Annotated in this window: 98 protein-coding genes (2 of these 98 only partly in view); 10 read left to right on the top strand and 88 right to left on the bottom strand. The window is 44.5% G+C overall.

Annotation, left to right across the window (positions count from 1 at the left end):
• The 18 genes from mngB to AC27IJ_RS18325 all read right to left on the bottom strand — a co-directional run.
• Positions 1 to 2592, bottom strand: partial view of a mannosylglycerate hydrolase gene (gene mngB, locus AC27IJ_RS18240; protein ID WP_487150075.1) — the 5' portion only. The gene continues 18 nt to the left of window position 1, outside the view; 2592 of the gene's 2610 nt are visible here — the first part of the coding sequence; the start codon lies at positions 2590 to 2592; its stop codon lies beyond the left edge, outside the window.
• A gap of 21 nt (positions 2593 to 2613) precedes the next feature.
• Entirely contained in the window at positions 2614 to 4512 is a 1899-nt protein-coding gene (mngA, locus tag AC27IJ_RS18245) for a PTS 2-O-a-mannosyl-D-glycerate transporter subunit IIABC (RefSeq protein ID WP_313259415.1), read from the bottom strand.
• 155 nt (positions 4513 to 4667) lie between these two features.
• A complete protein-coding gene (locus AC27IJ_RS18250) occupies positions 4668 to 5423 on the bottom strand; it encodes a MurR/RpiR family transcriptional regulator (protein WP_312444303.1) in 756 nt (251 codons plus the stop codon).
• Positions 5424 to 5576: 153 nt separating this feature from the next.
• Positions 5577 to 6194 (bottom strand): dihydroxyacetone kinase family protein, encoded by a 618-nt coding sequence (locus AC27IJ_RS18255; RefSeq protein WP_312444304.1) that lies wholly within the window; start codon positions 6192 to 6194, stop codon positions 5577 to 5579.
• A gap of 86 nt (positions 6195 to 6280) precedes the next feature.
• On the bottom strand, positions 6281 to 7294 hold the full coding sequence (locus AC27IJ_RS18260) for a dihydroxyacetone kinase subunit DhaK (protein WP_312444306.1): 1014 nt from the start codon (positions 7292 to 7294) through the stop codon (positions 6281 to 6283).
• Between the two features lie 33 nt (positions 7295 to 7327).
• A complete protein-coding gene (locus tag AC27IJ_RS18265) occupies positions 7328 to 8491 on the bottom strand; it encodes an iron-containing alcohol dehydrogenase (RefSeq protein ID WP_312444307.1) in 1164 nt (387 codons plus the stop codon).
• A gap of 11 nt (positions 8492 to 8502) precedes the next feature.
• A complete protein-coding gene (locus AC27IJ_RS18270) occupies positions 8503 to 9228 on the bottom strand; it encodes a CoA-transferase subunit beta (protein ID WP_312444309.1) in 726 nt (241 codons plus the stop codon).
• Between the two features lie 11 nt (positions 9229 to 9239).
• Positions 9240 to 10052: a CoA transferase subunit A gene (locus tag AC27IJ_RS18275; protein ID WP_312444311.1), complete on the bottom strand. Its 813-nt coding sequence runs from the start codon at positions 10050 to 10052 to the stop codon at positions 9240 to 9242.
• 31 nt (positions 10053 to 10083) lie between these two features.
• Complete coding sequence (locus AC27IJ_RS18280; protein ID WP_312444313.1) at positions 10084 to 11418, bottom strand: CoA-disulfide reductase; 1335 nt, start codon at positions 11416 to 11418, stop codon at positions 10084 to 10086.
• Between the two features lie 21 nt (positions 11419 to 11439).
• Positions 11440 to 12564: an extracellular solute-binding protein gene (locus tag AC27IJ_RS18285; protein ID WP_487150080.1), complete on the bottom strand. Its 1125-nt coding sequence runs from the start codon at positions 12562 to 12564 to the stop codon at positions 11440 to 11442.
• Positions 12565 to 12593: 29 nt separating this feature from the next.
• Complete coding sequence (locus AC27IJ_RS18290; RefSeq protein WP_312444317.1) at positions 12594 to 12854, bottom strand: EutN/CcmL family microcompartment protein; 261 nt, start codon at positions 12852 to 12854, stop codon at positions 12594 to 12596.
• Entirely contained in the window at positions 12851 to 13507 is a 657-nt protein-coding gene (locus AC27IJ_RS18295) for a phosphate propanoyltransferase (protein WP_312444319.1), read from the bottom strand. Before AC27IJ_RS18295 ends, AC27IJ_RS18290 begins: the two co-directional genes overlap by 4 nt.
• A 36-nt stretch (positions 13508 to 13543) precedes the next feature.
• Entirely contained in the window at positions 13544 to 13843 is a 300-nt protein-coding gene (locus AC27IJ_RS18300) for a BMC domain-containing protein (RefSeq protein ID WP_312444321.1), read from the bottom strand.
• Complete coding sequence (locus AC27IJ_RS18305; protein WP_312444323.1) at positions 13844 to 14203, bottom strand: BMC domain-containing protein; 360 nt, start codon at positions 14201 to 14203, stop codon at positions 13844 to 13846.
• Positions 14204 to 14224: 21 nt separating this feature from the next.
• Positions 14225 to 14503, bottom strand: coding sequence for a BMC domain-containing protein (locus tag AC27IJ_RS18310; protein ID WP_025232810.1), 279 nt, complete (start codon positions 14501 to 14503; stop codon positions 14225 to 14227).
• 6 nt (positions 14504 to 14509) lie between these two features.
• Positions 14510 to 14848, bottom strand: a complete 339-nt coding sequence (locus tag AC27IJ_RS18315; protein ID WP_312444325.1) for a BMC domain-containing protein — start codon at positions 14846 to 14848, stop codon at positions 14510 to 14512.
• Between the two features lie 16 nt (positions 14849 to 14864).
• Positions 14865 to 16286 (bottom strand): aldehyde dehydrogenase family protein, encoded by a 1422-nt coding sequence (locus AC27IJ_RS18320; RefSeq protein WP_487150084.1) that lies wholly within the window; start codon positions 16284 to 16286, stop codon positions 14865 to 14867.
• Between the two features lie 10 nt (positions 16287 to 16296).
• The gene (locus tag AC27IJ_RS18325; protein WP_487150086.1) at positions 16297 to 17256 is read right to left on the bottom strand and encodes a class II aldolase/adducin family protein; all 960 of its coding nucleotides are present in this window, start codon (positions 17254 to 17256) and stop codon (positions 16297 to 16299) included.
• A 271-nt stretch (positions 17257 to 17527) separates the two neighbouring features.
• Here AC27IJ_RS18325 and AC27IJ_RS18330 point away from each other — a divergent pair, with 271 nt between their 5' ends.
• Complete coding sequence (locus tag AC27IJ_RS18330) at positions 17528 to 18295, top strand: DeoR/GlpR family DNA-binding transcription regulator (protein ID WP_312444331.1); 768 nt, start codon at positions 17528 to 17530, stop codon at positions 18293 to 18295.
• Between the two features lie 64 nt (positions 18296 to 18359).
• On the opposite strand, the gene mtnA is transcribed toward AC27IJ_RS18330, so the two are convergent.
• The 10 genes from mtnA to AC27IJ_RS18380 form a co-directional block, all read right to left on the bottom strand.
• The gene (mtnA, locus tag AC27IJ_RS18335) at positions 18360 to 19466 is read right to left on the bottom strand and encodes an S-methyl-5-thioribose-1-phosphate isomerase (RefSeq protein WP_312444333.1); all 1107 of its coding nucleotides are present in this window, start codon (positions 19464 to 19466) and stop codon (positions 18360 to 18362) included.
• 44 nt (positions 19467 to 19510) lie between these two features.
• A complete protein-coding gene (gene mtnK, locus AC27IJ_RS18340; protein WP_312444334.1) occupies positions 19511 to 20734 on the bottom strand; it encodes an S-methyl-5-thioribose kinase in 1224 nt (407 codons plus the stop codon).
• Positions 20735 to 20773: 39 nt separating this feature from the next.
• Positions 20774 to 21793, bottom strand: a complete 1020-nt coding sequence (locus AC27IJ_RS18345) for an ABC transporter permease (RefSeq protein WP_312444335.1) — start codon at positions 21791 to 21793, stop codon at positions 20774 to 20776.
• 1 nt (position 21794) lies between these two features.
• Complete coding sequence (locus AC27IJ_RS18350; protein ID WP_312444337.1) at positions 21795 to 23306, bottom strand: sugar ABC transporter ATP-binding protein; 1512 nt, start codon at positions 23304 to 23306, stop codon at positions 21795 to 21797.
• A gap of 42 nt (positions 23307 to 23348) precedes the next feature.
• A complete protein-coding gene (locus AC27IJ_RS18355; protein ID WP_312444339.1) occupies positions 23349 to 24530 on the bottom strand; it encodes a sugar ABC transporter substrate-binding protein in 1182 nt (393 codons plus the stop codon).
• Between the two features lie 505 nt (positions 24531 to 25035).
• A complete protein-coding gene (locus tag AC27IJ_RS18360; protein WP_487150090.1) occupies positions 25036 to 25782 on the bottom strand; it encodes an HAD family hydrolase in 747 nt (248 codons plus the stop codon).
• On the bottom strand, positions 25763 to 26968 hold the full coding sequence (gene nagA / locus AC27IJ_RS18365; protein ID WP_312504075.1) for an N-acetylglucosamine-6-phosphate deacetylase: 1206 nt from the start codon (positions 26966 to 26968) through the stop codon (positions 25763 to 25765). Before nagA ends, AC27IJ_RS18360 begins: the two co-directional genes overlap by 20 nt.
• 7 nt (positions 26969 to 26975) lie before the next feature.
• Entirely contained in the window at positions 26976 to 28298 is a 1323-nt protein-coding gene (locus AC27IJ_RS18370) for a family 4 glycosyl hydrolase (RefSeq protein ID WP_487150093.1), read from the bottom strand.
• An 83-nt stretch (positions 28299 to 28381) separates the two neighbouring features.
• Positions 28382 to 29788 carry a class-II fumarase/aspartase family protein gene (locus AC27IJ_RS18375; protein ID WP_487150095.1) on the bottom strand — a complete coding sequence of 469 codons (1407 nt, stop codon included), beginning with the start codon at positions 29786 to 29788 and terminating at the stop codon, positions 28382 to 28384.
• Between the two features lie 10 nt (positions 29789 to 29798).
• Positions 29799 to 31373 (bottom strand): PTS transporter subunit EIIC, encoded by a 1575-nt coding sequence (locus AC27IJ_RS18380; RefSeq protein ID WP_312444350.1) that lies wholly within the window; start codon positions 31371 to 31373, stop codon positions 29799 to 29801.
• A 179-nt stretch (positions 31374 to 31552) separates the two neighbouring features.
• On the opposite strand from AC27IJ_RS18380, the gene AC27IJ_RS18385 reads away from it, so the two are divergent.
• Positions 31553 to 33100 (top strand): helix-turn-helix domain-containing protein, encoded by a 1548-nt coding sequence (locus AC27IJ_RS18385; protein ID WP_313257440.1) that lies wholly within the window; start codon positions 31553 to 31555, stop codon positions 33098 to 33100.
• Between the two features lie 104 nt (positions 33101 to 33204).
• Here AC27IJ_RS18385 and AC27IJ_RS18390 read toward each other — a convergent pair whose 3' ends face one another.
• Positions 33205 to 34392 (bottom strand): phosphopentomutase, encoded by a 1188-nt coding sequence (locus AC27IJ_RS18390; RefSeq protein WP_312444352.1) that lies wholly within the window; start codon positions 34390 to 34392, stop codon positions 33205 to 33207.
• A 687-nt stretch (positions 34393 to 35079) separates the two neighbouring features.
• Between AC27IJ_RS18390 and AC27IJ_RS18395 the strand changes: the two genes are divergently transcribed.
• On the top strand, positions 35080 to 35439 hold the full coding sequence (locus AC27IJ_RS18395) for a winged helix-turn-helix transcriptional regulator (RefSeq protein WP_312504068.1): 360 nt from the start codon (positions 35080 to 35082) through the stop codon (positions 35437 to 35439).
• A gap of 89 nt (positions 35440 to 35528) precedes the next feature.
• Positions 35529 to 35969, top strand: a complete 441-nt coding sequence (locus AC27IJ_RS18400; RefSeq protein WP_334308389.1) for a pyridoxamine 5'-phosphate oxidase family protein — start codon at positions 35529 to 35531, stop codon at positions 35967 to 35969.
• Positions 35970 to 36255: 286 nt separating this feature from the next.
• On the opposite strand, the gene rpoN is transcribed toward AC27IJ_RS18400, so the two are convergent.
• The 22 genes from rpoN to AC27IJ_RS18510 all read right to left on the bottom strand — a co-directional run bounded on the left by rpoN (position 36256) and on the right by AC27IJ_RS18510 (position 64168).
• Positions 36256 to 37626: an RNA polymerase factor sigma-54 gene (rpoN, locus tag AC27IJ_RS18405; protein ID WP_487150098.1), complete on the bottom strand. Its 1371-nt coding sequence runs from the start codon at positions 37624 to 37626 to the stop codon at positions 36256 to 36258.
• Positions 37627 to 37746: 120 nt separating this feature from the next.
• Positions 37747 to 38772, bottom strand: coding sequence for a 1-aminocyclopropane-1-carboxylate deaminase/D-cysteine desulfhydrase (locus tag AC27IJ_RS18410; RefSeq protein WP_487150100.1), 1026 nt, complete (start codon positions 38770 to 38772; stop codon positions 37747 to 37749).
• A gap of 163 nt (positions 38773 to 38935) precedes the next feature.
• Positions 38936 to 40246, bottom strand: coding sequence for an L-cysteine desulfidase family protein (locus AC27IJ_RS18415; RefSeq protein WP_487150102.1), 1311 nt, complete (start codon positions 40244 to 40246; stop codon positions 38936 to 38938).
• A gap of 160 nt (positions 40247 to 40406) precedes the next feature.
• Positions 40407 to 40664, bottom strand: a complete 258-nt coding sequence (locus AC27IJ_RS18420; RefSeq protein ID WP_025232786.1) for a glutaredoxin — start codon at positions 40662 to 40664, stop codon at positions 40407 to 40409.
• Positions 40665 to 40682: 18 nt separating this feature from the next.
• Positions 40683 to 41957, bottom strand: a complete 1275-nt coding sequence (locus tag AC27IJ_RS18425; RefSeq protein WP_312448321.1) for a dicarboxylate/amino acid:cation symporter — start codon at positions 41955 to 41957, stop codon at positions 40683 to 40685.
• Between the two features lie 62 nt (positions 41958 to 42019).
• Positions 42020 to 43195 carry a MalY/PatB family protein gene (locus tag AC27IJ_RS18430; protein WP_312448322.1) on the bottom strand — a complete coding sequence of 392 codons (1176 nt, stop codon included), beginning with the start codon at positions 43193 to 43195 and terminating at the stop codon, positions 42020 to 42022.
• 248 nt (positions 43196 to 43443) lie between these two features.
• Entirely contained in the window at positions 43444 to 45528 is a 2085-nt protein-coding gene (locus AC27IJ_RS18435) for a sigma-54 interaction domain-containing protein (RefSeq protein WP_487150105.1), read from the bottom strand.
• A 107-nt stretch (positions 45529 to 45635) separates the two neighbouring features.
• Positions 45636 to 47825, bottom strand: a complete 2190-nt coding sequence (locus tag AC27IJ_RS18440; RefSeq protein ID WP_487150107.1) for a methyl-accepting chemotaxis protein — start codon at positions 47823 to 47825, stop codon at positions 45636 to 45638.
• Between the two features lie 107 nt (positions 47826 to 47932).
• Positions 47933 to 48367: an RbsD/FucU family protein gene (locus AC27IJ_RS18445; protein ID WP_312448327.1), complete on the bottom strand. Its 435-nt coding sequence runs from the start codon at positions 48365 to 48367 to the stop codon at positions 47933 to 47935.
• Positions 48368 to 48462: 95 nt separating this feature from the next.
• A complete protein-coding gene (locus AC27IJ_RS18450; RefSeq protein ID WP_313257448.1) occupies positions 48463 to 49608 on the bottom strand; it encodes a substrate-binding domain-containing protein in 1146 nt (381 codons plus the stop codon).
• 70 nt (positions 49609 to 49678) lie between these two features.
• Positions 49679 to 50665, bottom strand: coding sequence for an ABC transporter permease (locus AC27IJ_RS18455; protein ID WP_312448331.1), 987 nt, complete (start codon positions 50663 to 50665; stop codon positions 49679 to 49681).
• A 17-nt stretch (positions 50666 to 50682) separates the two neighbouring features.
• A complete protein-coding gene (locus tag AC27IJ_RS18460) occupies positions 50683 to 52176 on the bottom strand; it encodes a sugar ABC transporter ATP-binding protein (protein WP_312448374.1) in 1494 nt (497 codons plus the stop codon).
• Between the two features lie 196 nt (positions 52177 to 52372).
• Positions 52373 to 53347 carry a substrate-binding domain-containing protein gene (locus AC27IJ_RS18465; RefSeq protein WP_312504057.1) on the bottom strand — a complete coding sequence of 325 codons (975 nt, stop codon included), beginning with the start codon at positions 53345 to 53347 and terminating at the stop codon, positions 52373 to 52375.
• Positions 53334 to 55118 carry a cache domain-containing sensor histidine kinase gene (locus tag AC27IJ_RS18470; RefSeq protein WP_312504055.1) on the bottom strand — a complete coding sequence of 595 codons (1785 nt, stop codon included), beginning with the start codon at positions 55116 to 55118 and terminating at the stop codon, positions 53334 to 53336. Before AC27IJ_RS18470 ends, AC27IJ_RS18465 begins: the two co-directional genes overlap by 14 nt.
• On the bottom strand, positions 55111 to 56700 hold the full coding sequence (locus AC27IJ_RS18475) for a response regulator transcription factor (protein ID WP_487150111.1): 1590 nt from the start codon (positions 56698 to 56700) through the stop codon (positions 55111 to 55113). Before AC27IJ_RS18475 ends, AC27IJ_RS18470 begins: the two co-directional genes overlap by 8 nt.
• A gap of 11 nt (positions 56701 to 56711) precedes the next feature.
• Positions 56712 to 57707, bottom strand: coding sequence for a LacI family DNA-binding transcriptional regulator (locus AC27IJ_RS18480; protein ID WP_312504053.1), 996 nt, complete (start codon positions 57705 to 57707; stop codon positions 56712 to 56714).
• 152 nt (positions 57708 to 57859) lie between these two features.
• Positions 57860 to 58867 (bottom strand): aldo/keto reductase, encoded by a 1008-nt coding sequence (locus AC27IJ_RS18485; RefSeq protein WP_312504051.1) that lies wholly within the window; start codon positions 58865 to 58867, stop codon positions 57860 to 57862.
• Between the two features lie 33 nt (positions 58868 to 58900).
• Positions 58901 to 59782, bottom strand: coding sequence for an aldose 1-epimerase family protein (locus AC27IJ_RS18490; protein WP_487150114.1), 882 nt, complete (start codon positions 59780 to 59782; stop codon positions 58901 to 58903).
• Entirely contained in the window at positions 59760 to 60719 is a 960-nt protein-coding gene (gene pfkB, locus AC27IJ_RS18495; RefSeq protein WP_487150116.1) for a 1-phosphofructokinase, read from the bottom strand. Before pfkB ends, AC27IJ_RS18490 begins: the two co-directional genes overlap by 23 nt.
• Positions 60720 to 60728: 9 nt before the next feature.
• The gene (locus tag AC27IJ_RS18500) at positions 60729 to 61778 is read right to left on the bottom strand and encodes a galactitol-1-phosphate 5-dehydrogenase (protein ID WP_487150118.1); all 1050 of its coding nucleotides are present in this window, start codon (positions 61776 to 61778) and stop codon (positions 60729 to 60731) included.
• 10 nt (positions 61779 to 61788) lie between these two features.
• A complete protein-coding gene (locus AC27IJ_RS18505; protein WP_312448349.1) occupies positions 61789 to 63297 on the bottom strand; it encodes a xylulokinase in 1509 nt (502 codons plus the stop codon).
• Between the two features lie 19 nt (positions 63298 to 63316).
• Positions 63317 to 64168 (bottom strand): class II fructose-bisphosphate aldolase, encoded by an 852-nt coding sequence (locus AC27IJ_RS18510; RefSeq protein ID WP_312504047.1) that lies wholly within the window; start codon positions 64166 to 64168, stop codon positions 63317 to 63319.
• A 181-nt stretch (positions 64169 to 64349) separates the two neighbouring features.
• Here AC27IJ_RS18510 and AC27IJ_RS18515 point away from each other — a divergent pair, with 181 nt between their 5' ends.
• On the top strand, positions 64350 to 65207 hold the full coding sequence (locus AC27IJ_RS18515; protein ID WP_487150120.1) for an AraC family transcriptional regulator: 858 nt from the start codon (positions 64350 to 64352) through the stop codon (positions 65205 to 65207).
• 148 nt (positions 65208 to 65355) lie between these two features.
• Here AC27IJ_RS18515 and AC27IJ_RS18520 read toward each other — a convergent pair whose 3' ends face one another.
• Positions 65356 to 66633 carry an MFS transporter gene (locus tag AC27IJ_RS18520; RefSeq protein ID WP_487150122.1) on the bottom strand — a complete coding sequence of 426 codons (1278 nt, stop codon included), beginning with the start codon at positions 66631 to 66633 and terminating at the stop codon, positions 65356 to 65358.
• 170 nt (positions 66634 to 66803) lie between these two features.
• On the opposite strand from AC27IJ_RS18520, the gene AC27IJ_RS18525 reads away from it, so the two are divergent.
• The gene (locus tag AC27IJ_RS18525; protein ID WP_487150124.1) at positions 66804 to 67706 is read left to right on the top strand and encodes an AraC family transcriptional regulator; all 903 of its coding nucleotides are present in this window, start codon (positions 66804 to 66806) and stop codon (positions 67704 to 67706) included.
• 121 nt (positions 67707 to 67827) lie between these two features.
• Here the strand turns inward: AC27IJ_RS18525 and AC27IJ_RS18530 are convergent, their stop codons facing one another.
• Genes AC27IJ_RS18530 through nirJ2 form a run of 4 tightly spaced genes read right to left on the bottom strand, consistent with a single transcriptional unit; the run spans position 67828 to position 71534 of the window.
• Complete coding sequence (locus AC27IJ_RS18530; RefSeq protein WP_487150126.1) at positions 67828 to 68604, bottom strand: ABC transporter ATP-binding protein; 777 nt, start codon at positions 68602 to 68604, stop codon at positions 67828 to 67830.
• Entirely contained in the window at positions 68601 to 69593 is a 993-nt protein-coding gene (locus AC27IJ_RS18535; RefSeq protein ID WP_487150128.1) for a FecCD family ABC transporter permease, read from the bottom strand. The genes AC27IJ_RS18530 and AC27IJ_RS18535 overlap by 4 nt, the downstream gene beginning before the upstream one ends.
• On the bottom strand, positions 69580 to 70524 hold the full coding sequence (locus AC27IJ_RS18540; protein WP_487150130.1) for an ABC transporter substrate-binding protein: 945 nt from the start codon (positions 70522 to 70524) through the stop codon (positions 69580 to 69582). Before AC27IJ_RS18540 ends, AC27IJ_RS18535 begins: the two co-directional genes overlap by 14 nt.
• Positions 70521 to 71534, bottom strand: coding sequence for a putative heme d1 biosynthesis radical SAM protein NirJ2 (nirJ2, locus tag AC27IJ_RS18545; protein ID WP_487150132.1), 1014 nt, complete (start codon positions 71532 to 71534; stop codon positions 70521 to 70523). Before nirJ2 ends, AC27IJ_RS18540 begins: the two co-directional genes overlap by 4 nt.
• Before the next feature lie 355 nt (positions 71535 to 71889).
• On the opposite strand from nirJ2, the gene AC27IJ_RS18550 reads away from it, so the two are divergent.
• Genes AC27IJ_RS18550 through AC27IJ_RS18560 form a run of 3 tightly spaced genes read left to right on the top strand, consistent with a single transcriptional unit; the run spans position 71890 to position 74851 of the window.
• A complete protein-coding gene (locus tag AC27IJ_RS18550; protein WP_487150134.1) occupies positions 71890 to 73143 on the top strand; it encodes an ABC transporter substrate-binding protein in 1254 nt (417 codons plus the stop codon).
• Positions 73140 to 73841: a GTP-binding protein gene (locus tag AC27IJ_RS18555; RefSeq protein ID WP_038281541.1), complete on the top strand. Its 702-nt coding sequence runs from the start codon at positions 73140 to 73142 to the stop codon at positions 73839 to 73841. Before AC27IJ_RS18550 ends, AC27IJ_RS18555 begins: the two co-directional genes overlap by 4 nt.
• Positions 73838 to 74851 carry an ATP-binding cassette domain-containing protein gene (locus tag AC27IJ_RS18560; protein WP_487150136.1) on the top strand — a complete coding sequence of 338 codons (1014 nt, stop codon included), beginning with the start codon at positions 73838 to 73840 and terminating at the stop codon, positions 74849 to 74851. Before AC27IJ_RS18555 ends, AC27IJ_RS18560 begins: the two co-directional genes overlap by 4 nt.
• A 260-nt stretch (positions 74852 to 75111) precedes the next feature.
• On the opposite strand, the gene AC27IJ_RS18565 is transcribed toward AC27IJ_RS18560, so the two are convergent.
• The 28 genes from AC27IJ_RS18565 to AC27IJ_RS18700 form a co-directional block, all read right to left on the bottom strand.
• Complete coding sequence (locus AC27IJ_RS18565; protein ID WP_312448368.1) at positions 75112 to 76071, bottom strand: D-2-hydroxyacid dehydrogenase; 960 nt, start codon at positions 76069 to 76071, stop codon at positions 75112 to 75114.
• Between the two features lie 221 nt (positions 76072 to 76292).
• Complete coding sequence (locus AC27IJ_RS18570) at positions 76293 to 78044, bottom strand: FAD-dependent oxidoreductase (RefSeq protein WP_487150139.1); 1752 nt, start codon at positions 78042 to 78044, stop codon at positions 76293 to 76295.
• Positions 78041 to 79324 carry an FAD-dependent oxidoreductase gene (locus tag AC27IJ_RS18575; protein ID WP_487150141.1) on the bottom strand — a complete coding sequence of 428 codons (1284 nt, stop codon included), beginning with the start codon at positions 79322 to 79324 and terminating at the stop codon, positions 78041 to 78043. Before AC27IJ_RS18575 ends, AC27IJ_RS18570 begins: the two co-directional genes overlap by 4 nt.
• 10 nt (positions 79325 to 79334) lie before the next feature.
• Complete coding sequence (locus AC27IJ_RS18580; protein WP_312504035.1) at positions 79335 to 80186, bottom strand: carbohydrate ABC transporter permease; 852 nt, start codon at positions 80184 to 80186, stop codon at positions 79335 to 79337.
• 174 nt (positions 80187 to 80360) lie between these two features.
• Positions 80361 to 81257, bottom strand: a complete 897-nt coding sequence (locus AC27IJ_RS18585) for a carbohydrate ABC transporter permease (RefSeq protein WP_312444382.1) — start codon at positions 81255 to 81257, stop codon at positions 80361 to 80363.
• 103 nt (positions 81258 to 81360) lie between these two features.
• Entirely contained in the window at positions 81361 to 82758 is a 1398-nt protein-coding gene (locus tag AC27IJ_RS18590; RefSeq protein WP_487150144.1) for an ABC transporter substrate-binding protein, read from the bottom strand.
• Positions 82759 to 82967: 209 nt separating this feature from the next.
• The gene (locus tag AC27IJ_RS18595) at positions 82968 to 84605 is read right to left on the bottom strand and encodes a response regulator (RefSeq protein WP_312444386.1); all 1638 of its coding nucleotides are present in this window, start codon (positions 84603 to 84605) and stop codon (positions 82968 to 82970) included.
• A complete protein-coding gene (locus AC27IJ_RS18600; protein ID WP_313260028.1) occupies positions 84580 to 86403 on the bottom strand; it encodes a cache domain-containing sensor histidine kinase in 1824 nt (607 codons plus the stop codon). Before AC27IJ_RS18600 ends, AC27IJ_RS18595 begins: the two co-directional genes overlap by 26 nt.
• Before the next feature lie 254 nt (positions 86404 to 86657).
• Entirely contained in the window at positions 86658 to 87704 is a 1047-nt protein-coding gene (locus tag AC27IJ_RS18605; RefSeq protein ID WP_312444390.1) for a substrate-binding domain-containing protein, read from the bottom strand.
• Between the two features lie 130 nt (positions 87705 to 87834).
• Complete coding sequence (locus tag AC27IJ_RS18610; RefSeq protein ID WP_487150147.1) at positions 87835 to 89124, bottom strand: ABC transporter substrate-binding protein; 1290 nt, start codon at positions 89122 to 89124, stop codon at positions 87835 to 87837.
• 44 nt (positions 89125 to 89168) lie between these two features.
• The gene (locus tag AC27IJ_RS18615; protein WP_313151936.1) at positions 89169 to 90023 is read right to left on the bottom strand and encodes a carbohydrate ABC transporter permease; all 855 of its coding nucleotides are present in this window, start codon (positions 90021 to 90023) and stop codon (positions 89169 to 89171) included.
• 1 nt (position 90024) lies between these two features.
• A complete protein-coding gene (locus AC27IJ_RS18620) occupies positions 90025 to 90948 on the bottom strand; it encodes a carbohydrate ABC transporter permease (RefSeq protein WP_312444398.1) in 924 nt (307 codons plus the stop codon).
• 11 nt (positions 90949 to 90959) lie between these two features.
• Positions 90960 to 93245, bottom strand: a complete 2286-nt coding sequence (locus AC27IJ_RS18625) for a glycoside hydrolase family 31 protein (RefSeq protein WP_487150150.1) — start codon at positions 93243 to 93245, stop codon at positions 90960 to 90962.
• A gap of 579 nt (positions 93246 to 93824) precedes the next feature.
• Complete coding sequence (locus AC27IJ_RS18630; RefSeq protein ID WP_312444400.1) at positions 93825 to 94580, bottom strand: copper homeostasis protein CutC; 756 nt, start codon at positions 94578 to 94580, stop codon at positions 93825 to 93827.
• Between the two features lie 139 nt (positions 94581 to 94719).
• Entirely contained in the window at positions 94720 to 95424 is a 705-nt protein-coding gene (locus tag AC27IJ_RS18635) for an SIS domain-containing protein (protein WP_312444403.1), read from the bottom strand.
• A gap of 88 nt (positions 95425 to 95512) precedes the next feature.
• Positions 95513 to 96334: a PTS system mannose/fructose/sorbose family transporter subunit IID gene (locus AC27IJ_RS18640; RefSeq protein WP_312444405.1), complete on the bottom strand. Its 822-nt coding sequence runs from the start codon at positions 96332 to 96334 to the stop codon at positions 95513 to 95515.
• Complete coding sequence (locus AC27IJ_RS18645) at positions 96315 to 97118, bottom strand: PTS mannose/fructose/sorbose/N-acetylgalactosamine transporter subunit IIC (RefSeq protein WP_312444407.1); 804 nt, start codon at positions 97116 to 97118, stop codon at positions 96315 to 96317. Before AC27IJ_RS18645 ends, AC27IJ_RS18640 begins: the two co-directional genes overlap by 20 nt.
• A gap of 16 nt (positions 97119 to 97134) precedes the next feature.
• Complete coding sequence (locus tag AC27IJ_RS18650; protein ID WP_312444409.1) at positions 97135 to 98028, bottom strand: PTS sugar transporter subunit IIAB; 894 nt, start codon at positions 98026 to 98028, stop codon at positions 97135 to 97137.
• A gap of 367 nt (positions 98029 to 98395) precedes the next feature.
• Positions 98396 to 99211: a MurR/RpiR family transcriptional regulator gene (locus AC27IJ_RS18655; protein WP_312444410.1), complete on the bottom strand. Its 816-nt coding sequence runs from the start codon at positions 99209 to 99211 to the stop codon at positions 98396 to 98398.
• Positions 99212 to 99569: 358 nt separating this feature from the next.
• Entirely contained in the window at positions 99570 to 100619 is a 1050-nt protein-coding gene (locus AC27IJ_RS18660; protein WP_487150154.1) for a Cfr family 23S rRNA (adenine(2503)-C(8))-methyltransferase, read from the bottom strand.
• A gap of 162 nt (positions 100620 to 100781) precedes the next feature.
• Positions 100782 to 102260: an Lsa family ABC-F type ribosomal protection protein gene (locus tag AC27IJ_RS18665; protein ID WP_487150156.1), complete on the bottom strand. Its 1479-nt coding sequence runs from the start codon at positions 102258 to 102260 to the stop codon at positions 100782 to 100784.
• 522 nt (positions 102261 to 102782) lie between these two features.
• A complete protein-coding gene (locus AC27IJ_RS18670; RefSeq protein WP_313260605.1) occupies positions 102783 to 103151 on the bottom strand; it encodes a hypothetical protein in 369 nt (122 codons plus the stop codon).
• Positions 103152 to 103656: 505 nt separating this feature from the next.
• Positions 103657 to 104955, bottom strand: a complete 1299-nt coding sequence (locus AC27IJ_RS18675; protein ID WP_312444417.1) for an O-acetylhomoserine aminocarboxypropyltransferase/cysteine synthase family protein — start codon at positions 104953 to 104955, stop codon at positions 103657 to 103659.
• The gene (locus AC27IJ_RS18680) at positions 104945 to 105583 is read right to left on the bottom strand and encodes an ABC transporter permease (RefSeq protein ID WP_312444418.1); all 639 of its coding nucleotides are present in this window, start codon (positions 105581 to 105583) and stop codon (positions 104945 to 104947) included. The genes AC27IJ_RS18675 and AC27IJ_RS18680 overlap by 11 nt, the downstream gene beginning before the upstream one ends.
• On the bottom strand, positions 105583 to 106353 hold the full coding sequence (locus tag AC27IJ_RS18685) for an ABC transporter ATP-binding protein (RefSeq protein ID WP_313260600.1): 771 nt from the start codon (positions 106351 to 106353) through the stop codon (positions 105583 to 105585). Before AC27IJ_RS18685 ends, AC27IJ_RS18680 begins: the two co-directional genes overlap by 1 nt.
• Before the next feature lie 4 nt (positions 106354 to 106357).
• A complete protein-coding gene (locus AC27IJ_RS18690; RefSeq protein ID WP_487150160.1) occupies positions 106358 to 107260 on the bottom strand; it encodes an ATP-binding protein in 903 nt (300 codons plus the stop codon).
• A gap of 17 nt (positions 107261 to 107277) precedes the next feature.
• Positions 107278 to 108192, bottom strand: a complete 915-nt coding sequence (locus AC27IJ_RS18695) for a glycine betaine ABC transporter substrate-binding protein (protein WP_312444424.1) — start codon at positions 108190 to 108192, stop codon at positions 107278 to 107280.
• Between the two features lie 12 nt (positions 108193 to 108204).
• Complete coding sequence (locus AC27IJ_RS18700) at positions 108205 to 108846, bottom strand: ABC transporter permease (RefSeq protein WP_312444427.1); 642 nt, start codon at positions 108844 to 108846, stop codon at positions 108205 to 108207.
• A 293-nt stretch (positions 108847 to 109139) separates the two neighbouring features.
• Here AC27IJ_RS18700 and AC27IJ_RS18705 point away from each other — a divergent pair, with 293 nt between their 5' ends.
• Complete coding sequence (locus AC27IJ_RS18705; RefSeq protein WP_487150163.1) at positions 109140 to 109433, top strand: helix-turn-helix domain-containing protein; 294 nt, start codon at positions 109140 to 109142, stop codon at positions 109431 to 109433.
• A gap of 105 nt (positions 109434 to 109538) precedes the next feature.
• On the opposite strand, the gene AC27IJ_RS18710 is transcribed toward AC27IJ_RS18705, so the two are convergent.
• The 4 genes from AC27IJ_RS18710 to AC27IJ_RS18725 form a co-directional block, all read right to left on the bottom strand.
• Positions 109539 to 111923: a glycoside hydrolase family 9 protein gene (locus AC27IJ_RS18710; RefSeq protein ID WP_487150165.1), complete on the bottom strand. Its 2385-nt coding sequence runs from the start codon at positions 111921 to 111923 to the stop codon at positions 109539 to 109541.
• Between the two features lie 23 nt (positions 111924 to 111946).
• Entirely contained in the window at positions 111947 to 113023 is a 1077-nt protein-coding gene (locus tag AC27IJ_RS18715) for an SIS domain-containing protein (protein WP_487150167.1), read from the bottom strand.
• 75 nt (positions 113024 to 113098) lie between these two features.
• Positions 113099 to 114037, bottom strand: coding sequence for an ROK family protein (locus AC27IJ_RS18720; RefSeq protein WP_312444434.1), 939 nt, complete (start codon positions 114035 to 114037; stop codon positions 113099 to 113101).
• A 16-nt stretch (positions 114038 to 114053) separates the two neighbouring features.
• Positions 114054 to 115343, bottom strand: the 3' portion of a protein-coding gene (locus tag AC27IJ_RS18725; protein WP_312444436.1) for an MATE family efflux transporter. 57 nt of this gene lie beyond the right edge of the window; the window shows 1290 of its 1347 coding nt (coding positions 58–1347); its start codon lies beyond the right edge, outside the window; its stop codon occupies positions 114054 to 114056.

Raw genomic sequence — 115343 nt, forward strand, 5'->3', positions numbered from 1 at the left:
TTCCGGCTTGACCGCAAATGTCTTGATCTGGCCCGGCTCAATGACCATAGAGCTGCAGTCATCATTTTTCCCGTTTTCCTTTTCATCCAGCCTGCGTTCATTCCAAACCAGCCGATTTAAATCTCCATGGAGCTCAAGGCCGCAGTCAAATGGATTATAGCAGCGAAGAATCAGCTCATCTGCCTTTTCCGCTTTTTTCAGCGCACTTAAGATCAATCTTTTTTCTTCTATATTTAGAAGACTATACTGATATGGTACCCTGATTTCAGCGGGATTCAATTTCATGGCGTGATATGGCATCTTATTGTATGTGATAACCGGTGTTATATACTCTTTTGCCTGCTGTGCCGCACATGAAATCCAGGTTGTTAAGGCAAATTCAAATCTTTTCACCCCCTGCATCTGGGAATCCGGCGTCTCCATCTTAATTCCGGAAGGTCTTCCCGGACGGCGGTACAGCTTCTCCTTACCCAGCACGCCAACGCAGCGGAACAGTGTAATTGCTGTCGTATCATACCCATACCCGGTCATTTCATATTCCCGTACAGAATTAGTCAGGACTGCGATTCCCCTGTCTCCTTCCGGGTATACGTATGAAAGGAAAGGATAGATGGAATCCGGGCGCTCTGACCAGTTTTCTTTTTCCCATACTTCCATCGCACGGTCTTCCACCGGCCGCCGTATGACTCCTAATTGATTATCGCAGACAGAATGCCCCGTTCCCATACTGCTGGGAATCAGCACCCTAAGGCGGTGGTCCTTTGCCTGATTATGAACTTCTGATGTGATCTCAATCACTCTGGAATCTTTTCTTAAAGTAATATTCCAGAATACCTCCAGTACGGCATCGCAGATCTTGTTCTTTCTGCTATCCAAATCTTTTGGAACCGGCAGGGAATACCGGACCTCAGCTTTTGTCATATAGTTTAGGCAGCGGATCTTCACATCTGCGCAAGCGGCTCTGTTGGTAACCACGAAATCCTCTTCAAGCGGAGAATAATCGTATCCATCCCCATCGTCACTGCCATCTTCCAATAAAAGGACTTCGGAATAGGTATTTCCGCTTTCCTTATCCGTAATGCATAAGGTACCGTTTTTGGACACTTGGATCTTATAATATCTGTTTTCAATCACGTCTGTTAAGGTGCCCTCGGACACACTGCGGTCCTCTCCTTGTGATTCCTTTAGAAAATATGTCCGGTACCCCATAGCCGGTATGGTATCCTGAAAAATAATTTTATATTTCACAAACGGTTCGTAATTACCATAATGTACGATCTGTCTGTCAATCAATCCCGGATCTATGGTTTCCTTTCTGCATATCTCAAACGGGATCTTCCCGCCCTCTTCATCTTCCAGCTCAAAGTCAGGAATCCTGGTTATAACCTCCCCAGTTATAACCTCGGTTCTTTCATAAGGAAGCAGATTAAATGCAATAAGTTTATCCACAGATATGGTGCTGTCCATACTGTCAGCAATCTGGCGCATATAAAAATCCATCAATTGGTTGGTCCGTTCTTCTGTTAGAAAGAAACGGTCCTCTATTGCCCGATGAACCTTATCGCTGCAGCAGCAGCCAATGGAATCGTGGGCATGGTTTTTCAAAAGATCTTTCCACAGCTGCTCCATGAGACCATGTTCATACGGAACCCCCAGACTATAGGCAATACTCATCAGGGGCTCCAGTAAATTCGTTATTTTGTTTTCAATCCTGGTATTTGCTGATTTCAAATCAGCTCTGGATGAATAAATGCTTCTGTGAACACGCATATATTTTCCATCCAGAAACTCTCCCTTAAGAGTATCCAGGCGATCTAATTCCTCCGTGCGTTCAAAAACATCTTCATAGCGCCCTATGGAAACCTTTCTTCCCGGATACAGTTTTTCAATCTCTTCCATCACCTGAAAAATATTCTTTTGAATCGGCATCTGATCATGGCCGTTAGGAAGGAGTATATCATCTGCTGCAGCTCCCTTATCCAATACCGGAAGATATTTGTCCAGTCTCGTCTTCAGCTCATCCGGCTCTGTCGGCAGATACTTCCCGATTGCATATCCCAGCGGTAGAAGCTGGACCAAGACCTTTGATTTGTCCGGGCCTTCCCAGTAAAATTCTGTTTTGTCCGTCCCCATTCGCTCCGAGGTCCCTCGCCAAAATATACACCGTTTGATTCCGAATCCATTTAAAATCTGCGGCAGCCGGGCCGTCTGCCCGAAAGAATCCGGCAGATATCCAATATCCATACGGGGCCCCAGTTTTTCGCAGTCCATCATACCATAAAGCAGATTACGGATCATGGATTCCCCTCCTACTACCATCTCATCGGTCTGGGTATACCATGGGCCTATAATCAGCCTTCCCTGCTGAACCAGTTTCCTTACACGTTCATAATTTTCAGGCTTCACAGAAAAATAATCTTCCAGGACTGAGGTCTGTCCATCTAAGACAAAGCAGGGGTATTCCCTTTTGGTTTCCAGCACGGTGAGAACTTCTTCCATATCACGCACCAGTAAAATTTTAGATTCTTCCGCGGTAAAATACCACTCCCTGTCCCAATGAAAATGTGGAACGACATGTATACGATCTGCCAAACGTTTCTCCGCCTTTCTTTTTTACACTTTCTGTTGTTTCTTAAATCTTGCTTTTTTCAATAATACCAGAAGAATGGTAGAAATAACCGCTCCCAGTACAGCCGCAAAAAACCATATAACGGCATTCGCGAATCCGCCAAGCCCATCCTTTAATAAAAATAAGGAGAAAATTCCGGCCCCAGGCACATCCAGGCCGATATTGCACATAGCCACAATTGCCCCTGTCACTGCGGAACCGGCGCATAGAGAAAAAATCACGCGGATCGGATCAGCCATCATTAAGGGAATTGCGCCCTCGGTAATTCCGGCAAGTCCCAGAATCCAGGTAGACATCCCGGCTTCCCTCTCTTCCTGTGTAAAATACTTCTTAAAACCTAATGTTGCAAAGGTTACTGCAAATGCAGATACCATTTTAATGGAAGCAAATGCCGCATACGGCATCAAAATCCCTTCTGACATAGCACCAACGCAGAATGTGTATGCTGCTTTATTTACCGGACCGCCAAGGTCAAAGGATACCATAATTCCGATGATGGCGCCAAGAAGGCCGGCATTGGACCCGCTCATATTTCCCAGCACCTGGAACAGCGCCTGATTCAGCCATGCAACTGGTTTTCCAAGCAAGAAGATAATAACAATTCCAACGATTAACGTACTGCATACAGGATAAACCCAAAATGAAACAAACCCTGAAAATATGCCTTTTGCAGGAATGTACTTCCTTAAGGCCCTCACCGTATAGCCGGCAACCAGTCCACCTAACATGCCGCATAAAAACCCACCGTTAATCAGGTTCGCAGCAATTCCGGCAGCAAAACCGGGGGCCAGGGCTGTCTTGTCTCCAAGGGAGTAAGCCATATAGGCAGAAAGCATGGGAATCATCAGTGTTCCAAGGGTATTGCCGCCCATTTTCCGAAACAGCCACAGCCAGCTGTTATCCAGATTGTATAAATCCTGCAACCCAAATCCCTGGGCAATTAATACTGCAAACGCATTGATCATACCGCCTGCAACAATGATCGGAATGATGTAGGAAACTCCGGTCAGCACCGCCTGTTTGACTTCACTTCCAAAGCTCTGTTTTTCTTCCTCCCTGCTTCCCGTATATTCCCGTTTTTCCTGGGTTTCTGCTTTGTCAAGCGCTGCCCTTATGATACCCTTGGCATCTTTTAGGGGCGCGGATACTTTGGTTTTATAAACCGGAAGGTGATCAAACCGTTCGGAATCCTTTACAGCCACATCAACCGCAAAGATCGCAGCATCCGCTTTCTCTAAGTGCTCTGCGGTGTGGCGGCCCTCCACGCCATTTGCCCCCTGTTTTTCCACATAGACCTTAACTCCCATTTCTTCTCCGGCTAAAACCAGGGCTTCGGCAGCCATATAGGTATGGGCAATTCCTGCCGGACAGGCCGTCACTGCTACGATTGATTTTTTATATGTTTTATTCGCATCCGCTTTCACAGGTTCATAGGAAAGATTTTTATAGAACTCCTGACTCGTTTGGGACGAAAGAAGATTCTCGAGATAACGATGATCCGATATCTTAGTCATCAGCTCCGCTAACAGCTCCAGATGGGTACTTCCTGCCTCTGCCTCGGGAATCGCCAGCAAAAATACATAACGCACTTTGTTATCCGGAGTCAGGCTCTCCCAGTCTTCTATCGGCTCCTTAATGGAAGCAAATGCAAATGCTGCAGCATTGACTGTCTTGCTTTTTCCATGGGGAATTGCGATCCCCTTATCAATTCCGGTAGCGGATAAGCGTTCCCTCTCTTTTACTGCATGATAAAAATCTTCTTTTGACTGAATCTTTTTTTCTTTATAAAGCTTTTCAATCAAAGCACGGATCGCCTCATCTTTGCTTTTATAGCTGCAATTCAAAGCAATCAATTGTTCACTTGTTACCCCTTGAAGATTCATAACCCTTCCTCCTTATTTCTTTTTAAGAACACTATAGCACTTATTCTAACGAAAACTGTATTTTGGTCATTTGCACACAGGTTTTCAAATGAGTATGATACAAATACACAAAAACAGGTATTGTTTTCATACAATACCTGTTAAACAAAAATTAACTAAGCCCTATAATATGTATTCCAAAAATCTTCACTCAGCAGCCGCAGCAAAACCATCAAACCACACCGGTCCGTTACATTATAATCATTTACAACCCGGTATTCTCCCCAGAAAAACAGCTGTAAGTCCGTCATATCAGCCAGTGGATTCTTGTTGAAATGAGTGATACTGATTGTTTTCATTCCCTTTGCCTTTGCCTTTTGCGTCAGCTCCAGAAGCCGCTCATTTTCTCCGCGGGCGCTTATGACAACCAGGACATCTCCGCTTCCTCCATGCTCCACGCAGTAAAACATATCATGAATATGAATTTCACATTCTACCTTTTTTGTAAAACACCGAAGGTTATTTTTCATCATTTCACAAAAGGGATAAGAATCCCCAAGTCCGGCGAATATACAGCAATCTGCCTCCTTTAAGGTTTTCGATACCTTTTTGATCACACTTTCATCAATCGTATCCAGGGTTCTCACTATATTCTGCGGCAGGTGTTCCATAAGCTGATGAACCAGTGTCTTATCTCCATCCTCTGGTTTGTCCTCATTGTTCAAAGCATATTTAAGCTCAGAAAAACCACTGTACCCAATCTTTTTTGAAAATCTCATGACAGCATTCGGCGCAACGTAAATGTCCTCTGCTATTTTTCGTATTGACAGGTTCATGATCTCTTTCCTATGAAGATTGATATAGTCAATGATCAGATCATCTGTGTCATTGAGCCCAAATTCACGTGATAAAATCCGCTGTTGAAAGTTCATGTTTAAGCCCCCTTACCGTTTCCTAAATTATAAAGAAGAAAAAGTAAAATAACAAGGTTTAATTTTATATGTCCCCTGTCTTTTGCACCTGGTGCTAACAATCAGCAAACGAAAACCGGAGCAAAACATTTCTGTTTGCTCCGGTCATTTATTTTATCTGTCTGCAACTGCCTTCATAATAAGAGCTGCCACAGCAGCCCCGGGATCTTTTAAGGATCGGGACGCTTCTCCTCTTGTTGCCGCTCTTCCATGAACGGCAATCATGGTCGTGGTACGTTCAAAGCCTTCCCGTGCAGCCGTTGCTGCTTCCCCAAAAGCTTCCTCTAAGGATACTCCGGCTTCCACTCCGGCTTTTAGTACCTGCACTCCGGGATGAAATCCATCTAGAAAGGTTTTATCCCCTAATTTAGCCTTACCCAGATCAGCAACACCTGCTTCATAGGCTTCAAACAAGTCAGCAACATCTGTGTCAGACAATTCTGTCTTTCCTTTTAGTGTCTTTCCGGCGCGCATCAGTCCTGCTGCCATCAACGTCCCCATGGTAGAAGGGACCTTATTTCCCATGGTCTTTCCTGCCTTGTACAAAAGCTTGCCTAAATCCGGCTCCGATCCATCCGAAACCGCGTCGTAGGCCGCCTGGAATCCATCCGTCATCGTAAGCCCTAAATCACTGTCTCCCACAACACTGTCCAGTTCAATTAAGTAGTTTCGGTTTTCCACCATGATCGTACTTATTCTGCCAAGCATGGCTATCAGTTCCTGCTGGTTCATATCAGCCTCCATTCTGCCGCTGATGCCGGCGGCATAAATATTCGTGACAAACGGTTGCGCCTGTGCTATTTACTCCAATATGATCTTTAGACAATTCCCTGCTTAAAGAATGGCGTATCAGCCGGAGCATCCAGATAGTCCTTCAGTTCCTCATCCATTTTCAAAAGGGAAATGGACAAGCCGGCCATCTCGATGGAGGTCACATACTCACCTACATAATAACGGTGTACCTTGATTCCCTTCTCTTCCAGAATCAGATTGACCTTTCTTGCCACAATATACTGCTCGTCAAGAGGAGTAGCCCCCAGTCCGTTCACCAGAACCGCAACCTCATCTCCGGCGCAGTATGGAATATCTTCAAGGATTTTTTCCATCATTTCCGATGTGACCTCATCTGCTGTTTCCAGTTTCCCACGGCGGATTCCAGACTCTCCATGGATTCCCATGCCGATTTCCATCTCATCCTCTCCGATCTCAAATCCCGGATGACCGACTCTCGGTACTGTACAGGGGGTAAGTGCCACTCCCATGGTCCTCACATTGGCAGCCGCTTTCTCTGCAATCCGCTTTACCTCCTGTAAATCCTTCCCGGCTGCAGCTGCTGCTCCGGCACACTTATATACAAAAAAGATACCTGCCACTCCTCTTCTGGTGTTCTTTTCTCCGGGAGCCGCCTTGGGAGATGCCACATCTTCCCCAGCAACAACGCTTTCCACACGGATTCCCTCTTCCATATCTGCCATCTCTGCAGCCATGTCAAAATTAAAGATATCCCCGTTATAATTGCCGTAAATATAAAGAACACCTGCTCCGGAATCAATGCTTTTCGTAACATTTAGCATCTGTTCCGCACTGGGGGACTGGAAAACATCTCCGACCGAACAGCCATCCAACATTCCTTTTCCTACATAACCCAAAAACAGAGGAAGGTGCCCCGAACCCCCTCCGGTTGCGATCCCCACTTTTCCCTCTGTCTTATTGGAAGTGACCAGGCAGCGCAAATCGCCTTCCGTGTAAGTAACATAGTCTGGATGAGCAAGATAGATTCCCTCCAGCATCTCATTTACATAGTTTTCCGGTACATTAATCAGTTTTTTCATTTATTCCTTCTCCTTTCCACTATTTATTGCAGTTCAACCATATGCTTTCCGATACACTTCTATGACCTGCTTAAGAGTCGGTTTAAAGGGATTGTCCTCCATACAGGAATCCTTAAGCGCAATTTCCGCCAGCGCATTAAAATCCTCATGATTTACCTTAAGCTCCTTAAGACTCTGTGTAATCCCAACTTCCTTAGACAGCCGCCTGATGCAGGCCACCGTTTCCTTCACAGCCTGTTCCCCTGTCATGGCGGACGCCCCTGGAAGCTTAAGTCCCTCCGCCACCTTCTTATACCGTTGTGCGGCTTCCGGCCTGCTTCCGTTAAATTCCATGACAAAAGGCAGCAAAACCGCATTGCAGATGCCGTGAGGCAGGTTCATGAGCCCTCCAAGAGAATGAGCCATGGCATGCACCATGCCAAGACCTGCATTGGAAAATGCCATGCCCGCGCTGTATTCCGCATAAGCCATCATTTCCCTGGCTTTTTCATTGCTTCCGTCTGCCACCGCTTCCGGAAGATAGGTACCAATCACCCCCATTGCCCAAAGGGCATCCTTATCCGTGTAGGGGGTCGCCCGCTTCGCCACGGCCGCTTCAATGGCATGGGTCATGGCATCCATACCTGTGGAAGCCGTGAGGGCCTTTGGCATGCTCATCATTAAATCCACATCATTGACGGCAATGGTGACCATGCAGTTCGGGTCCACCATACACATTTTGGAATGTCTCACCGGATCAGTCACAATATAGAACGAGGTAACCTCAGAACCGGTTCCTGCGGTAGTATTCACCGCAACAATGGGCATTCCAGGATTAAGAGAGCGGTCTACCCCTTCATAATCCTCTACCTTACCGCCGTTTGCCATCACAATGCTGACTGCCTTTGCCGTATCTATGGCAGAGCCTCCGCCCACAGCCACCAAAAGATCCACTTCCAAAGCCTTAGCAGCCTCCAGGCAGTCACCCACAACCATGGTGGTGGGATTTGGTTCGACCAGGTAATAAATGGCATATTCCATCCCGGCTTTTAATAGACAGGCTCCCACTTTGTCACCGGTACCATTTTTATATAAGAAGGGGTCCGTAACGATGAGTCCCCGTTTAAATCCCCGTTTCTTAAGTTCATCCGGCAGCAGTCCTATGGAACCGCGGCCAAAAAAGCTGGTTCCTACTGCATTGATCCTCTCAAGTGCCATAAATGGCCTCCTTAGAATTCTATATTTCTGAAATCTCCCGGATCGATCCGTTTCAGCGCATTCAGCTCTTCCTTTGTGGGAAGAGGCGTATAGGCGATATGGGAGTATTTTATGGGAAATCCGGTGTTTTCCTGTACCTCTTCTAAACTGGAAGTTGGGTGGATGGTTTCCAGAACCATTTCCCCATTTACCATTTTAAAGATGCACAGTGGAGTGATGATCCGTTCCACATTTCCCCTGGTAGTTACAAAATCCACCTGGTTCACAAAGGTGCGCTTGTCATGCTTTGTCCTCCAAAGAATCGCCCTTTTTGCCGTTGGAATGAGAACGGCACTGCCTGCTCCTCCCGGCATCCTCACTTTTGGTTTTTTATAATCTCCAATAACCGACGCATTGACATTGCCGTGGAAATCAAACTGGATTCCGCTTAAGAATGCCACATCTAGCTCCCCTCTCATGGCTAAGTCAAATACTTCCATTAAAGGAAAATATGCTGTGGCACGTTCCAAAAGCTCTGGGCCTGCACTGGTATATTTTTTAAGCCTCACCGGATCCGGATCTGTTCCGCCCGGAATATTCAAATGCACAGCCCCCGGCGCATGAAGCGCTTTTGCCAGCAGCAGCGCAATCATGGGCATATGGGAGGACACTCCGTGAAACACCTTGCTGCCGTCAGGTATGAGGCGGGCCATGGCGCAGACCATAATATCGCTGACTCTGTATTTTTCTTCCATCATGCCATGCCCCCTTATCCTTTATAATCGGACTTTTCAAACGCCATTAAATAGGCATTTAGGCCGCCCAAATCTTTAAGCCCTTTGAATTCCTTTATATTCTTTCCGTCAATATCATAAGATCCAGGACAGGAACAGGGTGCAGCTCCTTTTGGGGCCCTGACAACCGCTTCCACCAGAAAATGGGGAATATCCGCCTTTTTTGAGCTGCCAGTAAACGCAGATCCATGGACGATATTCTCTGCCGTCAGGATGACCCTTTTCGCCGCCCTGGAGAACAGAACATCCTCAAATAACGGTCCTGTGATCCTGGCGTTACCCTCTTCATCCGCCTCCTGAACATGGATGACCGCAACATCCGGCCGAATGGCCTTTACCACTGTTACCGGCTCCTTTGTAAACGGATCCTCGACCCGTATAAAATAATCATTGGCATCTATTAAGTCGCTGATCACAAGCCCCTTTACAGGCATGAATCCCACTCCGTAGCTGGCGGCACGGAGCGCGGAGATCACCGTATAACAGGCATGTTCATTTCCTTTCACAGCTCCGCTTTCAACAGCCTTACGGTAATGTCCTGCCAGGGAATATTCACTTTCATAACTGATAAAGCCGGCATCTACGCTGGAAACACAGCCTCCGAAGCAAAGCATGTCCACATCCATGGCTCCTGCAGTCTTTACCAGCTTTAAGTCCCTTTTTTTCTGACGCACCAGTTCCCGCACCATTGCCATGGGCGCCCGATGAAGCACATTGCCGCCAAGACCAAGGATATCCCCGTCATGGATCCGGGCTGCTGCTTCCTGCAAAGTCATTATTTTGCTCATGGTCTGACCTCACTTTCTATCCTGCACTACTTTATTTCGCTGCATTGCATGCAATCTGGATGGCATCCCATACACCGGAAAAGGGGGGTGCATAAATGAGATCCGTCATTCCAAGCTCTGCTGTTGTCATCCTGCAATGAATTGCCACAGCAAATACATCTGCCCGCAAAACAGCCCCTTTTTGTCCGCAGGTCTGTGCGCCGAGCAGCCTTTTTGTTCCTTTTTCATAGATCAGCTTAATGGTGATGGGCGTTGGATCCGGATAGTATGCCGGATGGTCATTGGCCTGGATTACCAAAGTCTTATAATCCTTAGAAAGACGTATGGCATCTCCTTCTCCCATACCCGTACGACCAAGCTCCAGCCCGCACACCTTGATCGCAGCAGAACCAAGAGCTCCTATAAACGATTCATGGCCCCCTGCCATATTGGCGCCTGCGATCCTGCCGCATTTATTCGCAACTGTTCCGAGAGCCAAAAAGCTGTCTTCCTCTAAAACCTCATTATAGACCAGAATACAGTCTCCCGCCGCATACACATCCGGAACAGAGGTTCTCATTTCCCGGTCCACGATCAGAGCACCGTTTTTCCCCATGGAGATTCCCGTGTTTTTCAAAAATTCCGTACAGGGACGGACACCAACGGCAACGATCACTAAATCCGCCTCGTAGGTTCCCTTATCTGTTTTTACACCCTTCACATAAAGACCGTCTCCATAAAACCCTTCCACCTTTTCTCCGGTGTTAAGCAGGACCCCTGACTTTACCAGCTCTTCATGGGCCAGGGCGGCGATTTCCTCATCAAAGGGCATAAGAATCCTGGGAGCCGCCTCAAGCATGCGGACATTCTTTCCAAGGTTCAAAAACGCTTCCGCACATTCCACCCCGATATATCCGCCTCCAACGATGACGATATTCCGGATTTCCGGCATTTTTGCGTATTCCTTTAAAAAGATCCCGTCTTCCATGGATTTCAGTACATGGACCCCCATAAGCTCCTTGCCTGGAAAGGGAGGAACCACAGCCGATGCCCCCACAGCTATCATTAATTTATCGTAAGAATCCGTAAATTCCTGACCATTTAAAAGATCCTTTACAAGGACCTCTTTCCTTTCTACGTCAACGGATTGTACCTCATGGCGGAGAAAGGTTTCTATGCCCATCTTGGAAAAGGTCTCCCGTGTACGGGCGATCATTTTGCGGTAATCATCGTTATAGTCTCCCACATAGTAGGGAAGTCCGCATGCTCCATAAGAAAGAAAACCTCCCTTTTCATAGACCGTTACTTTCGTGTCCGGGTCGACCCTGCGGATCTTGGAGGCGGCGCTCATTCCTGCCGCTACTCCTCCAATTATAATAATCTTCATGTTTTCTCCCTGATTATATCGTTACAGTTCGGTCATGCTATTTATCATTTGCCCGGCTTCCTTCATGGCTTCTTCTGCTGTCTTTTTTCCGGAAAATGCCTCAAAGATTTTCTCATAAAGGACTCCGTTTTTCTCCCCTGCCTTTGATAAATCGGGAAGGGGTCTTGCAAGTTCCATCATCTTCTGCTGTACTGGAAACCAGGGGCAGTCACCGGCCCCTTCCAGATAGCTTCCTCTTCTTACAGGAGCGCCACTTTTTCTTCCCACCTTCTGATCTACCTCAGGTGACCGAAGGTACTTAAGAAATTCTTCTGCAGCTTGCTTTTTCCTGCAGCCCGAACAGATCCCAAAGGACCAAGTCACGTTCCAGGCCGTGGAAAACGTGCAAAATCCCAGATCTGCCGGTTCCAGACAGCCTTCCTTAAAGACTTCTCCCATCTGGCCGCTCCAGGTAACCGCCATAGCTGCTCTTTTTTGCCGGATAGCTTCTGCAATTTCCCCGTTGCCGAAGCTTTCTGTACCATCTACTGCACAGGCTCTCAGTTCCACGTAGGACTGAAGACCCTTTACCGCGTCTTCCTTTCCGCAGGCCGCAGCCCCATCGGAATCATAAGCATCTCCTCCGAACATACGGAGAAAAGGAAGGGCATCGGTAAATATCTCGGACTTATCAGCCTTCATGGCTACGGCCTGTTCGCCGCAGGCTGCCTTGTAGGCTTTTGCCGTTTCTATGTATTCCTTGGGAGTGATGACGCTTCCAAGTTCCTTACCCAACACCTGATCAAGCAGGCTTTTACGGTAGAGGATCATATGTCCGTCACAGAAAGAGGGAGATAAATATGCCTTCCCCTTATACTTCGTTTCTTCTGCAATAACCGGAAGGATGTCTTCTTCCTCAAGCTCAAATTCCGAAAGGTATCCATTTTCTACAAAGTCACGAAGCCATAAATGGCCGGCAACCATGACAATGTCATAATCCGCTTCCCCGGCAAATGCTTTCATCATCATCGGATAGTAATCCGCCCAGGGCACGATATGAAAATCCACGTTTCCTCCATATCCGTCTAAAATCCCCAGTTCTTTATCCAGATAACCTTCCACCGCCGGATCTGCCACTGCCAAAACCTTAAGCGTTTCCTGTTCCATAAGCACTACCTCTCCTATTACTTTCAGCCTTACCTTCCCGGCTGCGGCGGCGCATCTACGATGCCAACGATGTAGGCATCAACCGGTGCCGAACGGTCCAGCGCATACTGAGTCGTATTGTCAGTGGTAACCAATACCAGTTCCCCGATCCCTGCACCAATGGTATCGGCAGCCACAAAAATATTGTTCTTATCTCCATAATAAGGCTCTACCAAAAGAAGCTTGAACCCAACCAGGCTCCTGCATTTTCTTGTGGAAACCACAGTTCCCATTATTGTTCCTAATATCACCTAGTCTCTTCCTTTCTAATGGTTACCCACTGTCCCTGCTTCAGCTGGAATGCATTGGCATCGTCTGTGTCCACATGGAAATCCAGCCTGCTGTCACGGGTGACACGGATAAGTACATGACCGAGCACTCCGCCCTTTGGCCCATCGACCGCAACGCTTACCCGGTCCTGATCTGATACCCCAAACCACTGGGCGTCTTCCGGCGTCATATGGATATGACGGTCCGCGATGATGACGCCCTCTGTCAGCAGGACCTCTCCCTTTGGTCCTTTAAGCATTACCCCGGGAGTTCCCTTTAAATCTCCTGACGATCTTACGGAAGGCTGTATTCCCAGGATCCTGCAGTCACCGGAGGCCATTTCCACCTGGCTTTGTTTTCTCTCCGGTCCAAGAATCCGTACCTTGGGAAGCGTTCCTGCCGGACCGGAGACAGTGACCTGTTCCTCACAGGCAAACTGTCCCGGCTGGCTTAAAGCCTTAATGGGAGTCAGCCGGTAGCCGGCTCCAAAAAGCACTTCCACATGTTCCTTTGACAGATGCACATGCCTTGCCGAGATTCCTACGGGAACCTGGTAAGGCTGTGTGCTCAGCCTCTTCCAGTTATCCAGGACCAGTGCGGTTACCTTCTGAATCAGTTCTTCCCTGTTTTCCATTATAAGCCTCCGCCCTTAAGCACTTTCCTGTTCTTTTTATTTAAGGAACGGAATGATTCCGCCTATGGAATTATGGGGTCTTGGAATCACATGAACTGCTACTACCTCTCCCACTCTGGAGGCTGCTTCCTCTCCTGCTTCCACTGCCGCCTTGACAGCTCCCACGTCTCCCTGAACCATAACCGACACCAAACCGGATCCGATTTTCTCGGTTCCCACCATTTCAACGTCTGCTGCCTTTAACATGGCATCTGCTGCCTCGATCGATGCGGTAAGGCCCCTGGTCTCAATCATTCCTAATGCTAACATTCCTTTTTTTACTGCTGTCTCTGCCATTTACTTTTCCTCCTTGATTTTGTGCTCTTCTTCCTCTGGTTTTACAGAATCCTTTTCGTTTTCATGCCTGTCTATCATATTTAAAAGCTTTATTACCTCCGGATGAGGGTTTTCGATGGATACGGACACCTTTACGTTGTCGTCTCCCACGATCCGTCCGGCCTCTCTTGCCGCCTCCACGGCGGCACGAACCGCCGAGGTCTCGCCCGCTAATACCGTGTGGCACATCCTTCCTCCCAGCTTCTTATGGCAGCTTACAATTTCCACTTCAGCCGCCTTTAAGGCCTGGTCCACCACCACAACGGTATTGGCATAATAATTGATTTCTAAAACCCCTATGGCGTTTCGGTTTGTCTTCATGACGCCCACCTTTGCTGATGCCTATTTGATCCTTGGCAAAATTTTGTCAATATCCTGATGCGGCCTTGGGATCACATGGACTGCTACCAGCTCTCCAACTCTGGAAGCCGCCGCCTCTCCTGCCTCGGTGGCTGCCTTTACCGCGCCTACCTCTCCGGTTACAATGACGGTTACCAGACCGGAACCGATTTTCTCAGTTCCTACAAGCTCAACGTCCGCCGCCTTTAACATTGCATCTGCTGCTTCGATGGATGCAGTCAAACCTCTTGTTTCAACTAACCCAATTGATGTGGATGCCATATCTTGCTACCTCCTGAAATTTATAATGTTTTCTTCCTCGATAGATACCTTTGTTATATGAGACAACGCCTTGGTTCCCTCATATGGGTTTTCAATAATCTTTGTTAAAACCTCATTAGGACTGTTAAATTTAAGAGCCGCCCGTTCTGCCGCCTCACAGGCCTCTTTCACATCATCAATTCCGCCTTCAAATTTCACCTGGACCGTAAGGGGAATGAACGCGGCCGTATCTTTGGGATTGATGGTGTCAATACCGATTATCCTCACATTTGCCGCCTTACAGGCCTTATCCATGGCATAAAGAACTGCCCCATATCCTGCACACTCCAAAAAGCCGATTGCCATATGTACCTTCCCCTCTCTAGATGATCCGCAGGCCTCCTTCTGCCAGCATGCATCTGCGCCTTCTGGTAAAGCTTCTCGCACAGGTAAGTCCCTCTCCGGTGGGACCCGCGATTGTCATGGTCGTATGGCCTTCTCCGCCGATCCCTACCCCTTTTAAAGTCGAACCGTTTTTCGTAAAAATGGTCGTTTCAATTACTTTTCCGAATTTGGTCATGTTCTCAACATTTCTGGAAAACATGGATGCCGTATGCCGGTTGCCAGACTCTGCTGCCACCGCACACTCCACACATTCCTCAAAGGTCCTTAACCGCACGATGGGAAGTATGGGCATCAGCTGCTCTACCATAACAAAGGGATGGCTTCTGTCTGTCTCGCAGATCAGAAGGCGGACATCCTTATGGCCGGAAACCCCAATCGCTTCCAAAAACTGGGCCGCATCCTTTCCAACCCACTTTTTATTCACTTCATAGCTGCCGTCTTTTTCAATCATGGCAAACTTAAGGATTTCATTTAATTCCTTGGAATTAAGCAGGTAAGCGCCTTCCTTTACCAGCTTATTCACCAGCTCATCCGCGGCCCTTTCCATGACAAAGACTTCTTTTTCCGCCAGACAAAGAATGTTGTTATCAAAGGAAGCTCCACGGTAAATCTCTTTTGCCGCAAGGCTTATGTCCGCGGTATCGTCTACAATGACCGGCGGGTTTCCCGCACCTGCCCCGATGGTCTTCTTTCCGGAACGAAGCAGGGAATTTACCATTGGCATGCCTCCTGTACCAACCATGAGGCGGATTTTGGGATCAGCCGTCATTTTGCTCACTGCCTCCATGGTAGGTTCTTTCTGCATGGTGATTAAATTTGCCGGGCCTCCGTTTTCCACAATGGTCAGATGAAGAAGCTTCAGACAGTGGGCACAGCATCTTTTCGCACCCGGATGGACATTAAACACAACGGAATTTCCTCCGGCTATCATGCTGATGGTATTGTTGATAATCGTTTCCGTTGGATTGGTGGACGGCGTGATGGCTCCGATCACTCCAAAGGGAGCATACTCTTCGATCATCAGCCCTTCGTCACCTGAAATGGCATCCGTGGTCAGACACTCCACACCCGGAGTCTTTTCAATAACAGCCATATGCTTCTGGATCTTATCCTCAAAACGCCCCATTCCGGTTTCTTCCCAAACCATTTTTGCCAGGGTTTCCGCATGGCTTTTTGCTGTCACCCGAATGGCCTCAATGATTCTCCGTCTGTCCTCCACCCTGTAATGCTCTACCCATTCACGCTGGGCCGCGTAGGCCGCCTTAATGGCATCCTCTACCCGTTCAAATACCCCGTTTTCACTTTGCAGTGGAATATAAGAAGGCTTTACGCCCCTGTTTTCTATGCCTGCAAGTACTTCCCTTACAATTAGTTCTATCTCTTTTGCCCCAATTTCCATGATATGCCTCCTAGTTTAGCTGCTCTGTCACTCTTCTCACTACTTCGGCTATGATTTCCTCCTTTGCCTTACCTAATGCTTCCGCCTGCACAGGCTTTTGTTTCTCTGAGGTCAGAGCCTTCTGTGTCACGCCGGTACAGCCGCAGCCGAAGTCTGGCAGGCTCTCTCCCGGTCTTACAATGGAAGTTACCCCTTTTAATGCAGGCCCATGTCCTATCTGCTCTGCCGGATGGACATCTGCTGCAGAGACCACATCCTTCATATTCGTTTCCTCTACAGAACACGGGGGAATCCCGCCGGCCGTGATGCCAAGCTTATGCCGGATATCCAGCAGCTTATTTACCTGGTCGCAGGAAAGCAGATTCTGGCGTCCGATGATATTGCCTGTGTACATCAATATGGTCGCATAATACTCAATGGATTCCAGCCTGAAAAATGCCTGGTAAATGTCTTTTCCCCATGTCAGTGCCCCATGGTTTGCAAGGAGTACGCCATTGTGGGTATTCACAAAGGGAGCGATGGAATCAGGTACTTCATCCGTACCCGGCGTCGCGTACTTTGCAACCGGGATAGATCCAAGCCCCAGCACCGCCTCCGTAAGGATCGCGGCATCCAGGCTGATCCCGGCAATGGCAAAACTGGTTGCAACCAGCGGGTGGGCGTGTGTGACTGCCTGCACGTCCGGATTTTCCTTATAAACCCTTAAATGCATTTTTACTTCTGAGGAGGGCTTATATCTTCCCATCAGTACTTTTCCGTTTAAATCCATTTTCACCAGCATATCCTGTGTCATAAATCCCTTTGATACCCCGGTCGGCGTCGTCCAGATGGTGTTCGGCCCTACCTTACAGCTGATGTTTCCATCATTCGAGGCTACAAAGCCTTTGCCGTACATACGCTTGCCGATGTCCAAAATTGCCTTTTTGGCTTCAAAATCAGACATGTACTTTACGCCTTGAACTGTCATCATATCTTTACCTCCAAAGTCCAAACAACTACATGTTCTTTCTGTCCGAACTCTCATCTTTTATACTGTATTTTTACCACTTTTGTGTTTGTTTGTCAATGTTTTGTGTTGTTTTATTTCTGATTATACTGTTTTATTTTTATTTCATCCGTTTCTTCTTTACATTTAAGCAAAATAATTATACAATATACTTATATACCACCTGATTCTTATGGTTTTATATTGCATTTTATTTTAATTAAACATTTATTGCCACAAAGAAAGGAACATGCCTATGTTAGCAGTAACGAGGAAAGCCAAGATCAAAGATATTATTTTAGAAAAGAAAAGTGTTACGGTGACCGAACTTTCCAAAATCTTCTCCGTGACCGAGGAAACCATCCGGCGGGATTTAAAGCAATTGGAGGATGATGGGTTCCTGACCAGAACATACGGCGGTGCATTCATACAAGACGGGGTTGAGAATAACGTAGATTTAACGATCCGGGAAACCGCATATATGGAAAGCAAGCAGGCCATCGCGAAAAAGTGCCTGTCAATCATTCACAACGGGGATTCTATTTTCCTGGATGCTTCTACCACGGCCCTGCAGCTGGCAAAGACCTTACAGGGAATGCGCCTCACCGTGGTAACAAATTCCCTGCTGATCATCAATGAACTGTATGACAAAGAGGATATCCGCCTCATTTCCATCGGAGGATCTTATACTCCCCGGGACAAAGCTTTTGTAGGCAATACGGCCCTTAAGAATTTAGAATCCTTTTACCTGGATAAAACCTTTATGTCCTGCCGGAGCGTTTCCATGGAACACGGGATTACCGATTCCAATGAAGCAATTGCCGCCATACGACAGATGCTGATGACCAGAAGCAATCACGTTTACCTCGTAGCGGATCACTCCAAATTCGATAAGACCTCTTTTATCCGGATATCCGGCTTTGAAACCATAACAGGGCTGGTCACTGACAAACGGATGGACGACCAGTGGAGAGAATACCTTTCCAAAAATAATGTAGAACTTTACGAAACAATGGAAGCATAGCCTGATTTTGGCAAGAGGATGTCCCAGTTCCTTTGAGACATCCTCTTTTTCTTATGCCAAAAACTTACATTTCTTTCGCTTTCAGGGCCTCTTCCTTTTTCCTGAATATTTCTTTTAATGATTCTGTATAAGGCGCTTTGGCAATTCCATACTCTGTCACGATTCCTGCGATCAGATCATTATCCGTCACATCAAATGCGGGATTAAATACCTTTACGCCTTCCGGCGCCATCCGCTTTTTATACCACATTTCCACTACTTCCTCTGCCGGGCGCTCCTCAATGTGGATCTCCTTACCGGTAGGGGTATTCATATCAATGGTGGATGTTGGGGCGCAGATATACATGGGCACTCCATAGCGTTTGGCTGCCAGAGCAACCATAGAGGTACCGATCTTGTTTGCGGTATCCCCATTGGCCGCCACCCGGTCACAGCCTACAAATACGGCATTTACCCAGCCATTTCTCATGACTGTAGCCGACATGTTGTCGCATATCACAGTGACATCAAGTCCTGATTCCTTTAATTCGAATGAAGTCAGTCTGGCGCCCTGAAGAAGGGGTCTGGTCTCATCGGAAAAGATGCGGAAACCATAGCCTCTTTCGTGTCCAAGGTACATGGGAGCCGTAGCGGTTCCGTATTTTACCGTTGCCAGCTGCCCGGCATTGCAGTGGGTAAGAAGACCATCACCCGGTTTTACGAGAGAAAGGCCATATTCTCCAATCATCTTGCAAACCCAGATATCCTCTTCCCGGATCTCTACCGCCTCTTTATGGAGAAGCTCTACGATTTCAGTAACGGTTTTCTCTTTGTTTTTCAAAACTACCTGTTCCATCCGTTTCAGCGCCCATGATAAATTGACGGCAGTGGGACGTGCGGAATCAAGATAATCCTTTGCCTTTTGAAATTCTGCATAAAAATCATCATAACCATCTGCTTTGATCTCTCTTGCGGCCAGATAGATTCCGATGGCTGCCGCCACTCCGATGGCAGGCGCCCCTCTTACCTGAAGAAGATAGATTGCATTCCAGATATCCTCCTGTTTTGTCAGGGAAAGAATTTCCGTATGATATGGAAGCTGTGTCTGGTCTATGATCACCAGGGCATTGTTCTCCTCGTCAAGAGCCACGGTATCATAGTCCATGATGGATTTTTTTGTTTCTTCGCTCATTTTTATCCCTTTCTTGTTTCCGGCTTTCAATCCTGTTGCCGGTCTCAAAACTTGCCTGTTGCCTCTTTTATCGCATTTAAGTAATCCGCTCCGCAACGGAAACTGCGGCGGTTCATGATATAATTCTTTGCCAGAGTAATGACGATCTTTTCGGCTCTTGCCCGTTTTTCCTCATCGGAAATCGTGGTAATATCGATCACATTAGCCATTCCCACGGTCCGGCGGATGGATTCCAGTCCTGCCACTCCGGCAGTGTCGGAAAGGATGCCTTCCAGATACCATTCTTTGAATCCCGGAACTTTTGCCATGGTTTCCGTCACATGCTCGTCATATACCTTATTGTATTTTTCAACGAACAGATCCACGATATCAGAGATGGTGTTTAAGCACCAGCTGCAAAACTCTTCTTTTTCCTTTTCATCCTCTATGGCAGCGTCACCGTTGCACCATGCAAAAAACATGTTTGCAATGACATTGCCGATATCATAGCCCATAGGTCCAAAGAAGGCGAATTCCGGATCAAAGATATAAGTATGCTCCTTGTTGATAAACACGGAGCCCGTATGTAAATCCCCGTGAATTAAAGACTGGGCATTGTTCATAAACTCAAATTTCAGTTTGGCAGCCTCCAGATGCAGGGCCTGATCCTCGTACAGTTCCTTTTTTACAAAATCTGCATTGGGAGGAAATACATTGTTCCTGTGGTTGTAATCAATAAAGGGCTCGCTGTATACCAGATCCTCTGAAATCTCACATAAGTCCGGATTGATAAAGCTTTTAACCAGCTCCTTCTTATCCTTGTGTCCCATGACAACATCCGTTGTTCGCAGAAGGGAATTTACCATAAAGGTGGTCACATGGTCTGCAAATTTCGGATAGATCTCATGCTTTAACAAACCGGTACGCATCATGGTATGGCCAGTCATATCCTCCATTGCCATGGCACACATGGTTCCGTCATACAGATAAACCTTTGGAACCAGTCCCGGTGCATAGGAATCCTGAATTCCCAGGATCTTTGCTTCTATTCTTCCCCGGTCGGTGGAAACATGCATTTCTGCTGAAATACGAAGCGCTTCTCCTGCCTGCTTTACGATAATGGATTTCCCACTTGCGAGATCCTTTACACGGAACACATAGTTTAAGTTTCCGTCTCCGATTTCCTTGCATTCCAGACTGGCATCCTTATCAAAATAGGAGAGCTTCTCCTGAACATAATCCGGTACCTCTTCCGCTTTCATCAAAAAATAACTGTCGTATTTAGACATTCCTGTCACCTTCCCCTGATCAATATAACGTTTATGTTTTTAGTTTACATTTTTTGTCTTGCCGCTTGCATAGGTCATTGCAAGTGCAATGGCAAGGACTGCACCCTTGATGATGTTCATGGCATAATAAGGCACTGACATCATAATAAGGCCGTTTTCCAGCATACCCACAAGCACCGCTCCTGCAAAGGTGCCGAATGCATTGGCTTTTCCTGCGCCCAATACAGAAAACCCGATATAAGCCGCACATACCGATGGCATTAAGTACGCATCACCAGCTGAAATCTGCGCCGTTCCCACACGTGCTGCCAGACAGATTCCGCCGATTGCCGCAAAAGTGGCTGACAGAAAGTATGCAAGGATCTTATACTTTGCTACCGGAATTCCGGAAAGCTGGGCTGCCTCAGGATTTCCGCCTACTGCATACATGTATCTGCCGTGTTTGGTATAATTTAAGAAAAAGTATGCGAACAGCACCACGCAGATCATGATGATGATCAGCCACGGTTCCTTTCCCAACGCCCGGAAGGCTTCGGGTACAAGGCCGGGAGCCTGGGTCCCGTCTGCGCGGGTCATACGTTCCGTGATGGCGCCGCCCTTGGAATAGGTCATGGAAACTCCCTGATACATAAACATTACGGAAAGTGCCGCAACCATATCCGGTATCTTGAATTTAACGATCAAAATGCTGTTGATCACCGCAACGCTTAAACAAATGAGCACCGTAAGAATGATGGAAACACCTATATTGATATTGTGCCATACAAAGCACGTCATAACAAAAACATTTGCAAACTGGGCCGTAGCTCCAATGGAAAGATCCATGCCGTTTACCGCCAGGGCAAACGTAAGACCGATTGCAATGATGGTGGTAATGGATACCGCACGAAGGATCGTGATCATATTGGACTGGGTCAGAAACATGCTCGATCCCGTATCCTTACTCCAGTTTCCAAATGTGAACAGGATGAACATGATGAGCATCGTTGCGATGGTACCCCATTTTGTCACAAAATCCCCAACGTTCCTTTTCTTTTTTACCTTCTCTGCCCCAGACATATCATTTACCTCCTGTCGAATAGTAAAGCAGTTCTTTTTCGTTCGTATCCGCTGCGTTTAATTCTTTAATGATCTCTCCGTCATACATCACGTAGATGCGGTCGCAGATACTTAATATTTCCTGGAATTCGCAGGTGGCATAAATTATACCTTTTCCCCTGGCTGCCAAGCCTTCAATTAACTCATACATGTCCTGCTTGGCTCCCACGTCGATCCCTTTGGTTGGCTCGTCGAAAATATAAACCTCTGAATCCTTATTCAGCCATTTTCCAACGACCACCTTCTGCTGGTTTCCGCCGGACAACAGGGCTACGACCTGGTTCTCTGATGGCGTCTTGATTCCAAGGCCGCGTATCATATTTTTGGCGTCCTCTTTTTCCCGTTTCTTGTTTACCACTGAAAGCCGGTTCGTATATTTTTCCATGGCTGCGACAGAGATATTGGATACAACCGGGTCCGAAATCAGGACACCTTCTTTTCTCCGTTCCTCCGGAACCAGTGCAAACCCATTCTTCACAGCCTGGGTAGGCCCTTTTGCCTTGATCACTTTCCCGTTTAGCTTCATGGTGCCGCCTACCTGCTGGTAAGCGGAAAACAAGGTCTTGCAAAGCTCTGTCTTGCCAGCGCCCACCAATCCTGCCACGCCGATAATTTCCCCTTTGCAAACGGTCATGTTGATATCTTTTACTTTCCCTTCCCTTTCGGAAAGGTTTTCTATTTCAAGCAACGGCCCGCCGATCTCGCACTTTTTCTTGATGTAATTATCCTCATAGCTACGGCCTAACATATATTCGACAAGAGTATTTACTTCCAGTTCTTTCGAAAGCGGCAGTTCGGTAACCAGCTTGCCGTCTCTCATAATGGTAATATTTTCACAAATCTCATAAAGTTCACTTAAACGGTGGGAAATAAACACGACTCCCACATTCTCTTTTGCCAGCTCACGTACCACCCGGAACAATTCCAGTGTCTCGGAATTGGAAAGAGGGGCCGTAGGCTCATCCAAAATAAGGAACCGGCACTTTTCCGCCACGCATCTGGCTATGAGAACCATCTGCTTTTGTGCCAGCGTAAGTCCTGATACCTGTTTGCTAATATCCACATCTACATTTAATTTCTTTAATACCGTTTCTGCTGCCTGCCTGATCTCTTTCCAGTGCACGATTTGCTTTCGCCCCATTTTATTGACCAGCGTGTTGAACATTACATTCTCAGCCACGGACAGATAGGGGATCAACGCGGTGTCAACTTCCTGAAATACGATTTCTATCCCAAGATTTTTAGCGTCTTTGGGGCACCGGATTTCCACCGGTTCCCCTCCAACGTAAATTTGTCCTGTGTAATGCGTATTGACACCGGCAAGCACTTTCATCAATGTGGACTTACCTGCGCCATTGGCACCCACGAGCGCATGAATCGTACCACTTTTCAGACCAAAATCAACTCCATCCAAAGCCTTTACTCCAGGAAATTCGATGGATATATCTTTCATTTCAAGTTTTACTTCGGTCATGGCATCTCTTCCTTAATTATGTAATGAATACAGAGCGTTTCTTTAATTTACATAGTTGTTCTTGATTGTATCTGTATACAGAGCGCCCTTAGGGTCTTCGGCATCGCCCCATCCATCAATGATGCTTCCCAAATCGCTCATGGTTGTCTGATCATTGAGCTGGGTTGTTTCAATGTTGCATGCATTTAAGTTAAAGTAATCCGGTGTCTCTTCTCCCATAAGTTTCAGAGCCAGAAGACGGGCATCTACAATACCGATCAGTTTAGGATCAACGGCTGCGGTAGATTTCCATACATCAGGATTCTTTACCATTAACTGAATGTCATCATTGGATACGTCAATGGTGTACATCGGGATATCGGTACGACCTGCATCGTTTAATGCCTGTAATACACCCTTTGCCAGCTCATCGTAGCAGCCCCAGATGGCATCTACGGAACCTTCCGGATATTTTGGAAGAATAGCGGCTGTTTTGTTGGTCATATCACCGCGGGCATTGGCTGAATCAGATGGTGCAATCACTTCCAGAGTCTGGATCTTGCCTTCTGCTTCCAGCTTGGTATAGATTTCATTACGTCTGTCCAGCGGCGGGATTCCAGGGCCCATGAAGGTCTTTAAAACTTTCATCGGGTATTTTCCGCCTTTTGCTTCAAACTCTTTCATCATGTAGCCAAGAGAAAGCTCGGCCAGCGCCTGATCGTTCTGAGCGGTAGAAGTTACCCCGGCAAGAAGCTCGCCGCTTGCATCGCCGCCCTTAAATGGCATGGTATCAAAGGTAACAACCTCCATGCCTTTGTCTCTGGCAGGTTTTAACATATCATAGGAATAAGACAGCTGTCCGTGAGATACGATAATTCCCTGATAATCCTTAGCGATGACCTGAGCTATAGTCTCCTGAGCCTTTGCATCATCGCCGTCCGTTACAAAGGTGTCTACGGTCCAGCCAAACTTTTTCCCCTCGGATACGCAGCCGTCTAAAAACTGCTGGGTATGATCTCCTGCTGCCAGGTTCCGCACTACGGCAATCTTCTTTCCTGCCAAAGAGCCTGTGGACTGGGCGTTCTCTACCTTCTCCGCTGCAGTCGTCTGATCGGTCTTAGCGGCTTCCGTCTTTGCTTCTGTGGATGCCGGAGCAGCTGTTGTTGCGGCTGTGCCGCTGCTGCCGCATGCAGTCATTGACAATACCATTGCCGCTGCAAGCACCATTGCTAACCTCTTTTTCATAAAGTAAACCTCCTTTAAGAAATATAAAATATAGTTTTCTATTCCGGACACACCCAACCTGTCCTTCCTGTAGAAATTGTAGCATATTGTATCCGGTTTTGCAATATTTTTATTTGATTTTATTTATTTATTTTGTTTTATATTGTATTCGGTTGTGATTTATGTTGTTTTATGTCCTATTCAGGATGTGATTCTCACTATTATACATATTCTACCATCTTTTACCATCTAAAATGGTATTGAATTGATAAGAACTATTCGTAATCAAATTTAACCATGTTTTACTTATGTTTAAAGTAATGTCTTAGTTACTTTTTTGCCATACATGATTCATTCATAGCCAATTACAAAGTAAAAATAAGGAAACAGCAGCCTGCAGGCCTGATACAGTAATAAACTGTTCCAAACCAGCAGGGTGCCGTTTCCCCTTTACTATTCTATATGAAGACCTTCGGAAAAATACATGCAGCCACACCGCAGCCTTTTAAAGGTCATCTTGAAGTCTTTATTGCATTGATAAATATTCTGCCACATCTTCTACAATCATTGCGGCAGCCGCCTGGATCTCCCCATCCCCGCTCCGCAGCGTTGCACCTCCATAGTCCTTTATCATCTCTAAATCATTGGAGCTGTCGCCAATGACCCTGATTTCATCAAATCCACCCCAATACCTGGAGATCCAGGCCACAGCAGCCGACTTATTCACGCCCTTTGCCACAATATCCCCATTCCACACATTTGCATAGGCACAAATTAAAGGGAACCGGGCGTTCAGCCGGGCACAAAGCGTTCGGATCCACTGCACATCCTGCCTGCGCCTGTGAATCTGGACGATCTCCTTAAGGCAATGGATCTGATCTATGGAAAGCTGCCCGTCACAGGGCTTTTGGGTAGTGGCGCCTGAGTCTGAAAGCACATTCACCTTTCCGCTTCGCATGGATACGCCGCTTCCTTCGCCGCCAAGACCATGGAGGTACTGAAGCACCTCCCTGGCTGTTTGATCATCTATGGTCCTGCAAAACAATTCCTTTCCTTTTCCATCTAATATGAGAGCGCCGTTGTTAAGTATGAGAGCGTCAGGCCTTAAAGAATACTTCTCCAAAAACACACGGACAGAAGATTCATTGCGTCCTGTGGCAATGGCAAACCGGTTTCCAGCCGCCTGCCACGTATCAATTGCATTTAAGTTCCTGGGGCTGATGCTGCCGCCTATATACAGGGTCCTGTCAAAGTCACTTACAGCACATTTCATCGCTTTCCCGTATCTCCTTTCCACGGCAAAATACGCTGACCAGATTCAGATCCGAATCTACCACCGTAAGGTCTGCATCCTTGCCGGGCGCTATGCTGCCTTTCCTGTCGTCTGAATGGATATACCGGGCAGGATTTAAGCTGGTCATCCTCATGATATCAAACCAATCCACAGAAGTATGTCTGGCCATGTTCCGAATGGAACCTATGTAGCTTAGCTCTATATCTCTCACCGCCTGATAATCCTTAGGATCCATCCATTCTTCCCTGCCGTCATAGTGGGCGATCCGTACCCGGTCCCCGTCTTTAACAAATTTCATTTTCCTCACATAATGGTCAAATTCCGTCTGGGTCTGTGCAAGGCCGCTGCAATCCGTGGTCATGATGATGCGTTCGCTGCCTTTGATCCGGTAAGCGATGTCAAAGGCCTCATGAGACACGGTCATACCTGTCTGCTTGGCAAACTCACACATCATGTCGTCAAAATACAGGGCAGCTCCCGCCACTCCCGGCTCCCGGTGATGAAATCCACGCATCCCGCTGAAGGTATGGGTAAAACCCCCGACGCCGGCATCCTTGATCTCTTTGATCTGGGAAAAGGTGGCCCCGCTGTGGCCGACAGAGGTCTGAATTCCCTGCTCTTTGCAGAATTCCAGCACCTCCCTTGCCCCCTCCTGTTCCACTGCAATGGTCATATACCGGCAAAGCTCTTTGTTCCGGAAGCTGTTATAAATATCCTCCATCGCCTTAAGGCTTGGAAGAATGCAGCACTCCTCCCGCTGCATCCCCCGGTAAAGGGGGTTGATAAAAGGCCCCTCCAGATGAACTCCCAGCATCTCGGCTCCCGGGTAATCCGCTTCATAGGCATCGTCGGCAGCTTTGATGCAGCGCTTGATCTCCGGAATGGTATCTGCTCCCGAGGTAGCCAAATAGGAAGTTACTCCCCCATAGGGAAGGGTGCGGCACATCTCTTTTAATGCGGCCTCACTTTTCTCAAACCAGAAAGAGCCCGTGGCCCAGCCATGAATATGGATATCAATGAATCCAGGCAGGATGATAAAATCAGAAAAATCCTCATATTTCCCCTTAAACTCCTTATGCAGCGCCTTTATTATCCCATGTTCCATCTCTAAAAATCCGTCAAATTCCTGGTTTTCAAGAATTATATGTTTTGAATAAACTACCATAATCCACCTACCCTAACGTCCAATAATCTTTATTTGCAGCCATTAAGTCATCTAACACCGCTTTTGCCTTGGAAGGGTCAACTACCGTGCGGTTCAGCGTCAGCGCCATTAATGCCTTTGTATAGTCTTTTTCTAAAAACGATTCCACGGTCAGCAGCTCATAGGCATACTGCCCTTCCATCAATCCTTTGTAATAAGGTTTTATGGTCCCAAAGGGATAGCCTCTTGCCCCATCCCTTCCAATGGTTCCCGCCACCTCTACAATTGCCTCCGGTTCAAAATTATCAATGATGCCCCGGTTTTTCACCATCACAATGAATTCATTATTCAAATCATAAGCAATGGATTCCGCAACTTCCACCATCAGGTTTCCAAACACGCTGTTGGTAAGCATTTCCAGTCCCTCCATATGGTCCTTCCCTACAGCCCTGGCACACAATTCAAATACTTCCCTTTCCCTGGAATCCCGGGATTCATCCGCACGGGTATAATCCGGGTCGCTTTCCGCCACGATTTCATCAGGAAACATGTAATACTGCATATAGGTGGTAGGGATGTATTCATCTATTAATTTCATGTATTTATTCACCCTTACATAGGTATCCAGCCATGATTTTGAACGCTGCTCCGCATTAAAGGGCTTGAAGTCATGGTTTTTTAAATATGACCGCAAAGGATCAAAGTAATCATTTCCCTCCGTGTCCTTAAGCTCCGTAAACCATCCGAAATGATTCAGGCCAAAGTAGCGTGCACGAAGGCTTTCCTGGGGCACCCCAAGAATTTTGGCATAGCTCTTCATCAGGGAAAAAGGCTGGTCGCATAAGTTTAAAATACGCTTATCGTCAGGGAACAGCTTATCAAGCCCTAATGCCACAATAGCGGCAGGATTGGTATAGTTTAAAATCCAGGTGTCCTTAGAATAGGAACGGACCTTTTCCACCATCTGCTTCATAGCTCCCAGAGAACGCATCCCATAAGCAAATCCGCCGGGGCCGCAGGTCTCCTGTCCCACCAGCCCGTAGCGCAGGGGAATCTTTTCATCCAGAGAACGCATCGTTGTCTTTCCCACCCGCATCTGGCAGAAAATAAAATCAACAGCCCTGTACGCTTCATCCTCATCCGTGGTAAAAACCACCTCGCATTCCGGATAATAGGATCTTAATACCAGGCGGTCATAAGCCTCCATCAATCCCATGCGTTCTTTATCTATATCATAGAAGATAATTTTTGAAAGAGGAAAACGTTCCTTATAATTGACCAGCGTACCCACAAGTGCCGGAACGCGGGCGCTCCCTGCTCCGGAAATTGTAATCACATGTTGTTTTCTCATGTTACTCTCCTTGTATTCTTAATCATGAAAGGGAATGCCGCAAAACACTGCCGCATCCCCTTGTTTGAATAAATACTGCTCCTTTATTCGCCAGCCACAGTTTCTGTATTGCCGTTTTTCTTTTCTGACTCCAGTTTTTCTTTCAGCCTTTTTGCACCTTCCATCGCCTTCTGCGCCATTTCCTTTGCAAGCACGCTGCAAAGCCCCGTATAGTTTCCAGGGTCGATCATGGATTTTAATTCATCTGCCGCAAACATGGAAGCAAGTGTTTCATCTTCTGTCAGCACATGATAATAATCCTTTCCCTCCAGTTCCACTTCCATGGCTTTCTCGTACATGAGTTCGTGGGCTTTGTCCTTACCGATTTTTTCAGCTACATTCATCATCACCAGCTCGCTGTTATCAAGACCCAGATTTAAGTTTACATTTTTAAGCATCTGCTCTTTATTGATCCGCAAGGTACGGCTCAGTTCCTCGGCCCTGATAAGCACCTCGGTGGCCAGCTGAAGCCCCTCCTCCATAATGCCTTCAAACAGCATATAAGAGCTGCTGTCTCCTTCAAACATCCGCACAGCAGAATAAAGACCGACCGAGGGAAGGGAATAAAGCTTCTGGGAATTGGCGATAATCCCCTTGGCCAGCTTGGGATTGATCTTCTGAGGCATGGTGGAACTGCCGATGGTTCCGGGGGTAAAGGATTCGCTGACCTCTGAAAATTCTTCAACACCGGTATAATAAACCTCTTCCGCCATTTTGTGAAATGTATTACATAGAAGAGACAGATTCATTAAATATTCCAGTTTCATCTGGCTCATATTCCGGCTGGGCACCTCCATAGATCCCATCCCTAGCTTATGGGCAACCCGTTTCTGGATTTTGCGGCCTGCAAGACCTGTGGAGTTAAATCCTCCAACGGCTCCTCCCATCATGGCTACGAACACCCGTTTCTCACTTTCCTCCAAACGTTCCAGAGTGTTCATCAACTCGCTGATCCAGACGGAAACCTTATAGCCATAGGTGATGGGTATGGCATGCTTACCATGGGTTCTCCCAGCCATAACCGTATCTGCATGGTCATGTGCCAGCTTACCCAGGTTTTCCAGGATATCCGCAAGAAAGCTTTTGAAAACTGAATTTACCTGCTTTGCTATATAAAGCTGGGAGGTCTGCTGGATATTCTGGGTAGTTACCCCGTAGTGGACATATTTTCCTCCCTCTTCACTGCACGCCTTCACCAGCACCTTTACAAAGGGGACAAACCCATGGCCCACCTTTGCCTTGATCCGTTCCATTTCATCAAGATCCAGATCTTCAAAGCGAACCGCCCCAATATCCCTGGCAGCTTCCATTGGTATGAAACCCTCCTCTGCCTGGGAAAGAGCCAGGGCGGCCTCCACCTTCAGCCACGTCTCATACTTAGCTGTTTCACTTAACAGTCTTTTAATCCCTCTGTCATCCAGTTTACTTTTTGAATCATAGAAAGCTCTCATCGTACACCTCTTATTTCTTCATAGCATCGTCTACCGCATGACGGACAAATTCCACATGAGGCCCAAATACAACGTGAATGTGATCCGCTGACGGGAAGAAGATACCTGCACAGCCGGAATCCTTAATTTTAATCTGATCTACCTTGGCCGGGTCTTTTAAGTCTACCCGCAGGCGGGAAATACAGTTTTCCACACTCAGGATATTGTCCTTGCCCCCCAGTCCTCTAATAACAACTTCGGCAATTGCCGGCCAGTTCTTTTCTTTCAGAAGAATGCTTGCGGATTCTTCAATTTCAAATCCTTCCCGTCCCGGTGTTTCCAAATTGAATTTTTCAATAAACCATTTGAATACAAAGTAGAACACGATAAAGTTTCCAATCCCCAAAAGGATAAGGTTAAACCAATGAGTATTTTCATACAAAAGGCCAAAAATTCCAAAGTCAAAAATCGTACCGCGGATATAGCCGATGGAGATATGAAGCATCTGGTAGGGAATAGAACCAATACCGCTCATAATGCAGTACAGAATAAACAAAGACGGTGAAATAAACAGGAATGAGAATTCCAGCGGCTCTGTGATATTGCCTAAAAATGCAGTCAGACAGCAGGTAAGGATTACGCCTTTTGCAATCTTTCTGTTTTTTAAATAAGAGGTACGGTACATTGCCAGACCAACTGCCGGTACACGGAATAAAGTCGTCAGCATCTGCGCGCCTCCCAGGTAACTGGTAAGAGTCGGCATGAGCTGGCCCCAGTATTCGCTGCTGGGCCCTAAGTTAAAGAGGACTTCATTGGTGGCATTTAAGATTCCCACATATTCGGTCCCGTTAATCATATAGGTTCCTCCGGCCTCCGTAAAGCGGACCATTGAGGAGAGAACATGATGCAATCCAAAAGGAATCAGCGCACGGTTTAGCGCATAATAAATGGCGTTTCCTATGTACGGCGTTGTAAAAATAAAGGAAATGCTGATAAGGAAGTTGGTCAGCAAATTCCAGAACACCGGAATGATCAGCCCGATAGGGATTATCAATGCAAATGTAATGATCGGAATGGATTTCTTCCCTCCAAAGAAGGCAAATGCAAGAGGAAGTTCCAGGCGGTAAAACCGGTCTGCTACCTTGGCAGCCACGAAACCTGCGATCAGACCCCCCAGCGCCTCGATCTTTAAAGTCTGAATGCCAAGAACCATGCCCTGCCCCACCTGAGCCGCAACCTCCGGATCAGCCAGGGTTCCCGTCTGTTTTAAATAAATGCTCATTACCACGTTCAGCGTCAAATAGCCGACTACCGCTGAAAAGACTGCAATTCCTTTTTCATTCTTTGCCATGCCCTGAGCTACGCCCATGGCAAACAGCAATGGGATATTATTGAAAATAATGCTCGTAATGGTCTGTAAGCTTGATAAAATAAGCTTCAGAACCTGGTTTCCCAAAAACGGGAATTTCTCTATCATGTAGGACTGCCCTAACGCACTGCAAATACCCATAACCATACCAATAGGGGCGAGAAGCGCGATTGGCAGAAGGAGAGACCGTCCAAACGTTTGGATGCTGTCTTTCCAGCTTGACTTTTTATTGCTCATATTTTTTCCCTTCCTTTGTTATGACATTGTGGTTTTAAGGCGCCTTTGAAACTGTGTACATTATGGCAGATTCTATTAGTTGCTTCAAGGCAGAAAATTTACATTTTATTGTTGCGTTTAGTTGCCCTTAATTTTATAATGAAACCAGTCTCAACACAACAGTACAGGAGGAACGTATCATGGGATTAAGCTACAACGATTTAAGCCTGCTGCGTTTTATACAAAAAAGGCAGCGCATTTCCCTTTCAAAGGTTGCCCTGCAGTTTCAAAAGGATGAAATATCCATACGCCGGACCATAGAACGGATCAACCTTTTCTCCCACAAGCCCTTGGTGGAAATACAAAAGGGCTTCTGCCTAAGCCCCCTAAGTTACAAGGAATTTGTGGATTTCATCCAGCAGATCACCATGACCGACTATACCAGTTCTTACGTCGAGCGGATCCGTATCATGATTGTGACCATTTTTTTCGACGGTTATGTCAATGCTTCATCCCTGTATGAATATTGGGGGCTTTCCCTGACCACAAAAAAGCAGGATACCGCCCATTTAAGGCAATTCCTGGCCGGACACGGTTTATTCCTTGTGACCTTAAAGAAAAAGGGGCTTACCATTGAAGGTGATGAATTGCAGCTCCGGTTTCTCGTGATCGACATCCTTCATCCTCTGTTAGAGTTTACGGCGGAAAACCGGATCGCAGCCCGTTATGCCAACACTCCCCTGGAAAAACAATGCTATGATCTGGCCAATGCCTATCTCCAGCCGGTTTCCCCTCAGGCAGTGGAACGGCTGAACTACTTTCTGACAGAATACAGCCTGTCTTTAAACTATCCTTCCAAAAAATTTCTTCTGCTGTTTATCTGTATCATGGATATCCGGCCAGTTGATGAATCCATGAATACTGGTCACCGGCTGCCGCTGGCGCCCTTAAACATCCGCTTTGTTGATGATATCAGGGAAAACAGGCTGTACAACGTAGCTTTCAGCATGATGAACTTTTCACGAAGCCTTGATTTTCCTTTTGACAAGCGACTGTGGCATACCACCGAGCAGTTTACAGAGCAGGTGGTGAGCCATTTAAAAAACCCTTTTACCGTCCAGGAAGAATTCATCAATGAGCTTTACAGCTATTTCTACCGCGAAATCACCCTGGATCACTTTCATTGTACTTTTGTGGACAAGACCGTAGAAAATACGAAAGAACAGTTTTCAGACCTGTATGAAACCGTAAGGAAATACGAGGTGTACTTTAAAGCATCCTATAATTTTTCTTTCATGGATGAGCACCTTTCCACGCTGACCCTTTTGGTGCAAAAGCACATTCTCCGTAACCGTACCGTAAACCGACATTATAAAAAAATTGTTGTGATGACCAGCATCAACTTTGAACGGGTCAGCTTTTTTCTGGAGCAAATAAAGGAATACGTGGAACTGCAGTGGATGGGCACCTTGAATATTAACGAAATCCACAAATTGAAGGAACTGGATTATGACTATATCCTTTGCTTCTCATCCCGGATTTTTAATATTCTTCACGCTCATAACCTTCCTGTCATCCGCATGAATTTCTTTGTGGATAACAGTGATATGAAAACCCTTCTGGCAAACGGCTTTTCCACGCGGAAGCACCGTTTCCTGACCACCAGTTTTGTATCGGAAATCGGAGGAAAAAGCGAACCTGAGATGGAAGCTTATTTAAAAGATAATTATGGAGATTACTTTGTGTAAGAAAAATAAAATGGGGATACTTCCCGTTGGAAAGCATTAAAAAAAGCACCTGGCTTTGTCTATGATAAATAATCATCATAGACAAAGTGGTGCTTTCCGTAATCTTAAAGCAATTTCTCTATTGGTTCACCAATCATATCCTGAGCTTTATGCAAACCGAAATTATCCAACACTGTTGCCCCGATCACTGCAAATGTATTCTGTTCCTTTAATTCCTCGCAGTGGTTATAGGAGGGCGAATAGGCCAGGAAAGGTACCTTTTCTTTTGTATGGTCGCTTCCCTTAAAGGTGGGATCATTGCCATGGTCTGCCGTAATCAGAAGCAGATCATCCTCTTTTAAAAGCGGCAAAAGCTCTCCCAGCTTTTCATCGAACCGTTCCAACTCCGCTCCGTAGCCAATAGGATCCCGGCGATGTCCCCACAGGGCGTCAAAGTCAACCAGGTTCACAAAGCACAGCCCGTCAAATTCTCTTTTCGCAATCTCTATGGTTTGCTCCATGCCATGAACACTGCTTTGGGATTTATTGCCTTCGGTGAGCCCTTCGCCATCAAAGATATCAAAGATCTTGCCGACACTGATCACCTCCAGACCAGCATCCTTTAATATATTAAGAGCAGTGGTTCCAAAAGGCTTTAAGGCATAATCATGGCGGTTTGGAGTTCTTTTAAACTCGCCTTTCTTCATGCCAACATAAGGTCTTGCAATGACTCTGCCTACCTTCCATTCGTCCTTTAAGGTAAGCTCTCTTGCTATCTCACAGCAGCGGTAAAGTTCCTGTAAGCCAAAGGTATCTTCATTGGCACATATTTGTAATACTGAATCCGCAGAAGTGTAAACGATCATGTCCCCGGTAGCAATCTGATGCTCTCCCAGTTCATCCATGATCTCCGTACCGCTTGCGGATTTATTTCCGACAATCTTGTGTCCGGTGCGTTTTTCAAGCTCATCCAGCAATTCCTTTGGAAAACCTGTTTCCGTAAACGTCTGGAAAGGCGTTGTAATGTATAGCCCCATCATTTCCCAATGGCCTGTCATGGTGTCTTTTCCCACACTGGCTTCATTAAGCTTTCCATAATATGCCACTGGCTCAGCCACTGGCTTTACATGGTTTAAGGAACACAGATTCCCCAGGCCAAGCTTTCCCAAATTAGGCAGATTAAGATGATCCACTGTGGCATCAATATGTCCCAGGGTATCACTGCCTTCGTCGCCATACTCGGCGGCATTATCCATAGCACCTATTCCTAAAGAATCAATTACAACTACAAAAACACGTTTAAATCGTTTCATATTAATTTTCTCCTTTTTATCCGCCTACAATAACCGGTTGATACATAATGCACCCTTGTCTGCTGCTATTATTTTATTCAAACATTCCCTGTCTGACTCATGATATTTAAAATTTGGATCCAGATACACACACCGCCGGCTTTGCAATTGGCATAGGATCTTTTGAGCATATCTTTCACCTTTATTATACAATTTTGTAGAATTTTTGCAATCTTTTTCTCTGTTTTCTATGAATATTCCAAACTATTTGGCTGGATCACACCCTATCACAGTCCATATTCCGGTATCATCCTGGCGGACAAGCCGCTTTAAATAAACATACTTTGCAACAGATTTTTTATCCTTGATTCTGCAATCGGATAATCTCCCACAATGCCTTCCGGCGACAGCAGCAGTTCTCCGTTGACAAAAACCATGGGAAGAATTAAGATATTTGTAATTGTGAGCGACCGGAATTTAAATAAACTGCTTCAATAGGAATTGATTCTTCCCCCAGTTTTAACATTCTAAGCAGATAGAAGCAATGAGAGTGAAAACCAAGCCCTCATCAATACAGACCGAACGCTTTATGAGGCAAAGGAGAACGTAAGAAAATGATGCCATAAAGGCCATTTGATATGAAGGTTTAGCACATGGAATTTTAAAAACGGTCAGATACAAATAAAGGAAGATTTAGCAGGTGAAGATATGAAAATACGCGATGAATACACTTGCCCTTTGGAATTGACACATGATATTACTAAAGGCAAGTGGAAACCAATCATTTTATGGCAGCTGGGCAAGGACGTTATGTCTTTGTCCCAGCTTGAAAAAGACATTAAAGGCATTAATCAAAAAATGCTTTTAGAGCAGCTTAAAGAGCTGCTTGATTACGGAATGATAGGCAAGCATTCTTTTGAAGGATATCCGCTAAAAGTTGAATATTATTTGACCGAACGCGGCAAAAAGCTTTTGGATGCCGTCACAATCATGCAAAGCATAGGCATTGACATTATGAAAGAGAATGATATGACTGACTTTTTAAAAGAAAACGGTTTTATAGACTGAGCATACCTACAAAAATGTGAGTAATTTACTGTCTGGTTCTTTTGTGCTATAGTTTTCCCATAAATAAACTCAGGAGGAACTTAAAAATGATGAGGGATGCAGAACAAACGATCGGCAATTTAATTGACAAGCAGGGAGTTTCTTTTATAAGCTCTTTGGATGATGAGGGATTCCCCAATATGAAAGCAATGCTGCCGCCAAGAAAACGGGATGGGATTAAGACCTTTTATTTTACTACAAATACCTCTTCCATGCGTGTCAAGCAATTTCACAGCAATCCAAAGGCATGTATCTATTTTTGTGACAAACGGTTTTTTCGCGGAGTCATGCTAAAGGGTACAATGGAGGTCTTAGAGGATGCCGCAAGCAAGGAAATGATCTGGCAGGAGGGAGATACCATGTATTATTCTAAAGGAGTTACGGATCCGGATTATTGTGTGCTGAAATTTATTGCCCAGACAGGCAGGTACTATGCCAACTTCAGTTCTGAAAACTTTATGATTGAATATCCTTTTGAACAAATCCTTTAACAGTCGAAATGATACAATCAATGGAGCAAACGAAACCGGCGGGCAGATATAGAAAATATCTGTCCGCCGGTCGCCGCATTATTGTTTAAGCATTAATCAAGATTTCCCAGTATAAGATAGCTGATATGGGGCGTATTACTGCACTCATTACCGATTCCAACATCAGCGAAGAAATGTATTCAGAATATCAAAAGCACTGCCATATTATTCGGAGCTGAACTTAAAAATAGCCACAACCCGCGAAATGGAATTGCAGTCAAAAAAAGAGTCAACTAAAACTTTGATTTTAGTTGACTCTTTTTTTCATATCATTTTTCATTTTCCGTTCAAAACTACCAGAGATACCCATCTCTTCCCGGTATTTGGCAATCACTCTGCGAGAAAGGCGATACCCCTTTTCACTAAGTAATTCTGCAAGTTTCGAATCACTATACGGCTTTTCTTTATTCTCTTCATTCACGAGTTCGCGTATTAATTCTTTTACGCCATCCGAATTAATCAAGCCGCCGTCACCTACGGGAACTGACGCGGAAAATAAGTTTTTCATCAGAATACAGCCTGCTGGAAACTGAAGATATTTGTCCTTAACAGCACGGCTTATGGTGGAGGTACTAACTGACAGCTTTTCTGACATTTGTGTCATGGTACACGGTTTAAGTTTCCCTGAATACCGGAAAAACTCATCCTGCTCTTCCAATATTGCATTTGTTATTTGAATAATCGTCTTACGCCTCTGTTCAACTGCATAAATGAGAAATTTCGCCCGCTCTAACTTTTTCTTAAAGTATTCAAAAAGTTCCTGCTCTTTTACTTCTGCCATCATCTGAAGATAATAATCGTTTAACTGATAGTCTCCGCACCAATTATCATTGATTTCTATATTCCATTTCCCATCCGGGTCCATAGTAACGATAACATCCGGAATAATATATTGCTTTTCGTTCTCTCCAAATCCCTGAAGCGGCCTTGGATTTAACGTACTTATAAGAGCAATATATCTCCTGGCCTGAGCTGATGAGATATCCAATGCACGGGTGATTGAACTGATCTTTCCCTGAGATATGTCCGTTAAATGATGAGTGATCATATTTTTTAGAATTTCATCATCCAATCCCAGAATTTCGATCTGAATTAATAAGCATTCTACCAGATTCTTTGCGAAAATACCGTATGGCTCCAACTTTTTTAAATCTGATAAACAGTCTTTGATCACCTTCTCATTCACACCGGTTAACTGTGCAATCTCCGGAACTTCCAAATCAATAAACCCATTACGATCCAGGCTCTGAATGAAAAAATCAATAACTCTTAATTGTTTATCCGTGTAACGTTCTAACTCCAGCTGCTCATAAACATAGGTATAAATATTTTTTGTATTTGAAGCATCAAACTCCTGGTTGCTGCTCTCATTACCTTCTTCTAAAAAACCTGCAGTATTTTTTAAAGGCTTGCAGTAATTTGATTGATACCACGCTTGATAATCTTCCTGAGTATAAGATTCGGCTCTGGAATTTATTTGTTCCAGTAAAGGATTTTCCATATATTCATTTTCCATATACCGGCTCAGCTCACAATTGCATAATGCAAGCAATTCCAGTGAAGATATCTGGTTTTGAGATAGCAGCTGACGTTGTTCAACAGTTAATTTGTGTTTCATGGCAACCTCCCTTTGCAACCATTGCGTTAGAAATATTATACCACACGGAAGTCTGAGTAAAAAGAGCGAAGTTTTATATCACCTCGCTCACTTTTATCACGGAGTACGTCACATTATTCATTAAAGAATTGTAACCCCATCAATTAATTCTTTTTCAAATTCCACCCTATGATGCTTCGTGTATAATCCCGGCGCTCCTCCTGTATGGATCATGATGATCTTCTCACCTTTTTTGATTTTCCCTTCCTTAACCATATCAATGATTGCAGCAAAACATTTTCCTGTGTAACAGGGATCAAGCAGGATGGCTTCTTTTCCTGCCATCAGACGAACCGCATCTCTTACCTCCTTTGAAGGAAGATTGTATCCGCCCCGGACATAATCTTTTTCAATATCAAAATCTTTTCGTCCAGCACTTATTTTCATTCCATACTTTTCTTTTACGCTGTCAAACAGTTCAACAATGCTATGCTCTTTGTAATCATCAAAGGGAGAAATCGCTACACCGGTTAATGCCAGGCCGGAGTCTTCATTATGGAACCCACAATATAAGCCCATATAGGTCCCTAAGCTGCCTGCTGCAGAAATAACCCGTGCATCTCCGATTCCCATGGCAGCTGCCTGCTTTGTAAGCTCAACTGCACATTCATAGTACCCCAGGATACCGACATCATCAGAACCACCAAGGGGTATGTAATAAACGATCTCTCCCTGAGCTTCATATTTTTTGATTGTGTCCCCGACCAACTCTTTATACTGATCAAGAGATGGACGGCCGTCATCTTTTTTAATGATTACTTCAGCGCCCATTAACCGGTCCAACAGTAAGTTTGCCGACAATTCTCCTGGGTAATCCCCAATTGCAACAATCGCACACCTCATATTGTGCTTAGCTGCCACAGCCGCTGTCAAACGGCCATGATTTGTTTGTACGCCGCCCTCAGTGATAAGCATGGTCGCCCTTTTGTTTTGTGCTTCTTTTAAAATATACTCCAGCTTTCGAAGCTTATTGCCTCCCATGCCCAGACCAGTCATATCATCACGCTTAAGATACATTTGGATCCCTAATTCTTCTGATATATTTTTAAGATACTCCAAAGGAGTGGGTAAATTCAATAATGAGACTTTCTCTTGACCTAAAACCATAATAATACCTCCTTACTTAGATGCCAATATTTTCAGCTGTAAATATAAATGAGTCAATCGGATATTAGTAATCCGCTTCGTTACTTGATGAGGGTCAATTGCCGATGCTGTAAAAAACCCGGTCTTAGTATATTACATGTGGCAATGACCGTATATATTCCAGTTACTCGCCAATCATGATCTTAACAATTTCGCGGTCCGTCTCACGCATTCCTTCCTTACCAAGCCGTCCGACATTACGTAAGGTCTCCTCAACATCACGGTTAATAATCCCTTCACCAGAACGGAATTGCTGTTCCCCATTTTTAAACATGTCATGGCCTAAGAGCCCTGCCATAATACTGGTGGCTATTTTCCCTGCACAGGAAGGCTTGGCTCCGTCACAGATCATGCCAGATGTAATGACAACAGAATTTACAAGAGTATGTGCTATCTCCTCATATCCACCGCCTAATAGATAGGCGATACCACAAGCAGCAGCACAACCGGCACTGACAGCGCCGCAATAAGCTGACAAACGGCCAATTCCAGTCTTTTCATGGATGGATATCAGGTTTGCAAGGGCAAGGGCACGATATAATTTATCCCTTGTCACACCCAAATCATTTGCATACTCAATCACGGGCACTGAAACCGTGATCCCCTGATTACCGCTGCCGGAGTTAATGATTACCGGAAGTTCACAGCCACTCATTCTTGCATCACTGCCGGCCGCTGCCTTGGCAATTGCACGATTACGGACATCATTTCCGTAAGAAGCAAGCCAGGTACTTCCTATGTTTGCGCCATAATCATTCTTTAACCCCTCTTCAGCAATCGCCATGTTGTAATTAATTTGAGGATCTAATATGCCTTTTACATCATTGACCTGCAGAGAATTTGCGAATTCGATTATATCGTTTAAGTTTAGCAGGCTTTTATCTGTTAGGCCCACCTCCAAAATCTTTTCAATGTTATTACCGCTCCCCTGTTCACAGCCGGCTTCTAAATCAAATAAGATTTCTCCATTTTTCTCAATTAATATGATATTTGTATGATATTGGGCGATTCTCAGTTTTACATACTCATTCCCTTTAAATAAAATGAGCACGATGTCAAACGTCAGTTCTCCGTCTATCGCTTTTACCATAATTGGCACATGATTCACAAAATCTCTTATCTCTGACTTTTTATCGTTGCTAACTACGGAAATAACCTCCAGATGCTTGGAAGCGTCACCTGCAACGATTCCTGCTGCTACTGCTGCCTCAATTCCCTTTAAACCATCCGTATGAGGTACCACAACGCTTTTTACATTTTTAATAATATTATAGCTTACATGTACTTCTACTTTATCAGGCAAGCCACCTAGCACTTCTCTTGCTTTTGCCGCACCATATCCTAAGGCAATCGGTTCCGTACAGCCCATCGCCGGTACTAACTCTTCTTTTAAAATCTGCATATATGTTGTATAACGTAAATCTTTCGTATCCATATCAATCCTCCCCATTGCCTTAGACTTCCGACTTATTAAATAATCAATCGGATATTCGCAATCCGCTTTGCTGCTTGATGAGGTTAAAAAGCGGGGTTTATATGGAAGCTTCCTATATACCCCGCTTTTTTTATTCATATCCACTCACCTTTTATGAATATTACAGTTTTTCCAATACCTCATCTAAGTCTAAGGTTTTGGTTCCGTCTTCAAGAATAAAAAATGGAATTCCAATACCACCGTTCTCTTTAACCGCTTCATATGCCGGTTCTGATTCACGTGCAGCAAGATATGCTTTTAAATCCTTTAAATCCGCTGATAAATTTTTAAAATCTACGCTGGCTTTCCTATCAATCAGCTTATTCAGCGCGTAAAGTGTGTCTGGACATAAGTGACTTCCAATAATTGTTATTTTCATAGGTATCTTTCCTTTCTTTTATGCAGTAATATCTGATTTTTCAACGAATTCTTTGTTGTTACCTGTTAAGCGATCATTAATCCATTCTTTTCCTTCAACCATTCTGGCTACCATCATGGATGCAATGGCATCACCAGATGAATTTAAGCAGGTAGCAGCAGGGTCAAACAGGAAACCTAAGGTTGCAATTAACGGAAATGCCTCTGGTGGAAATCCAAATAGACCGACGATCAGCATTTCGCCTACCAGACCTCCCCCCGGCGCTCCGGATAATACAAATGCAGACAAAATCGCTACAACAATTGACATGGCATACGTTCCGACTCCTGTGAACGGTTGATGAAACACTCCAAATAAAAATGCAATCTTAACAATGGATGATAATACCGAACCGTCCATATGCATGGTTGCTCCCATCGGAAGAACAATCTCTCTAATATCCTTTGGAACTCCCATTTTGTCACAAGCATCCAGATTTACAGGCAGAGCAGCCATTGAGCTTTGAGTTGCGAAAGCAGTCAATGCAGGAGTAGGAACAAATTTCAGCATACGGCGAACCCCTTCTTTTCCACCTGCCATATAGGAATACAACGGGAAGAATATTACCACATAAATTAAGCAGAGTGGATAATACAAAATCATGGAACGACCGTAATCACCAATTAAACTTGGTCCAAACTCTCCTACTAAGTTGGCAAAATATGCACCCAGACCGATCGGAGCAAATTTCATGATTAAATTGACCATCTTCATGATGACATTATTTAAGTTCGTAAGCATTTTCCCAACAGGACTCTCGTCACCGCCGCATGCACTTACACAGAATCCAAACATGACAGAAAAAATAATCAACGGAAGCATGTTCTGGCGGCTTAAAAGTTCCGGAAAATCGGAAACAGTAAGAGCTCCGACAATCATGTCACCAACAGCGGTAGCTTCTCCGACTTCCGATGCACCCATAGCAATTGAGGTGCTTGCTGCAGGCGGGAAAATATTCACTGCAAACAGAACCAGTACAGCTGCGACAGCGCCAGTGCCGATAAAAACAACGATAAGATTCACTAAAATACTACCAAGACGTTTCATATTTACCATGCTTCCCACAGCACTGGAAATAGAAACCATGACCATCGGAACAACGATTGTAAACATCAAGTTAAGGAAAATATCGCCAAGCGGTTTAACAATTGCAGCCTTCTCACCTGCAACCAATCCAAAACCTGAACCGATCAGGATTCCCAGCACCAACAGGATAGGGAACCGATAGCTTTTCCAGATATCTTTTTTATTCATAAGTACACTTCTCCTTTTTACCCCATAATTTGATTTCAAGTGACTTTCATAATTCCTTTATCTTAAAGACGATTTACCGCATCCTCCAGCTGTTTCATGGCTTTTTCCAGCACGCTTCTCGGACATGCTGCATTCAATCTCATATAACCGGAAAGGCTCCGGCCAAAGGTATAGCCTTCATTTAATCCCAATTTTGCATCTTCAATCATAAACTTTCTTAATCTTTCATTATTCATTCCCAATTCCCGGCAATCCAGCCATACCAGATAAGTAGCATCCGGTATATTGGGTTTAATTTTAGGAATGTACTTCTCACAATAATCTTTGATAAACTCAAAGTTTTCAGTGAGATATGGAAGCAATTGCTCCAACCACTCTTCCCCCTCGTTAAACGCCGCTTCCATGGCTACGGAGCTGAATGCATTATTCCTGTGAATGTCTAAATTCATCCAGAACTTATCAAAAGCCGCCTTCATCTCCAGGTTCGGGAAAACATTCGTTGATGCCTGCAATCCTGCAAGATTAAATGTCTTAGTACCAGAAATACAGCTTATGACATGATCTTTTGCCGTTTCTGATATCATAGCGGTTGGAATATGTTTCTTGCCATGAAACACCAGATCAGAGTGTATTTCGTCAGAAACCATCAGTACGTCGTTGGCATGACAAATCTCAAACATCTTCTGCAGCTGCTCTTCCGTCCAGACGATCCCAAGAGGATTATGGGGGCTGCACAAAAGAAAGATTTTCACATTCGGATCTTTTGCTTTCTCCTCAAAATCTGCAAAATCAATTGTCCATTTTCCATCCTGTTCAACCAGTTGGTTTTCAACTACGTTTCTTTCCCATGCCTCCGTAATATCGTAGAATTCAGAATACACGGGAGTCTGAATCATAATAGAATCCCCTTTCCTGGTAAACACCTTGACCATTGCAGACATTGCAGGTACGACTCCCAGGCTCCAGCTTACTTTTTCCTTGTCAATCTTCCAGCCATGCCTGCGGGACTGCCAGCCAAGTATTGCATCAAAATAGGAGTCAGGCCGATAGGTATATCCCCAGATCCCTTCCATTGCTTTTTCCACACATGCATCAATGATTGGCTGTGCCGTTTGAAAATCCATATCTGCGACCCAAAGCGGAATCACATCCATGGTACCAAACTTCTTTTGCCTCTCATCGTATTTTCCCGCACGGTTTTTGCTTCGGTCAACTACGATGTCAAAATTATACTTCATATAAAGCTCCTTTCAGTTTTATATATTTATATAGAGCAACATACGTGCCAACTTTTCATGAGATAGAAAATATATTAATAAAAACGTAGAAAAAGCCTGTAAATGCTGCCTTTTCTACGTTTATCCTTTTACTGCTTCTTGCAGAATTTTGCCGAGAATTGAAAACCTTTTCTTTCTGGTTTTTAATTGGTTATAAATAGGTCGTTAATATAGCATAATATGGTTGTCTGCTGGACTGTTTTAGCCAACTAATTGGTTATCCAATCGACTCCCTTTTTGGTGATACTACTTCCGCCTCTGCCCCTCGTAACATTTACGCAGCCGTTTTCCTCTAATCTGCCTAATATTTTACGCACCTGAGGCTGAGTTAGCTTTATCTTACGCATCTGCGCCTCCAACAGAATCTTATCCCGTCCAATGGATTGACCCGTGCGTTGTGCATTGTAAAGAATTTCTAAAATTACCCGCTCCTGTTCGGTGGGCATATGCGATGTTTTTTGGTACTGAAGAGGCTGATCTGCAGCGTGTGTTTCCTGCTCAGCATTTTTTATTCCATTCGCCTCTTCCCTATACTTACCTATACGAAAAACTGGAGGCAAATCATCAATTGTTATTATGGTATGTCCGGTAAAACACAAATAATCTGTGACATTACGCAGTTCCCGTATATTCCCCGGCCACTTGTATTTACGAAACAACTCTTTGATATCATCACTTAACCGGAATTTTCCCCCAAGTTCTTTTAGAAAACTATCCAGAATTAAGAATACATCTTCCTCTCTCTTTCGAAGTGGCGGGATTAACACCGGCAATGCATTCAGTCTGTAATAAAGATCCTGCCGGAACGTGCCTTCCGCTACTTTTTGCTCAAGTTCTTCATTCGTTGCAGCAACAATCCGCACATCAACATGAATAATTTGATTTCCGCCTACCCGCATGATTTCACGTTCCTGCAAAACACGCAGCAGCTTTACCTGGAGCGCAGGGCTCATGCCTTCCACTTCGTCTAAGAACAGCGTCCCTTGATGTGCGAACTCAAATAAACCTGGGCGGCCTCCCTTTTTCGCGCCGGTAAAGGCTCCTTCTTCATAACCAAACAGCTCACTCTCCAATAAATTCTCTGGCATAGCTGCACAGTTGATTGCCACAAAAGGCTGATCCCTGCGCTTTGACGCATTATGGACGGAGTGTGCAAACAGCTCTTTACCGGTTCCTGTTTCCCCAATCAGCAAAACCGGAGATTCTGTGCAAGCCATTTTATTTAGGATAAATTTAGTCTTTAATATGGGCTCAGACTCTCCGATCACATCATCAAAGCAATATTTTGCCCTATGCCCCTGACCCTTTTTCATCAATTGAACCCGAAGCTCGTTTTGACGGCGCTCCATCTCATTGAACTTCTGTAAAATAGCAAATGCACCAACACAAACATCCCGCCTTAATACCGGACGGACGTAAAGGCTTACCAGATTTCCTGCAACTCTCACAACTTGGGGATTCGTCTCCTTTTTCTCCTCTAAACATTTCCGGAATGGTATATAAGGAAATACTTCTTCCCCCATGTTTGTAAGACTAAGATTTTCAGGAACCCGGGTGATATCTACTGCATTTTTGTTGATTGCATATATTTCTCCATGTTCATTTACCGCGATTACACCCTGATCAAGTACTTCCATGAGAATATCAAACTGACTCTCCAATCTCCTGGAACGATTAAACATCTGATCAAAATAATAGGTATTGGTACATACTGACTCCTGATACTGTTTAAACGTGGCCTCTTCCAGTAAATCGTCAAACCCCAGCCTGAACGCGGCTTCAATCATGGTATCGGCAGAGCAGGTTCTCTGTCCTAAATTTATAATTGTGGGAATACCACTTGGCACATAACGCTCTTCATCCGGTGTAACAGCAATCTCTGCCATATCAGTCAGCTTGCTTCCCGGTGCATAGAGTATAAACTTTAAATGGGTAATCCCCAGCTGTTCCAGCTGTGTCACTGCTTCCCTCGCCATAACCTCAGTGATATTAACAAAAATGACTTTTGTTCCCTTCGGAATCTCTTCCAAACGGCGCACTGCTTCTTTAAAATAAGTAACCTGAATTTCCATCCGTTGTGCTTCTGCCGGAATGTATCGATTCGGATCCCCCATGGCATCAAAAGCATCCGTCGAGCCCATATACAAATCGCACGGTTCCATATTCGCTGCCGTTCCATCCATCATGCTATAATTTCGTACAACGGCCCGTTCCTCAAACACCGACCGGACTTGTTGCGCATATGCTTTTCCCGCAAAAGGGTCTAATGCAATAACCGCAATACTCTTTTTCATGCTTTACCTTCCTGTGACGACAAAAGAATCCAATATCAGCTCACGCTACTCTCGCTCCTGTTGTCTCAAGTATAACACAGCAAAAAAAGCTGGTAAAGATATTACCTTTAGTATTTTTCACTTTCAGAAAGCTGGTTATCCGGTACCGTTAATGGCACTGTATCCTGACCGACCCTTAGCTTAAACTGTCTGACTAATTTCTTTAAAAGCTGAGCCTGTCCGGATAATTTCTCGCTGGCCGCAGCACTCTCTTCGGCAGTAACGGAGTTCGCCTGCACCACCTTGGATATCTGGTTGATCCCTTGAGTTACCTGTGCAACGGAAGATGCCTGTTCTTGAGAAACTGTAAAAATCTGTTGAACCAACCCAGTGGATATTCCTGATGATTCCACAATCCTCTCCAGTGAATCCGCTGTCTCTTTTGCAGTGGACATCCCCTCCTGGACTGCCGTGATCGTTGCTTCTATCAGTGCCGCCGTATCATTGGAAGCTTCCGCAGATTTACCGGCCAGGTTCCGTACTTCATCCGCTACAACGGCAAAACCTTTTCCAGCCTCACCTACACGGGCAGCTTCCACGGCGGCGTTAAGTGCCAGAATATTGGTCTGAAAAGCAATGTCCTCAATGGTCCTGATGATCTTACTGATCTCAGCGGAAGAACTGTCAATCTGATTCATGGCTGCGGTCATACGGGCCATCTGCATTTTGCCATTTTCCAGTTCAAGAGCGGTTTCCCGTGATTGCAGGCTGGCTTGCTGCGCATTTTTTGCATTTCCGGTTACATAATCGGAAAGCTCACGAATAGTCGCAGCCAATTCTTCCACGGAAAAAGCCTGCTCTGCAGCCCCCTGTGAAAGGGCCTTTGCATGGCCGGACACCTGCCGGCTTTCTGCAGCAACCTGATTGGCAGACTGATTCATCTGATTTAAAATATTGCTGAAGGTGCGGCTGAGTTTGCGTACAGAAAGCAAAATACCACAAAAGTCACCTGTATAGCTTGCCTCCGCCTGAGTATCTATATCAAAATTGCCATCTGCCATCTGCCCTAACAGATAGTCGATATCATTTACAATTTTTTGCAGATTACCAGACATTTTAGCGAAGGAATCCGCCAAAATTCCGATTTCATCCTGGGAGGAAATGACAAGCGGAACATTTAAATTTCCGTTCGATATGCTCTCCGCTGCCTGCACAATGGGCTGCATGGGTTTAAGCATTTTTTTCAAAAAGTATATGGTAAGCACAAGTAAAAGAAGCAGCGCTGCCATAGAAATAATCACTAACAGAACAACCGTTTTGGTCACTGCCTTATTCACATCCGATACACTTACCCCGGTGATAGACCACCATGTCTCACCGCTGGCTGAGATTGGAGCATAAAACTGTACGGTTTTTTCACCATCGTTACGGATCATCTCCATCTGAAACGGCTGGCCATTGGACATGATGCTCTCAATAGCTGGAATATCCTTGGGTTTTTTCATAAACTCGCCAATGGATTTCCCAACTCTACTGATATCCTCGCTGTTATAGATGATTGTACCTTTGTTGTCAAGAATGGTAGCGTACATGGATGGATATTTGGGGTTGGAGGACTCCACTTTTTTGAAATTACTGACATTAATATCCGCCAGCACCACCCCCTGCACTTCAGAGCCTTTCAAGATTGGAGAGGCATAAGATACCATGGTGATTCCATTGTACTCATATGGAGGGGTCACCGTGCTTTTTTTCGTAGTTGCAGCAGTTTTATAGTATTCCTCGTCAGAATAAGTACTGTAATTTCCAAAAGGCTCAATCACTCCCGATTCATTATTCTTTGTCACACGAAAGGCATAATCTCTAATATCGCTCTGGAACTTATAAAGTTCAAACATTGCCCCCACTCCCACTATATCCTCATTCATAATTACACTGTTTCTGGCAGTGGCGGTCAAAAAGGTCTCCACCTCATAGTTCAAAGGCGTCAGAGTCTGTCCATAAATGGAACTTTGAAACAGACTGGCGACAGCAGGGTCGGAAGGCAGTTTCATCCGCGCTGCTGAAAATCCCCCCTCCTGACAGGCATTTTCCAAATAGGCTTGCATATCATTTGCAACCATTCCGGCAGTATCAAATATTTGCTGGACTTCAATGCTGTTGGATTTGGCTATTGCAGTCAGCTCTCCTGATACGCCTGTTGTAATAGCACTGCCTGACACCATGGCAGTAACTGCAATCAGGATTAAAAAAATTACTGCAAGAAAAAAACCGATGACAACACCTAACTTTGATGCCAATTTCATCTTTTGAAACATATCCTTCCCCTCCATACTCCTAATCTCCATTTTCATGGAATAGGCCGATCAATCCCCGGCTCCTGTTACTCCTCCTTCTCCATGGAAACAAGTGCCTGTCTCTCGTTTTATACCACCACGCCCTTTTTTAAAATGATGTTTGCGTATAGCGCCTTTTCACTTGTCATAATGACAACCGATGACTTCTCCTTTGTCTTTTCGTAAAATTTCCACTTATCGATTTCCTCAAAGCAGCCGGCGCCCCGATCATCATATTTTGCCACAATCTCTTTGTATTGCTCCCAAATGGGTGTTTCCACTTTATCTCCCGGAACCACCGCCATTAAAGTCACCGGATGCTCCTCATAAGTATCCAGGGGGAACACCTGAAGGATTGCCGCCAATATCTCAGCCACGCCGTGTCCATCCATACGAATCACCTTCTGCCCATAGGTATGACCTGGAAAGTTCCCATCACCAATTGTCAGCTCATCCGTATGACCCATTTCACAAAGTACCTTTAACAGTTCCGGACTTAAAATTGCCGGTATTCCTATTAACATCTTTCTTCCTCCTTAGCCAGATAAAAATTCAGGGCTGCTGCCCGGAGATTTTCCATCGCCTGATGCAGCAGCCCGATTGATCAATTAGTTATTCCCTAGTCGTACAGATTCTGTATAATTTCTTCGTTATCCATATTATCAACGGTGTACCATTTACAGCCTGTATCCACGTCAGTTACTGCTTCACCCTTGGCAGCTTTCACTGCCAGTTCAACTGTCTGGTATCCGATCTCTACCGGTGCCTGGGTAACAGCGCCGGCCAGTCTGCCGTCTTTTACCGCATCCTTAATCATGGTACCGGAATCAAATGCAACACCGATTACTTCCTTCCCCAGTCTTCCTAAATTCTCATCACCTGTGATCAGGCCTTCTCCTGTCTTCTGGTTCGATGCGAATATGCAGATCGTATCATCTTTATTTAAGATTGTCTGTGCGTCTGTTGTCATCAGAGAGGCTTCAACCTTTGCAGGAACTGCAACATCCAGAATAACATCCGCAGAGTCGCCCTTGTCCGCTTTTGCGTCACTTACAAATTTTTCATTTCCGGTTACGCATACACTTTTTCCATCGGCTTCAATCAGTTCGGTAATCTTATTAATAAAACCAAGTCCGCGGCTGATAATGGATTCTGATGTGGCATCCTGGTTCAGAACTCCGATCCGGACACTACCAGTGGCTTTTGAAATGATATCCTTTACCAGAGGATATGTATTTTCGGCTGCTACTTCTCCTGCCTTGTAATTGTCCGTAGCCGCATTGGCCACTACGGAACCTGCCGGTGCATTTGGAACACCGGAGTCAAATCCTATGATCGGGATATTTGCATCCTGGGCTTCCTTAATGCTGTCGTTTAAAGCTGATACATCCAGGGCTGCCAGTCCAATTGCATTCGGCTGCATCTGAACCGCATTGTTCACCATCTGAACCTGCTGGGCAATATCCGATTCAGAATCCGGTCCCTGAAATTCCAGACGGACCCCCAATCCCTTTGCTGCGTTTTGAGCGCCCTTATATACTGCCTGCCAATATTGGGACTGAAATCCTTTTGCTACCAGATAAACAGTCATATCGCCGTTAGAAGCAGCTTCTGTGGCTGCAGGTGCCTGAGTACCTTCTGAGGTTTTAGCCTCTGTGACTGCAGGAGCTGCAGAGGTACTGCCCGTTGCTTTGCTTCCGCATCCGGCCAGGGCGGTGGCAATCATTGCCGTGCTCAGTAAAATTCCCAATACATTTCGTTTCATTTTTACTTCCTCCTCAAATTTAAATGATTAATTATGTAAATTCTTTCGAATCACATTCCCTGCACTGCGTTTAATTTTTCTTACGGTTTCTATATACATCAGCAAATACTGCGACAACTAATACTAGGCCTGTTGCTACCTGCTGATAGTGCGTCTGCAGCCCCACAAATGGCAGACCAGTTTTAAGTATTGAAATAATAAACACACCGATCATAGTACCTGCAATCGTACCGGTACCTCCTGCCATTGAGGTTCCTCCGATTACAACACCTGCAATGGCATCCATTTCAAATCCGGCTCCTCCGCCTGGAAGCAAGGTTGAATAAATGGTAGAATATGCAAGTCCTGCGATTCCTGCAAAGGTACCGCTGATGATATATGCGATAATCAGATACTTGTCAACATTAACACCGGATAGCCGTGTAGCCTCTTTATTGCTTCCAAGGGAAAGGATATACCGGCCGGTTTTCGTTTTGTTCAATACGATGGCCATAATGACGGCTGCTGCGATCAGAAGTACAAAGCCGGTGGGGATCAGTAGTCCACTTGCTGTTTTTATCTTGAAAAGGCAGCGGTACCAGCCTTCAGGATCAGAGCCGGATTTCCAGGTAACTGACTGGGCACCTGTGATAATGGAACCGATTCCCTTTGACAGCATCATCGTGCCAAGGGTAGCGATAAAAGGCGGCAGCCCCATTTTAGCCACCAGCAAGCCGTTTATCACACCAAAGATCATGCCGATGAGAATACAGATAATGATTGTCAGCCACATTGGAAAACCTTTGTTTACACTCAGATAACCGGCCACCAGACCTGACATGGTCAATACAGTACCAATCGACAGGTCGATCCCGCCCGTTGCAATTACAAAGCAGATGCCAATCGCCATAAATCCGATATAATACGATGCGTCAAATATATTTACCATGGTATTGTAGGTGGCAAACCGGGGATTCATTATGCCAAATACCCCGTAAATGACAATCAGTGCCAGCAATGCCACCAGTCTCTGTGTACCGATTGCCTTTACAACCGGATTGTTTTTCAGTTTTTCCATCTCTTTCTCCTCCTGGATTAATTTCTCAAGGTGGCCGCAGTCATGATACGTTCCTGCGTCACTTCTTCAATGGGAAGCTCTCCTGTGATACGTCCCTCACACATTACGATGACTCTGTCACTCATACGAAGGATCTCTGTCATTTCTGATGATATCATGATGATGGATTTTCCCTGCTTTACCAGTTCATTCATTAAATGATAGATCTCACTTTTTGCACCTACATCAATTCCTCTCGTCGGTTCATCAAAAATCAGGATATCACAGTTTTTGATCAGCCATTTTGCAATAACTACCTTCTGCTGATTCCCTCCTGATAAGTTCATTACCAGCTGGTTCACGCTGGGAGTCTTGATGTTCAATGTTTTCACATATTGTTCTGCTTCCCTCTGTTCTTTCTCTTTTTCAATGAACAGACCCTGGGTAAAATCAGGCAGGGAGGCCATAGTTGCATTTTCGGCTACGGTTTTCTGGATGACAAGGCCAAACCGCTTGCGGTCCTCAGACAAATATCCGATTCCATGCTTTACCGCATCCTCTGTTGTCTTTATCTCCGCTTTCTTTCCATTAATGAATATATCTCCGCTTTCTTTTCTATCAGCCCCAAAGATCACTCTGGCTGTCTCTGTTCTTCCTGCTCCCATCAGACCGGAAAAGCCCAGGATCTCGCCCTTACGCAGTTCAAAGCTGACATCCTTCACCAATCTTCCGGCATTTAGATTCTCCACCTTAAGGACAACCGGTGCGTCCTCTGGAACATTGCTCACCTGCTTTGGCGTCTCATAAATGACACGCCCTACCATCATATTAATGATGTCATCCTTGGTGCAATCTCTGGTGACCAGCGTTCCTACATAACTGCCATCACGCATAATAGTCACCCGGTCTGTAATTACTTTGATTTCATCCATCCGATGGGATATGTAGACAATTCCCAGTCCTTTGGCCCGTAGATCCCGGATGATTTTAAACAGCTCCTCGATCTCTGCCTCTGTCAAAGCTGCTGAGGGCTCATCAAATACAATCAGCTTCACTTCTCTGGAAATAGCCTTAGCAATTTCACACATCTGCTGCCTGCCTACAGTCAGGTTCCCCATGATTTCCGCCGGGTTAATATCTATGTTCAGTTTATCGAACAGCTTCCTGGCCTCCCTGTTCAACTGGGAATCGTCGATCAGACCGCCCTTCATCATCTCCCGGCCAATGAAGATATTCTGTGCGACCGTAAGATGATTCATCATATTAAGCTCCTGATGCACAATGGCAATTCCTGTGTCCTGGGCTTCCTTTGGAGTGGTAAACTCCATCTCTTTTCCTTCAAACTCAATCGTACCGGAGTCCTTTGAATAAATACCGGTAAGTATTTTCATCAGTGTGGATTTTCCTGCACCATTCTCACCCATTAACGCGTGAACCTCGCCGCTTTTCACTTCCAGGTCCACATGATCCAGTGCATGCACACCGGGAAACGACTTGTCAATTCCCTTCATTCTAAGCATCACGTCGCCCACATTTTCACCTTCCATCTCCTCTGATTATGAGAGCGAACCGTTTCGCTCCTTCTTCTATCATTATATATTCTTCAATATTTTTTCCTATAGAGGATCTTACAAAAAAAGAGGAATATTTTACTTTTCCGTAAAATACTCCTCTTTTTCTTTCTTCTGTTTGATTGATGATGCCGTTATAACGGAAACTTTTTCTCGATTAAAACGGAAACAGCAGTTTCTGGTTTTCATCCGTGTAGATATTGTCTACCGTAATGATCTCAGTTTCAGAATAAATGATCTTCTCTACCTTCTTTCCCTTTGCGATTTCCACGGCCTTCTGTATTCCTAAGTAACCCATGTTAAAGGGTTTCTGGACAATGAGCGTATCAATGATCCCTTCTTCCAGATACTGGATTCCCTCCACATCATTATCAAATCCCACAATATATATCTTATGTTTCAGATCCATTTCCCGCACGGCCCGGGCAACTCCGACTGTGGAATAGAGATTTAAACCGGCAATCAGATTGATTTCCGGCTTTTCTTCCAGAAGCTGCTTTGTCTGCTCATAAGCCTGTTCATAGTCTGAATTGCTGTATAATACAGTTTCAATCCGATTTTCGTATTTGCCTAGTCCAATCCTGACCCCCTGTTCACGTTCAATGGCGGTGGAAGAAGCTTTTACAAAAGACATAATGGCGATTTTCGTATCCTCTTTCATATAATCCAGCATTTTGTTGCCCATCTGGGTTCCTGCCTCTATGTTATCCGTGCTGACACAGCACTCTGCCAGATCCTCATCCAGCATGGAATCCAGCAGAACCAGTTTGATGCCGGCTTCCTTTATTTTCCATACGGAACCCGTCATCTCCGAATATCTGATGGGTGACAATGCGATCACATCGGGATTCAGCTTAATTGCTTCATCAATATATTTTTCCTGTGTTACATAATCGTTCTCAATTTGAGGAGCAAGGATGACGATATCAGCCTGGTACTCCCTGGCCGCACTTTTTGCGCCGGATATCATGGACATCCAAAAATCATTTGTTTCATCCATGACCTTAGGAATAAAAACAATCTTTACCTTTTTATTCTCTCTGAATTCTCCCAGCCGAATCAGGGATAAAGCAAAACAGGAAGCAGCCAACAGAAGCAACACTAAAACAATTCCATTTTTATGCTTTTTCATCTGTATCCTCCTTGCGCTCCGGCAGCAGGAAGGGGATTTCAATGGTAATGGTCGTTCCTATTTCCCTTTCGCTGTCCACCCAAATTCCATATTCCTCGCCGTAATACAGCTTTAAGCGGTTCTGTATATTACCCAGCCCTACTCCATTGTGTTTCCCCCCGGTTTTATTTTTGTTCCGGAAAAGGTTCTGCAGAGTCTCTTCTTCGATCCCTATTCCATCATCCATCACCTTAAGGATAACTTTATTTTCCAGACGATACCCTGTGATCCAAATATGACCGCACCCTTCTTTATACTTAAGTCCATGATACAGCGCATTCTCTACAAGGGGCTGCATAACCAGTTTTATGATATGGCATTCCAGTATATCCGGATTCACCTGGATATCAAAGGTTACCTTATCCCTATAACGCATCTGCTGAATTAAGAGATAATTTTTCGTGTATTCCAATTCCTGGCTGATTGTGACAAACACATCGGAATTCCCGATGGCCTGCCGAAAGAACCGGGCCAATATGGAAGTCATTTTTATGGCCTGCTGGGAATCATCGGTTTCAATCATCCAGATGATAGAGTCCAGAGTATTATATAAAAAATGGGGATTGATCTGTGACTGCAAAGCTTTCAGTTCGCTTTTCCGCTTTTCCACCTGTTCCGCCATATTCTTCTTCATCAATTCATCAATATGTTCCGTCATTCGGTTAAAGGACCGGTTTAAGCTGGCAATCTCATTATCTCCTCCTGCATCAATGTATACCGGCTGAAATCTTCCCTCCTGCACCTTCTTCATACCTGCCTGAAGCTGCTTGATGGGTTTTGTTATGCTGTCGGACAGGAATATGGCAATTACGCCTGCCAGGACGATCAGCGCCAGTGCCATGCCAATGTACATGGCTCTCATGGCCTGTTCTCTTTTTACCAGCTCAGAGGTATACACAACCCCTACAATGGTCCAGCCGGTTTTTCCTGAGCGAAAGGTGGTATAAATCTTATTCTCCCCGTTCTCATCTTTATAGGAGATTCCTGTTTTCTGATTCAGAACTTCTTTCAGCAGCTCATTTTTTACCCCGCTTAAGATCAGCTGCTGCTGGGGATGGTATACGATTTCCCCTTTCTGATCCACAATATATACATATCCTTTATTCCCAAGATGGATTGATTCACATAAGTCATTGATCACATCATAATTTAAATCAAGAATAAACAGTCCTTCCACCTTTTGGGTCTTGGGATTCTGGATTCCTCTGCTGAGTGTCACCACCCATTTATAATCTCCCTTCACCAGATTCTGGACATGGGAAGAGGAAATGACAATTTCACTTCCTGCCTCTTTTGCCTCCCTGTACCATTCCTTCTTTTCCAACTGTGCTCTGGTATTCATCGCACGGTTTCCGCCGTTGATAAAATACCTGCCATTGTTTCCAAGGATCGCAATATTGTAAATATCCTTTCTCACCTGAAGAATGGTCTGGAATTCTTCCTTCAGATGAGGCCACACTCCGGTTTCATCATCACCAAACAGATATTCCCGCATGTCCCGGTTGCTGACCACCACATGAGAGATGTTTTCCATATGATCTACATAATTTTCGATGCTTAAGTTTACCTGTTCAATCAACCGGCGGCTGTTCTCCTCGGAATTTTCCATCAGGTTCTCTTTGGTATATTTTATAGAAAAGAACATGAATGCAGTCACAATCAGCAGAACCAGGCAGGAGAAATAAATGATCATGCTGGTACGAATGCTTTTAAACCTTATTTTCCTAATCATTTTTTCCCTTCTGTCCGGTTACGGATTTTGCATATTCCCTGGGTGTAATCCCCACAGTCTTTTTAAAAATAGAACTGAAATAATTGGAATCACTATACCCACAGCGTTCTGCAATCTCATAGGTTTTCATGGTTGTGTTTTTCAGCAGTTCCTTAGCCGCTTCCATCCTGGCCTTAGTCAGAGCCTCCACAAAGGTCATACCGGTATAATTTTTAAATGCGGAGCTGAAATAACTGACACTGATCGCCAGCTTACTGCACACCTCCTGAAGGGAAAGACTGCATTCGGAATAATGCTCCGAGATATAATTAAGGGCCATTGCCGCCCGTTCTTCTCCATAGCTGCTGCGGTTCCTGTTCATGATATCTGCCGCAGAATCAAAAAAATCCAGCAGCTTTTCTTCCATTTCAGAGATATAACTGCAGCCGTAAAGGCCGGAAAGAAGCTCCTGCCCCTTTAGGAAAAGATCAGCGTCCTCCATGTTCAGACGTTCCAAAGAATTCATCACGGCCAAAATAAGGCTCTGACAGAAAATCACAACCTTGGTTCGTGAAAGCCATTTCTCGCTGCATTCGTCCCGGATCGAGGAGACTTCCCGTCGTATCTCCTCCTTTAAATTGCTCTGGACGGCAAGAACCAATCTCTTTTCCCTGTCATTTTTTTCAAATCCGGCATCTGGCTGAAACCGGCATTTCTGGTATTGATCCCATTCATATACGTGGGTTTCCTTTTCCAGATAAAGGTATTCCTTCATACCCAAGGCTTTTTCATAAGAAAGACTCAAGCCGTTTAAATTCATGACAGCGATCCCCATCAGACAGAACACTTCAATCCCTAATCTGCTGCTGATGTCCTGTACCATCGTTTGGCATAAGCGGGCCATATTATGATCCGGATCGTCGCTGCGGCACCGCTTAATATACGCAATCATGGTTCCGTCATTTCCTTGAAAGGCCAGAACATCCTCCGGGTATTTGGCCCTGGTAAATTCCGTCATTTGCTCCAAATCCATCCGGCTGACCGGCTCTCTTGGAAAGAAAATTGCAGCACAGTAGCTGTCTCCACGAAAGTTGATTTTAAATTCTCTCAGCTTTTCCCCTATGGCTTCCTCCGGTACCTTTCCCTGGGCCAGCTGAAGCAGAAACTGGTTTTCCAGCAATGGATAGCTGTCTTCGTACCGGATACGCACCTGCTGATTATTCCTCTCATCCTCCAGAGTCTTATGGATTTCCATTAAGTTTTCCGTCAGCTCAGCCGATGTGACAGGCTTCAATATATAGGAAAACACATGATATTCCAGCGCTTTTTTTGCATATTCAAATTCTTCATATCCCGTAATAATTGCTACCTTGGTATTTTTGGCATTTTCATATACATACTTTGCAAGTTCCAGCCCATCCACATAGGGCATGCAGATATCGGTGAGAATCAAGCTGACCGGTTCCCGGTCAATAAATGCTATGGCCTCCCTGCCGTTCTCACAGGTACCAACCAATTCGTAGCCCAGTTCCTCCCATGGGATTTTTTTAGAAATCCGTTCCCGGATTAATATTTCGTCATCCACCAGCAATACTTTATACATGTTTTCCCCCGTCAAACAATCCTTCCTATGGACTCTCCCTCTGACAGCATGGTCTGGAGTATTTCCACCTGTGGTTCCCGGCAGTTGCCGTTCTTTAACCGTTCCATCATAATCTCAGCTGCCCTCACAGCAATTTGTTCCATGGGCTGTGTGATCATCCAAAGCTTAGGCTTCACCACCTGAGCCAGCATCATATTGTCAAACCCGATTACGGAAATTTCCTTTGGAAAAGAAACATTCTGTTCATTCATAGCAATCACGGCCCCAAGTGTAATCTCATAATTACTTAAAAACACTGCTGTCGGCCGTTCTTTCATGTTTAACATTTTTTTCATGGCTTCATACCCGTGCCCAACAGTCAATTCTCCCTTCAGGATGCAGGCTTCTGCCCCTGGTTCATCCATTGCACCGCAAAAACCATAAAGCCGCTTTCTGGCCGTATAATAATGCTCATCCCCGCAGATCATTCCGATCCGGCGGTGTCCATATGCCAGCAGCTTCTCCACCGCCAGCCTTGATGCCGTTTCATTGTCAACAATCACGCTGTCAAATTCCTGATCTTCGAAAATCCGGTCAATCAGTACAATAGGAATCCCCCGTTCCCTGGCAGGTTTTAAATAACCGGAATTTTCAGACGTGGGAAAAGTGATAATTCCATCCACCTGTTTGCCCAGGAGAAACTGTATCTCTTCCGCCTCTAATTCCGGATTTCCACGGCAGTCACAAAGAAACATCCCATATCCGTGCTGTCGAAGAATGTCTTCCATCCGGGATATGATGGTTCCTGCAAAAATATTTTTCAAATCATGGAGCAGGACTCCTACGATCCTGGTCTGCCTTGTTTTTAGGCCCCGGGCAACTTCATTGACTTCGTAATGGAGTTCCTCTATTGCCCTGCCGATTGCCGCCCTGTTTTCCGGCAGGACATTGCCGCCATTTAAATATTTGGAAATCGTAGCCAATGACAGCCCTGTCAGCTTTTGAATGTCTCTTATTGTTGCGCCCATAGTCTTCCTTTCCTGACCGCGAAACGTTTCGCTCTTTTTCCTTTTCATTATACATAATCTACGGCAAAAAGAACAGTATCAAAATTACATGCTCCCCACGGCTCACAAAAAGAAAGAGAAGCTTCCTCTCCGGCAGCTCCTCTTTCTTTTCCCTATTTTATGATGTAGCCATCCTCATCCCACAGGTCATGCCAGTCTGATGCTCCTTCCCAGAGGAACACCTGCCCTTTTACCAACCGGTTATTGCGCTCCAGGGTTGCAATTGTTTTCATCTCATCCTCTGTAAGCGGATCTTCTGTCATGGCTCTTAAGTTGCTGACATACTCTGCTTCATAAATGGAAAATGGAATGGGGATCTGCCCTCTCTGTCTGGCCCATTTGAGTGCAATAAGGGCCGGATGGCATCCGTGAGCCTCTGCGATTTTCTTCATCTCAGGCTGCTGTAAGTCTGCAATATCTTCCTGGCACATATCCCGTTCCGGACGCTGAGGCGAACCAAGGGGCATGAAGCCTACAGGCTGAATCTTATGTGCCACAAGATAATCAAACAGCTCCTTCTGCTGGAAGCAGGGATGAAGTTCCATTTCACAGGCGGCGGGCATGACCTTCATCAACGGCAAAACTGCCTCCAGCTTCGGTATGGTCATATTGGAAATGCCAATGTTGCGGATAAGTCCTTTTTCTACAAGAGCCTCACACTGTCTGTATGTACGGATGAATTCCTCTGTGCTGAAGGGTCTGGAATCCGGATTGCGGGAATCTGCATCACAATGAGGGGCATGATAGTTTGGAAACGGCCAATGGATAAAGAACAGGTCCATATAGCCGCACTGCAAGTCTAAAATGCTCTTTATGCAGGATTCCTCTACCCGCTCATGCATATCATTCCACACCTTTGTCATGATAAACAGTTCTTTTCTATCCACCACGCCTTCCTCAAACGCATCCTGGAATACCTTTCCGATCTGGTCCTCATTGCCGTAGCAGGCGGCACAGTCAAACATCCGGTATCCGCAGCGGATTGCCCCTGCAACAGCAGAGGACACCTGCTCCGGGGTAAAACGGTCAGAACCAAAGGTTCCCATTCCAACACAGGGAATCTGCTCTCCCGTATACAGTGTTACTTTCGGCACATCTGCCGGATTAATAAATTCTCCCATCTGTTTCTTCTCCTCTTCATTTTTTCTTGTTTATTATAAAATCGTTATGGTATAACTTAACTCTTCTAAATGCCCTGGTTCTGCAATCAATACATTTCTCTTGTGCTCCAATACATCGTCTTCATCACTGCAGGTGGAAAGACCGGACCATGGCTCCATAGCAATAAAAGGTCCGTTGTTGTTCGAGGACCACAGAATCAGATACGGAAACTGTGGAAACTCCAATTGGATTCCTTTATGCCCCTGCCTGTGGATGTACTGTATTTTCCGGGATTTTAACTGATCAAAAATCATTGCATCCTCTTTAAACAGGTCGTGATTTAAGCGTAATGTATTACTGCCTTCCAGCATGGCCGTTCTTTTTCCCATGTCGATCAGTCCTGTCTCTGTCACAGGAGCAGGAACCGTACAATTTTCCTCCCGTTCAAAAACAATCTTATAGTCGGAATAATCCTCACCGCTGTCCAGGGGACAATTAAATGCAGGATGACCGCCTATAAAAAACGGCATATTCGCAGTATCCCTGTTCAAGATCCCATAGGTTACCTGTATCTGCTTTTCCTTCAGCGTATAAGTGATGGACAGACGGAATTGATAGGGATACTGAGCAAGCATAGACTCATTTTCCTCAATGGAGAAACAAATTTTGTCTTTGAAAATGAATTCCAGTTTAAATTCTTCCTTCCGTACAATGCCATGCCTTGGCATGTGAACCGGCGTTCCATCTTCCGTCACTGCCTGGTCTTCTCTCAGACTTCCGCATATGGGAAACAGCACAGGCGCCTGGCCGCTCCAATACCGGGAGTCTCCCTGCCATAAATATTCCCGTCCACTCTTGTCCCTGATTGAGGTCAAACCTCCGCCTTTTGTTGTAAATTCCACGCATAAATCGTCATTCTCCAATTGACAGTTCATTGCATCCCCCGATCCTGCATACTTCAATCTCCGGCAGCAGCCGTTCCATATCCTCAAGTCTGTAATATCCGGTTTCTTCCCTTAATGCTGCGGCTGCTGAAATAGCGCTGGCTTTTCTAAGGATATCTTCCACAGGCAGGCCCTGGCTGAGCCCCAGGGCAAAACCGGCAATCATTGAATCCCCGCACCCCACCGTATTAACCGCATGGATCTTTGGCACTGTAGCCCGGTAAACTCCCGTATCACAAACAACGAAGGATCCGTCTTTTCCAAGAGAAACCGCCACGATTTCCACTCCACGCCTATGGATCTCACCGGCTGCCCTGATCATCTCCTCCAGACTGTCACAGGACTTTCCGGTCAGCATCCGGATTTCGTCCAAATTTGGCTTAATCATGGTTGGCCGGGCCTCTATCCCCATCTCAAGAAGCGATCCGCTGGTATCCAGTATCACCTTTTTTCCAAGGTCTTTTCCAATCTTTATCAGGCGCTGGTATGCAGTTCCATTAAGACCTTTTGGAACGCTTCCAGATATAGCCACCACCTCTGCCTGTCTGGCCAATTCTTCAAACTGCCCAGTAAACCGCCAGAAATCTTCCATTGAAACTGTAAAACCCGGCTCCAGAAATTCAGTCTGGATTTTATTTTTCTCATCCCAGATATTAATGCAGGAACGGCTTTCCTCCTTTAAATGACAGAATGCACTTTTAATCCCAAATGGCTTTAATGAATCCTCAATATAGCTTCCCGCATGGCCGCCGATAAAACCGGTAGCAACCACTTGGGCACCGGCAATGGCAGCCGGCTTGGAAACATTCAGTCCTTTTCCGCCCGGAGTATAAGTACATTCCTTTACCCGGTTTACTTCTCCTATGCAAAACCCATCCACTACATAGCGTTTATCAATTGCTGCATTCAGTGTCACCGTCAGTATCATGGCTGCCTCCTATTCTTCATTTACCAGCAGCACTTTTCCCTTGACCTGGCCTGGTAACTTGAACATCTGGAAGGCCTCCTGTGCCTGGCTCATGGGAACCTTTTTATAGATAAAACCCGGATCGAACTTAAGCTGTCCAGTCGCAAAGTAGTGTGCAGTCAGGCTCCACTCTTTTCCAGGGAATGGGGAACTGTATGACATCCAGGAACCGGTCAGATAAAATTCCTTCCGGTTCATATTTTCCCACATGGCCGGAGTAAACTCAAGTTCCTCGTGGGGAGTGCCTACAAAGCACACATGGGCTTTATTAGCCGCCAGCTCAAAGCCCATATGCATGGTGGGAATCTGTCCGGCTGTCTCAAATACGTAAGAAAACCCTTTCCCATCAGTGATAGCCATGGCCTTTTCCATATAGCCATCTTCTGTGGTGTTGACGGTTTCATCGGATCCCAGCCTTTTTGCAAGCTCCAGACGCTCATGGCTGATATCAAATACCACCACTTTTCTGGAACCAAATATTTTAGCCCACTGCATCGTAAACATGCCTATGGTTCCGCCGCCTAAAACAGCAACATACTCACCGCCCTTATACTCATTCTGGAAAATCCCATGAAGGGCAACAGTAGATGGTTCAAACATGGCGCCCTGCTCATAGGAAATGCTCTTATCAAACACAACCGCGTTCTGCTCCGGTAATACGACGTAATCCGCATTACTTCCCTGCTGTCTGGAACCGATAAAGCTGTAATGCTTGCAAAGGGAAAAGTTTCCATTCTGACAATCATCACATTTCATACAGGGAAGCAACGGTGCTCCGGATACTCTGTCACCGACCTTAATTTTCTTAACGCCCTCTCCTACTTCCACCACATCACCGGAAAATTCATGTCCCAGCACGATGGGATAATAGTGGACTCCATGATGCAGTACTCTGGGTATATCAGAACCGCATATGCCGGATGCTTTCACTTTCACTTTTACCAGTCCCGGTCCTGCCACCGGTTCCTCATAATCCTGATATTTCACATTTTCATTTGCACAAACTACTGCCGCTTTCATTTTCATCCTCCTACTTTTCCATAATTGTCTGTAAGGAATCGTATATGTCCAGATAATTCCGGTAATTCCGGTCATATACCTCCCGATTGTCCTGATTTGGTACATGGTAGCGCTTATTTTTAACTGTTATCTTTACCGCATCTTCAAAATTCCCATAGACGCCTACTCCTACGCCAGCCAGAATGGCAGCGCCAAGGGTGGTGGCGGTATCGGAAGAAGGAACTGCAATGGGCTTTCCCGTCACATCCGACTTGATTTGTGTCCATAAAAGGGAATTTGCAGAACCTCCCATTGCCCGGAGTACACTCACCTTAGCGCCTGCATGCTCGGCAACCTCCAGATTATGCTTTAAGGACATGGCAACGCCTTCCATGGCTGCACGGATTAAATGCCCTTTTGTCTTGCTGAAATCCAGGCCATAATAAACACCCTTTGCCTTTGGGTTCCAGATAGGAGAGCGCTCACCTGCCATATAAGGCAGAAAGATCAATCCATCACTTCCCGGAGCAGTTTCCTGCGCCAGATCATTAAACAAATCCAATGAGCTTCTGCCGCAGCGCCTGCCTTCTTCTCTCTCATAATCAGCCAATTCCCGCTCCAGCCAGCGCATCACTCCGCCGCCGCCTGTTGTACCGCCCTGAAGCAGCCACAGGCCGGGAATTACATGGTAACCAAGAATCAGCCGCATATCTGCCTTATATTGATCCATACAAATGCTCATTCCGCCTGCCTGCCCGCCCTGTTCCTGTGTTTCTCCCGAATGGATCACACCGGCGCCAAGGGTTCCGCAGGCAGCATCAAGACCCCCGGCCACGACAGGAGTCCCGGCAGCAAGGCCGGATTGTGCCGCTGCATGGTCAGTCACTGTTCCGATCACTTCATGGCAGGAATAGATCTCGGGCAGGATCCCTTCCGGGATACCCAGCGCTTCACACATTTCCTGATTCCAGGTACCTGTATGCATATCAAAGCAATGCAGTCCGTATCCCTGAGAGACATCCTGCGTCATTTTTCCAGTCAGCTTACATGCGATGTAGCTGTTAGACTGGAGAATTTTATATGTATGCTCATACACCTGAGGAAGATTTCTCTGATACCAGATGATTTTAGCTGTGGTATAGGATGGCTGAAGAGAATTGCCGGAAATTTCAAAGATTCTTTTTTCTCCCACCCTGTCATTTAATTCCTTGCAGATATCGTTTGCTCTGGTATCCATCCAGATTGGCGTATCAGCCAGAACATTTCCTTCCCGGTCAACCGCTACTGCCGCCCAGCTCTGCCCGTCGATTCCGATTCCGGCAATTTGCCCTGCCGGGATTTTGGATTGTTCCAATACCCCTTTTATCCCGCGGCAAATCCCTGTCCACCAGTCCTCCGGGTTCTGCTCCGCCCAACCTGGCTTTGGATAATAAACCTCATATTCTTCGCTGGCAGAGGAAATAACATTTCCTCCCTGGTCAAAAAGAGCCACCTTGCAGGCGCTTGTACCGATATCGATTCCCAATAAATATGGTCCCATATCATTCTCCGTCCTGTTTCTATTTTGCCTTATGGTCGCATCCGCATACCAGGATGCGGTTTTTTACAAGTTCCTTTACAGCCTCCATTCCAACGCCTCCCAGTTTTTTGGGATCAAACATATCCGGATTTTCTGCAATCAGCTTCTTTCCTGCATCTGTGTAGGCAACTCTCAGTTCTGTTGCAAAATTCACCTTGCACATACCTCTCTGCACGCACTCCCGGATATCCTCGTCTCTTAAGCCTGACGCACCATGAAGTACCAGGGGGATTGAAACCAGCGACCTGACCTCCGAAACTCTTTCTTTGTCCAGAACAGGCGTATCTGCATAGAATCCATGGGCCGTTCCAATGGCTATTGCCAATGAATCCACCCCCGTGCGTTCAACGAACTCCCTGGCCTCTGCCGGGTCGGTATTCGTATCTCCCTCGGCTTCCAGATCATCTTCCTTTCCGCCCACCTTACCCAGCTCCGCTTCCACCGTAACACCGCAGGCTTTTGCAACCTCTGCCACCTTTTTAGTAAGGGCGATATTCTGTTCAAAGTCCTCATGGGAGCCGTCGATCATGACCGATGTATAACCTGCCTGGATGGCCCGCACCGCAAGCTCAAAGCTGCTTCCATGATCCAGATGGAGACATACCGGAATACCGGCCTTTTCAGCCTCCGCAGCTACCAGGGCCTGATATGTTTTTAAGGTTCCATACTTTACAGTAGACGGTGTGGTCTGAAGGATCACCGGAGCCTGCAGCTCCTCAGCTGCGGCAATGACCGCCTTTACCATCTCCATATTTTCCACATTAAATGCTCCTACTGCGTATCCACCCTTCTGTGCATCCAGCAGCATCTGCCTCGACGTAACTAATGCCATTGTACTTCCTCCTTAAATGTGATGGTTTTTTTGTTCTGACTTTAATTATAAAGATATTTCCCCAAATAATTAGTGCCTTATGAGACAACCCAAGGCTGATAATGTCGTGTTTTCGAACATCTTGACTTAGGTCTCCTCTCTTGGTAAACTGGTGATAGCAACGGAAAACAGGAGGTACGCTATGAGAACGGTATATACTGATCTGAATATTAAGATTACTATTAATGATACAACATTCCTTGTTCTGAACATTGTGTTCGAGCGCTTTCTACGTTCCATGCCCAGGCACAGCCATGGGAACAACAGCTACGAGATCCATTACATTCCCTATGGTCATGGAACTGTCTATATTGATGACCAGGTTTACGATATTACCCCTAATACCCTTTACATGACCGGTCCCCATGTGGAGCATGAACAGATCCCTATTAAAAATGATCCAATGACAGAGTATTGCATCTATTTCAAGCTCCAGAGTTCCGGTGCCGGGAATCTGGGAACAGAAACCGTGGCATATAAATTCCAGCATACCCATTTCTGGTTCGGTCAGGATACCCAGGAGTTATATCCGCTGATGCAGCAGATTTTCTTTGAACTGGAGCACCGGTATACCGGTTATATGATTCAGGTAGAAACTCTGCTTCAGCAGTGTGTGGTGAAGATTGTCCGCAATTATGAAAACATGCGGCAGTCAAAGGTACATTTTTCTCCGTCCAATTTAGTGGACAGCAAATATATCATTGTTGAAGAAAGTTTTCTTTATGAATATGAGACCCTTACTTTAGAAAACCTGGCCGCACGCCTTGGCTTAAGCATCCGGCAGACAGAACGATTTTTAAAAGAATACTATGGTAAGACATTTCTTCAGAAAAAGACTGAGGCAAAGATGTCCATGGCAAAAATTTATCTAAACGACACCGGCTTAAACATTTCAGAAATTGCCGACCGGCTCAATTATTCATCTGTCCAGCATTTTTCCTATGCCTTTAAGCAGTATTACGGAATTTCAGCAAGCAATTATCGGAAAAACTGTCAATAAAACATGCACTTTTAACGGAAGGCGGTCAAGCCTCACTTTCAAAGTGCATGTTTTTCTGCTTTCTATAATTCGGCAGATCCAATTTAGCCAATGTAATTCCCCATTCTCCTTGGCATACAAACTTTGATACATCACGGGAAACGAATCCCTAAGATTCATACATTTTATGAAATACCATCTTCACAATTCCTACGGAACTCAATATCAGGAATACATAAACACATTTGAATATGTCCAACGAAAATAAAAAGGTCATAGAAATCCTGTCGTGCCTCGCATAATTTATAATGCTTCCAAACACATTCGTAGAAACAAATGCAGCGGCAAAAATAATAATCTGATATAAGTTAAGAACCAAAAAAGAATCTTCTGTTTTCACAAGGCTGTGCTGTAGAATTGTCATCATAAGATATACACCAGATGCAATTACTCCACTTAGCAGTGAAAATATGGTAATAAAAACAACATTGATTATACTGCCCGAAAGATTTACAGGGAGCATGATTAAAACCACCATATATATTAAATACAGCCTGCATATGTATCTGCTTCCCTTTTGTAAATTCCTATCTAGAACCCGGCCCATTAACGGAAGCAATAATGTTCCACCTAAATTATATAATGTTATATATAGTGATACCAGCTTTGAGGAATATCCCAGCACTGTTTTAAGATAAACCACATTCAGCGTAAATCCAATGCACAGAAATAACAAGTCTAAAATAAGCGCCCATAATATTTTCTTATTATCACTTATCTGCTGCAAGAATGGCCTGCTTATTTTATTACCATTATTATTATTTATAATATTCTGTTTCCCGCTTATTTTTCTGATTGCATAAAACTGTAATGTAAGGCCAAATAATGATACGTACAATAGTGCTTTGTATTGAATGCTGTTCATAACATCTCCAACAAAGAAAGCCAGGAGAAAAACAAAAATTGTGTTCAGTGACATGAATACAAACCGCATACGGCTAAAGAACTGACCTCTGTCACTAATAGTAGTAATCTCCCTCATTAAGGGCTGCCAACATATACCAACGCCATATTCTGTGGATATCTGATAAATAATGATTAAAGCCGTATAGTTCCAGACCCCCAGCAAGTTCCATGGAACAGATAATAGTACTACAACAAAAATCACTTTTACAATAATACTGATTTCTATCATTTTCACTTTGCTCCACCCTCTAAAGACGAATATCAGAGGGAGTCTTACCAATGCAACCAAAGGTATTAATGATATAATGAAGGTGATATTTACAATCTTTAATAATAGGATATCGGTTAGAAACAGTACCATAATATCGCCTGTCAGTGTATTCGTAATTATCTGGTTAAAAGAGTTAAAGATAATCGCCTGCTTCTGGCAATATCTTTTCTCACGATTAACAACAATGTCTTCCATTCTTCTTCTTTCCATTGCCATCCCTCTTATTTTCATATTCTCTGAAATACATGTTCCATACTTTTTATCAATGTATTTCGCAGAATGCATGTTTTATTGACAAATCATTTGAAACCATTATAATAATATTAATGTTAAAAAAATATCCATATTTTGATTGTTTTTATCATTAAATTGAGGTGCCTATGCAAATTTCGGTTGATCATCAACATAGAGAGTTAAAAATGCATGGATCTAAAGAATATCCCATTTTAATCAGTAAAGAAGTGCTGTCCAGATATGACAAAGGTTATTTTCTGGATCATTGGCATCCAGAAATAGAATTTACCTATATTATAGAAGGTGAAATTCTATATACCATCAATGGTTTTGAACTTCTATTAAAAGAGGGACAGGGAATTTTCTGTAATCAAAACATGATGCATAGCGGGAAAATGCATAACAGGCAAGAATGCAAGTATTTATCCATCACATTCCTGCCTAAGCTCATTTATGGCTTTGAATTAAGTCGTATTAAGACAAAATATATAGATGAAATCGTTAAAAACCCGTCTCTGTCTCACCTTTTGCTGCTAGACAATGACCAAGGTGCAAGAACTATCCTGGAAATTTTATCAGAGATTAATACTTTGCAATTGATAAATAAAGAAATCAATGAATTAAAACTGCTTACACTTTTAACCTCCATATGGATGAATTTATATGACTGCTTTGAAAAATCAAAGGATGAATTATCAGTATGTTCTTATAATGAGAAGGAGCTGAATCGGCTAAAGAAAATATTAGAATATATACATAATAATTATGGCAGTAAGATATCTTTAGAAGAGATTGCCGGTACCATAAACATTTGTACCAATGAATGCTGTCGATTCTTTAAGAAACATATGAACGCAACGATAAGTGCCTATATATCAGACTATAGAATTGAAAAAAGTCTATACCTATTAGATAATACTGATTTAAGTATTACAGAATTATCGCATGATATAGGTTTTTCTAGCGGAAGCTATTTTACTCAGGTTTTTCGTAAGAAAATGGGCTTTACTCCCAATCAATATAGGAATAGAAAAAATGATCATATATAAAAAAGCGATTCTTCATGGTTTTTATGATGTGACCCCAATAAGTTGGATTTTTTGGTCTAACTTATTGAGGTCAGTTCATTATTATCATTGCAGAACCGCTTTTTTATTTTACAGCTTAATTTTATATTTTAAAGGAATAATAATACGACTTCCCCTTTTCCGTCAGCCGCCGGATATCCACCTTAAAGATATCACTGATACAGCTATGTACCCTGTGGTCCGAAGCTTCCTCATAAGCAACCACCCTCCCATTTTCCATCACAGCCAGCCGGTCTGAATAATTGAGAGCCAGATTGAGATCATGCAAAACCAGAACAATGGTTTTTCCAAGTTTCCTGTTTAAACTGCTGATAAGCTCCATAATTTCATAGGAAACATTAATATCAAGATAAGTTGTGGGTTCATCCAGAATAATAACCGGCGTATCCTGAGCCAGCACCATGGCAAGAAAAACACGCTGACGCTCTCCACCTGAAAGCTGACGCACATTTTTATTTCGAAGAAACTGGCAGCATGTCATTTTCATGGCATATTCCGTCAGCCGTTTATCCTCGGCAGAAGAGAAACTGACCGGAGACTGGTGGGGATATCTTCCTGACATCACCGCATCTTCCACTGCCATATCCGGTACGTGGCTGCTTTGAAGCAGCACGGATACGTTCCTGGCAAACTCCTTCCGTTTCATACCGCCGATTTCCTTATTCTCTAAAAATACCTTTCCCTTATCAGGATGCAAAAGCCGGGAAGAAAGCTTTAACACCGTGCTTTTACCACATCCGTTGGGTCCGACGATGGTGGTTATCTTACCTTTTTCAAAATTTAAGTCCATCCCACGGATCAGCGGCTGCCTGTTATAAGAATAAGTCACTTCCTCAAGCCTGATCATAATTTCCATCATTCCTTCCGCCTGTTTTTAAGAATCAGATAAAGAAAAAACGGCCCTCCCAAAAAGGACATCAAAATACCCACCGGCAGTTCATAGGGCAGGAATAAGGTTCTGGCTAGCAAATCGCACAAAATTACGAATATGCCACCTGTCAGAGCGCTTGCAGGGATGACAAACCGGTTGTCCTGGCCGATCATTAATTTCACCCCATGGGGAACCAGAAGACCTACAAAACCGATCATCCCGGCAAAGCTGACGGCCGCACCTGCAAGTATGGCTGCAATGGCCAAATAGACGCATCGGCAGGCATTTACATTCATGCCCAGGGTTTTTGCGCTGTCTGCCCCAAGATTTAAAATGTTCAGACCCTTGGAACAAAGCAGCGCCAGAAAAAAGCCTGCGGCAATAAAAACCGAAGGATAGACAAGAGCATTTGAAGTAACAGAGGAAAGCCCTCCAACCAGAAAATTTCCTGCACCTACGTAGGCATCCGGATATAAAATCATAACCGTATTCATTCCTGCACTAAAAATACTGTTAACCGCAAAGCCTGTTAAAACCAGCATGACCCTTGACAATCTGCCGGTCATGGTAATGGCAAGAACCAGCATACAGGCAAGGAGCGCACCGGAAAATGCCGACAAGGGCAGGAAAAGCGGATCTGCCGGAAGAAATGCAGATGCCAGCAGAACGAAAAGTCCGGCTCCTGCATTAACGCCTATGATATTAGGACTTGCCAGAGGATTGTTTAACACGGACTGAATGATCGCACCGGATACTGCAAGTGCGCTTCCTGAAAGCAGGGCAGCTGTGACTCTCGGCAGGCGTACCGTAAGGAGAATCCGGTATAAAAAATCATCAGGCTCTCCTGCAGACAGGGTAGCAACAAGAACAGATGGCCGGATGTTACAGGTTCCAAGACACAATCCCAGAAAAATCGAAACCGCAAGCCCTGCAACTGACAAAAGGATAAGCAGCCGCGCCTTATTATTCCTTCCCATAAAGTATCTCCGAAAGGTATTGATAGCTTTCTCCCCATTTACCATTGGGTTTATAAAGGAACTTTTCCTTTGGCAACAGGATGTAACGGTTATTTTTAACGGCATTAAGGCCATTCCATGCCGGATTCTTTTCAATGCTTTCCTTTAAATTCTTCATGGCAAGAGCATCGTCATTTCCCATGGGAATCACAAAAATATAATCAGGATCTTCTTTTACGATGCTTTCCATGCTGAACTCCTTTAACAGGCTCTGATTCTCGTCGGCTATATTTTTACAACCAAGATCATTTAACATTTTTCCTGTCATGGTCTTGGAATTCTGCGCCACCGCTCCCCCGGAATAAGTAATGAGAAGTAAAACAGAAGGAGGCTCCTTGGCTTTTGCTCCGGAAAGAATTTCCTCAATCTCTGTTTTCACAGACAACCCATTTTTTTCATACATCTCTTTTCTCCCGGTTATTTCCGTACAGGTTTTAAGCATGGACAAATAATCTTCAAAATATGTCACTTTAAAATAGGCAGCCGTAATGCCCGACTGTTTCAAAACCTCTTTGAGCGCTGCATGCTCCTTGGTTTCTGATGACAATAGAACCAGATCCGGGTTTAAGGCTATAATTTTTTCTACATTGGGACTGTTATATTTCCCTACAGAAACAGTTTCCTCCGAAAGTTCCAGCCCTCTTTCATCAAATGCATCGTCCGTAACACCGGCAAGCCTGCCTCCGGCTGACAACCAGACTTCTGCAAAGCTCACCATCAAAGCCACCACACGCTCTGGTTTCCGGACTGTCACCTCCTGTCCAAGGGCATCGGTAAAGCAGTATCCCTCCGGTGTCACGGAAACCGGTTCCCCTGTCCTTTTGCCGCACCCGGCAAGCATATTAACCAGCATAAAAATCATCACTGCATACACCATGGTTTTTTTCTTCAATTTATCAAGGCACCTTCTTTGCATAATTGTTTTCCATAAGCGCAATAGCTGTCTTCCGCCATATAATCGCCGCCATTATAATATCCTGCCCGCGCACGGCAGCCTCCGCACTCTTTCCCGTAAACGCAGTCACGGCATGTCCCCTTATAATCCCGGGTGCGCAGGGTTTTAAACAGGCTGCTGTTTTTCCATATTTCATCAAAAGGTTCTTTGCGGATATCTCCTGCTTCCTCAACCATATAGGCACAGGGACGGACCTTTCCAACGGGGCTTACTACGCAATAGGAAAGTCCGGCCAGACATCCTCTGGTAAAGCGGGTATCTACTTCCATCTCCTTTGCCACCCTTGTAAATTGAGGGGCACAGGTGGGTTTGATATCAATGGGAACCTCCTTCTGCTTCTTCATAATGGTCTGCAAAAGCCTTTCGTACTCCATGACTTTCAGCGAGGTTTCTTCTAAATATCTCCCTCTGCCAACCGGAATCAGGAAAAACAGGTAATTGGCTACAGCACCTGATTTCACGCTGAAATCAATAATATCTTCCACTTCTTCCTGATTCCAGTCCATGATCGTGGTATGTATCTGAAAGGGCAGGCCGGCTTTTTTACAATTCCTGATTCCTTCTAAAGTCAGCCGGTATGCATTTTCATCTCCTCTGAACCGATTATGCTTTTGTTCATCCAGGCTGTCAAGGCTGATCCCCATGACTGCAGCTTTACACTTCTTTAAATTTTCAGCCGCTTCCTCCGTAATCAGCATTCCGTTGGTGCCAAAAACAGGCCGAAGGCCCGCAGCGGCTGCATAGGATACCAGGGTATAGATATCCGGGCGCATGAGCGGTTCCCCTCCGCTGAATATCATAATGTGAAAACCGGCTCCGGCGATTTCATCGATCAGCCTTTTGGCTTCTTCCGTTGTTAATTCATCTGCCTTTTTACTGCCGGCATCCTGGTAACAATGCTTGCACTTAAGATTACACTGGTTTGTTGTCATCCATGAAACGATCATATGCTTTCTCCTTGTACTATTCTTTAAACCATTTAATTCATCATAATTCCATCAGCCCTTTTTCATTCCATAATTTTTTACTTTTTTACAGGTATTCAGAAAATAAACGTTGTTTTCAGTACTTTCCATAAGTCGTATCCATCATAAATCATAAGTTTCAGTTTCAAAACCAGCGGAAGCACTAATTAGTTCTTTTGATTTTACATGGTAAACAGGTGTAATTTTATGGTTTTTAATAAATAGTATCAATAACGAATCCTCATGTGTTGTAATTACAACAACCAAATGGGAAATCATATGTTATGATAAACATATCGAATAACCAGACTTTTATCGCATATAGAAAGGAAGAAAAATGGCACATTATATAAAAGCTACCGACACCATTTACGATATCACTGAAAAACACCCCGAAACAATCGGACTGTTTGTGGCAAATGGTTTTGAGCAATTAAACAATCCAATCATGCGCAACACTCTTGGGAAGACAGTCACTCTGGAAATGGCTTTATCCATGCGAAAGCTCAATCAGGAGCTTTTCATGGAAAAGCTGGAAGAAACCATTAAGCAAAACCTTCCGGACCTCACTTCCGGGCTTACCCCTACAAGAAAGGAAGAAGGCGGCGATATCCGCATTGAAGGTGTACTCCCCTGCCCCATTCGCCTTCCCCTTCTGGAAAAATTCGAAGCCTGGATGGCTTCCCAGAAAGATACCATGGACTATAAGGTAGACTACAACTTAAAATCTGCCAACCTTGGACTGGATGATGTAAAGGAACGGATCATCGCCGCAGACGGCAACGCTGATGCCTTATCAGATCTCTATCTTTCGGCTGGCTTTGACTTGTTTTTTGATAAAAACCTAATGGGACGCTACCGGGATTCCGGTACATTCGAAGATATTTCAGATATTAAGCAAATAAATCCTGATTTTGACAATGACGCCATTTCTTTAAAGGATCCCAGAAACCAATATGCCATCATCGGCATCGTTCCGGCGGTGATCATGGTAAATACCGCTGTTTTAGGAGATCGTCCTTATCCCGAAAGCTGGGCAGATTTAATGAAGCCTGAATTTGAAAACAGCGTCAGCATGCCTATGAAGGACTTGGACATGTTCAATGCATTTTTGCTGCACATCCATCGGTATTACGGGGATGAGGGCATTGCAAAAATGGGTAAGGCTCTTTTGCGCAGCATGCATCCGGCCCAGATGGTAAAATCTCATATTTCAAAAGATGGAAATAAGGTCCCTGCCGTTACGATTTCCCCTTACTTTTTTGCCAGCATGGCAGATGAGAAAAGTCCCCTCCGTCCCGTATGGCCAAAGGATGGCGCGATCATTAGCCCGATTTTCCTTTTGGCAAGATCAAAGAACAGGGAAAAAGTTAAACCATTTGTGGACTTCCTCTATTCTGAAGAAATAGGTGAAATCCTTTCCTCTAACGGAAAATTTCCTTCTACCAATCCGCTGGTAAACAACCACTTAAAACCAGATCAGAAATTCATGTGGCTTGGCTGGGATTATATTCACAGCCATGATATCGGAGAGTTGATCAAGACAACAGAACGGCTGTTTTATCAGGCAGCGGAAAAGGAGGCTTTATGAATCTGATTATTGTTTCAGGCCCCCCTTCCTCGGGGAAGACGTCTGTGATATTAAAAACCATCGCCTCTTATCAGAGCAGAAATATAAAGGTAGGTGTTGTCAAATTTGACTGTCTTTATACAGATGACGATGCTGCTTATGAAAAAGCCGGTATCCCGGTAAAAAAGGGACTTTCCGGCGCCTTATGCCCTGACCATTTCTTTGCTTCCAATATTGAGGAGGTGGTAAATTGGGGCAATGAGGAAAAGCTGGATTTACTCATCACAGAATCCGCCGGTCTTTGCAACCGCTGTTCACCCTACTTAAAGGAAATCAAGGGAGTATGCGTCATTGACAATCTTTCCGGCATCAATACCCCGAAAAAGATCGGTCCCATGTTAAAATCCGCTGATTTTGTGGTAATTACAAAAGGGGACATCGTGTCTCAGGCGGAGCGTGAGGTTTTCGCCTCCTGTGTAAGCTCCGTAAATCCCCGTGCCGTCACCATGCATGTAAACGGCTTAACCGGGCAGGGAGCCTACGAGTTGGGAAGCCTTCTCTATGATGAAAACCAGAACATCGAATCCGTCCAGGGCATGCAGCTTCGCTTCCCCATGCCTTCCGCTCTCTGCTCCTATTGTCTTGGAGAAACAAGGATCGGAGAAGCATTTCAGATGGGAAACGTTAAAAAAATCAATTTGGGGGCAGATAAGACATGATGGAATTAAGCTTAGACCAGCTTCTTAAAGAATATCCCTTTGTAAGCACATACTTTGAACAAAACAGGCTGGATATTGCCGGGTATGGGGATAAGACCTTCCGGGAATATTTAGAGCATTTTACAGAGGAAGAATTAGAGGATCAGGCCATCGACAAGGAAAAGCTCCTGTCCAATCTTCCTGTCTATTTAGAACAGATGAGTGCATTTCTGGGTCTTGATAAAAGCAACCGGGTCCTTTCCATGACAATCCTGGCGGGAAATGACAAATCCGGTAATCCGGAAGGCTTTACAGAATTAACGGTGGAAACCTCTCAGATTATATCTATTGTAGGGCCTACGGGGTCCGGCAAAAGCCGCCTTTTGGCAGATATTGAATGGGCGGCGCAAAAGGATACGCCTACAGGCCGCAGCATTTTGATCAACGGAAAGAAACCGGATAATAAATGGCGTTTCTCCTCCAATAACCGGCTGGTGGCGCAGTTGTCCCAGAACATGAATTTTGTCATGGACCTTACGGTGGAGGAATTTTTAAGGATGCATGCCGTAAGCCGTCTGGTGGAAAACCCCCAGACTGTTATTGAACAGATCATCCTGGCCGCCAATCATCTGGCAGGTGAAAAATTTGACTTTACCACTCCTGTCACCAGCTTAAGCGGAGGACAGTCCAGAGCCCTGATGATCGCAGATACTGCTATTTTAAGCTCTTCTCCCATTGTTCTCATCGATGAAATCGAAAATGCCGGAATTGACCGCAAAAAAGCGCTTGAGCTATTGATCTCCTCCGATAAGATCGTCTTAATGGCGACTCACGACCCTCTTCTGGCGCTTATGGCAGACAAGCGGATCATCATTAAAAACGGCGGAATCAGTAAAGTCCTGGATACCAATGAGGAAGAAAAACTCTTGTTAGAGGAGCTTGAAAAGATGGATTCCCTGATACAGAATGCACGTCAGGAGCTGCGTATGGGAAGTACCTTGTCTGCGAAAACCCTGGACATGGATATATAATACTATTTAGAGGAAAAAAAGAATCCTGTTTGCCGGCGGATGTGTTCAGACATCTGCCGGTAAACAGGATTTCTGCCATACTGTACCGCTGCCTGTTTGTATATGTAAATATGCTTTTTCAACCGGAGATAGCTTCCAATCCCTCAATCAAAACCTGTCTGTCGCAGGCATAACCGATTCTCATGCTGCGGGGCTGCTCAAAGCAATCACCCCGGCGTTACGAACGCACACAAACAGTCAACCGTTCTTTTCAAATCCGATCATTTATTAACAATATTCCCTGGCTGTCCTTTCACATAAGACTTCAGATTATCCACTGCAATATTCATCAGTCTCTGTCTCGTTTCTTTTGGCGCCCAGGCAATATGAGGGGTAATGATACAGTTTTTTGCTTTCAGCAGCGGATTATCTGTCTTCATGGGTTCCACAGAAACAACGTCAACCGCCGCACCACCGACTTTGCCGCTGTTTAATGCTTCCATTAAATCTTCCTCTACAATTAGGGGGCCTCTGGAGCTGTTGAGGATCATAACATTGTTTTTCATTTTAGCTATGGTCTCTTTATTGATAATACCCTGAGTCTCAGGAAGAAGAGGGCAATGGAGGGAGATTACATCTGATTTAGCAAGCAGCTCATCCAGATCTGTATAACGGCAGGTTTCCGATTCCAGGCTTTCAATTCTATTTCTGGAACAGGCCAGAATGTTCATACCCAAAGCCTGTGCGATTTTAGCCGTGACCTGCCCAATTCTTCCAAATCCAATAATTCCCATCGTCTTCCCCGCCAGTTCTGTTAACGGGTAATTCCAAAAGCAAAAATCTTTACTTCTGGTCCAGTCACCCTCCATGACATATTGGGAATGCGCTCCAATGTGATGACACAGCTCCAGTAAAAGTGCAATGGTAAACTGGGCAACAGCTTCTGTCCCATAGGAAGGGATATTGGACACAAGAATCCCTTTTTCTTTTGCCGCCTTCGCATCCACAACATTGTAGCCGGTTGCCAGCACACCGATGTATTTTATAGCTGGGCATGCTTCTAATGTGGATTTGCTGACAGGCGTCTTGTTGGTATAGACGATCTCCGCATCACCGATCCTCTCCACGATCAGCTCCGCCGGAGTCCTTTCATAAACCGTAACCTCTCCGAATTCTTCCATTCCGCTCCAGGATAAATCTCCTGGATTTTCCGTATATCCGTCTAATACTACGATCTTCATTTTGCATTTTCTCCTGTCCTGCTGCCGGAAATCAATTTTGTTTTATTCTACCACAGAGTATCAGAAGCGGCAATATTGTTAAGCTCATCTGTAAACTTTTCTGCCCTGTTTCCCGTCGGTTCTAAAAAGGAGGATCATACCTCTGATCCACATGCGAAAGACAAGAAATGCCTTCTCCAGATATACTTTCCCTGGAGAAGGCTGAAACATCTTACCACTATTTAATAAATCCTCACTTCAAAAATCCCTGCTTCCCTGCTTCCGTATGTAGAAATGGGGCTGATCCTGACGGCGTCTCCTTCCGTTCCTTCAATTAAGAGCTGCTGAAGCCTCTGGCCATGGGACTGGGCCGCTATATGCTCTACAACCTCCCCTTCCAGGAGGATATCCACTTCATATTCCTTTAAGAGCTCCGACGGCGGCCCGGACTTCTGTCCGGAAAGCACTCCCTGGTTTATGGAAGGGGTGATCTCCCTGCATAAATTAGAGTCCAACACCAGACGTATTTCCCGGATTGGCGTCTTCCCTGGAAGGGATAGAAGCAGGGAAGGACGGTCTTCTATGGCGGCACGCCAGCAGTTTGACTCCTCATCCACCGTTCTTGCCACTCCGTTTACCGCCTTTTCCGGCTCACAACCCGGAATATGGTGGGTGGCTGTCACCACTGCCTGCCTGGCGAAATCAGCCGGATCCTGGTTGGCAACAAAGGGGATATAGCAGTCATCCTTTAAAAGCTCCTGCTGCAGATCTCCCACACAATCAAGGATTTCCCTCGGCCCCAGATTCCTTTTTACTGCCATAGAAGCGGCCGTACCTACCGCCTGACCAACGACCGCGCAGGTTCCCATAACCCTTGTTGAGGAAAATGCCACATGGGAACAGCTAATGGCTCTGCCTCCCAAAAACAGATTCCGGATGTTTTTTGAATACAGACACCGGTAGGGTATGGAGTATATGCCGTTTACCTGGTTCCAGACCGTAGGAACATCGCTTTCATTTAAAAAGCCTTCTACCGTATGGATATCCATGGGCCAGCCCCCATAGGCTATGGAATCATCAAACCGGGTGCTCTCCAGACAGTCCTTTTCCGTCAGAACATAATCCCCTATGAGCCGGCGGCTTTCCCTTTTTCCGGGCAGAAAGCCCACCCACTCCAGCTCCATACGCTCCGCACCGTGTTCTCCGCCGTTTTTAATATGATCCCATACGCCGAATACAGCTTTTAACAGCTCATCACGAAGCTCTTCTCCATGGGAGATCACATCCCATTCTCCGCCTCCCAGCTCGATCCACCAGTACCCGGAGGTGACATCGCTGTGGTCCCGAAGACTAAGCTGCTCCTCGGTATAGGTATTGGCCCAGAAAGGCTTTATAAAGGGCACCTCATGTCCCATATCCCTGGCCTTGAACATGAGGGAATTCCCCATGGTATAAGGATCCTCTGCTTCCGGGGCCAGAGACTCTCCATATTGGGAACTGCTCTCTCTGCCGATCCGGTACTCCGCTCCCGCCTTAGCTCCCAGCACGCCATCCCCCGTGGCATCTAAAAACAGAGTGCCGGAAATGCGGAAAGTTTTCTCCGTTGTCATCTGCAGGGCACATACTGCCTCGATCCTGTCACCATCGCATAAGACCTCCGTCATATGGGTATTTAAGTAAAGGGTAAGATTCTCCTGATAATGGACCTTTTCCCATAGAACGGAATCAAAAATCGGATACACCATCTCCGGGTTTCTCCGCTTGTTTTCCAGAAGTATTTCTTCTAAAATTCCGGTTTCCCGGGCATTGGGGACCGACATATGATGGTCTGCCCCACAGATATGCATCCGGATTTCGGAGCTGGCATTGCCGCCTAAAACAGGCCTGTTATGGATCAGAGCCGTTTTCACACCTTTTCTGGCGGCGGCAATGGCAGCGCAGACACCGGACATACCGCCACCCACTACGACAAAGTCATAATGATATGTGTTCACGGATTCACCCCCAATTCCATAAGACGGCTCTGAACCTTTTTCACTTCAAGGGCTCTGGGCACTGTTTCAGAAGCGGCGCACATGGCTGCTGCAATGCCCACCGCCTGCCCCATATTGGCGCAGATTGGCATGACCCGGTAATTGGAATGGGCCATGTGGGTTCCTGAAATATTTCTTCCCGCCAGATACAGATTGTCGATTTCCAAGGGCACGAAACAGCCGTAAGGGATGGTATACCCTTTTGTCTGAGGGAAATGCTTTTGACTGCCGGTTTCATCAAGGCCATTACCGGTTAAGTTGTGCACGTCAAAATTAAAGCTGGCCTTTGTCACCACCCAGTTGTCAAATACCCGGGCCTCCAGGATATCCTGCGAGTTAATGGTCTCTTCTCCCTTAAAATGCCTGGTTTCCCGGATTCCCACCAGGGAGGCGGAGCTGATGATATAACAGTTTTCAAAGCCCGGTACATATCTTCTAAGAAAAGCAACGATTTCATCCATCTGCTCTCTGCATACCAGGGTTGCCTTAGTCAGATCCTCGGCCCTTGTACCGTCCACTCCGGTGCAGTTGGTCATATTGCAGGTGACCACTCCTGGAAGCGTTGTCTTGTAAAGAAGCACATGCCCCGCCGGTCCCGGCAGATGCTTCTTCCCCAGTTCCTGTAAATCCCCGTCAGGAAGGGCAAAGCTTTCTTCAAAGCCGCCGGGAAAAACACCTCTCTCCTCATCAACGCCTGCCACCTTAAACATGATCGTAGCCGGCTGCATGAGCCCGTCGCCCTCTCTGCCCTTCAAATAGGGAGCGCCGGCCTTTGCCGCTATGTCTCCGTCTCCTGTGGCGTCAATGACGATCTTGGCTAGAACGGCCTCTCTGCCTGACTTGCTTTCCAGGATTACTCCCTTGATCACATTTCCCTCCATAATAACATCACTGGCTAAGGTATACAGCCTGAGACTAACCCCTGCCTCCATAAGCATACGGAGAAAAACCGTCTTTAAGCGCTCAGGATTAATGATCTGCCGTCCTTCCCCCGAAAACTCTGCCGAACAGCTCAGGATTTCCTCGTAAAATCCCCCTTCCGTATTTCCCGTCCAATGGCTCATAAGCCCTGCCGTTGCGATTCCTCCCACATCTCCCGTCTGTTCTGCCAGCATGGTCACAGCACCTTCTCTTGCAGCAGCAACCGCCGCCCCGATTCCTGCCGGTCCCGCACCAAGCACCAGTACATCCACCTCACGTATCACAGGTATTTCTCTTTTATTTTCTGTTATATATTTCATATTTTCAACCTTATCCTTTCACCGCACCGGCCACCAGGCCCTTGACAAGAAACTTCTGCCCCAGCAAAAATACGAGGAAAGCAGGAATCAGGGCAGAGGCTGCCGCCGCCATGACCAGATTATATTCCGTCACGCTTTCTTCTATAAAGTTCGTAAGGGCGATAGGTATTGTATATAACCTCCAATCGCTTAAAAACACAAGAGGCTCTAAATAGCTGTTCCAGTTCCAGAGGAATACTACCATTGCTAAAGACGCCATATTGGGTTTGGCAATCGGCACCATGATCTTTAGCCATATGAGAAACTCGTGGGCCCCATCCACCCTTGCCGATTCTCTCAGTTCATCCGGGATCTGCATAAAATACTGGCGCATGAGAAATGTGCCTGTAATGGTAATAAGTCCCGGAAGGATCAGGGTTAAGTGGGTTCCGGTTAGCCCCATTTTATTGAACATGACAAATTTAGGGATCAGTGTCACTTGACTGGGGATCATCATGGTCGCCAGATAGATCAGGAAGAGGATATTCCGTCCCCTGAACTTTATTTTTGCAAAGGCATACCCTGCCAGAGTGCTGGTAAGCACTGATCCCGTCAGATTGATGACGGCGATCTTTATGGAGTTCCAGTATGCCAGGCCAAAATGGTAATCCCTTACTGCCAGGCCCCCCACATTCCACACTTTCTTGTAATTATCAGGATAAAAATATTTTGGTATCCATTCAATCGGCAGCTTCATGACATCCAGGGGAAGCTTCATTGATGCCGAAAGCATCCATAAAAACGGGGTGACCATGGAGACAGCCAGAGCCCCTATGATTACGGTAAACAGGACCCTAAGGATGATCCGTTGATGTTTCTTCATTCCAGGTGCCTCCTTTCCTCTTTATAGCCCATGCCCTTTGGGCATACAGGTATACCCGCAGGGTGTTTCCTCTTTATAGCCCATGCCCTTTGGGCATACAGGTATACCCGCAGGGTGTTTCCTCTTTATAGCCCATGCCCCTTGGGCATATTGGTATACCCGCAGGGTGTTTCCTTAATAGCTGACCCATTTTTTCTGCCCCGCCCATTGGAACATGGTTATGCCAAAGAGAATCAAAAACAATATCCACGACATAGCAGAGGCATATCCCATCTTGTAGAAGGTAAAGGCGGATGTGTAAATATAGTAAACCAGCACATTGGTGGCCGTTCCGGGGCCTCCCCTTGTCATGATCTGTATGGGCGCAAACACCTGAAACGAGGTGATAAACGTAGTAATGATCAGGAAAAAGGTAGTGGGTGACAAAAACGGGATCGTGAGCTTAAAGAACTTTTGAACCTCGCCTGCTCCGTCAATGTCCGCAGCCTCATAAACGTCCTGAGGAAGCCCCTGAAGTGCCGACGTATAGATCATATTGGCATATCCCACACCCGACCATACGGTCATGAGCATCAGCGCCGGCAGGGCCCATGTTGTATCTCCAAGCCACTGGGGAGGATTTTCCACTCCAAACAGCTTTACCATCTGGGTAAAGGGTCCCCAGGGGGAATACATCATCACCCACACAATGGCAACCGCTACGATATTGGATATGTAGGGCATAAAAAGCGCCAGCCTCATGGGAAGTCTGGCAACGCAGTATTTATCAATGATGACCGCCAGCACCAGCGCCAGGAAAACTGTCACCGGCACCACCCCCACCGCAAAAATGATGGTGTTGATCAGGGAACTGGTAAACCATTCATCCTGCCACATATCAACAAAATTTTTAAGGCCGATGAAGTTCCAATTGCCGATCCCTTTGGTATAATCCCAGTCCGTAAAGCTGATGATCAGGGAAAAGATCATGGGAAATAAGGTAAAAAGGCATACACCGATGATATTTGGCAGGATAAAAGCATAACCTGTCAAATCCGTTTTAAACTGTCTGCTAAGCCTGATTTTCTTCATGTTCAGCGGTTCCCTCCTTTCTTCTCAGTACACCCAAAGGGTGTTTCTTTTTATTATCCGGGGCTGCCCCAAATAACGGCAGCCCCGGAAATTATTTCTCTGATTATTTCTGCAAAAGCTCATCAGCTCTGGCTTTGGCCTTTTTCATTCCATCCTCCGGCGTCTGCTTTCCGATAAAGATTCCTTCCAGCTCTTCCACTGCGATTTTCCTTACCTCTGCAATATGGTTGGTAATGGAAGGAACTGCGTAATTGTCTGCCGGTGCTATGAGTATCTTCTGGGTGGTGTCCGCATCCAGATAATCCTCGGCTCCCATGACAAATGCCTCCGTCACCTCCAGGGCATTATAGGTATTGGAAGCCGGCACACGGCCTCCTTCTACAACTGGGAGCATTCCCTCGGTGGCGTACCATTTTGCAAATTCCCATGCGGCGTCGATGTTCTGGGACTTTGGATTAATGCACAGATGATCTCCATAGCCTCCCTGGGTGTAATTTCTCTGTCCGCTATCCGCCACCGGATAAGGAGCGAAAGCCGTCTTAAAGTCATGAGGATAGCTGGCCTGGTCCTTTACGCTTCTTACAATCCATGGGCCTACCGTCATGGCGGATTTTCCCGTCAGGAACATGCTTTCCTGGGACAGCTTCTGTGTCACGGAATCCGTATGGGTAGGAGATGTTTTATCTACATTCATCATGTTATTGATCAGCTCTACGGATTTAAGCACCACCGGATTATCAAAGTTGGTTTCCTTGTCATTTTTATACATGGGGTCTCCGCCGTTGGTCTGGGCCACCAGGTAGGTGAAAAGATAGGTCAGATCCTGCTGGGAATTCCAGAACATGCCATAAACCTTATCCTGCCCTTCTCCGTGAGTAAGCTTCTTTGATATCTCCCGGAATTCATCAAACGTCCATTCCGTGGGGATAGGGATTCCGGCTGCTTCAAACATGTCTTCATTTAATACGATTCCATACTGATCCAGCTTCGTTGGAATGGAATAAGGCTTTCCGTTTATGTAATACGCCTCCGCCAGGGTTCCAAAATATTTAGTCAGTTCAAAATCATCCCGTGCGATCAGCTCCGAAAGATCCAGTGCCATATTTCCTTCCGCACGCTTAGTCAGGACGTCGGTGCTGTAGGTCATATAAAGATCCACTCCATCACCTGAGAGAAGATTTGTTTCCAGCTTTAAATTTCCCGTATCATCATTTACAAACCGTTCGTACTCTACCTGTATCCCTTTGTCCTTGTAGAGCTGGTTAAAATTATCACAAACCGCCTGAGGACCTGCTTCCGCAGGAACGCCTCCCCACATCCGCAATACCACAGGTTCTCCATTTCCTGCTTTTGGCGCTTCTGTTTTTGACTCTTCTGCTTTTGCCGTCTCCGCAGACGTAGTTACCTGTTCCGGCTTCTGGCCGCTCTGGCAGCCGGCCATCACTGACATTGCCATCAGAGAAGCCATGCCAAGTGCCCCTAACTTTTTCCACTTTCTCATTGTACCTTCCTCCAATAATTTTGATTGCAGTACAGCCTTATCCGCCAAATGATGAATGGCATGGCCAAACTGTAACAACTGTTTATACTATAGCAAAAACAGCAGGCAAGTGATATACCTCTGCCTGCTGTCTTTCTTTCAATTTTTTCGATTTCCGGCTCCCGTGGTTTCTTTTTTTGCCAATGCTTTAAAATCCTGCTTATTTTCTTTCATATCCTGCTATTTTCCTCTGTTTTCTTTAACAGTGTCTGGCGGTATTCCAATGGGGATTGTCCCATGCTCTTTTTAAACTGGGTGCTGAAATAGTTAGGATTAAAGATCCCGACCTCATCTGCAATCTCATTTACCTTCAAATCGCTGCTTTCCAGTAAGTATCTGGCATGCTCCATTCTCACCCGGTAAACGTATTCCACAAAGCTGATCCCTTCCTCTTTTTTAAATACGTGTGAAAAATAACTGCCGCTCATGTTCACCAGGGCCGCGATATCTGCAACCTGCATCTCTTCCTTCATATGGCTTCGGACAAAACTCTTTGCTTCGGCAACCTCTTTCCTCAATATCCGGCCGCGGTTTGATTCATACTCCTTTTTATACTGTTCCACCAGCTCCAATACGGATTGCCTGATTTTTTCAAGATATGTATAATCATTGATAGAAGCCTCCATGTTAATTCCGTTTTTATCAAGGAACATGTCGATGTCGGCCCGGCTGCGGGCAAAGGAGGCTGCCAGGGTTCCATAAGCCTTTCTCAGCAGATAGCGGATTTCCTCCGGCTCCCACTTTTTCTTTTCTTTCAGAAATTCAAAAAATTCCTCCAGAAACTTCCTGATCCCGTAAAAATCATGTTCCGCCGCCAGACGCTCTAAGACAGAGCTGTGAAAACCGGGTGGTAAAGCTGCAGGTTCCCTGACGGTCCTCTCGTATGAATGAAGCATTCCAGATTCCAAAAAAAAGCGCATTTTCAGCGTATCCCGGTTCTGGGCTATGGCATCCTTTAACTCTTCGATCCCCGTATATTCCCTGCTCAATGCTCCGCTTACCTCCAGGCCGTAATACTGCCTGGCGCAACTGGAAAAGATGCCGAATTCCTTTTCCATCGCCGTAAAAAAGGCTTTATGATCCTGATCTTCTTCCCGGTTTACCGCCACTGCAAAATCATATTCCCCATATTGGAACACCTCTGCCCTGTGATGACGGTTAAACAGCTCACTAAGGATATTATCCATGGTAAATATCAGAAGTTCCAAATCCATGAAATCCCCTTTTTTTCTTACCACCTTAAAATCGTCGATGGTAATGGAGAGGATATAGAAAGGCCGGTCAAAGCTTATGGCAAGGGGCAGCTTTATCAGCTCTTCCAAATATTTTTTCAAAAAGGTTTCCGAGTTTAAAATCCTTTTAAACAGTCCCCTTTTTATAACTTCCAGATTCCTATCCGCCAATGTGGGAGCTTCCTGGACTGTATCTGTCCCTTTCCCGGAGGCAGTGGCTTCATCCATGATCTTCAACAGCTCATCCGGTTTCACCGTCAATTTAAAAACATAATCAAACGCCCCTATTTTCATGGCACTTCTTACGTTGTCAAAATCATTGTAGCTGCTCAAGACAATAAACTGGATGTGAGGATATTTTTCCCTGCACTCTGAGATCAGCTCAAAGCCATCCACCGGGCTCATCTTCAAGTCCGTTAGAACGATATCCGGCTGGTACTGCCTGATCTTTTGAAGCGCATCTTCCCCATCTGATGCGTCACATACGATCTGATATCCATAGTTTTCCCATTTGATCAATGATTGGATTCCCAGGCGCACCAAAACCTCATCATCCACAATCATTACCCTTTTCATCCCCTGATTTCTCCTCTCTTATCACCGGAAGTTTGAACAATACCACGGTTCCCCTGGTTTTAAGGCTTTCTATGGACAGTCCATATTCATTGCCAAAGGTGATCCCGATATATGCATCTACATTTTTGATCCCGATGCCTGTCAGTTTGCTCTCCTTTACCCGGTCCTTTCTGGAAGCCTCAAACTGCCTGATGACATTGGGGGAAATGCCCACGCCGTCATCCTCCACATATATGTTTAAGGTGCCCTCTTCCGTAAAACCATAAATCCGGATCAGGATTTCCTCCCTGTCCTTGTCATATCCATGGATAATGGCGTTTTCCACAATGGGCTGAAGAATGAATTTCGCTGTTTTCAAATTCAAGATCTCTTCCTCAAGATCGATTTCCAGCCTGCAATGGTTTCCATAACGGCAATTCTGGATATATAAGTAATTCCTGATGTTCTCCACCTCTTCCGCCAACGTTACCAGGCAGTTCTCCCTGCTCATGCTGTATTTTAATATATGGGCCAGAGCGTCGATGCCGTCTACGATATTATCCGCTCCCCTTATGATCGCCATCCAGCGGATGGTTGACAGGGTATTGAACAGGAAATGAGGATTTAACTGAGCCCTCAGGGATTCATACCGGTATTTTTCCTTTACCTCGTGCTCATTTTTAAGTTCCTCAAACAAATGGCTGATGTTAATGGACATTTGCCTGAAAGAGCGGTTTAACTGGCCGATCTCATCGGACCGCCCCATATCGATATCCTTTAAATCCATGTCCAGCGTGTAATTTTCCATCTGGCCGCTGAGTTTGACTATGGGTTTTACCAGCATCCGGATGGAAAGATACAGGATCAGGACCAGCGCGCATATGACGATCAGGATGATCAGGTTCATCCTGCGCCCGATCATTTCCACCTGGTTGGTCACTTCCTGATAATTGGTAAAATGAAAGACTTTCATCTGCTCATCGTTAAATACCCACGGCTTTGGTATGGTATAATAGCTTATGAGAAAATTTCCTCCTGCGGTCTGATACCGCAGGCTTCCGCTTTTTTTCTTCTCCGTCTCCCGGTATAGATGCCTTAAATCTTCCTCATGAATGAGCCCCTGGGTGTCATTTTGCAAAAGTACGGTTCCTTCTCCTACACAGACATAAGCCATGTCGCCGGCATAGGCGTATTCCATCAAAAGATCGCTGAATTTTTTCTGGTCAATGCTGATGATAAGCGTACCTATGACATTTCCCGTCGTATAATCATTGAGAAGGGATTTTGCCAGGGAAATATAGGTCTGGTCTTTCTTTTCGCCAATGATATAGGCCGGATTAAACATGGCCCATACGATATGCCCATTGTTCTCCTTGCTCTTCTTTACCCAATCCTGGTCCATGAGAAACTGATAATCCTGGTAATTCATGCTCCAGTTGGAGTAAAATCTACTGTAACCGTCAAACAGGATGATCTTCATATCCTGAACGAAATCAAACCCACTGGCAATGCTGAGCTTATGTATCATCTGGTCAAAGTACTTTGTATTGTCATATTCGGACGTATTGGGATCTGTAATGCGCTTTTGCAGCTCCTCGTCATATACAAAGACATTGGTCAAAGCAGCTATGTTCTGTAAATTATCGCAGATATTCCGTTCTCCTCTTGAGATGTTCTGAATAACCTTTTCACTCAGCTTTTCCTGGATAAAATGTTCCATACTGACTCGTACGTATATACAGACACCTGCCAGGGGCATGACCACACATAGCAGAAGCAGCAGAAACATCCGAACAGATAATTTAGTAGGCTTTTTCATCCCTTTTCCTCTTTCCGGTTTCATTTTATAAGCAGCTCCATATGTCCGGGGCAGTGTGTGTCTGGAATATGGTAATTTTTATTATAACAAATATTTCATTTCCTGCAAAGGTGGGCATTTTTTTTAATATGAGGACGTTTCGTAATCCCCTATCTGTTTTTTTGCTCATGCACTCTCTTTCCTTTCCGCGAGCGGGCATAATAAACGGGACGCATTTTTTAACTGCGCCCCGTCTTGCTTTTTCCGTTAACATGTTAATCCAGATTCTCTCTGATTTTTATAATTGTTTTTGTGATGTAATTCTCAGGAACATTATGCCTGTCATCTACAAAATAGTCAAACAGCATATGGACAGCCTTGTATCCTTGGGTCCACGGATCCTGGCAAAGAGTAAAATTAATAACTCCCTGATACATATACCGACGTACGGTCTCTACATCGTCAAAACTTATTACATGCAGACTGTCGTCCTTTTTTAAATCAATAATAGCTTTACAAACACCGGCAATCGCTGCTGAGGTCATATAAACGCAATTTATTTCGGGATGCTGTATTAGTATTTGTCTGGCGGCATCATAAGCTGATTCTTCATTCTCGTTAACCTGCATTTGTGCAACAATTTCATAATTCTGTCGATTGTTATTCATGGTATCTACAAAACCGGTTAATCTCTGGATATGGTTTGTCATTTGCCGTGTACCAGAAACAATTAAAAAATTGAGCTTTTCATGGTTTATGTTTGAAAATAATCCAGCTGCCGTACTGCCTGCTTCATAGTAATCACACCCAATATAAAATAAGCGTCTGGATCCACTCAAATCATTATTGACTGTAACAACAGCTACCCCCTTTTTCGTAAGTTCATCTATGCAATCACGTATTTGAGGCTCATCAACGGTTGAAAGGCACAGTGCTCCGAAATCTTCCTCCATTAGCTCCTGGACTGCTTTGATATGCTCCTCGGCATGATATGCTCTGACTGGTTTGCAAATGACTGAAACACCAAAATCCTCCAACTCCCTGGCTGCAGCCTGTGCTCCTTCTTCAACTGCATAAAAAAATTCATTTCCAATTTGAGGTACTACATATATAATCTTTAATGGCTGCTTACGGGCAGCCAGAATTCTCCCTGCCCGGTTTGGAGTAAATCCCATTTCTTTCGCTAATTGCCTGATTTGTTCAGCAACCTGGGGATGGACACCGGAACGGTTATGTAAAGCCCGGTCCACGGTTGCCCTCGAGACCCCTAACTTCTCGGCTAATTCTTTCATTGTGACAGCGATTTCAAACACTCCTTTCATTAAGATTTATTTCAAATTATTTATCATTAAATAGGAAAAAGTCAAGAGAGATATTTACAATTCATGCAAATATTATAAAAATCTCTCCTGCCTTTCATTTCCAGCCTTATTTATTATACCATATTAAACTCTAATTTAGTGTAGCATTAATCTCCGCTATTTTTTTAGCAGCGGCAGAACCAGCCTGTTCGGGCGTTTCCGCATCAATCAACACAGCCTGAATTGCGGTTTGTATATTTTCCGAAATTTCACTCCACTTAGGCGATGGCCCACGTGCAATTGCATAAGCCATTTGCTGAGCAAAAACCTGCATCCCTTCATTGTCCGGATACTGTTCCTCTGCTGTCACATCACTGCGGGGTGAAATGGTTCCAATGCTGGAATTAAATGCTATACTGATCTCCTTACTTGTTGCATATGTAAGGAAATCCCATGCTGCCTCTATATTGTCACAACTAGTGGTAATCCCTATGTTCTCACCACCCATACAGGAAGCATTCTTTCCATCGGTTGGCAGAGAAATAATCTGATATTTCAAATCAGGAGCATCGGTAGCCAGATTTGGTATTTGCCACGAACCATTTAACATCATTGCAGCATTGCCCGCTGCAAATTGTTTCTCAACATCTCCTTGTGCCCAGTTGATGACTTCATTACTGGCATAACCTGTATTTACCAGTGTTTTAATATTGGCAAGAGCTTGAACGCTTCCCTCGGAAGCCATATCATCTACAGAACCACCCGCAGAATATAGAAACGGAATAAACTGGAACGTACCTTCCTCACTTTTCGCAGCCGCAAAAGCAAAAGGATACACGCCCGGATTCGTATCTTTCAGTTTTTTACAAGTTTCCAGAAACCCGGTCCAGGTTGCTGGCATTGTGTCAATCCCTGCCGCTTCAATCATATCCGTATTAACCCATACAGCTAATGCATTATACCGAAACGGCAAAGTATAGAGCTTACCCTGATAGGTGCCGGTAGCCAATGGTCCTTCCTGAAATTGATTATGACTTGAGGTGTTAAACTGCTCTGTAAGATCTGTAAACAATCCCATTGCAGAATAAGCGGCTGAATCTGGATTGTCAATAACCGCCAAATCCGGAAGGTCTCCGGTCGTAATCCCGAGAGTGTACTTTTTCATTAATTCATCCCTGGGAATCAACTGCTCTTTTACTTGTGCTTTTCCACCACTTGCATTATAGTCGTCAATTAATTTGGTCAAAGCATTTTGTGTAGCCTCACTCGTATAGTAATGCCACAGGGTTAACGGAACTTTAACCGGTTCCTGACTGTTTGAAGAAGACGTTTTTTCCGGGGCAACTTGATCCGTTGGGGTTGTGGTCTGATTTTTTGCGCATGCCACAAGCAGTAATGCGGTGGATGCAAGCATAAGAATACTACTAAATTTTCTCTTCATTTGTTCCCTCCTGAATTTTATTTATGAATCTTTTAAACAGGGCATCAGCCTTTTACGGCTCCCCCGGTGATTCCACTTACAACATATTTCTGGGCAAAGATAAAAAGCAAGGCAGGTGGAATGACCAACATACAACCGTAAGCCATAATCCAATTCCACCGGATCCCAAATTCATTCATCAGGTTATAAATAGCGGCCGTCATTGGATACAGCTTGTTATCCGTATTAAAAGTCAATGAATAGATCAAATCATTCCAGCCATGGACAAAACCAAAACAAACACAAGTAACAATTCCAGGTTTTACAGTAGGTAGTACAATCTTTATGAAAGCTGAAAACCGGTTGCAGCCGTCAATTCGGGCTGCTTCCTCAAGTTCCTTTGGTGTCGTTAAGAACATCGGTCTTAGAATAAGAAGCACAAAAGGAATCGTTATGGTCATAATTCCAAGAGTTGGGGCTATATAGCTATTAAGCAAGCCAAGCCTTGAGAAATTCAAATACAAGGGTGTCAGAAGTAACGATGAGGGAAGCATTTGTGTTATCAGAAAAAGCATAATAATGACGCTGGACCCTGGGAGCTTAAATCGTGAAATGCCATATGCTGCAGGTATTGCAAGGGTACAGGATAAAATCATGGCACTGACAGCGATCACCACAGAGTTTATGGACGAAACCAAAATGGAATATTTTCCGGTAAGCTGCTGGATATATCCGCTAAAGTCAATCCTTTTTGCTATAAGTGTAATGGGCCTGCTGAAAATTTCCGCATCGCTTTTCAGAGAACTTACAACGATCCAATAGAGGGGAAACAAAAATACTACGGCGATGAGTAAAGACAGCATCGTCCACAAAGCCTTCTTTGTTTTTTCACTGTGAAAGAAATGTCTAATTATTTGCATGTTAAGCTGCCTCCTCCTTTTTCAATAATTTAAGATATACAAGTGCAATACAGAACAGGATAAGAAACAGGATATTGGCTACGGATGCACCCTCTCCGAATTTATACTGAGAAAAAGACAAACGGTAAGAATAAGTAGCTAAAACCTCTGTCGCATTTATCGGACCTCCACCAGTCATTACAAAAATCAAGTCAAATACTTTGAATGTATACACAAAACCAAGCACCAACACAGATAAGATAGCCGGCCCCAGCAGAGGGAGCGTAATGTACTTAAAACGTTTGAATGCATTTGCTCCATCAATGGAGGCACTTTCATATACCTCTTCTGAAATAGAGGAAAGCCCGGTAGTCAGTAATAACATGTTAAAGGGTACGCCAACCCACGAATTAGCCATAATGGGGCCCCAAATAGCTGTGGATGTCTTCAAAAGCCACGGTATTGGCTCTTTAATGACTCCCAACTGCACCAGAAAATAATTAATGACTCCCACATCAGGGCTAAGCATGTATTTAAATAATAATGCCGTAACCGTTATAGGCATCATCCAGCTGATAACCAAAGCCCCCCGAAGAGGTTTTGCAATAGCAAACTTTTTATTGAACAAAAGGGCAAATAACAACCCCAGTGTAAATTGAATGCTAATACTGATGATTGTGTAAATCGTGGTGTTCCTGATTGCGACATACATCGAAGGATTAGAAAATATAGCCTTATAATTTTCAAATCCGATAAAATTCTTAGTTTTTCCCTGGGCGAGGTTAAAGGCAGAAAGATCTGTAAAGCTGATGGCAATATTGTATAGTACAGGATACCCAATCATAAGTAACATATAAATAAGAGCCGGAGCAATGAATGCGTAACCCACCAGTCTTTCTTTCTGCCGTGCGTTCGGCCTGCCAAGCTTTTTGATGTTTTGATTCATGAAACCCTCCTTTAAATAGAATTACCCTCTACTACTACTATTTTATCGTCTTTTAATGCTTCCATTGTTGCCGGCACAGTTCGCCGTTTGGAGTAATCCACTATAGTACCTCGTACTTTGTCCTTCTGTAGTGTGTACCAGTAATATTGCAGCGTTGACCAATTTATCATATCGGTAGTCAGGGATACTTCAACCATTGGAATAACAGTTCCTTCCCTCACTAACGCTATCCCTTCCAAGTCCCCAGCCTGGATTTTCGACCAGCCGCTTTTATAAACACGCCGGGTAAACAGTTCAATCCATTCACCTTCCGGCAGGTAAACGTTCCGTTCCCGGATTTTAGTAAACAAAGGGGCGACTAAAATATCATCTCCAAACATATATTGGTCCTCAATGCAGTAACACCCCGGATCGTCCGGAAATTCCATGAACATAGCACGCATCATTGGATGTCCCAATTTACTGCATTTTATGGCCTGTCCGAAAATATAGGGCATCATGCGGTAACGGAACTGCATCTGACGCCGGAATAAATCCAGGAAACTGTCCGAAAAGGCCCAGGGTTCTTTAGGTGCGGCTCCATGACAACGCATATGAGAGGTGAAAATCCCCATAAACATCCATCTGCGATATAATTCTTCCGGCGTCTGACGGACAAACCCTCCAATATCATGGCTCCAGTAGGAAAAGCCGCTCATTCCCAAAGATAGCCCTCCACGTAAAACGGAAAGCATACCCATATCGGTATTCTCCGTATCACCGCCCCAATGAATGGGGTACCGCTGGCTGCCAGCCCACGCGCTGCGAGCCCAGATAACAGCTTCTCCTGTGGATTCTTTTGTTGCATCAAAAACCGCCTTATTATACCGTAATGGGTATAAATTATGTTCATAGAAGCCGGACTTGCCAGAATGATATGCACCGGAAACCGGAGCAGCTTCACCAAAATCAGCTTTTATGGCTGAAACTCCCTGCTGAAATAATGTTTTCAATTTTTCCTGATACCATTCAACTGTCTGCGGATTAGAAAAATCAAGAACAGCATCCTCTGCAGGCAATGCTCCATCTGCGTTAACTACGGCAAGTTTATTATTACACAATTCCTTAAACAACTGATTGGTAGGTGTAAAATAAGGCAACTGCCATAAGGAGATACGGTATCCATCCTGCCTTAAATCCTGTATCATTTTTTGAGGATCAGGAAATCGCTCATAGGAGAATTGATAATCACAATTCCATTCTTCTTCAAACCATCCGGTATCTAAGTGAATCACATCACATGGGATTTGATTTTCTTGTAACTTATTTATTACTTCACGTACCTCTTTCTCGGAACGGTAAGTAATCCGGCTCATCCACAAACCAAAGCTCCATAAGGGCGGCAAAGGACTTTTTCCTGTCAGAGTAGTGTAGCCTGTGAGCACTTCCTTGGGATCGCCAGTGATAAAAAACAAATCCAACGCATTTTCACCGGCAAAAATAGTCTGGGCCTCCTGATAATCGCTGCCGAAATCAAATACGCAGGGTGTGGAGGTATGTGTAAAAACACCATAACCTCTGGAACTCATATAAAATGGAATAGGCTTGTACATTTCCCGTGTTTCACTTCCGTGAGGATCCTTTGTAAATAAGGTTAAGCGCTGGCCAGTTTTGTCAAGTCTTGTAAAACTCTCTCCGCTCCCATAAAAGTGCTCATCCGGCATAAGGCTAAAACTAATGGCTGATTGCTTACTGCGTGTTGTGTACGATTGAACAAAAGAAAGAGGTATCATTTTATCATTGTGGAGGCAAGCACTGTCCGTAGTGTTCAGGGTCTTTGTAAGCAATTTTCCGTTTTTATCCTTCAGCGTAACACGAAAAGGGGAAAAACTGATATGGACGGACATTTCTGTGGTGGATAATACTGCACCGTTTTCATTCTGCATCACCTGAACCTGTGTATATTCGCTTATTGGCTCAAGTATAGGGGATTCCATCTCTTCTGGTACATTATCATCAAACACGATAAACATCCGAAAAATGTTAGCTGCATAAAAAAGAAATTGTATGCGAAAAGCCGGATTTTCCGGATAAACCGCCGGAAATGCCCATGAGGTTACTTTTTCAAATTGCGCCGAGCAGCCGACAAAAGAATATCTTCCTTTTCTCTCCATACGCAAAAAATTTAATGTACCACTTTGCCGTTCCGGGTCATAATCCGTAAGATCGCTTGCTAAAAAATAGGTGTTACCTAATGTATAAAATGCACTGCTTACATCAATCTCGTCACCCAGATACTCCATGTTCGTAATTTTCACTTCATTCCTCCATACATCTCGGGCACGTGCCCGAAATACTGTAAAAAAATATCGTTTAAAATATATCATTATTTAATAATCATAGGTACCCATCGGGCACGTGCCCGGAATGGAATAAAAAAAAGAAATAGAACGTTCTATAATTAAGTTATCATAATAGTGATTTTATGTCAATATATGCGATTTATTTACTTTATTTTTGTGTGATATATACAACAAAATTAAAATATATACTCCGAAAAAGCTGAAATATAGGTTTAGTATTGTTCAGATTAACTAACGCAAAGGGCATTATTGTTATAGCTATTACGTAATTGGCACGGTCAGACATATCTTTTCGTATTGATAAAGTCATCCTCACGGCATTTCCCTTCTCTTTCAAACCATTACATCCTCCTATGCTTAATCCGCTCTTTCCGCAATCCCAAAACACACAAGCCAAACCCCACTTTGGTTGTTCTTATATTTGTTTTGAATCATCCGGACGTGATTTACCATTGAGTCCGGGCGTTCGTATTAATTCAAAGGGCTGTGTACTAAATAATTAGCACACAGCCCCAGCCGGAATTCTATTACACTTTATTTATTTTGAACATTTTTCAAAACTTGTACAGCTTGTTTTACTTTTTCCTCTGATGTCTGCCAAAGGGCATATTCATCTCTTTCAGGAAGCCCCATGCTCATTTCTGCTTTTCGATATGTCATGATGCTGTCCACCACAACTTTTCCGGACATATGATAAGAGGCAATTCCGGTAAGCGGAATTAAATTTTCGATTACTTCAGCATTAATTCCTCCTGCTGCCAAGATTTCGATTCTTCCTGCACTTTTCTCATAAAGCTCTTTTAACAGCTCTCTGCCGTTCCATGCATTCCCACACTGTCCGCCAGTCAAAATAGTTTTCATTTCTAAAGAAACTGCTTGTTCCATCGTTTCCATTGGGTTCACGCAGGCATCAAATGCTCTGTGCAGTGCGGTGTCCATGTTTCCGGCAATTTTTATCAGTTCGAACATTCTTTCCTCATCCAGCCGCCCGTCCGGCCTTAAGATTCCGATTACCACACCGTCGGCTCCCAATTCATGATACATCTGTACTTCTTCTTTTAATTGTTCAAATTCATAAGCGTTATAGCAATAATCACCATATCTAGGACGTAGAAGGACACGGATTTTTACTCCCGTATATTTTTTTACCAGCTTAAACAGTGCCTTTCCAGGAGTCACTCCGCCGATTACCAGATTGCTGCAAAGCTCAATCCTGTCTGCTCCTGCGTTATCCGCATTTACCGCAGACTGTACACAATCTGCACATACTTCTAATACTGAATGTTTCATACTTACCTCATGCTCTCAGAATTTTTATTTTACCAGAAACTCGCCGGCCTCTTCAACCGCTGTTACGGTCTGATCCATAACTTCTTTCCTTAAATGATCATAATGGTAAATCAACGCAGATCACAGGCATTCTTTGTTTTTAAATATGCCAGATTTTATCTGCATATTTCTGTTCAAGAGTATTATTGAACTCTCTTCCACCGTCTATATTAGCGCTCTTGTAAACCGGAGGCTCATATCCTTTCGCCATCATATCTTGTATCGCTTCATAAATCATTTGCTGCAGAAGAAGGCATGTGCTGAATGAAGAGGTTCCGCAAACTTTGTAGTCCAACCCTTCAACTTCTAAGGCAGCATCCCCAAATGTGGAATGGTTATCCAAAACCACATCTGCGAACTCATATAAAAGCTTACCGGAAGAATGTCTGGAAGTGGAACCTTTTGATACATCCAGTGCAGTTACCACAATCAGCTTGTTACCTTTTTTCTTTATGTAATCAGCCATTTCTATTGCAAACGGGTTTCTGCCGGAGTTTGATATCAGTATGAAAATATCATTCTCCCCTATGTTCACCTGGCGCATTAAAAATGGGGCATTTCCTTCCACACTCTCATACATTCCTTCTGCCTTGTCACGGATAATCTTGCTTGGAATCAAACCTCCGGCTCTTCCGCATACTTCAATTGCACCTGCATATGAATGCCCGCTTCCAAATGCCTGCAGGATTCCTCCGTTTCTGATAGAATCTGAAACTAATATGGCCGCCTTATGAATGTGCTCCTGTTCAGATGCCTCCAGTTGTTCCATAATTTTTCTTGATTTGTTAAAAAACTCTAATCCCATAATATCTCTCCTAACTGTATAATTTAATTATCCACCATTCCCTGACCGGAATATTTCTGTCTTCTGCCGGGAACGGTATGTTGTCTGTTTATCCTAAAAATCCAATTGCAGCAAAAATGATGGATGCTGCCATAACAATCAAAATTGCCTTCGTAGAGGTCATCTTTTTCTTTCCAAGTAAAACATAGATTGCAGCTACAATCAGAACAGGAACAAGGCTTGGCATGATCTGATCTAAAATGTCCTGTCCTGCCAAAGTGACATCTCCCGATGTAAAGGTTGCTGTAACATTCGCGTTTACTACAGTCGGAATCAAAGCACCGACCACGGTAATGCCAAGCAGTGTTGCCGCACTTGTCAATGCATCCAGCTTATCTTTTGCTGAGGCAATTAATTTTGTACCCTCTCTGTATCCTATTCCTACGGTGAAATAACGAAATGCCATGATTGCTATATTAACCAATATCCAGATTACGACACCTGTTACATTACCCTGCTGTCCCATATAAGCGGCTATAGAACCACAAATCGTTGGTATCAGGACTCCAAATATGGTATCACCAACACCTGCAAAAGGCCCCATCAGACCTGTTTTAATACCATTTGCTGTTTCAACCCCATCTGTGCTGCTGTTTTTTCCCTCTGCCTCTGTTGCAATATCAATACCTAGTATAAATCCGCCCATATGGGGAGTCGTGTTAAAAAACTGCACATGATTTCTCATTGCTGCTTTTAAGTCTTCTTCTTTTTTATATAATTTTCTCAAGACCGGGAGTATGGAATACAGATAGCCTATTGCCATCATTTTTTCATAATTCCATGTAATCTGTGATGCCAGAATCCATCGTTTGCTCACACTTTTTATATCCTGGCTTGTAATCTTTTCCTGATTAGTCTTCATATTCTCCATCTAACAATCCCTCCTGAACTGCACCCTGATTTACTACAACAACGTTCTGGTTTTTCGCCGCCTCCTGCTTAAATGCGATGATTGCCAGTGCCACTCCCATGATTGCCACTCCAACCATTGGCACTTTTAAATACGCTGCTGCAATGAATCCAATGAGCAGATAAGCAATATAATTTTTAACAGGAAGATATCTTAAAAGGATTGCAATACCCACTGCAGGAAGCAGTCCTCCTGCAACTGACAGACCGCTCATTAACCATTCCGGCATATGCTCTGTAATGGCATTAACAAGATTCTGCCCGAAAATCAGCATCAGGAAAACTGGAATCGCTCTGGAAAGCCCCCACGAAAAAGCTCCCAACCATGTATTCCTTGCCATCCCCTTAAAGTCCATTCTTTCGATCGCTGCTTCGACTCTTTTGGAAAAGAATACATTGGAAAATCTTGCAAGGACATCCAGCTGTACCATTAAGAGTCCTACAGGCACCGCCAGTCCCATACCAAACTCCATTCCCTTTCCTGACGTGATTGCAAATACGGTCCCAATCATCGCACCAGTCACATAATCAGGTATGGATGCCCCTCCATATGTACCTACTCCAAGGATCATCAGCTGAAGAGTCGCCCCTACTGCCAGTCCGGTTCCTATATCCCCCATAACGATACCGGTAATCGTCCCTATGATAACCGGCTGGTTTGCAAATATAGATGTAGATAAGCCTTCACAAATAAAAAAGAAAGCTAATAATGTCAATACTATTATCTGCCACACTTGAATTCCCATTCCCTATGCCTCCTTTTTAATTTATAAAAGATGTAAATTTCTTCTTATCGTCATTCGGTACCATCTGGGCATATACCGACACGCCGGATTTCTCAATATCCTGAATATCCTTAATTTCTTCCTTCGTGCAGTAAACGGATTTAAATATTTGTTTCCGTCCGTTTTTCACTCCCATGTTCCCAATGTTTACTTCTTTTACTTTGACCCCTGCTTCAAGAAGCTCACGGATTGTATTCGTCCTCCTTACAATGAGGAATACTCTCTGTCCTGTGTAAGAACCTTTGTTCAGCTTCCTTGCTGCAGAAGCTACTGACAGGACACTTAGCCTGATACCTGAGGGAACTGCTGCCTGCAGAGCCTTTTTGCTGATCTCATCGATCAAGATGTCGTTGTCTACTATCATAATTCTTGTGACGCCAAGGGTACGTGTCCAGTAAGTTGCCACCTGGCCGTGAATCAGACGTTCATCCAGCCTGAAATTCACAATCCCGTTATTTTCCACCGGCTCAGCAGATTCAGCAACTTTCTCTGTCTGTTTTGCGGCAGATATCCCTTCTCCGGTAATTATTTCTCTTGACTGTTCAATCGCACTCTCCAGCGTATCACCTATACTCAATGCAATCAGCATACCCAGACATAGTCCTGATACCAGCGCAACAGATGGATACTCATGTCTTATCACAATTGCAGCATTATAAGGTGTCCCCCCCTTTATGTCGGTAATAATCGCCTGACACTGTTCTGCTCCTTTTTCCCCAAGAATCTTTCTGTAAGCATTCTCAACCGATTCTTTCGTCATTTCTTCTGTAAAAGTCACTACTATAAACTGGGGTGCTGCTCCAGTAATCATTTCGCAGCTCTTTTTACAAGCCTCAGCATATTCGCCATGCGAAGCAATAATATAATACATATCCCTTCCTCCTAACGTTTTCACTCAACACATCACGACCCTTTCAATAAAAACTAACCTACTCTCAAGATAAATTTTGTAACAGGAACAAAAATATCCGGTCTTTGTATTGGCAATGTCATCCTCCCCATAATTCTACGTTCATTTATAACCCTTGAACATCTCTTACTCCTTTCATGCCTAAATTGAACAATTTATTATGCATAATAACTTGCAATTTATTATAATTAAAATCAATTCAAAAATCTTTAAATTTCGCTTTTTGGAAACTTTTTTAGCAACTTCACCTTAATTATTCAAACAAAATTTGGTTATTTCTCACAAAAAAGACAGACTCTTCATGAAAGTCTGTCTTTTCTCGGTTTATCTATTCTTCTATTTTCTTTTTCCTGACTTTTCTGTAGACGTCTACAATCAGATCCACAACTATACGTTCAAGAATCAGATGATTCTGCACATCCGTCGTTAAATGATATAGGACCGGGTATGTGATACAGGGGTCATATGCAGCCTCTTTATTCGAAGTAATGAGCGCTATCCGACCCTTCGTTTTTTTGATAAATAATTTGGATGAATTCAAAGCTTTCAACCCATCCCTATAAATATACTGTCCAGAATTAGAAAATATAATAATCAGAGTATCCTCGTCTGCCTGATTAATAAATTGTTCTTGCTTTATATCAAAAAGATTTGTTTTTATATATTTCCTTTCCTCAGCAAACATATACATAAAATCCATAGCAACCGTTTCCGAATAAACGGCTCCGAATGCAGCAACTTTATCATAATCATAAATTGCCTCTGCCAGTTTTTGAATCTGCTCCATGTTAATTCCGGACAGAAAATTCTTAATATCGCCAGAAAGGACATTCAAATATCTTTCAATTCCTTGTGCTTCAATGAACTCGTTCATCGACAATTTTTGCTCATTTCCAGTATATTTGCTTCTTTTCTTTTCATTCCTCACATTATCCCTAAACTCTTTGTAATCCTCAAAACCAAGGCGCTTTATAAATTTAGAAAGTGTCGACTTGGAAATGTGGCATTTTTTTGCGACCTGGTCAATCGGTAAAAATTCAACCTCGTATATCATATCCAGCAAACTTTTCGCGATATGCGCATCTGTAGAACCAAACTCACAGTCATTCAGTAAATTCAACAAACGATAAGCAACAATATACATCCATCATCCTCCCGTATCTCAGTATACTTCTCAAAAATTTTCAAGTTTCATTGGGTGCCCTTAGCTACAATGAAAGAAATGCTATTTTTCTTTTATAATAAGTATATTGTATATTACAAATTTATCAACTTCTTTATCCTCGGCAATCACCGAATAATCTTAATTGCCTTTTCACAGTTCCTTTCCTTCTTCATTGATGCGGCTATCCTTTACAGTACCTAAAGAGCTGTTTCCGCTTGCCCGATGTCATAAGGCCAGGAAGTTCACTTTCATGGTTCACCATGAATCCTCTCACCGTCCATATAAAAAGCAGACCTTCCCCTTGTCGCGAAGATCTGCTTTTTTTGACTTAACTTAATTATTTTTTATATACAGTTAATTCATTTTCATAATGCAACTGTCCGCATGCAGCGCTAATTTCAGAACCAAATTGTGTTCTAATAGTTACGCTGATACCAGCTTTCTTTATGATACTGCAAAATTGCTTGATAGCACTTGAAGATTGAAATTTTAAAGTAGTTTTGTCTGTAGAATTATAAGGTATTAAATCAATGTGATATAAATGCCCCCATGAACCACGATTTTTCAATAAACCTACAATTGCTTCTGCATGATCTTTGGTATCATTAATTCCTTCAAGCATAATATAAGCAATAAACACTCGCCGGCCCGTATGAATGATATGTTCATCTAATGTTTTCATTACCTCATTCAATGGAAATCTTTTATTTACAGGCATTAAATGGCTTCGTTGCTTATCAAATGGTGAATGAAGGGAAAAAGCCAGATTTACTTGTGGAAATTCTTTGGTCAATCTTTGAATTCCCGGTATAATGCCAATTGTTGAAATAGTAATTCTTCGCTGACCTAACCCAAATAAACTTTGATCCGTTAAAATTTTTACTGCATCAAATAACTCCGGATTTGCAAAAGCCTCACCCATTCCCATAAACGAAACACTATTCAGTTTATGGTTATTAAAATGGAAATAAAGCAATTGGTCCGTTATCTCATCAGCAGTAAGATTGCGTTTTAATCCAGCACTTCCCGTTGCACAAAAACGACAGCCAAAACCACAACCACATTGGGTAGATATACAAAACGATTCCCAACCTTGTTTATATTTTAATCCAACAGCTTCTATTTTTTCTCCATCGGACAATTCGAACAGCAGTTTTTCAGCTTGTTTGGAATCTTGTATAAAAACAGGTTTTGCACTGGATACACAATTTCCAAACTCAATTATTAAAGCCTTCCTTAACGCTTTTGGCAATATATACATATTATCGAAACTAGCTATTCTTTGATGAAAAATAGCTTTTGTAAGCTGTTCATACCTATAATCAGGTAATTTTAAATTTAATACTATTTGTTTCATTTTTTCATATTTTGTTTTTGTCTGATTCACGCAGGCTTCCTCCTCACTTTTAATCGTTAGGAAGCAAAGCCAGTATGATTAGCGACTTATACTACTCCATGCAAGCGTCGCCCAAAACATCCGGCTTTGCATGGAGCCTATTGTGTGTTGCTATTATTAACTCTTTAAACATATTAATTTCCTTTTCTGCCTTTACAATTTAATTGTTTTTGTTGCTACATTTTCACAAAATGTTCTGTCATGCTCAACAAACAAAATAGTAAGTTCGTGTTCAATTAATAATTTCTCAATCTGCATACGTGAAATGACATCAATAAAGTTCAATGGTTCATCCCAAATATATAAATGCGCCCGTTCACACAGACTTTTAGCAAGCAATACCTTTTTCTTCTGTCCACCGCTAAAATCTTCGATATGCTTTTCAAATTGTTCTCTTGAAAAATCAAGTTTTCTAAGCATCGATTTAAATAAACTCTCGTCTATACCGTACTTATCTGCATACTCAGATAAATCACCATATAAATCTGAAGTATCCTGTGAAACATAGGAAATGATTAACTTGTTGTTCTTTCTTACAATTCCACTGTGGGGGATGCTATCTCCATAAATCAATTTTAATATACTTGATTTTCCACTGCCGTTCTTTCCTTGAACAGCAATTTTTTCACCTTGCTCAATAGTGAAATTTACTCCTTCACAGACAATTTTATCATCATATTTAATTGCAACATCTGAAAGCTCTACAAGCATTTTATCATGGAACGTAAACGGTGCTAATTTTAAGCCTTCATTCGATTCAATATTTTTAAGAAGCTTTGATTTCTCCTCAATCATGTTTTGTTGTCTGGCCTCTATATTTTTAGCACGCTTCATCATTTTTGCAGCTTTATGTCCAACATATCCTCTATCTAATTTGCTCCCGGAATTAGTGGTTCCATACTTGCTGCTTTCAACACTATTTGACCACGTAGTTGTCCGTTTCGCTGAGCTGGACAGTCTGTTAATGTCTTTTTTTAATTTTTCATTCTCTGCCAGCTCAAAACCATCTTGTAGTTCTTTGTTTCTCCACCATGAAGAAAAATTTCCTTTTTGTATTTCAATATTAGATTTATTAATAGATAAGATATGGTCAATACAATTGTCCAAAAAAGACCTGTCATGGGAAATCAGAATAAACCCTTTCTTTTTTTTCAGGTAATCACTCAGTTTTTGCCTGGCTTCAGTGTCCAAATGATTGGTAGGCTCATCGATCAATAAGAAGGAGTTCTCCTTCAAAAACATAGCAGCCAACAGTGCTTTGGTCTGCTCTCCTTTCGATAGCGTATAAAACTGTCTATACAAAGTATCATAGTCCATATCCAGCAATGATAATTCTCTTTCTATTTCCCAATCCATTGAATTCGGACTGATCTCCCTTATGACATCTATGGTAAAACTGCTTTGTTCCTGTACCTCATAAGGAAAGTATTCAAAAGTCACATTAGCTGAAATGCTTCCGCTATATTCGTATTTCCCAAGCAAAAGATTTAGAAAAGTAGTCTTCCCTCTTCCGTTTCTTCCCGTAAATCCCAATTTCCAATCAGTATCAATTTGAAAGCTTACATTTTCAAATATATTGTCATAGCTACCTTCATAAGCAAAGGTTAGGTTTGCAACATTTATTAAAGACATCTTTTTGTCCTCCTCTGAATTTAATCGTATAAATAACAAAGTCGGAACAATAGGCGACCTTATTATTACTCCATATAAGTGCCGCCTGTAGTATCCGACTCTATATGGATATAAACATGTGTTAGCAAAGTGTCTTTATTTATCATAATATTATTCAACCTCCTTATTCGAATTATATAAAAAATAAGAGCTGCAAGAATTAATTATTCTTACAGCTCATAAATATACATAGTTAAGCTAAACATTATAGCACAACACAAGTGTATATATTAAGAGAAAAAAAGAATAACTTTCTTGCATGGGTACAACAAAACTAACAGGACGCTCCTGTTTCGCTTTGTATGAAATGTACCGGAAAAATTAGCAAGAAAAATTAATCATTTTTTCACCTCAAATTATTTTTTATCATTGTACTATTATTTGCCGAAAAAGTCAACAAAGAGTGTACCAAAAAAAATGTTTCTTATATGTTGACCTTAAATTCTTATAGGCAGTATAACCAGCAGCTTTTATTAGCAAGGTTTACGGTGTTCGATTCGAGATTTCGTTTTCTATAAAGTCTTTGGAAATATACATTGCTCTTATGATAGGGGAAAATCGCCTGTATTGAATCGTTTCTTTGTCAAATTTGATTTGAGCCTTCTCGGTTTTGCTAATGATTGATAGCACAGGTGGTAATGCTTTTACTAAATCTGTTTTAGTATACAATCCAATATTACTGTCATTTTCTATCAAAGCTTTTGAAATATACAAAGCCTTAATTCTATTTTTTAATAGAGAATACTGTGATGTACCATCTGCAAATTTTAATTGCATTTTTTCACAATTATTTATGGTAGAAGATATGAGCTGTAATGCAGCATCTAGTTCCTTTTGTGAATAATTTTCCATATATTTTTCCTCGCAACCGTCTCAACATTCCTTGAAATTATAATATGATGACTATAGCATCTGGTATCCCCTTGGAGTCAAGGTATATAGAAAAACTCTTGCCACTACAGCCTATTCTTTTTTGTAAAATCATTTTCTTCATTATAACATGGCAATTCACATTTTTCGATGTTTTGTATAATAAAATTCACATGCCAGATGGTAAGCAGATTTTACTGCTTTCACCTGGCATATGTTTCACATTCGTTCTTTTATTTAAGAATTCATTTATGGGGTGAATCTATACTAATCTGATCTTCCCGGCAAATTCCCAGCTGATTCCTCTATCTTCTGATTGGTATAGTACCTCTTGCGCCCCATCAGCCCTCTGTTTTCAATACTCTATTGCGTAGTTTCTATTCAATGGAAGAAACATATGCCACTAAAAGGTATACGAATGGCAGGAATATTTCGACTTCCCAATAAAAGATGCCTCATATATTCCTGCCATTTTTCCTGAATTCCCCTATAGCGAATCCAATGCCTGCCTCAAATCTGCGATAAGATCCTCCGCATCTTCAATGCCTACGGATAAACGAAGTGTATCATCATAAACTCCTGCTTTTTCCCTTTGCTCCTTCGACTGTCCAAAATGTGTGGAGGTTGCGGAATGTACGATCAAAGACTTTGCATCCCCCACGTTTACCATGTAATCGAAGATGCGAACCCGCTCCAACACCTTCTTGGCTGCCTCCAGACCTCCTTTTAAGCGGATGGACAGGATCGCGCCCGGACCTTTTGGAAAATATTTTTTCGCCAGGTTATAGTAAGGGCTGCTCTCCAATCCAGGATAGGATACCTGCAGGATCTGCGGATGGCTTTCCAGGAATTGTGCCACCTTCAGGGCATTTTCCACATGGCGTTCCATGCGAAGGGACAGGGTTTCCATACCCTGCAGGAGATAAAAGGCATTGGTCGGGCTGAGATGGGATCCGAAATCCGTCAGATACCGGATACGGAGCCTCTTGGTAAAGATGTTTTTTCTCAGTTCTTCCTCTCCGATTGAATCCTTATACTCTTCATAAAAAGAATCAAACTGAGGGAATTTCCCGTTATGCCAATCAAAGCCTCCCTTTTCCACCACAAGCCCCACGATGATAGTACCATGACCCGCCAGATATTTCGTAGCGGAATAACATAAAATGTCGGCACCGTGGTCGAAAGCTTTGATGAGATAAGGAGTTGCAAAGGTATTGTCAATGACTAAGGGAATGCCGTTTTCATGGGCAAGCTTTGCGATGGCCTCAATATCTACGATGTTCATTCCCGGATTTCCGAGGCTTTCAATATAAATGGCTTTTGTTTTCTCATTGATTGCTCGTTTATAGGATTCAATATCGTTTTCGTCCTCGATAAACCGGCCCTTGATTCCGTATTCGGGCAGGATTTTATTCAGCAGGGTAGTGCTCCCGCCGTATAAAGTCTGAACCGCCGCAATCTCATCCCCCGCTGTTGCAAGATTCAAAAATGTATTGGAGATGGCTGCCATACCTGAACTTAAGGAAAGGGCTGCACTTCCGCCCTCTAATGAAGCGATTCTTTTTTCCAGTACATCATTTGTGGGATTGGAAAATCTCACATAGGAATGCCCTTCCTCCGAATAGTCGAAAAGCCTGGTACAGCGGTCAAAATCACCCAGTTCAAAGGCTGCAGTATGATAAATCGGTACCGCTTTAGAACGGTAATGCTCTTCCGGGTTATATCCCGCGTGGAGCTGCCTGGTCGTAAAACCGAGAGAACTGTCTTTGTATGCTTCATAGCTCATGTTTAAATCCCACCTTTTTGTATAATATTGATTCAATCATCTGAAGCAATCCATCTGCCGCCCATGCGATGCCGGCGCAAAAGATCGTGCCCCAAAGGATTTTATAAGTATTCATTGTACGAAGCCCATCAAAAAGTATGGTACCCAGACCGCCGGCATTGATGGTGGCAGCAATGGTTGCGATACCGATCGTAGATATGATCGCCAGATGAATTCCAGCCATAATTACAGGCAGTGCAAGAGGCAGCTTCACCTTGTATAAAATCTGCCACTGGTTCATTCCCATTCCCAGAGCAGCTTCCAGAACCGGCTCATCCACCCCCTTTAGTCCCGCCATGATATTGCGGAGCAAAAGAAACTGGTTATAAAGCACCAGAACGAAGATCGCCGTATTTCTGCCTATTCCCATAATCGGGATGAGTATTGCAAAGAGCGCAAGGCTGGGTATGGAATAGATGACACTGAAAATCTGGATTGCCGCATTTACCAGCCGCTCCGACCGAATGCTCAGCAGGGTGATGGCAAAGGCCAACAGGATGGAAATAATCAGTGTGATTCCTACGATCTGTAAGTGCTGCACCAAAGCAGTCAGTAATTTTTCCTGATATGTACTTAAGTAGTCTATCATCAAATCCCTCCCCTATCCGAAAGAATATAGTTCTTTCCGGCGGTTCTGATCAGAGCCTCAACAAACTCATCAGCGGGATGAGCTGTGATCTCTCCGGGAGTATCGAATTGCTTCACCTTTCCTCTATCCATGATCAGTACCCGTGTGCCTAGTTTAAAGGCTTCATTAATATCATGGGTTACAAAAAGAAAAGTCTTTTTCGATTTCTCATGGATTTTAAGAAGTTCATCTTGAAGATTTTCCCGATTAATTGCATCAATGGCACCAAAAGGTTCGTCAAAGAGCATTACCGCCGGATCTCCCGCCAGCGCTCTTGCCAGCCCGATTCTCTGCTGCTGTCCGCCGGAAAGCTGTGCAGGATAGCGGGATTTAAACTCCTTCGCCTCCAGATTCACCAGATGGAAAAGCTCTTCAATCCTGTCGTCGATCCGCTTTTTTTCCCACCCTAGAATCTTGGGAACAGTGGCGATATTATTATAAATGGTCATATGAGGGAAAAGTCCGATCTGCTGAATGACATACCCGATCCCTCTTCTCAGCTTGACAGGGTCCATTTCTTTGATACTGCTGCCAAACAGTCTGATCTCACCGCTGTCGGGTTCAAAGATACGGTTTATCATTTTTAACAGCGTGGTTTTTCCGCAACCCGAGGTTCCCAGTATTGTGATAAGTTCTCCTTCCTCAATACTTAAGTTCACATTTTCCAAAGCATTATAGTTTGCCTTGGGAAACCGTTTATTGACATTTATAAATTCAACAGCAATAGCCATAGCCTTATCTTCCTTTCAGCGACAACGCATTTACAGGGCAACTCTGGACGCAGACCCCGCAGCCAACACATTTTGATGCATCCTTTTGGATTTCCCCTTCTTTATAAAATACTTCAAAGCTGCAGCGTTTGACGCACTTGCCGCATTGGATGCACTTTGATCGGTCGAAATTGATAATATATGAGGCCTTAGGCCAGATTCCCAGACTGTTTCTTTTCTTCTGGCCTCGGAACAGGTAGCAGCAGTCTCCGCAGCAATTGCAGATCCCGTTGGGATTTACCGTATGCATCAGCCCTGCCTGATCGGCCTTCCTTACGATTTCCTTTGCCTTCTCCTTATCGATCTGTTCTGACAGGCCCCGGTGTGCAAAGGAGTTTAAGCCGTTTTTATAGGTAATACAGGTCTTTGTGGGTAAACCGCAGTCTCCCCGCAAGCTTCTGCAATCGCAGTAATTGAGATAAACCGGCCGCTCCTGTTTATCGATGAAATCAAGCACCTCATCCAATGGCATTACTTCATCCGCCGTAGGGGGACGGTCCGGTTCCGGATCCAATCCGCTGCAGTAGGCATCGAAATACCACTCGTCCAGAGCCTCTCTGTCTTCTTTGGAAAAGCTTCGATAGGTTTCCGTTTCCGATATGGAAAAGATATCAAGCCTGTTATAAAAGTCCGATATCCGGAATGTTCCTTTTTCTTCATCCGCCAGAGACACAATACCTCTTTTATAACTGTTCTCCAAAAAGCCCTTAGGATCGGAAAAGCCCATGGCTCTTACATCTTCTTCCGAAAAAACCTTCTGTTCCATCCGGCTTACAAAATCGATCTCCTCTGATGTAAATAATTTATCTAAATTGGAATATGCAGCTTCCGGAATTTGAAATTTCTTTATGAATACAAGGTTCTTCATATCTTCTGCCTCCGCCTTTATTTAATGGAATCATAGAATTCCTTTCCTACCTCTTCATATTCCCTCTTGTTCACATCCACCTCGGCATTCAGTTCTGTAATGGTCTTGATATCAATTTTAGTGTTTACGGCATTGAGGATTTCCGCGATATCAGGATTTGCATCCAAGACCTCTTTTCTGACTACAGGAGCGATGTTGTAAGGCGGCCAGACCGCTTTGTCATCCTCTAACAGGGTGAACTTAGGATCAATCAAATTTCCTTCTGTTGTTGATGCCGGGGCCACATCGGCTTCTCCTGCTGCCAGAACTTCATACTTCAGTGAGTTATCGTATACCTTGGAGGAAGCCCAGTCAAATTTCCCATATGTGGCCTCCAGTGCGGGAATTCCGTCTTCCCTTATATCAAATTCTCCCTGAGAAGCGAATCTCAACTTGGTTGCATTCTTCTGAAGATCCGAAATGGTTTTGATCCCATATTTCTCCGAAGCTTCCGTGGTGATCACCAACCCCTGGCCGTCATTCGCTTGTGCATAATCCAACCAGACCACATTAAATTTTTTCGCATACTCTTCTTTTACTATGTCATAAACTTTTTGAGGATCGGTTTCCAGCGGAAGCTTCAACACGGCTAACAAGCCGGTCCCCGTATACTCAGGGTAGAGATCTATATCACCATTTACCAAAGATGTATGTACCACAGAACTTGCAATATCGAATACCCGTTCCACTTTAAAGCCTTTGTCTTCCAAAGCCAGTGCGTAAATCTCGCCCAAAATTAAATTTTCTGTAAAATTCTTTGTTCCTATTTTGATCGCTTTCTGATCAGCAGAACCGGCATCACCGGATTTCTTGGAAGAGCAGCCTGCGGCCATAGAGATGACGAATGTCAAAATTAAAAATAAAGATACTTTTTTCATAATTGATTGTTTCATGATTGTTTCCTCCTAGTCATTTACCATTTTATATTTTGTGATCCTATGATCCAATCGGTTAAGAAGATATCCCGAAAGCAGCGAAAGGATACCTACAGAAACGCCACCGATCAGCAGCAGGTCCGTCCTCATCAGTCCCAGCCCTGTAAAAATCAAGCTTCCCAGTCCCCCCGCACCGATATAAGCAGCAAGGGTAGCACTTGCAATTACTTCGACAACAGCGGTTTTAATTCCTGCAAAAACAAGCGGAAAAGCCAGTGGTATTTTTACTATAAAAAAGGTCCGCCATGCTCCCATACCCATTCCAAGGGCTGTTTCCAGCACAGCTTCAGGCAATGTGCGAAAGGCCAGTGCAGTATTGATCAGAATGGGAGGGATAGCTAAAATAGTCAACGCCAGAACGGCAAGCTTCATTCCGGTTCCTACTATAGGCATGAACAGCACCAGAATAGCCAGGCTTGGTACAATACGCAGAGTTCCGAATAGCCCCTTGACTCCCTTGTAAAGGAAATCGCACGAGGTGCACAGAATCCCGAGAGGAATGGCGATGATCATCGCCAGGATAACGGTACTGAGGCTAATTAAGATATGTTCCCTTACCAATAGGATATAGTCAGAGGAATGCTTGGAAAAATATGTTAGAATAAGTTGCAATAGGTTCCGCCCCCTTTTTAATAACATAGTAATTCTATATGTTTTATAAGTTTTGTTTATTATATTCTATGCTCCGCCTCTTTGTCAATAAAAACTTATCAAAGCTGAAGATTAATGATAACGTATATTTCCTGTAATACAACGGCGGATTCGGTTCTGTTTTCTGAGAAAGCCGGATTTCCCCCTCCAGAGGTGAAAATACAGCAACATGCTTTTGATAAAGCTCCAGTAAAATGCCAACGTCCTGCTGAAATCTGTCCGATGCGGAAATAGTTTTCGCCACCTGAAGTCTCATGAGAAAAGCAAGACAAACAACACCAGAACAACAGCTAGTACAGGACGGTTTGGCCAATGATAGAAATTACGGTGCCATGGCACTGAAATATAGCATTTCCTATCAGCAAGTAAGAAACTGGGTCAAAAAATATGAGAAAATGGGATCAGAATGTCTGGAAGATAGACGAGGACGTCGAACAGGAACACATCCGAGCCGTACTCGGAAGAAGAGTTGCGTGACAAAAATTTCACATCTTAAACGTGAAAAACGGGATTTACAATATCCAGCAGAAAAACTCTGCAAACATTAATTTGCTATTTAAAAATTCCTACAAATAACAGCGAGCTCTCATGGCTTAGCGCCATGAGAGCCAAAATTCGAATTTAAAACATTAACTTACCACTGTCACAGATGTTTACAGGCTCGCCATGATTGAAAGCCACCTGCCCGCCGGAGTCAGCCATACCTCTTTATAGGTGGCGTTGTTACCTGCCGGCCAGTATGGAATATCTTCATTTTCCATCGTCTGGACTCCTACCGGAACCTCACCTGTCATCTCACCCGGGTAATTGGCATCCTGCTGCGCGTACCGTTCCCCTTCGCCGTACATCAGGGATTGGCAGAACGGATTTTTACCGGATACCCAGTAAAGCTGTTCTCTTGCAATATCCGTAAGTTCCCTGTCTTTAAAATAATTTCCCAGCAGTGCTGCTGCTTTTCCCATCCCCAGATGTATGGCACTGTTCCCCCGGAAAGAAAACCATACCGGAAACATTCTTACGTAGTAGCCGCCGCCCAAGTCTATTCCTGATTTTAACTGCTCCCTGTAGTTCTCCTGCTCCTTTGAAAACTCCACCTGCAGGTGCAGCAGCTTAAAGGTTTCTTCATCCTCCGCCTCCTTTATGGAGTGAAGCCCCGCCGGAAGCATTCCGTAAGGCGCAGCCATCCGGATTAGTTCTTTTAAGTATTCCCCATAAAGGCGCATGGATGCTTCCCACTTCGTCTTATTTGCTGAGTCCGGCAGTGCCCGGCATAGTGCTTCCAGTGCCTGCACAAAGGAATGGTCCCTGCCCTGATGGGTAAAATGTACCATCGTCTTGTGGAGTTCCTCCCGATAAAAGAACCCCTTCATGGGAACTCCCTCCGTACCTGTTTCCTGGCAGGCCATCAGCCTGGCACCCCAATCCTCCGCTTCCTGAATATAGGCTTCATCGCAGGTGGCCTGATAGATATTGGCTGCTGCCCAGGCGGCTGCCGCATAATACTGGGACTTGCCGCTGTTTAATGTATGCTCCCACATAATTGGCAGCTCCATTCCAAATTCTTCAAATCTTGCCTTGGCAAACTGATAATCCTCCTTAGCTGCCTGGCCGCATTTCCATGCCAGATCTGCATCATAATCTTTCAAGACAATCGCCGCATAGGCTTCTGCTGCCCCACAGAAAAAGTTCTGAAATGCCTGATTATGTACACGGGTTTCCACATCATCCCTATCTCCAATCAAACCGCCGGTCCACATGCCAAGTCCCACGCTGCTGGCACGGTAACCATCCCCAAAGCGGGTCTTCAAAGTAAATTCCAATCCCCACAGTGCTTCCTCCATTAATCTCTGATAAAGCAGGGGATCGTCCTTCCTATGCTCTGCCAGTTCAAACAGCACTTGCATGACCTCAGCCGTCTGCAAGGACTGCTGTGACATATCTCCAGCATCATGCCAGCCGCCGCCATAGGGCATAATCAGTCCCTTATGCCTTGCGATCACATCCATATGGCATTGTCCATGTTTGCCCGGAATCGGATAACCGCACCTCTCACAATAAATAAAGTTCAGCACCTTCCAGACAGCTTCTTCCATCGCATCAGGCCCTATCCTAAAACTTCCGGTGGACAATCCGCCATACACCACCCGGTACTGCCCCGGCTCCGTTATTTCAGAAAAATCCAGAATCCCATAGTTTCCCGTCCGTTCCGACAACGCCCTGGCCTCCTGTTCCAGCACCACCTGTCCTTCCCCGTCCAGTACCTGAAATCTTGTGATTTCATCCGGCTTTAAATCCTGGGGGTTTATGATCGCAATCTTCTTTCCGGCAATGTGATAGCCAGACATAGAATAGGAAATACGTCCTTTCTGGCATTCCCATCCTTTTTCCAGCTCCGGCTCCGCGATTGTCTCCAACCGGATTTGGTCAAAGTCATATTGAAAGAAATCACCGGTGGATGTATCCTGTCCATCTGCATCCATCTTAATGGCAAATTCCGTCACACAGTCCTTTGGTAAAAGTGCACATTCCCAGATAACATGGTTCCATTCATGGTTTACCAGATTGGCCAGAAACTGGCCCTCTCTGTGATAAGCATCCGGTACCGGATGCTCTCCCGCATTACGCAGATAGCATCTTAAATGCACCGCCCGGCTTCCTGGGGAATCCGGTTTTACCCAGAAGGAAATACGGTTGTACTGTTCCCAGTTTTCCCTGTCTGCAGGAAAATGCAGCATGGCATGATAAACCTCCTTCTCTTCCCCGTTCTCCCAGTCGGGAGAACCGTAAGTCCAGATATCATGAGCGGTAGGAGCGGCAATACGCAGGGAAGCTCCTCCCTCCTTCCCCTTCCCAGCCTCTATGGTTATTGTTCCGATTCCTGTATGTACCGGTTTCTTCATCCCTTCCTTCCAGATATCATTTACCGCCAGGACCGTTTTATTCTCCATTTCCGCTTCCAGAGACTTTTCCGTATGAAGCGGAAGCGGTATATGGAGATACCCGGATTCCCGCAGCTCTTTCTCAAACACTTGATCCATCTTCCTGTAACCCCCTTGTTTTATCAGTGCTTTTCCTGATGTGTCATAAAGTACCGGTACATATCACTGTGATTATTGGGCTTCGTAAGGTCACGCCCGCCATCCACGGTCAGATAGTATGCCATAATCTGAGGTACCGCGCACACCTCCAGACAGTTGAAGTCACCACCTTTGATGTCCAGCAGCAGATCCTTTTCATCTGCTACGGTTCCACCGGCCACAAGGCCGTTGTGATGCACTTCCTTCATAAACCGCGCCAGGGAAAGGGATTTCTCCACATCACGGATTCCATCATTAAATATCACTACACAGTGGTTGCTGTTATAGCCATAATTCGGTCCGTGCATTCCTTCTTCCAGTTCATAACCCGCGGAAATCACCTGCGGCATCTCCCAGAACTTGATGGCTGCCTCCAGGGACACCCCATAAAGACTTCCCGAACCGGTAAAGATCACACAGGCAGAGCGCATAATCTGCCTTTTATTTATCTGGAACCACTGGGCCGCCTGCTTGGTGATGACTCTTCTGCTGTCCGGAACCTGTCCTGCCTGTGCCAGATATGCATCATACTGCTCCTTAGTCAGATGTCCACGAATTAAGCCCAGCTTCATTCCCATCAGCATATGGGTCAATATGCTGGCGCAATAACCGATGGTTCTCATACCGTATTCCTCTTTCCCGCAGCCCATCACAATATGTGCTGCAGATTCCTTTGCCAGCGGAGTCTCTTCCGATTCTGTGATGCTGGCACAAAAACATCCTTCCGCCAGCAGCTTCCTTTGAATATCTGCCGTCACCTTGGAGGTCCCGGTCTGGGAAGTAAATACATGAAGGGCGTTAGGATTCCAAACATGTCCCTCTCCCATAAAATCATTTGGGTAGCATACTTTTACCCGCAATCCGGCCGCCTTTTCTACAAAGATCTGGGAGGTCAAGGCAGCGGTATTGGAAGTCCCTGATCCGATGAATACCACCTCATCCAGCTTCATTACCTTTTCACCCAGATACTCTTTCAAAGGTGTCAGCCTTTCCTCTCTCTTTTCCAAAATATCCTCCAGAATGGAGGGGATCCTCTCAATGCAATCCAATAATGTTACCATAATGCAGCTCCTTTCTGCTTGTATATTTGTTTTATTTATACCTTCTTGATTTTAAAGAAGATTTGCTCTCCCTACTTAGAAAACCTTCTGATACCCCAGTCCGATCGCGGCTGCCCCCAACAGCCCGGTATAATTTGGATTCAGGGAGGAAAGATGGATTCCCTTAGGGATCCGCGCCTTCACCTTATCCTTGACCCGCTCACAGATACGTGCCGCTAACCATCCATCCGCTACAAGGCCTCCGCCAAGAATCACCGTTTCCGGAGCGGTCACACAGCTCATGTTTTCAATCAGCAGAGCCACCGTTTGAACCGCTTCTTCAAGCATCCTTTGTGACAGGGCATCCCCGTCCTTTGCAAGTTCAAATACCGTCTGGCCGGATATTACCTCATTTTCTCTTTCCCGAAGCGGGGAATCCGGATATTCCGGCAGAAGTTCCTTTCTTCTTTGATTTAACCCTATGCCGGAAGCAATGCCCTCCAAATGCGGCCCCTTCCCCATATTAAAATTCATGTACCCAATTTCCCCCGCATAATTTTCCGCGCCGCGGATAACCCTGCCGTTTGATACCGTTCCCGCAGCAAGACCTGTTCCTACATTAATATAAATCATATCCCTGCAGTCCTTCGCTCCACCGAACACACACTCTGCAATGGTGGCGGCCTTCACATCATTGTCAATGTAACAAGTTACGCCGAATTCCTCCTTCATGATGGCTGCCAGCGGAGTTGGTTCAACAAATTCATGATCAATAAAATTCCAGATTCCATGCTTGATATCCAGGTTACCCACAATGCCGATTCCCATCAGGACCGGCTGATTTCCATAGGCCCAGCCAAAGCTATCCTCAAAATCTTTTATATTATCAATCATTCGTTTCACCAGCTCCCGCTGATTGATCCTTCCAGTAGGGTAGCGCTTTACATTAAACACTGTCCCGTCAGATGCCACCTCCGCAACCAGCATCTTAGTTCCGCCTGCATCAATTGCAATACAACTCTTTTCCGTTTCCATTCCACTACCGCCTTTCTCAATTCCCGGTCATATCGTGGACCCATTTCCCAGTTCGAAGCCGCCACTCGCTAGTGAATACCTTGATTACCTGATCACACTTTAAGCAGATGCCTACCACCATAATGGGTGCCTTAAAATACATTCCCGTCAGGAATCCCAGGGGAACCGTTACCCCCCACAGGAATATCATATCGTTTAGCATCTGAAAATGAACGTCTCCGCCGCCCCTCAGTACTCCCATCATGTTCGTACTCTGAACCGCCTGGAAAGGAGTTATGATGGCTGTTATCATCATAAGCTGCCTGCAATAGGTCAGCGTGATACCGTCTATGTGATACAGAAATGGCACCAGCGGAATTGCAAGAAGCACAAGGCCTCCTGCTATCGTTCCGAAAACCGCTGTATATTTTTGAAAATATTTTTTTAGTTCATCCAGCTGTTCCCGCTCTCCTGAACCAATGGTATTTCCTACAATGACACAAGCCGCCGATGAAATCCCATGAAACAGTACCGCCGTAAGCTGAGTAATCGCAGAGCAAATGCTATTGGCTGCAATCACATCCGTTCCCATTCTTCCCAGTACAATGGCCTGGGCCGATACACCGAAAGCCCAGAATACTTCATTGCAGATCACAGGAATGCTGGTTTTAAAATAAAGCCTTCCCAGGCCGCCCTCCAGCTTCCGCATCTTTTTCAGACGAATCTGAAGTTTGTCTTCCTTCCAGTATACGAACACCATCACTAACAGGAACTCTCCGGTTCTTGCAATCAGAGTGGCTAAAGCAGCTCCTTCTATTCCTAGTGCCGGAAATCCCAGTTTACCGCCTATCAGGAGCCAGTTCATGGCAGTCTTTAACACCAGGGATACAAGAGAAGAATACATGGCTATCTTTACGATCCGGACGGACCTTAAAACTCCGGTAGTCATCCCTGACAGCGCATAGAGCATATAGGACCATACCACGATTCTTAAATATCTGGCCCCCAGTTCGATGACCAACGGGTCATTGGTATAAATGCTCATGACCGTTTCCGGGAACAAAGCCACAATTGCCGTTAATATTATGATAAATCCAACTGCCGTCCGGTAAGCATATGCCAGAACCTTATGAATCCGTTCCGTATCATGCTTCCCCCATGCCTGGGAGATCAGCACATTGGCACCGTCCGCTATTCCCGGAATGGCCATGGATACAATAAAAAATATCTGATTAGCCTGAGATACGGCAGATAACTCGCCTGTTCCCATGCGCCCTATCATCACGGTATCCAGCAGATTGACCATATACCCCAGCAAACTTTGCAG

Source organism: Lacrimispora sp. YZC11 (assembly GCF_057543815.1).

Bases quoted from the DNA above. Each gene is read 5' to 3' on its own strand.
- mngA (WP_313259415.1), bottom strand. From the start codon at position 4,512: ATGAATCTTCAAGGGGTAACAAGTGAACAATTGATTGCTTTGAATTGC.
- AC27IJ_RS18250 (WP_312444303.1), bottom strand. From the start codon at position 5,423: ATGAACTTTCAACAGCGGATTTTATCACGTGAATTTGGGCTCAATGAC.
- AC27IJ_RS18255 (WP_312444304.1), bottom strand. From the start codon at position 6,194: ATGAACCAGCAGGAACTGATAGCCATGCTTGGCAGAATAAGTACGATC.
- AC27IJ_RS18260 (WP_312444306.1), bottom strand. From the start codon at position 7,294: ATGAAAAAACTGATTAATGTACCGGAAAACTATGTAAATGAGATGCTG.
- AC27IJ_RS18265 (WP_312444307.1), bottom strand. From the start codon at position 8,491: ATGGCACTTGAGAGGATCAATGCAGTAGGAACCAGCTTTTTTGGCCGC.
- AC27IJ_RS18270 (WP_312444309.1), bottom strand. From the start codon at position 9,228: ATGATGGAAGAAAAATACAGAGTCAGCGATATTATGGTCTGCGCCATG.
- AC27IJ_RS18275 (WP_312444311.1), bottom strand. From the start codon at position 10,052: ATGAGCAAAATAATGACTTTGCAGGAAGCAGCAGCCCGGATCCATGAC.
- AC27IJ_RS18280 (WP_312444313.1), bottom strand. From the start codon at position 11,418: ATGAAGATTATTATAATTGGAGGAGTAGCGGCAGGAATGAGCGCCGCC.
- AC27IJ_RS18285 (WP_487150080.1), bottom strand. From the start codon at position 12,564: ATGGAACAGGAAACGCTTAAGGTTTTGGCAGTGGCAGATCCGGCGGTG.
- AC27IJ_RS18295 (WP_312444319.1), bottom strand. From the start codon at position 13,507: ATGGAAAACAGGGAAGAACTGATTCAGAAGGTAACCGCACTGGTCCTG.
- AC27IJ_RS18300 (WP_312444321.1), bottom strand. From the start codon at position 13,843: ATGGCAGAGACAGCAGTAAAAAAAGGAATGTTAGCATTAGGAATGATT.
- AC27IJ_RS18305 (WP_312444323.1), bottom strand. From the start codon at position 14,203: ATGAAGACAAACCGAAACGCCATAGGGGTTTTAGAAATCAATTATTAT.
- AC27IJ_RS18310 (WP_025232810.1), bottom strand. From the start codon at position 14,503: ATGGCATCCACATCAATTGGGTTAGTTGAAACAAGAGGTTTGACTGCA.
- AC27IJ_RS18315 (WP_312444325.1), bottom strand. From the start codon at position 14,848: ATGGCAATCGGCTTTTTGGAGTGTGCAGGATATGGGGCAGTTCTTTAT.
- AC27IJ_RS18320 (WP_487150084.1), bottom strand. From the start codon at position 16,286: ATGGAAATTGGGGCAAAAGAGATAGAACTAATTGTAAGGGAAGTACTT.
- AC27IJ_RS18325 (WP_487150086.1), bottom strand. From the start codon at position 17,256: ATGATGACAGTTCAAGGCGTAAAGTACATGTCTGATTTTGAAGCCAAA.
- AC27IJ_RS18330 (WP_312444331.1), top strand. From the start codon at position 17,528: ATGTTAGCAGTAACGAGGAAAGCCAAGATCAAAGATATTATTTTAGAA.
- mtnA (WP_312444333.1), bottom strand. From the start codon at position 19,466: ATGAGCGAAGAAACAAAAAAATCCATCATGGACTATGATACCGTGGCT.
- mtnK (WP_312444334.1), bottom strand. From the start codon at position 20,734: ATGTCTAAATACGACAGTTATTTTTTGATGAAAGCGGAAGAGGTACCG.
- AC27IJ_RS18345 (WP_312444335.1), bottom strand. From the start codon at position 21,793: ATGTCTGGGGCAGAGAAGGTAAAAAAGAAAAGGAACGTTGGGGATTTT.
- AC27IJ_RS18350 (WP_312444337.1), bottom strand. From the start codon at position 23,306: ATGACCGAAGTAAAACTTGAAATGAAAGATATATCCATCGAATTTCCT.
- AC27IJ_RS18355 (WP_312444339.1), bottom strand. From the start codon at position 24,530: ATGAAAAAGAGGTTAGCAATGGTGCTTGCAGCGGCAATGGTATTGTCA.
- AC27IJ_RS18360 (WP_487150090.1), bottom strand. From the start codon at position 25,782: ATGAAATGTGCTGTAAGTGACTTTGACAGGACCCTGTATATAGGCGGC.
- nagA (WP_312504075.1), bottom strand. From the start codon at position 26,968: ATGGTAGTTTATTCAAAACATATAATTCTTGAAAACCAGGAATTTGAC.
- AC27IJ_RS18370 (WP_487150093.1), bottom strand. From the start codon at position 28,298: ATGAGAAAACAACATGTGATTACAATTTCCGGAGCAGGGAGCGCCCGC.
- AC27IJ_RS18375 (WP_487150095.1), bottom strand. From the start codon at position 29,788: ATGAGAGCTTTCTATGATTCAAAAAGTAAACTGGATGACAGAGGGATT.
- AC27IJ_RS18380 (WP_312444350.1), bottom strand. From the start codon at position 31,373: ATGAGCAATAAAAAGTCAAGCTGGAAAGACAGCATCCAAACGTTTGGA.
- AC27IJ_RS18385 (WP_313257440.1), top strand. From the start codon at position 31,553: ATGGGATTAAGCTACAACGATTTAAGCCTGCTGCGTTTTATACAAAAA.
- AC27IJ_RS18390 (WP_312444352.1), bottom strand. From the start codon at position 34,392: ATGAAACGATTTAAACGTGTTTTTGTAGTTGTAATTGATTCTTTAGGA.
- AC27IJ_RS18395 (WP_312504068.1), top strand. From the start codon at position 35,080: ATGAAAATACGCGATGAATACACTTGCCCTTTGGAATTGACACATGAT.
- AC27IJ_RS18400 (WP_334308389.1), top strand. From the start codon at position 35,529: ATGAGGGATGCAGAACAAACGATCGGCAATTTAATTGACAAGCAGGGA.
- rpoN (WP_487150098.1), bottom strand. From the start codon at position 37,626: ATGAAACACAAATTAACTGTTGAACAACGTCAGCTGCTATCTCAAAAC.
- AC27IJ_RS18410 (WP_487150100.1), bottom strand. From the start codon at position 38,772: ATGGTTTTAGGTCAAGAGAAAGTCTCATTATTGAATTTACCCACTCCT.
- AC27IJ_RS18415 (WP_487150102.1), bottom strand. From the start codon at position 40,246: ATGGATACGAAAGATTTACGTTATACAACATATATGCAGATTTTAAAA.
- AC27IJ_RS18420 (WP_025232786.1), bottom strand. From the start codon at position 40,664: ATGAAAATAACAATTATTGGAAGTCACTTATGTCCAGACACACTTTAC.
- AC27IJ_RS18425 (WP_312448321.1), bottom strand. From the start codon at position 41,957: ATGAATAAAAAAGATATCTGGAAAAGCTATCGGTTCCCTATCCTGTTG.
- AC27IJ_RS18430 (WP_312448322.1), bottom strand. From the start codon at position 43,195: ATGAAGTATAATTTTGACATCGTAGTTGACCGAAGCAAAAACCGTGCG.
- AC27IJ_RS18435 (WP_487150105.1), bottom strand. From the start codon at position 45,528: ATGAAAAAGAGTATTGCGGTTATTGCATTAGACCCTTTTGCGGGAAAA.
- AC27IJ_RS18440 (WP_487150107.1), bottom strand. From the start codon at position 47,825: ATGTTTCAAAAGATGAAATTGGCATCAAAGTTAGGTGTTGTCATCGGT.
- AC27IJ_RS18445 (WP_312448327.1), bottom strand. From the start codon at position 48,367: ATGTTAATAGGAATACCGGCAATTTTAAGTCCGGAACTGTTAAAGGTA.
- AC27IJ_RS18450 (WP_313257448.1), bottom strand. From the start codon at position 49,608: ATGAAACGAAATGTATTGGGAATTTTACTGAGCACGGCAATGATTGCC.
- AC27IJ_RS18455 (WP_312448331.1), bottom strand. From the start codon at position 50,665: ATGGAAAAACTGAAAAACAATCCGGTTGTAAAGGCAATCGGTACACAG.
- AC27IJ_RS18465 (WP_312504057.1), bottom strand. From the start codon at position 53,347: ATGAAAAAGCATAAAAATGGAATTGTTTTAGTGTTGCTTCTGTTGGCT.
- AC27IJ_RS18470 (WP_312504055.1), bottom strand. From the start codon at position 55,118: ATGATTAGGAAAATAAGGTTTAAAAGCATTCGTACCAGCATGATCATT.
- AC27IJ_RS18475 (WP_487150111.1), bottom strand. From the start codon at position 56,700: ATGTATAAAGTATTGCTGGTGGATGACGAAATATTAATCCGGGAACGG.
- AC27IJ_RS18480 (WP_312504053.1), bottom strand. From the start codon at position 57,707: ATGGGCGCAACAATAAGAGACATTCAAAAGCTGACAGGGCTGTCATTG.
- AC27IJ_RS18485 (WP_312504051.1), bottom strand. From the start codon at position 58,867: ATGGGAGAATTTATTAATCCGGCAGATGTGCCGAAAGTAACACTGTAT.
- AC27IJ_RS18490 (WP_487150114.1), bottom strand. From the start codon at position 59,782: ATGAACTGTCAATTGGAGAATGACGATTTATGCGTGGAATTTACAACA.
- pfkB (WP_487150116.1), bottom strand. From the start codon at position 60,719: ATGATACTGACGGTGACACTGAATGCAGCAATTGATAAACGCTATGTA.
- AC27IJ_RS18500 (WP_487150118.1), bottom strand. From the start codon at position 61,778: ATGAAAGCGGCAGTAGTTTGTGCAAATGAAAATGTGAAATATCAGGAT.
- AC27IJ_RS18505 (WP_312448349.1), bottom strand. From the start codon at position 63,297: ATGGGACCATATTTATTGGGAATCGATATCGGTACAAGCGCCTGCAAG.
- AC27IJ_RS18510 (WP_312504047.1), bottom strand. From the start codon at position 64,168: ATGGCATTAGTTACGTCGAGGCAGATGCTGCTGGATGCACAGAAGGGT.
- AC27IJ_RS18515 (WP_487150120.1), top strand. From the start codon at position 64,350: ATGAGAACGGTATATACTGATCTGAATATTAAGATTACTATTAATGAT.
- AC27IJ_RS18520 (WP_487150122.1), bottom strand. From the start codon at position 66,633: ATGGAAAGAAGAAGAATGGAAGACATTGTTGTTAATCGTGAGAAAAGA.
- AC27IJ_RS18525 (WP_487150124.1), top strand. From the start codon at position 66,804: ATGCAAATTTCGGTTGATCATCAACATAGAGAGTTAAAAATGCATGGA.
- AC27IJ_RS18530 (WP_487150126.1), bottom strand. From the start codon at position 68,604: ATGATGGAAATTATGATCAGGCTTGAGGAAGTGACTTATTCTTATAAC.
- AC27IJ_RS18535 (WP_487150128.1), bottom strand. From the start codon at position 69,593: ATGGGAAGGAATAATAAGGCGCGGCTGCTTATCCTTTTGTCAGTTGCA.
- nirJ2 (WP_487150132.1), bottom strand. From the start codon at position 71,534: ATGATCGTTTCATGGATGACAACAAACCAGTGTAATCTTAAGTGCAAG.
- AC27IJ_RS18550 (WP_487150134.1), top strand. From the start codon at position 71,890: ATGGCACATTATATAAAAGCTACCGACACCATTTACGATATCACTGAA.
- AC27IJ_RS18555 (WP_038281541.1), top strand. From the start codon at position 73,140: ATGAATCTGATTATTGTTTCAGGCCCCCCTTCCTCGGGGAAGACGTCT.
- AC27IJ_RS18560 (WP_487150136.1), top strand. From the start codon at position 73,838: ATGATGGAATTAAGCTTAGACCAGCTTCTTAAAGAATATCCCTTTGTA.
- AC27IJ_RS18565 (WP_312448368.1), bottom strand. From the start codon at position 76,071: ATGAAGATCGTAGTATTAGACGGATATACGGAAAATCCAGGAGATTTA.
- AC27IJ_RS18575 (WP_487150141.1), bottom strand. From the start codon at position 79,324: ATGAAATATATAACAGAAAATAAAAGAGAAATACCTGTGATACGTGAG.
- AC27IJ_RS18580 (WP_312504035.1), bottom strand. From the start codon at position 80,186: ATGAAGAAACATCAACGGATCATCCTTAGGGTCCTGTTTACCGTAATC.
- AC27IJ_RS18585 (WP_312444382.1), bottom strand. From the start codon at position 81,257: ATGAAGAAAATCAGGCTTAGCAGACAGTTTAAAACGGATTTGACAGGT.
- AC27IJ_RS18590 (WP_487150144.1), bottom strand. From the start codon at position 82,758: ATGAGAAAGTGGAAAAAGTTAGGGGCACTTGGCATGGCTTCTCTGATG.
- AC27IJ_RS18595 (WP_312444386.1), bottom strand. From the start codon at position 84,605: ATGAAAAGGGTAATGATTGTGGATGATGAGGTTTTGGTGCGCCTGGGA.
- AC27IJ_RS18600 (WP_313260028.1), bottom strand. From the start codon at position 86,403: ATGAAAAAGCCTACTAAATTATCTGTTCGGATGTTTCTGCTGCTTCTG.
- AC27IJ_RS18605 (WP_312444390.1), bottom strand. From the start codon at position 87,704: ATGAAAGGAGTGTTTGAAATCGCTGTCACAATGAAAGAATTAGCCGAG.
- AC27IJ_RS18610 (WP_487150147.1), bottom strand. From the start codon at position 89,124: ATGAAGAGAAAATTTAGTAGTATTCTTATGCTTGCATCCACCGCATTA.
- AC27IJ_RS18615 (WP_313151936.1), bottom strand. From the start codon at position 90,023: ATGCAAATAATTAGACATTTCTTTCACAGTGAAAAAACAAAGAAGGCT.
- AC27IJ_RS18620 (WP_312444398.1), bottom strand. From the start codon at position 90,948: ATGAATCAAAACATCAAAAAGCTTGGCAGGCCGAACGCACGGCAGAAA.
- AC27IJ_RS18630 (WP_312444400.1), bottom strand. From the start codon at position 94,580: ATGAAACATTCAGTATTAGAAGTATGTGCAGATTGTGTACAGTCTGCG.
- AC27IJ_RS18635 (WP_312444403.1), bottom strand. From the start codon at position 95,424: ATGGGATTAGAGTTTTTTAACAAATCAAGAAAAATTATGGAACAACTG.
- AC27IJ_RS18640 (WP_312444405.1), bottom strand. From the start codon at position 96,334: ATGGAGAATATGAAGACTAATCAGGAAAAGATTACAAGCCAGGATATA.
- AC27IJ_RS18645 (WP_312444407.1), bottom strand. From the start codon at position 97,118: ATGGGAATTCAAGTGTGGCAGATAATAGTATTGACATTATTAGCTTTC.
- AC27IJ_RS18650 (WP_312444409.1), bottom strand. From the start codon at position 98,028: ATGTATTATATTATTGCTTCGCATGGCGAATATGCTGAGGCTTGTAAA.
- AC27IJ_RS18655 (WP_312444410.1), bottom strand. From the start codon at position 99,211: ATGTATATTGTTGCTTATCGTTTGTTGAATTTACTGAATGACTGTGAG.
- AC27IJ_RS18665 (WP_487150156.1), bottom strand. From the start codon at position 102,260: ATGTCTTTAATAAATGTTGCAAACCTAACCTTTGCTTATGAAGGTAGC.
- AC27IJ_RS18670 (WP_313260605.1), bottom strand. From the start codon at position 103,151: ATGGAAAATTATTCACAAAAGGAACTAGATGCTGCATTACAGCTCATA.
- AC27IJ_RS18675 (WP_312444417.1), bottom strand. From the start codon at position 104,955: ATGAGCTATGAAGCATACAAAGACAGTTCTCTCGGTTTTACGACCAGG.
- AC27IJ_RS18680 (WP_312444418.1), bottom strand. From the start codon at position 105,583: ATGATAGACTACTTAAGTACATATCAGGAAAAATTACTGACTGCTTTG.
- AC27IJ_RS18685 (WP_313260600.1), bottom strand. From the start codon at position 106,353: ATGGCTATTGCTGTTGAATTTATAAATGTCAATAAACGGTTTCCCAAG.
- AC27IJ_RS18690 (WP_487150160.1), bottom strand. From the start codon at position 107,260: ATGAAGAACCTTGTATTCATAAAGAAATTTCAAATTCCGGAAGCTGCA.
- AC27IJ_RS18695 (WP_312444424.1), bottom strand. From the start codon at position 108,192: ATGAAACAATCAATTATGAAAAAAGTATCTTTATTTTTAATTTTGACA.
- AC27IJ_RS18705 (WP_487150163.1), top strand. From the start codon at position 109,140: ATGAGAAAAGCAAGACAAACAACACCAGAACAACAGCTAGTACAGGAC.
- AC27IJ_RS18710 (WP_487150165.1), bottom strand. From the start codon at position 111,923: ATGGATCAAGTGTTTGAGAAAGAGCTGCGGGAATCCGGGTATCTCCAT.
- AC27IJ_RS18715 (WP_487150167.1), bottom strand. From the start codon at position 113,023: ATGGTAACATTATTGGATTGCATTGAGAGGATCCCCTCCATTCTGGAG.
- AC27IJ_RS18720 (WP_312444434.1), bottom strand. From the start codon at position 114,037: ATGGAAACGGAAAAGAGTTGTATTGCAATTGATGCAGGCGGAACTAAG.